92 protein-coding genes and 3 pseudogenes (1 of these 95 running past the window's edge) are annotated in these 115,343 nt (G+C 49.3%); 38 read left to right on the top strand and 57 right to left on the bottom strand.

Annotated elements, in window-relative coordinates; translation table 11 throughout:
* Positions 1-387: the 5' portion of a sodium-dependent transporter gene (locus G451_RS0122435; protein WP_027186002.1), read on the bottom strand. Its footprint begins 1,122 nt before the window's first position; 387 of the gene's 1,509 nt are visible here — the first part of the coding sequence; its start codon is at positions 385-387; the stop codon falls past the left edge of the window.
* A gap of 217 nt (positions 388-604) precedes the next feature.
* Between G451_RS0122435 and G451_RS35450 the strand changes: the two genes are divergently transcribed.
* Positions 605-841, top strand: coding sequence for a 2Fe-2S iron-sulfur cluster-binding protein (locus G451_RS35450; RefSeq protein WP_425387526.1), 237 nt, complete (start codon positions 605-607; stop codon positions 839-841).
* 51 nt (positions 842-892) lie between these two features.
* Here G451_RS35450 and G451_RS0122430 read toward each other — a convergent pair whose 3' ends face one another.
* Positions 893-1,861, bottom strand: a complete 969-nt coding sequence (locus G451_RS0122430; RefSeq protein ID WP_027186001.1) for a hypothetical protein — start codon at positions 1,859-1,861, stop codon at positions 893-895.
* A 233-nt stretch (positions 1,862-2,094) separates the two neighbouring features.
* Positions 2,095-2,718: a TetR/AcrR family transcriptional regulator gene (locus G451_RS0122425; RefSeq protein WP_034643407.1), complete on the bottom strand. Its 624-nt coding sequence runs from the start codon at positions 2,716-2,718 to the stop codon at positions 2,095-2,097.
* A 660-nt stretch (positions 2,719-3,378) separates the two neighbouring features.
* Here G451_RS0122425 and G451_RS0122420 point away from each other — a divergent pair.
* The 3 genes from G451_RS0122420 to G451_RS0122410 all read left to right on the top strand — a co-directional run bounded on the left by G451_RS0122420 (position 3,379) and on the right by G451_RS0122410 (position 7,717).
* Positions 3,379-6,042, top strand: a complete 2,664-nt coding sequence (locus G451_RS0122420; RefSeq protein ID WP_027185999.1) for a molybdopterin-dependent oxidoreductase — start codon at positions 3,379-3,381, stop codon at positions 6,040-6,042.
* Positions 6,043-6,218: 176 nt separating this feature from the next.
* Entirely contained in the window at positions 6,219-6,566 is a 348-nt protein-coding gene (locus tag G451_RS0122415) for a TusE/DsrC/DsvC family sulfur relay protein (RefSeq protein WP_051261792.1), read from the top strand.
* On the top strand, positions 6,563-7,717 hold the full coding sequence (locus G451_RS0122410) for an aminotransferase class V-fold PLP-dependent enzyme (protein ID WP_027185997.1): 1,155 nt from the start codon (positions 6,563-6,565) through the stop codon (positions 7,715-7,717). The genes G451_RS0122415 and G451_RS0122410 overlap by 4 nt, the downstream gene beginning before the upstream one ends.
* Positions 7,718-7,757: 40 nt before the next feature.
* On the opposite strand, the gene G451_RS31150 is transcribed toward G451_RS0122410, so the two are convergent.
* On the bottom strand, positions 7,758-8,711 hold the full coding sequence (locus tag G451_RS31150; protein WP_051261790.1) for a LysR family transcriptional regulator: 954 nt from the start codon (positions 8,709-8,711) through the stop codon (positions 7,758-7,760).
* Between the two features lie 93 nt (positions 8,712-8,804).
* Here G451_RS31150 and G451_RS0122400 point away from each other — a divergent pair, with 93 nt between their 5' ends.
* Positions 8,805-9,236 carry a hypothetical protein gene (locus G451_RS0122400; protein ID WP_027185996.1) on the top strand — a complete coding sequence of 144 codons (432 nt, stop codon included), beginning with the start codon at positions 8,805-8,807 and terminating at the stop codon, positions 9,234-9,236.
* Here G451_RS0122400 and G451_RS33285 read toward each other — a convergent pair.
* The 3 genes from G451_RS33285 to G451_RS0122385 all read right to left on the bottom strand — a co-directional run bounded on the left by G451_RS33285 (position 9,199) and on the right by G451_RS0122385 (position 14,372).
* The gene (locus G451_RS33285; protein ID WP_051261789.1) at positions 9,199-11,448 is read right to left on the bottom strand and encodes an ATP-binding protein; all 2,250 of its coding nucleotides are present in this window, start codon (positions 11,446-11,448) and stop codon (positions 9,199-9,201) included. The genes G451_RS0122400 and G451_RS33285 overlap by 38 nt on opposite strands.
* 3 nt (positions 11,449-11,451) lie before the next feature.
* Entirely contained in the window at positions 11,452-12,741 is a 1,290-nt protein-coding gene (locus G451_RS31140; RefSeq protein ID WP_051261788.1) for an ABC transporter substrate-binding protein, read from the bottom strand.
* Positions 12,742-13,175: 434 nt separating this feature from the next.
* Entirely contained in the window at positions 13,176-14,372 is a 1,197-nt protein-coding gene (locus G451_RS0122385) for a TOBE domain-containing protein (protein ID WP_027185995.1), read from the bottom strand.
* A gap of 391 nt (positions 14,373-14,763) precedes the next feature.
* On the opposite strand from G451_RS0122385, the gene tsaA reads away from it, so the two are divergent.
* The 5 genes from tsaA to G451_RS0122360 all read left to right on the top strand — a co-directional run bounded on the left by tsaA (position 14,764) and on the right by G451_RS0122360 (position 18,296).
* The gene (gene tsaA / locus G451_RS0122380) at positions 14,764-15,270 is read left to right on the top strand and encodes a tRNA (N6-threonylcarbamoyladenosine(37)-N6)-methyltransferase TrmO (RefSeq protein WP_027185994.1); all 507 of its coding nucleotides are present in this window, start codon (positions 14,764-14,766) and stop codon (positions 15,268-15,270) included.
* 2 nt (positions 15,271-15,272) lie between these two features.
* Positions 15,273-15,989, top strand: coding sequence for an alpha/beta fold hydrolase (locus G451_RS0122375; protein ID WP_027185993.1), 717 nt, complete (start codon positions 15,273-15,275; stop codon positions 15,987-15,989).
* Entirely contained in the window at positions 15,986-16,735 is a 750-nt protein-coding gene (locus tag G451_RS31135; protein ID WP_051261787.1) for an ATP-binding cassette domain-containing protein, read from the top strand. The genes G451_RS0122375 and G451_RS31135 overlap by 4 nt, the downstream gene beginning before the upstream one ends.
* A gap of 12 nt (positions 16,736-16,747) precedes the next feature.
* Positions 16,748-17,524, top strand: coding sequence for a molybdate ABC transporter substrate-binding protein (modA, locus tag G451_RS0122365; RefSeq protein WP_051261786.1), 777 nt, complete (start codon positions 16,748-16,750; stop codon positions 17,522-17,524).
* 88 nt (positions 17,525-17,612) lie between these two features.
* Positions 17,613-18,296: a molybdate ABC transporter permease subunit gene (locus tag G451_RS0122360; RefSeq protein WP_027185991.1), complete on the top strand. Its 684-nt coding sequence runs from the start codon at positions 17,613-17,615 to the stop codon at positions 18,294-18,296.
* Between the two features lie 65 nt (positions 18,297-18,361).
* Here G451_RS0122360 and G451_RS0122355 read toward each other — a convergent pair whose 3' ends face one another.
* Positions 18,362-19,159, bottom strand: a complete 798-nt coding sequence (locus G451_RS0122355; protein ID WP_027185990.1) for an alpha/beta fold hydrolase — start codon at positions 19,157-19,159, stop codon at positions 18,362-18,364.
* Between the two features lie 299 nt (positions 19,160-19,458).
* Between G451_RS0122355 and G451_RS31130 the strand changes: the two genes are divergently transcribed.
* The gene (locus G451_RS31130; protein WP_051261785.1) at positions 19,459-20,100 is read left to right on the top strand and encodes a DUF2238 domain-containing protein; all 642 of its coding nucleotides are present in this window, start codon (positions 19,459-19,461) and stop codon (positions 20,098-20,100) included.
* A 41-nt stretch (positions 20,101-20,141) separates the two neighbouring features.
* On the opposite strand, the gene G451_RS31125 is transcribed toward G451_RS31130, so the two are convergent.
* On the bottom strand, positions 20,142-20,939 hold the full coding sequence (locus G451_RS31125; protein ID WP_051261784.1) for a hypothetical protein: 798 nt from the start codon (positions 20,937-20,939) through the stop codon (positions 20,142-20,144).
* A 218-nt stretch (positions 20,940-21,157) separates the two neighbouring features.
* Here G451_RS31125 and G451_RS0122340 point away from each other — a divergent pair, with 218 nt between their 5' ends.
* Positions 21,158-22,102 (top strand): AEC family transporter, encoded by a 945-nt coding sequence (locus G451_RS0122340; RefSeq protein ID WP_027185989.1) that lies wholly within the window; start codon positions 21,158-21,160, stop codon positions 22,100-22,102.
* 94 nt (positions 22,103-22,196) lie between these two features.
* Here G451_RS0122340 and G451_RS31120 read toward each other — a convergent pair whose 3' ends face one another.
* From G451_RS31120 to G451_RS31110, 4 genes and pseudogenes are all read right to left on the bottom strand, one after another.
* Positions 22,197-24,251: a chemotaxis protein CheA gene (locus G451_RS31120; protein ID WP_034643405.1), complete on the bottom strand. Its 2,055-nt coding sequence runs from the start codon at positions 24,249-24,251 to the stop codon at positions 22,197-22,199.
* A gap of 62 nt (positions 24,252-24,313) precedes the next feature.
* A pseudogene (locus G451_RS35115) lies at positions 24,314-25,303 on the bottom strand (methyl-accepting chemotaxis protein); the annotation flags it as partial.
* A 222-nt stretch (positions 25,304-25,525) separates the two neighbouring features.
* A pseudogene (locus G451_RS35110) lies at positions 25,526-26,890 on the bottom strand (cache domain-containing protein); the annotation flags it as partial.
* Positions 26,891-28,432: 1,542 nt separating this feature from the next.
* The gene (locus G451_RS31110) at positions 28,433-29,206 is read right to left on the bottom strand and encodes a FadR/GntR family transcriptional regulator (RefSeq protein WP_084448722.1); all 774 of its coding nucleotides are present in this window, start codon (positions 29,204-29,206) and stop codon (positions 28,433-28,435) included.
* Positions 29,207-29,564: 358 nt separating this feature from the next.
* Between G451_RS31110 and G451_RS31105 the strand changes: the two are divergent.
* A pseudogene (locus G451_RS31105) lies at positions 29,565-30,044 on the top strand (iron-containing alcohol dehydrogenase); the annotation flags it as partial.
* A 105-nt stretch (positions 30,045-30,149) separates the two neighbouring features.
* Here the strand turns inward: G451_RS31105 and G451_RS0122315 are convergent.
* The 13 genes from G451_RS0122315 to G451_RS0122255 form a co-directional block, all read right to left on the bottom strand.
* The gene (locus G451_RS0122315; RefSeq protein ID WP_027185988.1) at positions 30,150-34,055 is read right to left on the bottom strand and encodes an efflux RND transporter permease subunit; all 3,906 of its coding nucleotides are present in this window, start codon (positions 34,053-34,055) and stop codon (positions 30,150-30,152) included.
* Positions 34,052-36,685, bottom strand: coding sequence for an efflux RND transporter periplasmic adaptor subunit (locus G451_RS33275; protein WP_051261781.1), 2,634 nt, complete (start codon positions 36,683-36,685; stop codon positions 34,052-34,054). Before G451_RS33275 ends, G451_RS0122315 begins: the two co-directional genes overlap by 4 nt.
* A gap of 123 nt (positions 36,686-36,808) precedes the next feature.
* Positions 36,809-37,072 carry a YHS domain-containing protein gene (locus tag G451_RS0122305; protein ID WP_027185987.1) on the bottom strand — a complete coding sequence of 88 codons (264 nt, stop codon included), beginning with the start codon at positions 37,070-37,072 and terminating at the stop codon, positions 36,809-36,811.
* Between the two features lie 55 nt (positions 37,073-37,127).
* On the bottom strand, positions 37,128-38,663 hold the full coding sequence (locus G451_RS31095; protein ID WP_169727926.1) for a TolC family protein: 1,536 nt from the start codon (positions 38,661-38,663) through the stop codon (positions 37,128-37,130).
* Between the two features lie 333 nt (positions 38,664-38,996).
* Positions 38,997-39,992 carry an Lcl C-terminal domain-containing protein gene (locus G451_RS0122295; protein ID WP_027185986.1) on the bottom strand — a complete coding sequence of 332 codons (996 nt, stop codon included), beginning with the start codon at positions 39,990-39,992 and terminating at the stop codon, positions 38,997-38,999.
* A gap of 45 nt (positions 39,993-40,037) precedes the next feature.
* Positions 40,038-40,592, bottom strand: coding sequence for a rhodanese-like domain-containing protein (locus tag G451_RS0122290; RefSeq protein WP_051261779.1), 555 nt, complete (start codon positions 40,590-40,592; stop codon positions 40,038-40,040).
* Between the two features lie 31 nt (positions 40,593-40,623).
* Positions 40,624-41,166, bottom strand: coding sequence for a C-GCAxxG-C-C family protein (locus G451_RS31090; RefSeq protein ID WP_051261778.1), 543 nt, complete (start codon positions 41,164-41,166; stop codon positions 40,624-40,626).
* 128 nt (positions 41,167-41,294) lie between these two features.
* Complete coding sequence (locus tag G451_RS31085; protein ID WP_051261777.1) at positions 41,295-42,299, bottom strand: amidoligase family protein; 1,005 nt, start codon at positions 42,297-42,299, stop codon at positions 41,295-41,297.
* Between the two features lie 80 nt (positions 42,300-42,379).
* Positions 42,380-42,772, bottom strand: coding sequence for a secondary thiamine-phosphate synthase enzyme YjbQ (locus G451_RS0122275; protein ID WP_027185984.1), 393 nt, complete (start codon positions 42,770-42,772; stop codon positions 42,380-42,382).
* Positions 42,773-42,859: 87 nt separating this feature from the next.
* Positions 42,860-43,609, bottom strand: coding sequence for a precorrin-4 C(11)-methyltransferase (gene cobM / locus G451_RS0122270; RefSeq protein WP_027185983.1), 750 nt, complete (start codon positions 43,607-43,609; stop codon positions 42,860-42,862).
* A 6-nt stretch (positions 43,610-43,615) separates the two neighbouring features.
* Positions 43,616-44,827, bottom strand: coding sequence for a precorrin-6y C5,15-methyltransferase (decarboxylating) subunit CbiE (gene cbiE / locus G451_RS0122265; protein WP_027185982.1), 1,212 nt, complete (start codon positions 44,825-44,827; stop codon positions 43,616-43,618).
* A gap of 27 nt (positions 44,828-44,854) precedes the next feature.
* Complete coding sequence (locus G451_RS0122260; protein WP_027185981.1) at positions 44,855-45,736, bottom strand: MBL fold metallo-hydrolase; 882 nt, start codon at positions 45,734-45,736, stop codon at positions 44,855-44,857.
* 17 nt (positions 45,737-45,753) lie between these two features.
* Positions 45,754-46,593 carry an HDOD domain-containing protein gene (locus G451_RS0122255; protein ID WP_034643402.1) on the bottom strand — a complete coding sequence of 280 codons (840 nt, stop codon included), beginning with the start codon at positions 46,591-46,593 and terminating at the stop codon, positions 45,754-45,756.
* A 227-nt stretch (positions 46,594-46,820) separates the two neighbouring features.
* On the opposite strand from G451_RS0122255, the gene G451_RS33270 reads away from it, so the two are divergent.
* The 4 genes from G451_RS33270 (at position 46,821) to cbiD (ending at position 51,888) form a co-directional block, all read left to right on the top strand.
* Positions 46,821-48,014: a two-component system sensor histidine kinase NtrB gene (locus G451_RS33270; RefSeq protein WP_051261776.1), complete on the top strand. Its 1,194-nt coding sequence runs from the start codon at positions 46,821-46,823 to the stop codon at positions 48,012-48,014.
* Positions 48,015-48,038: 24 nt separating this feature from the next.
* Complete coding sequence (locus G451_RS33265; RefSeq protein ID WP_027185979.1) at positions 48,039-48,734, top strand: YjgN family protein; 696 nt, start codon at positions 48,039-48,041, stop codon at positions 48,732-48,734.
* A gap of 97 nt (positions 48,735-48,831) precedes the next feature.
* A complete protein-coding gene (locus G451_RS33260) occupies positions 48,832-50,691 on the top strand; it encodes an ATP-binding protein (protein WP_084448719.1) in 1,860 nt (619 codons plus the stop codon).
* A gap of 66 nt (positions 50,692-50,757) precedes the next feature.
* Positions 50,758-51,888, top strand: coding sequence for a cobalt-precorrin-5B (C(1))-methyltransferase CbiD (cbiD, locus tag G451_RS31065; RefSeq protein WP_051261774.1), 1,131 nt, complete (start codon positions 50,758-50,760; stop codon positions 51,886-51,888).
* Positions 51,889-51,902: 14 nt separating this feature from the next.
* Here the strand turns inward: cbiD and G451_RS0122230 are convergent, their stop codons facing one another.
* The 4 genes from G451_RS0122230 to G451_RS0122215 form a co-directional block, all read right to left on the bottom strand.
* The gene (locus tag G451_RS0122230; protein WP_027185978.1) at positions 51,903-53,165 is read right to left on the bottom strand and encodes an ABC transporter permease; all 1,263 of its coding nucleotides are present in this window, start codon (positions 53,163-53,165) and stop codon (positions 51,903-51,905) included.
* The gene (locus tag G451_RS0122225; protein WP_027185977.1) at positions 53,162-53,869 is read right to left on the bottom strand and encodes an ABC transporter ATP-binding protein; all 708 of its coding nucleotides are present in this window, start codon (positions 53,867-53,869) and stop codon (positions 53,162-53,164) included. Before G451_RS0122225 ends, G451_RS0122230 begins: the two co-directional genes overlap by 4 nt.
* Entirely contained in the window at positions 53,869-55,098 is a 1,230-nt protein-coding gene (locus G451_RS0122220; protein ID WP_027185976.1) for an efflux RND transporter periplasmic adaptor subunit, read from the bottom strand. Before G451_RS0122220 ends, G451_RS0122225 begins: the two co-directional genes overlap by 1 nt.
* 105 nt (positions 55,099-55,203) lie before the next feature.
* Positions 55,204-56,577, bottom strand: coding sequence for a phosphomannomutase/phosphoglucomutase (locus G451_RS0122215; RefSeq protein ID WP_027185975.1), 1,374 nt, complete (start codon positions 56,575-56,577; stop codon positions 55,204-55,206).
* 93 nt (positions 56,578-56,670) lie between these two features.
* Between G451_RS0122215 and hflK the strand changes: the two genes are divergently transcribed.
* The 3 genes from hflK to G451_RS0122200 are packed head-to-tail and all read left to right on the top strand — an operon-like array spanning position 56,671 to position 59,352.
* Positions 56,671-57,759: an FtsH protease activity modulator HflK gene (gene hflK, locus G451_RS0122210; RefSeq protein ID WP_027185974.1), complete on the top strand. Its 1,089-nt coding sequence runs from the start codon at positions 56,671-56,673 to the stop codon at positions 57,757-57,759.
* Between the two features lies 1 nt (position 57,760).
* Positions 57,761-58,615: a protease modulator HflC gene (gene hflC / locus G451_RS0122205; RefSeq protein WP_027185973.1), complete on the top strand. Its 855-nt coding sequence runs from the start codon at positions 57,761-57,763 to the stop codon at positions 58,613-58,615.
* A 5-nt stretch (positions 58,616-58,620) separates the two neighbouring features.
* Positions 58,621-59,352 (top strand): SPOR domain-containing protein, encoded by a 732-nt coding sequence (locus tag G451_RS0122200; protein WP_027185972.1) that lies wholly within the window; start codon positions 58,621-58,623, stop codon positions 59,350-59,352.
* Between the two features lie 322 nt (positions 59,353-59,674).
* On the opposite strand, the gene G451_RS31060 is transcribed toward G451_RS0122200, so the two are convergent.
* From G451_RS31060 to G451_RS31050, 3 genes are all read right to left on the bottom strand, one after another.
* Positions 59,675-60,205, bottom strand: a complete 531-nt coding sequence (locus G451_RS31060; RefSeq protein WP_156921762.1) for a VPLPA-CTERM sorting domain-containing protein — start codon at positions 60,203-60,205, stop codon at positions 59,675-59,677.
* A 535-nt stretch (positions 60,206-60,740) separates the two neighbouring features.
* Positions 60,741-60,983 carry a hypothetical protein gene (locus tag G451_RS31055; RefSeq protein ID WP_051261772.1) on the bottom strand — a complete coding sequence of 81 codons (243 nt, stop codon included), beginning with the start codon at positions 60,981-60,983 and terminating at the stop codon, positions 60,741-60,743.
* Between the two features lie 211 nt (positions 60,984-61,194).
* Positions 61,195-61,596 (bottom strand): hypothetical protein, encoded by a 402-nt coding sequence (locus tag G451_RS31050; RefSeq protein ID WP_027185970.1) that lies wholly within the window; start codon positions 61,594-61,596, stop codon positions 61,195-61,197.
* 133 nt (positions 61,597-61,729) lie between these two features.
* On the opposite strand from G451_RS31050, the gene G451_RS31045 reads away from it, so the two are divergent.
* Positions 61,730-62,770, top strand: coding sequence for a DUF1848 domain-containing protein (locus G451_RS31045; RefSeq protein WP_169727925.1), 1,041 nt, complete (start codon positions 61,730-61,732; stop codon positions 62,768-62,770).
* Between the two features lie 137 nt (positions 62,771-62,907).
* Here the strand turns inward: G451_RS31045 and G451_RS0122170 are convergent, their stop codons facing one another.
* The 4 genes from G451_RS0122170 to G451_RS0122155 all read right to left on the bottom strand — a co-directional run bounded on the left by G451_RS0122170 (position 62,908) and on the right by G451_RS0122155 (position 66,156).
* Positions 62,908-63,795, bottom strand: a complete 888-nt coding sequence (locus tag G451_RS0122170; protein ID WP_027185969.1) for an NAD-dependent epimerase/dehydratase family protein — start codon at positions 63,793-63,795, stop codon at positions 62,908-62,910.
* On the bottom strand, positions 63,792-64,511 hold the full coding sequence (locus G451_RS33255) for a glycosyltransferase family 2 protein (protein WP_051261770.1): 720 nt from the start codon (positions 64,509-64,511) through the stop codon (positions 63,792-63,794). Before G451_RS33255 ends, G451_RS0122170 begins: the two co-directional genes overlap by 4 nt.
* Positions 64,512-64,627: 116 nt before the next feature.
* Positions 64,628-65,308 carry a class I SAM-dependent methyltransferase gene (locus tag G451_RS0122160; protein WP_027185968.1) on the bottom strand — a complete coding sequence of 227 codons (681 nt, stop codon included), beginning with the start codon at positions 65,306-65,308 and terminating at the stop codon, positions 64,628-64,630.
* A gap of 20 nt (positions 65,309-65,328) precedes the next feature.
* Positions 65,329-66,156 carry a methyltransferase domain-containing protein gene (locus tag G451_RS0122155; protein ID WP_027185967.1) on the bottom strand — a complete coding sequence of 276 codons (828 nt, stop codon included), beginning with the start codon at positions 66,154-66,156 and terminating at the stop codon, positions 65,329-65,331.
* Between the two features lie 313 nt (positions 66,157-66,469).
* On the opposite strand from G451_RS0122155, the gene G451_RS0122150 reads away from it, so the two are divergent.
* The gene (locus G451_RS0122150; RefSeq protein WP_027185966.1) at positions 66,470-67,327 is read left to right on the top strand and encodes an EAL domain-containing protein; all 858 of its coding nucleotides are present in this window, start codon (positions 66,470-66,472) and stop codon (positions 67,325-67,327) included.
* A 117-nt stretch (positions 67,328-67,444) separates the two neighbouring features.
* Here G451_RS0122150 and G451_RS0122145 read toward each other — a convergent pair whose 3' ends face one another.
* Positions 67,445-68,137, bottom strand: coding sequence for a PHP domain-containing protein (locus G451_RS0122145; RefSeq protein WP_027185965.1), 693 nt, complete (start codon positions 68,135-68,137; stop codon positions 67,445-67,447).
* Positions 68,138-68,296: 159 nt separating this feature from the next.
* Between G451_RS0122145 and G451_RS0122140 the strand changes: the two genes are divergently transcribed.
* The 4 genes from G451_RS0122140 (at position 68,297) to G451_RS31035 (ending at position 70,709) form a co-directional block, all read left to right on the top strand.
* On the top strand, positions 68,297-68,704 hold the full coding sequence (locus G451_RS0122140; RefSeq protein WP_027185964.1) for a Ros/MucR family transcriptional regulator: 408 nt from the start codon (positions 68,297-68,299) through the stop codon (positions 68,702-68,704).
* A 198-nt stretch (positions 68,705-68,902) separates the two neighbouring features.
* The gene (locus tag G451_RS0122130) at positions 68,903-69,574 is read left to right on the top strand and encodes an ABC transporter ATP-binding protein (protein WP_027185963.1); all 672 of its coding nucleotides are present in this window, start codon (positions 68,903-68,905) and stop codon (positions 69,572-69,574) included.
* A complete protein-coding gene (locus tag G451_RS0122125; RefSeq protein ID WP_027185962.1) occupies positions 69,571-70,356 on the top strand; it encodes an ABC transporter permease in 786 nt (261 codons plus the stop codon). The genes G451_RS0122130 and G451_RS0122125 overlap by 4 nt, the downstream gene beginning before the upstream one ends.
* Before the next feature lie 107 nt (positions 70,357-70,463).
* The gene (locus G451_RS31035; RefSeq protein WP_051261769.1) at positions 70,464-70,709 is read left to right on the top strand and encodes a hypothetical protein; all 246 of its coding nucleotides are present in this window, start codon (positions 70,464-70,466) and stop codon (positions 70,707-70,709) included.
* A gap of 105 nt (positions 70,710-70,814) precedes the next feature.
* Here the strand turns inward: G451_RS31035 and purE are convergent, their stop codons facing one another.
* Positions 70,815-71,303: a 5-(carboxyamino)imidazole ribonucleotide mutase gene (purE, locus tag G451_RS0122115; RefSeq protein WP_027185961.1), complete on the bottom strand. Its 489-nt coding sequence runs from the start codon at positions 71,301-71,303 to the stop codon at positions 70,815-70,817.
* Between the two features lie 6 nt (positions 71,304-71,309).
* Positions 71,310-72,581, bottom strand: a complete 1,272-nt coding sequence (gene purD, locus G451_RS0122110; protein WP_027185960.1) for a phosphoribosylamine--glycine ligase — start codon at positions 72,579-72,581, stop codon at positions 71,310-71,312.
* 137 nt (positions 72,582-72,718) lie between these two features.
* Between purD and thpR the strand changes: the two genes are divergently transcribed.
* Complete coding sequence (gene thpR / locus G451_RS0122105) at positions 72,719-73,282, top strand: RNA 2',3'-cyclic phosphodiesterase (protein ID WP_027185959.1); 564 nt, start codon at positions 72,719-72,721, stop codon at positions 73,280-73,282.
* 103 nt (positions 73,283-73,385) lie between these two features.
* Here thpR and G451_RS0122100 read toward each other — a convergent pair whose 3' ends face one another.
* A complete protein-coding gene (locus tag G451_RS0122100; protein WP_027185958.1) occupies positions 73,386-73,868 on the bottom strand; it encodes a hypothetical protein in 483 nt (160 codons plus the stop codon).
* A 284-nt stretch (positions 73,869-74,152) separates the two neighbouring features.
* Between G451_RS0122100 and G451_RS0122095 the strand changes: the two genes are divergently transcribed.
* From G451_RS0122095 to cmk, 3 genes are all read left to right on the top strand, one after another.
* Entirely contained in the window at positions 74,153-74,605 is a 453-nt protein-coding gene (locus G451_RS0122095) for a universal stress protein (protein WP_027185957.1), read from the top strand.
* Positions 74,606-74,773: 168 nt separating this feature from the next.
* Positions 74,774-75,892 carry a histidinol-phosphate transaminase gene (gene hisC / locus G451_RS0122090; protein ID WP_027185956.1) on the top strand — a complete coding sequence of 373 codons (1,119 nt, stop codon included), beginning with the start codon at positions 74,774-74,776 and terminating at the stop codon, positions 75,890-75,892.
* 3 nt (positions 75,893-75,895) lie between these two features.
* On the top strand, positions 75,896-76,555 hold the full coding sequence (cmk, locus tag G451_RS0122085; protein WP_034643398.1) for a (d)CMP kinase: 660 nt from the start codon (positions 75,896-75,898) through the stop codon (positions 76,553-76,555).
* A gap of 46 nt (positions 76,556-76,601) precedes the next feature.
* Here the strand turns inward: cmk and G451_RS0122080 are convergent, their stop codons facing one another.
* The 4 genes from G451_RS0122080 to G451_RS31030 all read right to left on the bottom strand — a co-directional run bounded on the left by G451_RS0122080 (position 76,602) and on the right by G451_RS31030 (position 83,705).
* Positions 76,602-77,267: a DedA family protein gene (locus tag G451_RS0122080; RefSeq protein ID WP_034643396.1), complete on the bottom strand. Its 666-nt coding sequence runs from the start codon at positions 77,265-77,267 to the stop codon at positions 76,602-76,604.
* Positions 77,268-77,311: 44 nt separating this feature from the next.
* The gene (locus G451_RS0122075) at positions 77,312-81,268 is read right to left on the bottom strand and encodes a class I adenylate cyclase (RefSeq protein WP_027185953.1); all 3,957 of its coding nucleotides are present in this window, start codon (positions 81,266-81,268) and stop codon (positions 77,312-77,314) included.
* A 74-nt stretch (positions 81,269-81,342) separates the two neighbouring features.
* Entirely contained in the window at positions 81,343-82,620 is a 1,278-nt protein-coding gene (locus G451_RS0122070; protein ID WP_027185952.1) for a cyclic di-GMP phosphodiesterase, read from the bottom strand.
* 461 nt (positions 82,621-83,081) lie between these two features.
* Complete coding sequence (locus G451_RS31030) at positions 83,082-83,705, bottom strand: HAD family hydrolase (RefSeq protein ID WP_051261768.1); 624 nt, start codon at positions 83,703-83,705, stop codon at positions 83,082-83,084.
* A gap of 136 nt (positions 83,706-83,841) precedes the next feature.
* Here G451_RS31030 and G451_RS0122060 point away from each other — a divergent pair, with 136 nt between their 5' ends.
* Genes G451_RS0122060 through G451_RS0122040 form a run of 5 tightly spaced genes read left to right on the top strand, consistent with a single transcriptional unit; the run spans position 83,842 to position 90,389 of the window.
* Positions 83,842-85,029 carry an ATP-binding protein gene (locus G451_RS0122060; protein WP_027185951.1) on the top strand — a complete coding sequence of 396 codons (1,188 nt, stop codon included), beginning with the start codon at positions 83,842-83,844 and terminating at the stop codon, positions 85,027-85,029.
* Positions 85,026-85,991 carry a YbgA family protein gene (locus tag G451_RS0122055; RefSeq protein ID WP_027185950.1) on the top strand — a complete coding sequence of 322 codons (966 nt, stop codon included), beginning with the start codon at positions 85,026-85,028 and terminating at the stop codon, positions 85,989-85,991. Before G451_RS0122060 ends, G451_RS0122055 begins: the two co-directional genes overlap by 4 nt.
* Positions 85,992-86,014: 23 nt before the next feature.
* A complete protein-coding gene (locus tag G451_RS31025; RefSeq protein ID WP_051261767.1) occupies positions 86,015-88,243 on the top strand; it encodes a bifunctional alpha,alpha-trehalose-phosphate synthase (UDP-forming)/trehalose-phosphatase in 2,229 nt (742 codons plus the stop codon).
* An 11-nt stretch (positions 88,244-88,254) separates the two neighbouring features.
* Positions 88,255-89,286: a serine hydrolase gene (locus G451_RS0122045; protein WP_027185949.1), complete on the top strand. Its 1,032-nt coding sequence runs from the start codon at positions 88,255-88,257 to the stop codon at positions 89,284-89,286.
* A complete protein-coding gene (locus G451_RS0122040) occupies positions 89,283-90,389 on the top strand; it encodes a serine hydrolase domain-containing protein (protein ID WP_027185948.1) in 1,107 nt (368 codons plus the stop codon). The genes G451_RS0122045 and G451_RS0122040 overlap by 4 nt, the downstream gene beginning before the upstream one ends.
* 508 nt (positions 90,390-90,897) lie before the next feature.
* Here G451_RS0122040 and G451_RS0122035 read toward each other — a convergent pair.
* From G451_RS0122035 to G451_RS0122020, 4 genes are all read right to left on the bottom strand, one after another.
* Entirely contained in the window at positions 90,898-94,485 is a 3,588-nt protein-coding gene (locus G451_RS0122035) for a PEP/pyruvate-binding domain-containing protein (RefSeq protein WP_027185947.1), read from the bottom strand.
* Between the two features lie 164 nt (positions 94,486-94,649).
* Complete coding sequence (locus G451_RS0122030; protein WP_027185946.1) at positions 94,650-98,333, bottom strand: pyruvate carboxylase; 3,684 nt, start codon at positions 98,331-98,333, stop codon at positions 94,650-94,652.
* A 105-nt stretch (positions 98,334-98,438) separates the two neighbouring features.
* The gene (locus G451_RS31020) at positions 98,439-99,371 is read right to left on the bottom strand and encodes a biotin--[acetyl-CoA-carboxylase] ligase (protein WP_051261766.1); all 933 of its coding nucleotides are present in this window, start codon (positions 99,369-99,371) and stop codon (positions 98,439-98,441) included.
* 214 nt (positions 99,372-99,585) lie between these two features.
* Entirely contained in the window at positions 99,586-99,966 is a 381-nt protein-coding gene (locus tag G451_RS0122020) for a response regulator (protein WP_027185945.1), read from the bottom strand.
* A gap of 229 nt (positions 99,967-100,195) precedes the next feature.
* Between G451_RS0122020 and G451_RS31015 the strand changes: the two genes are divergently transcribed.
* Positions 100,196-100,921, top strand: a complete 726-nt coding sequence (locus tag G451_RS31015) for an MBL fold metallo-hydrolase (RefSeq protein ID WP_051261765.1) — start codon at positions 100,196-100,198, stop codon at positions 100,919-100,921.
* Here the strand turns inward: G451_RS31015 and G451_RS31010 are convergent.
* Positions 100,905-102,464, bottom strand: a complete 1,560-nt coding sequence (locus G451_RS31010; protein ID WP_051261764.1) for an SH3 domain-containing protein — start codon at positions 102,462-102,464, stop codon at positions 100,905-100,907. The two genes, G451_RS31015 and G451_RS31010, sit on opposite strands and share 17 nt — an antisense overlap.
* A 92-nt stretch (positions 102,465-102,556) precedes the next feature.
* Between G451_RS31010 and G451_RS0122005 the strand changes: the two genes are divergently transcribed.
* Both G451_RS0122005 and G451_RS0122000 read left to right on the top strand, forming a co-directional pair.
* Positions 102,557-102,802 carry a hypothetical protein gene (locus tag G451_RS0122005; protein WP_027185944.1) on the top strand — a complete coding sequence of 82 codons (246 nt, stop codon included), beginning with the start codon at positions 102,557-102,559 and terminating at the stop codon, positions 102,800-102,802.
* A 95-nt stretch (positions 102,803-102,897) separates the two neighbouring features.
* Entirely contained in the window at positions 102,898-103,854 is a 957-nt protein-coding gene (locus tag G451_RS0122000) for a membrane protein (RefSeq protein ID WP_027185943.1), read from the top strand.
* A 6-nt stretch (positions 103,855-103,860) separates the two neighbouring features.
* Here G451_RS0122000 and G451_RS0121995 read toward each other — a convergent pair whose 3' ends face one another.
* The 7 genes from G451_RS0121995 to eno form a co-directional block, all read right to left on the bottom strand.
* Entirely contained in the window at positions 103,861-104,325 is a 465-nt protein-coding gene (locus tag G451_RS0121995) for a YbhB/YbcL family Raf kinase inhibitor-like protein (protein WP_034643392.1), read from the bottom strand.
* Positions 104,326-104,908: 583 nt separating this feature from the next.
* Entirely contained in the window at positions 104,909-107,029 is a 2,121-nt protein-coding gene (locus tag G451_RS31005) for a sigma-54-dependent Fis family transcriptional regulator (protein WP_051261763.1), read from the bottom strand.
* 184 nt (positions 107,030-107,213) lie between these two features.
* Positions 107,214-107,921, bottom strand: a complete 708-nt coding sequence (locus G451_RS0121985) for a hypothetical protein (protein ID WP_027185941.1) — start codon at positions 107,919-107,921, stop codon at positions 107,214-107,216.
* Between the two features lie 162 nt (positions 107,922-108,083).
* Positions 108,084-109,247 carry an iron-containing alcohol dehydrogenase gene (locus tag G451_RS0121980; protein WP_027185940.1) on the bottom strand — a complete coding sequence of 388 codons (1,164 nt, stop codon included), beginning with the start codon at positions 109,245-109,247 and terminating at the stop codon, positions 108,084-108,086.
* Between the two features lie 107 nt (positions 109,248-109,354).
* Positions 109,355-112,099, bottom strand: coding sequence for a molybdopterin-dependent aldehyde oxidoreductase (locus tag G451_RS0121975; RefSeq protein WP_027185939.1), 2,745 nt, complete (start codon positions 112,097-112,099; stop codon positions 109,355-109,357).
* A gap of 992 nt (positions 112,100-113,091) precedes the next feature.
* A complete protein-coding gene (gene folD, locus G451_RS0121960; protein ID WP_027185937.1) occupies positions 113,092-113,952 on the bottom strand; it encodes a bifunctional methylenetetrahydrofolate dehydrogenase/methenyltetrahydrofolate cyclohydrolase FolD in 861 nt (286 codons plus the stop codon).
* A gap of 86 nt (positions 113,953-114,038) precedes the next feature.
* Positions 114,039-115,331 carry a phosphopyruvate hydratase gene (gene eno / locus G451_RS0121955; RefSeq protein WP_027185936.1) on the bottom strand — a complete coding sequence of 431 codons (1,293 nt, stop codon included), beginning with the start codon at positions 115,329-115,331 and terminating at the stop codon, positions 114,039-114,041.
* Positions 115,332-115,343 lie beyond the last annotated feature (12 nt).

The following is a 115,343-nucleotide window of genomic DNA, read 5'->3' as shown; positions in this document are numbered from 1 at the left end:
GTAAAAAAACGCCTTCGGATCCGCGCCCCAACCTTGAGACACGGCAAGAAAACAGTAATTGATGGCCCAGGCGACAACAACGACATAGTATGTTGTGATGATAAAGGACACCACGACCTGCCACCAGCCGAGCCATTCCCATTTTTTCGAAATCGAGGAAAATACCTTCGGGGCAGATCCCTTAAATTTTTGCCCAAGAGCAAATTCAAGAATCATAAGCGGGATGCCCGCGGCAAGCATTGCCACGAAATACGGAATAAGAAAGGCGCCGCCTCCGTTTTCATAGACCATATAGGGAAAGCGCCAAATGTTACCAAGACCGATAGCGGAGCCCACAGCAGCCATGATAAAGCCAGTCCGGGACCCCCATGTTTCTCTTCCATGCATGTTATTTCATCTCCGTTCAAAAAAAGTTGGCCAACCTCTCGCAACTTTTTTGTGAAGTCAACCCACGACACAAATGCAGTGAACCGTTAGCACTTCACCATTGAAAGGAGTCGAATTTGTTCGTCGACGTCTGATCTCGGCTTCAATCGATGCATTGATACTTCTTCTTGATCCACTTCAGAAATCGTCCAAACACGCTAGCGCCGATATTATTACCGTGAAAGGGTTAGGGACGTCTCCAAATTCACATTTGATTCAACAGGAGTTTGTACTCTCCGGAGCGATTCAGTGTGTTTTCTGTACTCCGGGTATGATTATAGCGACGAAAGCATTGCTGGCTGTAAACTCCGACGAAGAGACTCGGAAGTGGTCTGATACATTCGACCACTTCCGAGTCCTTATAATTGCATCGAAAACGAGGCGTTCTTCTCTTCCACTTCCCAACGTTTCCTGATGAGATGAGTACCTGAAATATCTTACCGAAGACGCGCCTCGTCTTCGGCAATCAAAATTCGTAACGCAAAGCAGCGTTGAGGGACGGTACATCTTCTCGGGAGTATTCTTTGTGACCTTCTCCACTTTCTCGGTATAGCGACATACCTCCCTGAAAATTCCAGGCACCTCCAAAGCTGAATTTCAAGGATTCTGTCGGAGAAATGTCGACCCATAATCCTGTGGAGTATCCGAAGAACTCGACATATCCCTTGCGACGCACACTGCTCTTGTCAGCTAATCGGTACAAACCGTATTCTACCTCTCCTGTCAGACGCAGTCCAATCACGTTGTTGAGTTGGAAGGCGATATGTGAATACGGAAAACCGAGTTCGAATTCCATCCCATCAAGAGCACGGGGGCGATACATTATGTCCAACACTGGAAATGGATACGATTTGATTTGATGCCATACGACTCCAGCCCCAAGGCGTACGGCCCATTCGGGCGACGGCGTCCAAACGCCCCCACCGCCTGCTGTAATCCCGAGAGAACCGCTAATTTCTTTTTCATACGACGCAGACGCGTCAACCCAAGCAAAATAATCAAATCGTTTGCTCAACGCTCCAGAATGATGCAGGCCGATACCGACTCGATTCAGCCCTTCCCATGGAGATGAATGCCCGTTGCCAAAAGGCAGACGGTTCGTCTTGTACCACGAATAGAAATCGCGACGAACCGAAACATTGACAGTTATATAGTCCGTTTTCAATGAAACATCCGCTCCAGCCCGTATCCGTCCAACTTTTCCCGAGCCGCCATTGATCGAAGCCGGCAAATCTATGACACCATTCCCTGCAATCGGCATTTTTATTTCATCATCAGCCCACGAGAAACATGGGACAAGCAAGGCCAAAAGAAAAAATCCCATACCAAAATACAACAAAGGGAACTTCCCCCGCATCCATAATCGTTCACCCAAACTCCAACAAAGACCCTGTAGTCGATGATGTTGCGTTGTCACTCCATGCAGTACATTCATGTTTCTCTCCATGTTTTCAACACTTTTGTCACCGATCGGTGACATTTTGTTTAAAAAAACACCTCATACAACGTTCCCCGACGTGACGCATTCCACATCATTTCGATTAGACAAAGGTATTGCCAGATGTTCAGGTCTCAATCATATGTCACCAACAAGTGACATGGAATACATAAAAAAAACCGCACGGCACACCTTTCCTCTTCCACCAGTGAAGCGAGTGTATGCAGCGTCTACCGGCGACACTCCGTTTTCTGATCTAAAACCAGAGCAACAATTGTTCGAATCATGGATTCCAGACGAAGCCATCCGGCTTCATCGTCCAAATCAATGCCGGAAAATTCGGATAACGTTGCGGACCGTGTACCGAGGTGGTTGACTGCAGCCCCTATAATGGCTTGGAGCGCCAGAATATCGTGCCCTGCCTCAGTAGGGGGTGCCTGCAAGAGCTGCATAACCTCTGTCCAGCTTGATAAACGAACCGCGTCAAGAGCGTCAGTCAATTCGTTTTGTACCAAAAACCTCCAGGCCAAGACTTCACGGGCAAGCGGACGAGAACGCAATGCTCGAAGATAATTGACCGCGCCATCAGACAACTGTTGAGAAAACGTCTTTTGGGCAAATTCCTCTCTGTTCCCTCCCATAAGTTCGAGCGGTGTTGGCCAGAAACCATCCTGCTGACAAAATGAAGTCACCAACCCTTGAATATTATCAAAATAACGATAAATTAAGACTTTATCGACACCGGCTTCTCGAGCAACAGCGTTTATGCCAACACCTTCAAAGCCTTTTTGGGTTAACACTCTTCCGACTGCATCAATCAAGCGTGCTCTCGTTTCTTTACTTCCCCGTGCCATTATACAATCCTTGTGCACAAGATGTCACCCCATGGTGACACTGTCAACCATCATGTTAACAACAAGCAATCCATGAGGCCCAAAACGCGATGCTCACCTCGCCTTTCCGCTATGATGCGCACAACGTCAAGGTACACAACCGCGATCGAACATTATCATCGGCGCTCGTGTGATGCAAAAATACATCGCGCGATGCAATTTTGCTTCACTCAATCTTGCTTCTTAAAACACCCGAACGCGCCAATCCCCCCTTTCAACTCACCCTCTGCCCGATGCAATATTGCATCGTTTTATTGATTGATGACTGCAATCACGTTCGATTCACAACATACTCCTTCCAACACTATCCAGCTGAATTTAAAAGAAATATCAAAGAAAAATCAACCTTCCACGCTTTTCACATATTCCGGCACACTTATTGAGTACTATGTCACGCTTGACACAATCAACCGTGACAAACAATGCATCAATAATTTGGGGCCTTCATCGCAAACCACGAGCTATCAACAAATACGCCAGAGAATACAAATAATTGCGACAAACGCAATAAAGGAATGCAGACCACTCTGTAGCGTTTTTTTATCAACACGAGAAATCAATGGGCCTCAATATCTCTCCCTGTTCCTGTATATGAACCCAAATTGCTGAAGGAGTCGCCTGATGAAACGAGTGAACATGACAATCAACGGCCTGTCCCGTCAGGTTGTGACCAACGACACCAACGTGTTGCTGGATTTGCTACGAAAAGACTTACAACTTACCGGTACCAAACAATCCTGCGACCGCAAAGGACAATGCGGAGCGTGTATGGTGATCGTCAATGGTAAAACCGCGCTGTCATGTTTAACCAAAGTCAAAGACCTGGATGGCGCCGATATTATTACCGTGGAAGGGTTAGGGACGCCCCAAAATCCACATTTGATTCAACAGGCGTTTGTACTCTCCGGAGCTATTCAGTGTGGTTTCTGTACTCCGGGTATGATTATGGCGACGAAAGCATTGCTGGATGTAAATTCCGATCCCACCCCCGAAGAAATCAAAAAAGCACTACGTCGTAATCTGTGTCGTTGTACCGGTTATACAAAGATCATTGAAGCCGTACAGCTTGCTGCGCGATTCTTACGCAAAGAACTTACGCCAGAAAGCATCATGCCAGCCTCCGATGCTCCGGCAATGGGGACTTCGCATCCGCGGCGTTCATCCATAGAAAAAGCCTGTGGGACCGCACATTTTACGGCCGACATCCTCATTCCGGATGCCTTGGAACTCGCTGTATTACGAAGCACCGTCCCACATGCCACCATCGCCAAACTCGACACCACCAAAGCAGTGTCGATGCCTGGTGTGGCTGGTATTGTCACCGCCGCAGACATCCAGGGAACCAACATTCTCAAATATCTCCAAGACGATCGTCCGGTATTGTGCCATGACAAAGTGCATTATATCGGTGATCCCATCTGTATCGTCGCGGCCGCGACCAAGGCGCAGGCTGAAGCGGCATTGAAAGCCATTGAGCTTGAATTGGAAGAACTGCCCATATTGGGTCATCCTTTTCAATCCATGGAAGAAGGAAGCCTTCGCGTTCACCCCGACCGCGACAACGTGTGCTATGACCAACCGCAAATCAAAGGGGATGCCGACGCAGCGTTGTCCGATTCGGCTGCGGTCATCGAAGCTCGGTTTACCACCCAGATCAACCACCAGGCACCATTGGAACCCGAAGCAACCGTTGCCTACTTCGAAGAAGACGAAGATGCCGACCAGCCTAAGCTTGTAGTTATCGGACGCAGCATCAACATTCACTATCATATGGCCATGCTGCAGGCGGCAGTGGGCTGGGAGAACATGGCCTACATCGAGGCCTACTCCGGTGGACAATTCGGTATTAAAATCGATGTCATTTCCGAAGGCATTGCCGCAGCCGCAGCTGTCCATTTTCAACGAGCCGTACGCTATATTCCCAGCCTGCACGACAGCATGCTTATGACCTCCAAACGCCACGGTTTTACCATGGATGTCAAGCTGGCCGCAGATAACACCGGCAAACTGACCGCCTATCACAATGACTTCATAACCGATAACGGCGCATACTATTCTATCGGCCATGTCGTTGTGTATCGCGCGTTACTGATGCTTTCCGGATCCTACAACATTCCGAACGTCAAAGCGCGGGGACGCCTTGTATACACGAACAATCCATGGGGCAGCGCTGCCCGTGGCGCCGGAGCACCACAAGCCAACTTTGCTCTGGAATGTGCCATGGAAATGCTTGCCAACAAATTGGACATGGATCCATTCGAATTTCGCCTCCTCAACTCCTTGAAGGTCGGCGAAACCAAATCCACGGGACAAGGCGTCACAGAATGGCCTTTCCCAGAGGTCATGGAAAAAATTCGTCCACACTATGAACGTGCAGTTGCCGAAGCACGCGCCACCAGTACGGACACAAAATTGCGTGGAGTCGGGATTGGCACCGGTGCATTCGGCATCGGTGGCCCCAATGACAACGCCGTTGTAGCCGTTGAACTTGATGACGATGGAGGGCTCTCCATCTACGCAGCCGCAGCAGATCCGGGCGAAGGTAACGAATCCATGCTGCTGCAATTAGCCAGCGCCTTTATGAAAATGCCGCTGGATCGCATTCGCGTGAACACCCGTTCAACGGAATATACCGCCGCCAGTGGTGCAGCTGCAGGAAGTCGCATCACGTACATGATCGGCAATGCTCTGATTAATGGTCTCGAACAACTCAAGGCCGCCATGGATGAAACAGGGGCCAAGACTGGAGAAGATCTCAAAGCCGCTGGCCATCAAGCACGCTATCTGGGACGGAAAAAAACCGAAGTTGGTCCGCTCGATCCGCAAACCGGACAAGGCCCATCTTTTGAATCACAAGTCCATGCTGTCCAGCTTGCCGAAGTCGAAGTCGATACCGCTACAGGCAAAACCCGTGTGATCAAAATGACGACTGCTGTTGACGCTGGTCCCGTCATTCATCCTCAAAACTTAGTTGGCCAACTGGATGGTGGTATCGATATGGGGGTCGGCTGGGCACTGCGTGAACAATACATTGCCGGTCAAACCAAAGACTGGGTTTCCTTCAAATTCCCGACCATGGCCACCAGCTTTGATATGGAAACCATCATTCAGGAAACTCCGCGTCCCAAAGGCCCGCTCCAAGTTACGGGTATCGGCGAAATGTGCATGGTTCCCACAGCGCCGGCCGTCATCAACGCTATTTTCAATGCCACTGGAGCATGGATATGTGACTTGCCGGCAACACCGGATAAACTTCTTGCCGCAATGAACAGCGTCAACGCATAGAGCTTGTGTTACGCTAATGCCATAAATCTGGTACACGACGATTGAAAAACATATGCGTTCACAAACGTAAAGAAGAGGGAGCTTACAGCGAGGTCCACGACACAGGTGCACCAATCTGTGGCTTCCTCTTCATCTTCAAAAGGACTGCAGCCTCAAGCAGTGGACGGAAAAAGAGCATGACGGACACAGCACCCCAAAATCCTCACCAAACTCTCTTACGACTCGCCGGACAGGAGATCGTGTTTGACGAAGAAGGCTACTTCATGGACGATACCCAGTGGACGGAAGCAATATGCCGTGAACTTGCTGCACAAAACGGCTTGACTGAGATGCACGAAGAACATTGGCGTGTCCTCTATGCGTATCGCGACTACTATGCATACAACGGCCGTGCCCCACTGAATCGAGATCTCAAAAAAGCTACGGGGATGAGTGTCCTCACTATGGAACGTCTTTTTCCGGGAGGTCTTAAACTTGGAGCCCGCCGACTCTGTGGACTCCCCAACCCCAAGACATGCCAATGATCTATCTGGACAACGCCGCTACTTCGTATCCCAAAAACGAACCCGCTTTGCGTCGAGCGATGGAGCGTTACCTTGCTCTTGGCGCATCTCCCGGACGTGGGGGATATGATCGTGCCGTAGAAGCCGAAGAATTAGTCTCCTCAATCCGCCAAAACATTGCCACCTTTTGTCATGCCCCAACCGGCAGTCACACCTGTTTCGCAGCGAATGCCACTGACGCTCTGAACACCCTCATTCAGGGAATGGCAGATGGCACTTCACATATCGTCTCGACTCGGCTTGAGCACAATTCCGTACTTCGTCCTCTGCGTCACATGCAGTATAACGATTTACTTGAGGTCGATATTCTTGATTTTGATGATCGAGGTTTCGTCTCTGTCGAATCCATAGAAGCAGCCCTGCGTCCCCATACCAAAGCCGTCATTATAACACATGCTTCCAATGTCTTGGGAACAGTGCAGCCTCTGATTAAAATAGGTGCCATGCTCCACAGACACGGTGTTGCCTTGTGCGTGGATGCCTCGCAGAGCGTCGGTCATCTTCCCATCGACATGCAGGCAGCGCATATTGATGCACTCGTATTCACTGGACACAAAGGCCCGGCCGGTCCCACCGGCATAGGAGCACTCGTGCTCGACCCCTGTCTTGACGTGAAACCGTCACGTTTTGGCGGCACGGGAGTTGATTCCCACAATCCGTTTCAGCCGACTGAATACCCTGCTCGTCTGGAATCAGGAACACAGAATATGTTAGGAATCATTGCTCTGGAGGAATGTCTTCGCGATCTGTCGATTCACACACAAAGCATTCGTTTGAAAGAAGAAATGCGCCTGTTGAAGCGGCTCTTTGGAGCCCTTGTCAAACTCCCCGGCGTGAGGGTGTACGGAGGGCACGACATGGAAAAGCAGGTTCCACTTCTCAGTTGCACGGTAAATGATATGAAAGCAGCCGATGTCGGAGCAGTACTTGATGGTGACTTCGATATAGCCGTACGCACAGGTTTACACTGTGCTCCTTTGGTTCATGAACGCCTCGGTACGGCTCCATACGGAACGGTACGCTTCAGTCTGGGATCGCATACAACGGATGCCGACATTGATGCGGCCATAGAGGCGATGCAGGAAATCGCACAGTCATGTGGTTCATCTTAATAAATACATACATACGACGATCGGAGAAAAAACGAAATCGTCATACCGTCAGATCCTGAAGAGTGTCTTTTTCTGTCGCGGTTATTTCCTGAGCAATCTGTTTGATTTGTTCACGCAACCACATATTCCCTGGGTCACGTTCTTGTGCGGCATTCCAGTATAAATTCAGCATAAAACGCGTATCGGGGAGCGGAACTGGCAGAATATTCAACGGCAACCCATGAATACATTCTCTCGCCACTCTCTCCCCTATGTGTGCAATACAGTCAGACCCAGCCACCAGCTTCGGAATCAGTGTCTCTTGTTCTATAGTTAGTACAATATTACGACCAGCACGGCCAAAATTAACATACATATCAAGAGGATCCCCCGAAGAATCCTTCAGACACAACGAAATGAACTCAGCCTGTTGATATTGTTCCTTTGTAATGCCCTCTTTGAATTCAGGGTGGCCGCGACGCACGATGAGTACATCTCTATCCTCAAGGAGTCGGCAATACCTGATATGCCGCCCATAGGGCTGTTCAATACCGATCAATGCATCAATGCCTCCTTCACTGAGCAATTCTTCACGATTTTCGATAGTTGTCTGTCGAATCCGTAAACAAATCCCTGGAGCGAGACGCCGAATGCGCTCCAACAAAGATGGCAACAGCACAACAACGCCATAGTCCCCCATCCCTAATGTAAACTCACGTTGACTCCTTGCCGGATTGAAACGATCACGATCGAATACGACCGACTCAAGCATACTCAATGCTCGAGACACATCAGGGTACAATCCAGAAGCCAACGATGTCGGCTCCATGTGCTTTCCCTGACGAATAAATAACGCATCATCAAACATATCTCGTAATCGAGAAAGAGCGTGGCTAACGGCGGATTGCGTGAGATTAACGCGCCGTCCTGCCCGCGTCAGGCTGCGTTCGATATATATTGCCTCGAAAATGACCAAGAGATTTAGGTCGGATTCAATAAGATGACGTGCGTTCATACTGAGGATGAAAAGGTTTCAGTGGATAATTCTGATTCCACCATCGTATAAATGGCGAATATTCAACAATTACTTCATGCCAAGGAGGCGTTTATGACCATGGTCATGTTTGGATCCATACTGCTCGTGATAGCATCATCGTCTTGTTATCATTTGACACAAAAAACACTCTCGTCAACAGCTTCGCCGTTCAATTTACTGGCAATAACGTACGGATTGGCCGTTGTTATTTGCTTAACCGCCGCACGGATACTCCCCTCGGAAACAGGACTCATCGAAACCGTACGAACCCACGGCATTGCCATTACACTGCTCAGTCTGGCCGTCGTCGGCATTGAAACAGGTTTTCTGATGACATACCGCACGGGCTGGAGTGTTGGTGTCCTCCCTATCTTTATTAATGCTGGAGTGACATTGGCACTTATTCCGGTTGGCTTCATTTTTTATCGAGAACACCTCGGTGCAGCCAATATATTCGGTATTATCCTCATTGTGGCAGGTCTGTTTCTTCTTGGCCGCAGATAGATTCTCGACGAACCGTTCTATCACGCATAGCCGGAAGTTCCACGTAGATCGAAGTTCCTTTGTCCGGCTCGGATTCGGCCCAAATCAACCCACCGTAATGGTCGATGATATTTTTACAGATTGCCAAGCCAAGACCGGTACCTTTCGGCTTTTCGATCAACGTATTGCCTTGTTGCACAGCTTGCTGAAACTTATCAAAGATCATTGAAAGATTGCTTTTTGTCATTCCGACACCGGTATCGGTCACAACAAATTGTACCCAATCATCAGAGCAAGATCCGTGGATACAAATCGAACCTCTCGGCGTAAACTTTACAGCGTTATGTAATAAATTCACAAAAATCTGCATCGCCTTGTCACGGTCAATGTACAATGGCGGTATATCATTTGGCATAGTCACACGCACAGCAAGGTGACGTTGCTCTGCTAATGACATAATACTGGCTGTAGAGCGTTCAAAGACCTCAGACATATCGACGACGGTATCATGCCACTGCATTCGACCAGATTCGATTTTGGCCAAATCCAGGAAGTCATTGACTAAACGCGTCAAACGCTCCCCTTCCACAATAATGATGTCCAGATTGGAGGCAATGCGGCTGGCGCGCTTGCTGGGTGGCTTGCTTCCTGGTGAATTCAAATATTCTCGACGAAAGTCCTTCAGAATAATCTTGGCAAACCCGAGTATCGACGTCAGTGGAGTTCGTAATTCATGAGAGACTGACGAAACAAACGATGACTTCATTTCATCCAGCGCTCTTAAGCGTTGATTGGCATCTTCCAATTTCCTTGCTTTTCGTTCCAATGCCTGGGTGCGCACCCGGACAAGTTTGCCCAAATTCGTATTGAGTTCTTCAAGTTCACGCCGCTTGATTTCATCCTTTTGTCGCAACGCACGAAGCCGAAACACCATTTTATTGAATTGCCGACATAAATAGCCCATTTCCCCGGGAGCATCCTCATCGACCTTCGTATCAAGATTTCCCCGGCTCACCGACTGACACAAGTTCGTCAGGTCGGCAATTGGTCGCAAAAGGGATCGCAACAACAGGGCAAGAGCTAATCCAACCAAAACAATGGAGCCCAATGCAGGCATAGAAATGCTCGCAATCAATTGAGGCAACCCGGCGTTCACTTCTTCAGTATAAGCTGAGACACAGACGTACCAGCCGGTAATAGGTTCCCGAACACACCATGCTATTTTGGAATGCGTGAAGGTATTGCGTTCATCTGGCTTCTCCCAGTCATAGGATAAAATATTTTTGCCAAAGGGACGTTCCGCTGTGTCTTTCAGTGATTGACACATGTCTTTGTACAAGCTGGTCGTTGACAGTGTCACATAATCACCACCAATAATGTTCGGATGCGCAACCCAATGACATTGTTCATTAAAAACAAAGACATATCCTGTCTTGGCAATAACAATCTCTTGAATTCTGGCACGAAGCTCGTTCAGCGCTGTCTGGAAATGATCGTTCAGTCCTTTCTCAATACCATCCAATGGCGTTATGGTGAAAATCCAAAGATCCCATGGAGAGTAGCGTGTATTCGCCACAAGAACCGGAACGGTTTTTCCATTCTTTTGTTCCAGTTGAAATACATGATAATGTCTGGAACCGGGAAAATGGAGGGAAGTTGCACTATTTTGTACAACGAAGAGTGACTCACCGTATTTATCACGAAATTCGGCCGCATCCTTCCCGATGAGTTCGGATTGCGGGTGAAGAAGTACGGAGCCTCCCGCAGAAACAAGAACAATTTGTGGATCAAGCCAGGTCGTCATCTCTTGAATCTGCTGAAAAGCCGCGTGTCGAGCTTCTTCAGGTTGCATTGTGCCCGATTGGACGTGCTCATCAAATGTTTCTAACAGATGAACAATAAAAAACGTTGAATCTTCGGCGGTACGTTTTTTTTCATCAATAGCAAAAGAACGCATCTCATCCATAGAAATACGAGTCCGCCCGATAAGATCCACTGTATTGCGTAAAATCGTCACCATATTCTCGTCACGCAATGTGTGTATCATGGACCGACTGATCCACCATGAAGCAAAAATAGCTACGGCAGATGTGAGGAGACCGATAACAAGCGCGGCCAGGAGGAAGCGTAAATAAATGGACTGAGGTAATAGGTGAACAAGCTTGCCGAAGAAGCCTCTGTTGAGTTCAGTTGGTGGACTCTGCTTTTGAGAAGAAAACGAAGCCTGCGGCATGCGTTAAAATCCCTCGGCAAAAGGTTCGAGATGAGGTGCTAAGCCGTGCTGCTCTCTCATTGCTTTCCATTCATCTTCACTGATGACAGATTCTTCACCGGAAAGACTACCAATAATTTCAAAATAGTCTAACCGGAGAGGATCAGCCAGTACAGTATGGACCGGGTTGCCACGAACCATATACACCGTTTGGACATTCTGATGATCAAGCGCCCGCCAAATTTGCTTATCTTTCAGGAGTGTATATTCCCACCCTTCTAAAGCTCGGACAACATCTTGTGTTTGAAAAGAATGAGTCCGCACAACTGCGTTCTTGTATTCATAGATGATGGAGTAGGCACTCGCGGCCGAACTACTCGGATATCGTCTATACCGCTGGACAAACTCCTCAACAAACGCAATGCCGCGCTTTGATTTTAACATATATGGAATTTTCCATGTCCAGGGGAGTGTCCCCACCACGCCTTCCATCGATTCCGCTCCAGTGCGCTCTGCCATGCCTAACGTGAGGTTGGGAACAATAATTTGTGTTGTTTTCCCTAATTCCATCGCCTTGGCTTGATGCAGTGCATTAACCATATCTTTACCAAAAAGCACCAACACGAGAACATCGGGATGATATGAAGCGGCAAGTTCAAGCGCTTCGCTGAAGTCCGTCGTTCCAAGAGGTGTCAAGGCACTACGATGCGTGGCTGTATCTGTTATACCGACAACAGAGCGGAAACTTTTTTCAGTCGTCCAGCCCCATGTATAGTCAGCCGTAATGAAAAAAAATCGTTTATTGGAATAATTTGTGCGTAACCAATCGGCCATAACATTTGCCGACATGAATGCATCGTTGCTCTCACGAAAAGAGGTTCTGTGACCGTGTTCCAAAGTCGTTGCCGTAGAGTACGTCAATGTACCGAAAAACAGGACGTTGCGTTTTTGGCAAATGGTCGAAGCAACAATAGCCACGTCACTTGAAGATCCACCTAAAATCATGACGCATCCTTCATCGATCAGCTCATGAATATTCAGTTCACTGACAACGACATCGGATGCCGAATCTCTGGACAAAAGTTCCACGCGATGACCAAGCAGCCCTCCATCACGATTGATTTCGTCCACGGCCATGCGGGCTGCCCGCATTTGGTCCAGTCCTTCTACAGAGTATGGACCGGTTAATGGGGTGTTGATTCCAAAGCGCACGACTTTGTTCTGTGCAGAGACTTCCGTCCCCCCAAAAACAAGGAGAGAGTTCCACAAAACAAAGATGCACAGCGCCAGAAGGAAACGTCTGGAGCAATGCATATATCCCTCCCAGTTAACGATTCGAGGGAGCATTTATGACGGTTCAGTGGAAGCAGCCAATAAAGACACCAACCGAATCTGTTTTCTCCTTGTCGGCCTAAGGAGAAAAACGGTTAGTTGGAATGAACACAATTCGTCGTTATGTCTACGATAACAGAATAGAATGATAAAGACTAGAGGAGCCCCCTCAAATATAAAGAGCATGGCACCAAAAAATAAATAATGATCTATTCAAATCCATAACGCATTCGGTAAAGCCGAACACCGCCTGAGATTACAATGAATCGAAAGCATACTGACCTTATGTGTGATACATTCGCTTTCGCGTATTCAAGACGGTGTTCATATTCGTCAGCGTCGTATTGTACTTCATATATCTACAAAGAAGGAATAAATAATCTTTGTCAGAATGGGTTCTCCCCAAACAAGGCACGTTAACTGATGATTACCGACATGGCTTTAAACATGAAAATGAAAGAATCTCCTTTCCCAATTCCAAGCTTGTCAAAACTTCCAGCAGTAATCAGCGCACAAATAGGCGTTCCATCTCCGAGCTTTCCGCTAACTTCTACAACGACATCATCACTGATTATATTGGTCACGACGCCAGGAAATGCGTTCCGTGCACTGGTTTGTGGAGGGATCAGAGCTTTCTCCAGGATAACCCAGGTCGCCTTCACCATGGCTGACGCCTTTTTTCCTTCGGCAAGCCCGAGTTTTTCTCGGCTCTCATTTGTGATAATAGCGACGATCTCATATCCTGCCGAAGTGCGGAGCGTTACTTCACTCATCACCGGGTTGGAAACAACCTTGGTAACCTCCCCGTGAAAGGTGTTGCGCGCACTGGTCTCCATACCAAACTCCTGATGGCAATGTTGATGAATAATATGGCGCAAATCATTTTGCGCCAACGTCACATATGATGCCGTGAAATCGGCTTTGGTATGTCCAAGAATGGCCTGAACGGCGCGCATAGGCATGCCGCCTTGCAACAGCTCAATAGCTCTTGAATTGCGAAGCACCCTTGGATTAAGCAAATCTTTGGGTAATCCACTGCGTGATGATTGCTCATAAAACTTTCGGCGTAAAAATCCTTGGTCCAAATCGAACAATCGCTCAGTCGATTTCGATGTTTCTGTGGTATCTACCTCATATTGAATGCAATATTCCCGAAGACACTCAATGACTTCCTCGGGAAGAGGCACTTCACGTTTTTTTCCTTCTGCGGTGCTGTCATCAATCATGACAACTTTCCGCAAATAGTCGAAATTCTTACGTTCATCGAGGGACAAAACCTCTCCAAGTCGTGCACCACTATACCGGAGAAGAAGAAAAACAAGGTACACTCGTTCTCTTGAACGTTTTGTTCTGGCATCACGAGAGACTTGAACCCATGCCGTAAAAGAAGATGCAAGCAACTCGAGTTGGTGTTTATTTAACCAACGTACACCTTCTGAAACGGTAAAAAGACGACAGGCACGTGGCAGTGTATCTTGTCGATATTCATTGCATGATGAATGTGGAGAATCGCAATCTCTTGCAGTAAGCTCGTTATCAATCCGACTGCGTAATGCAAGCAATTCTTCCGGACACATGAGTTCAACTTTTTCAAATTTTTTGTACATCGTCATGATATATCTCCAGAGCGTTTTATTCCTGAAAGGAATTAAAAAATCAAATTTTTCGCGTCAATATCACTGTACTATATACGTTCGTGACAGACACACCCCTAATTCATACCATATTGGTCAATTTCTCACCCATCATAGTACATCTTGCGACAGACACAAAACAGGTCACGAAATAGTTTTTTTTCGTGATTCATGGTCTCTCTTCCTTTCATTTACACACAATTATGCTAGCAACCAATCTTCAAATATGTCTCATTCTTTGAGATACACAGGCACAACAAACAACAACATACTGTTTTTATTAATAATTTAATAATGGCATGATTCCTGATCCCTCAAAAAGGAATCAGATGGGATTCAACTTGCAAATCCCATACATCAGGAGGGCACTATGACCATTTTATACAATCCAATCGGATACTTTGCGACACCTCACAAAGATGTACGAGGAATGCCCATTCAACCACTTGGTGCCAAAGGCGTTCGAGGGACCATTTCCATTCTACCCGAATATCAAGAAGGCCTCACCGATCTTGACGATTTCTCTCACGTCATCGTGCTCTACCACCTCCACCAGATACAAGGGCATGACCTTACGGTGACTCCTTTTCTTGATACTCAAGAGCACGGCATTTTTGCGACACGCTCCCCCAAACGTCCGAATCCATTAGGTCTTTCTGTCATGCGCCTTTCGGGCGTTTCTCATGGCACAGTCTTTGTTGAAAACGTCGATGTGCTTGACGGCACCCCAGTGATCGACATCAAACCATACGTCCCCGATTTCGATGTGTGGCCCGCCGATCGAATCGGCTGGTTTTCAGGAAAATCGAACAATGCTTCTACACACCGAAGTGACAATCGATTTGCCCGCCCCGAACTCGCGGTACAGGAGCTTTAATCATGGCTAAATTTCTTTTTGTTCATGGCGCATTTCAAGGGGCCTGGGTCTGGCGGGAAGTATCCGATATACTCCAATCTATGGGGCATGAAACCCACATCCCGACGTTATCCGGTTGTGGGTATCTCCACCATGGTGGACGTGAAGGTATTGATCTCAACACCTTCATTCAAGATATATCGAATTATATCTATTTCGAAGAACTCGACGATGTCGTTCTTGTCGGCCACAGCTACTCGGGGCTGATCTGTGGTGCCATCATGATGGGGACGCCGCACCTGCTTCACCAAGCCATCCTTGTGGATACCATTATCCCTCAAAGCAATCGAAGTTTTGTTGATACGGCCGGAGAGGCTTTTCGGCATATGCTTGAAAGTCATCGCGTTGGAAACTGGAAGATCAAACCGTGGCCCCTCAACGTGTTTGGTGTTCCGGAATCTCGAGGCCCTTGGTTCTCTGCCCGACTCTGCGATTTTCCGGAAAGTGCTTTTCTCACGCCATTTCCTTCTGAGTTCGATCCTACATGTGTTCCTGTTTCATTTATCACCTGCACAGCCACAGCAAGCCCATTCATTCGAGCCATGGCCGGGAAAGCGCGATCTTTTGGCTGGTCTGTCACAGAACTGAACTCCGGACATTGTCCCATGGTAACGCATCCACAGGAACTCGCCGCGATGCTTGATACCGCAGTGATAGCCCAGGCAGGTTCAGCAGCATGAATTCCCTCCCCGCAAACGGCTTGAGAGCTCGACTGTTCAAGCAACTCTCCAATTTTAACCTTGATGTTGAAATTACCTGTGGCCAAGAAGAAATCCTGGCACTGGTCGGGCCGTCGGGTTCGGGAAAAACCACAGTTTTACGCTGTCTTGCGGGGTTGGAAACACCGGATCAAGGGGAAGTTTGTTTCGGTGGAGATATATGGAGCAGAGGAAATAAACTCCATAGAACTCCACAACATCGACGTGTCGGATTACTCTCTCAAGATGCTTTACTCTTCCCCCATATGACCTTGAGGGAGAATGTGGAATTCGCCATGCCTATGCAGGAAGATCCCGGGCCTTTGTTTGAGCAAATGGGGATTCGGCATCTTGTGGACCGAAAACCATATCAAGTGTCCGGTGGAGAACGACAACGGGCCGCGCTCTGTCAGGTTCTCGCGAGTAGCCCCTGCATGCTTCTCTTAGACGAGCCTTTTTCCGCGCTGGATGTGGAAAATCGCTTTATGCTTCGTGAACTTATTCTGAATTTACGCCGCACCCATCACCTCCCCATTCTTCATGTCACACACGATCTTGCCGATGGTCTCAACATGGCAGATCGCGTCGTCTCTTTACGCGACGGCCGACATGATCCCGACTGGTTGAAGCGTCAAACCACCCTGCTCAGACAACAAGCCGCGGGACTATCGCTTGCAACGGCCGGTTGTCAGGAAACACCACAAGCCTATGTCCGCCACTCGGCTTAAACAGGAGAATGTATGAATTTCATCCGCTTACTGAACCGCTACTTACTGATCGCTTTCCTTCTTCTTGCCAGTGTCTCCACTGCCTTTGCTGAAGATACACTGACCATTGCCGCCGGAGCCGGTTACAAACAACTCGTTACGGCGTTGTGTAAAGCGTATGTCGAAGATGGACACCCGTTGCCACAGCAAGTATTTGGCAATATGGGACAAGTTATCGCCCAGTCCAAACAGAGCGGCGTCATCGACCTCGTTATCGGGGACAAACGTTTTCTGGATAATTCCGATCTTTCGTGGAGCAATGAAGAAGCCGTCGGCCGTGGGAAACTCATCCTCGCTGTCGCCAAAGGCGTTTCTATTGACGGTATCAAAGAAGTCAAAGTGATCGATGCGGCAAGCGGCAAGTCTGTTCTGACCAATCCCGCTGTCAAACGCATTGCTATGCCTGATACAAAGAAAGCGATCTATGGTCGCGCAGCATCACAATTTCTGGAAAAAACAGGTCTTGGGAAAGACGTAGAGTCCAACCTCCTTGTTGTTGGCACGGTTCCCCAAGTCTCTGCCTATGTCATTAGCGGAGAAGTCGATCTTGGTTTTATTAATTTAACCGACGCCCTTGCCATTGCGGACAAAGCCGAGGCAATCATCCCCGTTGACGAAAGCCTCTATGCTCCCATCCAAATCATAGCCAAAACTCTTGCGTCAAGCCCAAACCCCGATGCTGCGGCTACTTTCGACCAATTCCTCAAGTCGGATACCGCCCGCGCAATTGTTGCGAAACAGGGGCTGTAGCCACCACGCATTATTCGGCCGGAAAGCTCCCTTTTCCGGCCGAATAGACATTCATCATTCATGATCGACTAAAAAGGCGTACTTCTTCATGTCGTCATTTTTTATGGTATTAAGTCAGCCAGGCACCGTAGGCCCTATTGTGCTCAGTCTCAAAACGGCGTGTGTCGTTACCCCCTTGCTGGCCATTTTTGGAATTGGGTTGGGTTACAGTCTTGGACGTTGGCGCAGTCCACTGGCGTCCATTGTGGACTTTTTGATCACGCTTCCCCTCATCTTTCCCCCCATAGCAACAGGATTTCTTTTACTGCTCCTCCTCGGAAGGCGAGGACCGTTCGGAGAAATTTTATCCCATGCGTTCGGGCTTGATATCGTATTCAGCTTCTGGGGTGTGTCTTTAGCCTCGTTTGTGGCGGGGTTGCCACTTATCGTCAAACCGGTTCAGGCATCTCTCCGTCGAGAAATCGGCCGTTATATCGAGGCGGCGCAAATTTTGGGCAAATCGCGAATCACAATCTTTTTTCGCATTGTACTGCCACTCTTGCGAAAGAATATCGGCGTAGGACTCTTTCTCGCTCTGGCCCGATCCATGGGTGATGTCGGCATCACCCTCATGCTCGGTGGCAACATCGTCGGAAAAACCAATACCGTGTCACTGGAAATCTACAACGCCGTCTTCACCGGTGACTACGAGCGCGCGTTCATTCTCGTCATCATCCTCGGCGTCGTATCACTCGCCCTTGTTGCCGCTACACGACGGTTGTCAGCGGAGTGATTTAAGATGCAACGCAGTTCCTCCCCTCTGCGTTGTATCATGATGTTGTAATTTTTTTTCTGCTCTCACGCTTCACCCAACAAAAACGCCATCACCCGTTTTCTCCACGTTGTAGAATACTCCCACAGGTGGCTGTGTCCCGCGTTGTCCAAGGAAAATAACGTTGCGTCAGGAATCATGTTTGCGACGGCCTCGCCGAGTGAGGGACTCATAAGAATATCGGCGGTACCGTGTGTGATAAGAGTCGGAGATTGAATTTTTCCGAGATGCTCTCGGCTATCGTGACTCAGGCATGTTTCCGTCTGATAGACAAAGACGCCATGAGGAATCGGGTTGTCCTTCCGCATGGAGAAAAGCGTATCAATGGTATCAAGGTGCGTCTCATAGAATTGTGCACCAAAAATAAGCCAATATATCATACGCATAGCGGCATCTTCATCACAGTTTTGCATAAGCTCACCGCATGACGCAATCACACGCGCTGATCGGTTGTCGAGTCGCGCGAATGTCCCACACAAGACGAGTCGTTCGACAATATCCGGATGGCGTATAGCAATATACTGCGCAACCGCCCCTCCCATAGAATGTCCGAGAATGTGTGCGCGTTCAATCTTCAAGGCACGAAGAGCCTGCACAATACGATCGGCCATATCCTGCGTTGAAAATGTGCTTTCGGGCAATGGCTGTCCGGCGATACCCGGATGATCCACAGCAATGCATCGAAAGTGACGCCCAAAAAATGCCATATCATCAACCCAATTGCTGGCATCCCCACCCCAACCGGAGACAAAGACGAGCGGCGTGCCTGTACCGGTTTCCACATAATATGCACGATCTGTATCTGAGAGTGAGATCCACGACATACACGACTCCAGGAGATTTATGGTGAGAAAGATCAGAATTGTCTCAGATAGCATATTCCACATAGAGAGCAAAGATACAAAGAACATGAGCAATGAGCGATTCTCTATGACCGCGATATCATGCGTTACCTTCAGCGCATCACGTGTGATACAATCACGAAAAATCCAATCCGTGCAGCCACTCGACCAACGATGCCGAGAGTGTCATCGTCTATTTGACATCAAGAGAAAATCATTCAAAAAAGACTGGAAACTGTACACCTTCAGCACGCTCATTGAGCACATCCAAAGGACACGTCATGGATTGTTCAGCTCCCTCCCCTTCACGTCTCCCCTTCGTTTTGGCGATTGCTTATGTTGTCTGGTGGGTTGTTCTGGCCATTGATCCGGTATCACGAACGGTGTGGTGGGCAGAGAACATACCGGTCATGGTGGTATTTGCTCTGTTATTGATGACATATCGGCATTTTCAATTTTCGCGAACGGCCTATGTTCTCATGGCAATATGGCTCTTCTGGCATACCTTGGGCGGGCACTATACATTTGCCGCAGTTCCATTCGATTTCGTTACCGAAACGTTCGGATTTGCCCGAAATCATTTTGATCGCATCGGTCATTTTGCCGTCGGACTGTATGCGTTTGCCATAACGGAATGGCTATTACGTTGTAGATTGGCTCACAAAACCGTCGCCTATCTCTTTGGATTATTTGCTATCATGGCTGTCGCTGCAGGCTATGAAATCATTGAATGGTGGTATGCTGCCTTGGAAGGGGGAGATGCTGGCATCGCGTTCCTTGGAAGCCAAGGCGATATATGGGACGCGCAAAAAGACATGTTCGCCGACACACTCGGGGCACTCTTCAGTTTGGCCCTGTATGCTGTTCTCAGTAGCAAGAAAGCCAAGACAACGCATGCCTCAACATCATGGACTGAGGAATGAGACGTTAGCCTCAATTCGCCTTGCTCTTTTCCCCTCAACAATCATTGGGTTGAGAAATCATCTTCAAGCAATATAGTGACGAAGGGTGCAGTGTTGACCGTAAAATATTGCATCGTTGGTTTGACAGCATCAATAACAACCGTCGCGGCATGTCCCTCGGGTTTAATATACTCACTCAGACCGATATGATTCGGGACTGCATCCGCTCCCCAATCATACGTGTATCCAAGACCAGTCCACGGATAGCAGTTCCCGGAATCACAATCATATATCGTGGCACGCCGTTGCGTAAACCACTCTTGATAGTCTTGGCTGACCTCCACATAATATCCTACAGGAAAATTAGTTTCACATATCGTATCGGAGACGGCGGGATCCGGGCAGGGGCGCACAAGATCATCAGGATCCACCCACATGGTGACGAGTTTTGTATACCCTGAATCTGGTGGTAAACCGTATGCCTGTTCAAGTCGTCGCACACTTACCGATCGGCCGGTCGAACTGAAAAACGTTTTGAGTTGTGGTACAGGAGCAAGCCAGACTTCTACAAAATCGGGAATTATATATTCTTGCCCCTCTTTCCCATCATAATACTCTCCCCCTGTCCATGTGACCATGAGAACGCGCCCTTCGTCATCAAAGCGGAGTGCATGATCAACAAACGCGGGGTTCAAGGCCCAAAGGTTGGGATCAAGGCGGTTTTCAGTCAGTGGCATCGAGGCGATCTCAACAGCCTGCCGATAGTCTGGATCATTAAAATTCGCGGCATGAACACAAGAAACAAAGAGAAAAGCGATACAACAGAGTGTGATAGCGAGGCGGCTTCTTTGTAAATGCATTGCGTCCCCCAACGTTTTTCAAATTATTTTCTTCATCAACATGATCTTTCACTCGGTATACTGTCTTTCATAAAACAATATCCCAATAATTCTTTTATCCAAAAAATTCCTGTCTTGTCTTGACCTTTGTCCACTTCGGGTTCATGAACAAAATTTCTGTAACAGACGGCGCACTCAACAAGAATTTACACACTATCCTCTTCACAGGGCAATTGTTCATGACCCACTTTATCTCTATGTTCCTGCTTGTCTGTCCAATATTCTTGACGATGGCAGTAGGATATACCATTTTTCGAGTTGGTCTTGTAGATGATGCATTTGTTTCACAGCTCAATAGACTTTTTTATCTCGTTTTCTTACCGTTGCTGCTTTTTGATAAAATTGGTCATGCCGATTTCTCCGTAGATTTCAATATCGATCTTATCACCGGTATGACAATATTATTTTTTCTGTCACTCGCGCTGACCATGACGATCGGCACATTCATGGGCGCGTCCCCATCGAAACATGGAGCTTTTGTTCAGGCCTCTATCCGGGGAAATATGGCATATATTGGGTTAGCCGTTGTTGCCAGCGTGTATGGGAACGAGGGACTGGCTGCAGCCGGGGTCCTTCTGGGATTCCTTGTTCCACTGCTGAATGGCTTGTGTATTTTCGCGTTGCTGTGGCCACGACGCAAGGTAGGCAACCTCTCAGCGATGCAATGCTTGCGACAAATTTTTTCTAATCCACTCATCGTTGCTGCCGCAGCCGGTATGGTCGTCAGTCTCTCTGGCTTCGGTATACCACGTATTATTGGGGAAACATTGCATATTCTCTCAGGGATGACGCTCCCTCTCGCGCTTGTTGCCATTGGCGCAGCCTTTAAGCCAGCGGAATTTCGTGGAGCCATCTCGTTTGCTATGACGGCCACAACGTTCAAACTCTTAGTCTTACCGGGACTAGCCTACCTCATTTTGAATGCGATGCATATCACAGGGGTCAATATCGGGGTAGGTGTTATTCTTGCTGCTTGTCCAACATCGTCGGCGTCCTATGTTTTGGCCGATCAACTTGGCGGCGATATCCCTCTTGCCAAAGCTGTCGTCATGCTGGCGACAATGCTCTCCGTCTTTTCCTATACGCTGCTTCTGTCCTGTTTGCCTGTTTTTCCAACACCATAAAACAACGATGTAGCCCGCCCAATTACTTGAAAGAGCATGTTAGCGAGTCATACCATAATCACGAACCAAGTACATTTCGAATATTGGCAGTATACTACTTCTGTGTAGCGACCTGCTTTATCAACGCCGGAACATCTAGAATCAGTGAGATTCCTCCATCTCCATTAATTGTTGTCCCGGAAATAAGATTAATATTCTTATACAAATCGCTTAAGCTTTTGATAACAGCTTGTTGCCGGCCAATGATAACATCGACAGCCAAGCCAACGCGTATGCCGTCAACAGAAACAATGATAATACGCTCGTATTCGGACTGCTCCGACGGAACACCGAGTATCTTGCGTAAGCTCAAACACGGTGTCATCGCGCCTATAAAATCAAAAGATTCAATGGTCTTCACTGCGGATCGCGCTTCAGGTGTCGGGAAAAATCGTTCCTGACAGCTTTCAACATGTGCCAATGGGACAATATAATGCTCGTTGCCGATGACGACACACAGTCCGTCTATGATCGCCAACGTCAACGGCAATCGAATCGTAAACGTGGTTCCTTGTCCGGGTTGCGACACAATTTCAACTCGCCCACGTAAACCTTCAATGCTTCGTTTGACCACATCCATGCCCACGCCACGACCGGAAATATCGGTAACCTCATCTTTTGTCGAAAATCCTGGTTCGAAAATGAGATTCAAAATATCTTTATCATCAAGTTCGGCATCGGCGGCGACAAGATTTCGGGCTTTGGCTTTACGCAAGACAAGATTCGGATTAATCCCCCGACCATCGTCGCGAATCCGAATGATAACCTCGCCTCCTCCATGACATGCTTCAAGGCGAACCGTCCCGGTTTCGGGTTTCCCCATATTCAAGCGATTCGATGCGGACTCGATACCATGATCAAGACTGTTCCGTAGAATATGCATAAGCGGATCTTTGAGACGATCGATAACAACTTTATCGAGTTCCGTTTCCGCTCCCTCCAAGACGAGTTCCACACTTTTATCGAACTGAGCACAAAGGTCGCGTACAAGACGACGAAATCCCCCAAACGTGGTCCCAATAGGAACCATACGCAAACGTAGGGCACTATTCCGCATTTTGTCGGAGAGTCGCTCCAGATCTTCTGAAACACTTGCCAGTTCTATATCGCCATCTTCACACTCTTCTTCACGTCTTCGACAAAGTTGCGCGATTCGAGACTGCAGAATAACAAGTTCGCCAACCATGTTCACTAAACTGTCGAGTCTATCCGAATCCACGCGCAAACTCTTCCCTGCATCCAACGTGGAGACAGAACCGGAATGTGGCTTCGCCACATCGGGACGGGACTGCACCGAGGGCTCGGTAAGATACTCTTGTAAACGGCCCATCGCCATGTCAGGGGCAATTTTTCCCATTTCATCCAAGAGTACCATAATATCATCTGCATCAACACGGAGGTTCTGTCCAAGAGCACGGATAACAGCTTCTTCTTCGGTCCCTGTAAATGAAAAGATTTTCTGAACCTGCTCTTCTGTTTCCAGCGTGAGCAGAAGAAAATCCCAGTGTCCATATGTTTTTTCAGGGTCAAACAAGTCAAGACTGGGATATCGTTCTCCATGAAACTCCTCGCGCAAGCTCCCCATACGTCCAAGTTGTTCAGCCAAAACGGCGGGATCCGGCCCCATTAAATAGGATTCCGTCGACGGCATGTATCGGACCCAATACAAGGTCTCTCCGGATACGGCGTCAAGTCGACGTTGTCCGGGTGAAGCCTTCTCATCAATAACATCAGACATCAGACTCTTTATTTGGGCCAGAAGATGATCCGATTCCAAAACTATTTCCTGGCTCGGATGCTTGGTCGTGAGGAGTTGAAGTATATGATCTTTGACGGTCAAAAACAGCGTCAGTAGATGTGAATCGACATCGAGACGCCCCTTGCGAACAAGATCAAAAGCGGTCTCAGCATCATGAGCAAAGCGCGAAAGCTCGGTATACCCAAACATGGCACCAGAGCCTTTCAACGTATGCATCGCACGAAAAGCCCGAGCGACCAGGTCTTTATTAAGAGGATCGTTTTCCAGTTCAAGCAGTGCGTCTTCAAGGTCCGCCAAGTGTTCGTGCGCTTCAGCAATAAAGACTTCATCGACGAGTTCAAAATCTTTCATAACGCATCCTGCAAGACACGAATCCCTTGATGACAAAGAGAGTGCTGTCTGGGTCGTGCTTTCTAGAATTTTTCAAAATGATGTTGATCAATGAACTGGTCATCCATGTCCATTTCAAAACCATGCGAGTCCTGTGCATCCACGGCCTGACGATATGCCATTCCGCTATCCATGGATGGTCGAGTCATCCCGGTTCGACGACTTTTTCGGGGCTGCGGCCTCTCATTGAATCGAATTTTGAAAAAGCGCATGATTCTCTGCAAATGATCCGATTGCGAAGAAAACTCTTCTGCCGTTGAAGCCAATTCTTCCGCCGATGCGGCATTGGATTGCGTCACTTGATCAAGTTGAAATAAGGCTTTGTTGACTTGATCCGCTCCATGTTTTTGTTCCAAAGAATACACCGCAATTTCTTGAACCAACTCAGCCGTTTTTTGAATATCCGGCACCAGCTTTTCAAGATACTCCCCGGCCCGTTCGGCCACAAGCAAACTGGATGCTGACAGGGTATTGATTTGTGCAGCCGCTTTCTGGCTCCGTTCCGCCAGCTTTCGTACTTCCGATGCAACAACGGCAAAGCCTTGACCGGATTCTCCAGCACGTGCGGCCTCGATAGCCGCATTCAAAGCGAGGAGGTCCGTCTGCCGCGCGATTTCCTCAATAATTGAGATTTTTGCCGCAATCTCTTTCATCGCACGCACGGTTTCAGCCACAGCTTCTCCAGAAAATCGAGCATCCAACGCGGCTTTATCCGCAATTTCTTCTGTTTGACGAGCATTTTCCGCATTTTGTGCAATCGTCGACGCAATTTCTTCCATGGATGAAGTACTTTCTTCCACAGAAGCGGCCTGTTCCGTCGCGCCCTGGGACAAAATTTCAGCGTTGGCTGCCAATTCTTCGCTTCCTGATGCCAGTGATGATGCACTTTCACTGACCTCTGTGACGACGTGGGTTAATTTGGATAGCATCTGTGACAGGGCGTCCATCAATACATCCTGATCCGAACGCTTGACCAAGTCTATTTCAAGATCCCCCGCAGCCATTTTTTCTGCAAGGTCGGTAATATCGCGTTGGGTGGCGCATAAAGCCTCTATGCGCTCGTGAATTCGACGAAATCGATCGGCTTCTTCCACAATGTCTTCATCTTTGGACGCGATACGCTGATGGACTTCGAGAACCCCTTTGCTCAAGTTCTCAAGATCGCTCAACACCTGCTCAACCTCGTGTTCCTGGTAATCCGCCTTCTTTTGCGCTAACCGTATAGCGTTTTTAATGGCTGTCTGATCAATGACAAAATCGAACACACCGGCAATGGTCCCATCGTGTGTAACGATAGGAACTCCTAAATACTTAACGTCGTGTATTTTTCCTCCAAGAGTCACTTGTGTTTCGTTCTGTGCCATGCGCCCGGTCTGCATGGACTGCATGCAGACACAATTCGGTGTGCGGCAATGTTCATTGGTGAGAAGCTCATGACAATGACGTCCCAAAATGGAATCCAGCGAAGCACCGACAAACGCTGTCGCCGCTGCATTGGCATAAATCACATGCATCTGTTTATCCATGACAAGCACCGGCAAAGGGATATCATTGATTTTCGACGAAAGCGCACCGACCAGCCTGTTTGCCCCTAGGATCAGCTCACCGTACGCCCCGGTATACGAATCATTTTGTATTTGGATATCGATGCGTCCATACTCCACAGCTTCGACCATACCATCAAAATCGGAGAGAACGCGCTTCAATGTAATTGGAATCTGGTTGATCGCGGACAAAATCTGGCCGACTTCGTCGGCTTGGTTGACCTCAATGGATTCATTCAACACCCCCCGTGCAACAGTCTGGGCGAATCTCACTCCCCGCATCAGGGGTAACGCAATGGATCGTGCCGTAATATACGCGACGAGAATGACAAGCACCGCCATTACCAACCCCATGGATACAATATCCAAAGTTATCGCACGGATCGGCTGTTTGACTTCAGCTTCGCTGATCTCCGAAAGAATAGCCCAGTGAAAACCACCGATTGTAATCGGTGAATATACGGAAAGTACCGACGTTCCATTATAGTTATGAAGAATATCGCGGCCCGTTTTTCCTACCAATGCCTGGCGTGCCGCTTCAGTATCAACACCATTGCGCTCTTGTGTTCCGGAAAACGACGCCGCTACACTATGCCCTGTTGGATCAAGAAACGAGTCGGAACGCATACGACCATCTGAACCAACAAGATAGGTTTCCCCCGTCTCGCCCATGCCAGTACGTTCCTGCATAATCGCATTAATTGGTGCATTGGAAAGTTTCAGAGCCACAACAAGCACCACTTTACCATCTTCAATATACGGCTTTGCTAAAAAGCTCATTGGTGCGTTATTACTTGGACTATAGCTTGCAAAGTCGACTATACCGAATTGCTGTGTGTCCATCACCTGGCGAAACAAACGGCCAAGATTACTCTCACTCAGGGGACCGGTAATGAGGTTAGTTCCGTAATCGGCATCGTGGTTGACCGAATAAAAGACACGCCCCTGAGGGTGGATTAACATGACATCGGCGTAGCCATATTTTTTTGCATAGTCTTGATAGAAATCTAAATTGGAATCGGAAATTTGAGGGGCAATAATCTCTTCAAAATCCATTTTTGTTACAAGGGCCCAGTGTAAGCCCAAAAGCGGTACAGGATCGGCCACAACCTTAACGAGTTTGCCAGCCGAATCGGTAAACACCTCTTCCACATGCTGCCCTGCAAGACTCTTCTTTAAATATTCCGGGGCGATTCCTGTAACCTTAAAACCTGGAACATAGGCTCCTTCTCCCATCGTCGCGATGGTACTGCGCAAAGAGATCGTATTTTCGACTTCTCCTGCAAGATACGTTTCACCGCTTTTACCAAGACTATCTCGCCCCTCAACGATATTTTTGATGGGCTTGAGCGACAATCGCAAGGCAATATAACCGACTGTCATGTTTTGCGAAAGAATGGGCGCAATCATGAACGCAGCCATATCTTCTCCGGCTGGTCCATACGGAGCAAAATCAACAGTCACCACATCACGTGACTGAGACGCCGAAGCTTTGGCGAAAGCTTGGCCCAAAGTCGTTTTCGCCAATTCGCCTTGAGTAAGCAATTTTCCTTGCTCCATGCCCCCTACTGCTGAACGAACAACAGTTCCATCAGGACGAAGGATAAGCACATCCGCTATTTCGTCTTTCGCAAGAATATCAGTAAGCCATGAAACGGACTGGCTCTCTATTCTATTCGAAATAGCCATCGATACGGCATCTTGTGCAGAAGATTGTAGCATAGCGAGGACAGTGGGATCTTCTGCCAGGATTTGAATACGTCCGCTGAGCTGACTCAAAAAATCCTTGAGGTGTTGCAGTTTGAGTTTTTGAATCACTTCAAGCGTATGCGATGCATTATCCGCATAGGTGCCAATAGTATCAACTAACACATCCACTTCATTCTGACGGTGTTCAAAATAAGACGATATCTGCCCAACCTTGATGACGCGCACAGCATCAAGCTGTGCAAAAGACCGATGCAGCATTTCTATGGATGCTTGTCGGTCTGCCCACCACCCTGAAATGGCCATAGGAACAATTCCGACCAGGAGGAATAACACAATAAGTTTAGGCTTCATGCCCAGATTTCGTAACGGACTCGTGAGTCTCATGAACAACCTCGTTAGAATATGAGGATCAATATACTACAGCATTATACCAGCTTAAGTATAGTCTCGTCGAGCGTCTATCTACAGCTTCAATCTCTTCTGGAGTTTCCATCTTCAAAGACTCTCTTCATATCGCCAAACAGAATAAGCCACCATATTACGATTGACACAATAGACCATACTCATATTATACCAACGGCTTCATAAAAATACGAACAAAGACGATACCATTTATTTTAAAAAAATACATTATTATCCATTTTTTCCAATGCATCCACAACTCGATGACACTATCATTATGGTTCAACGAAAACCGCGAAAAATGCAAAGACGGAAGAATAACATGCTTGATGTCAGATCATATTGAAAGAAAGAAGAAGAAAAGATGGTAAGACAGCCTGTGCTCTCTGGAGCGCTATGTACTCCCTTCGCAGAGCAAGTGCTTTTTGAACAGCATCTTATTCAAAGACAATTCAGGTGGACACAACGAACATCCACGCGATATCATCACTCAAGATGAATTTTGTCATTTTCAGAACCACTTTCCAGTACTGTACGCCCTTTCTCGTAATGTTGCGATACTTCGAGCTGGTAAAGCTCCTCTTCAACGGCAACAATGTGACGCAACATTATTGTGGATGCCGCATCGGGGTCTTTCTGAATGATAGCATCGATAATCTTCTGATGATCTTCCAGGACATGCTCGGCAAACTGGTTGTCTGGACCAAATTGTTTCTTGGTCTTGGCAAGCAGCGAATTCACAAAATCAAGAATGAGGATCAATACAGGGTTGCCCGTTTTCCGCGCCAGAAGGACATGAAACTCGATTTCAACTTGTGCTCCGATTAAACTTTGATCCCGCCTATGAATCTCCTGGCATTTTTCGTGAAGCCGCAAGAGATCCTGCTTGTCAGCCTCCGTGAAGGTTTCAGCCGCATGACGAGCCAAATATGGCTCAATAATTTTACGTACTTCAGACAAATCATGAAGAGAAACATTTTGAAAATGCAGAAAGCTGGCCATGAAATCTTTTGTCGTTTCCATTTCGACTTCAGTGACCACAGGCCCACCGCCCGCCCCTCTTCGAATGGAAATCAATCCCATTCCCTCAAGTGTTCGTAAGGCTTCGCGCAACGTATGCTTGCTAACACCAAACTGTGCGACAAGTTCTTTTTCCGGAGGTAGGGATTGGCCCGGTGTTATTTCTCCTTGTAAAATGGCCTCACGAATCTGATTGATAATCTGCGTTGAAATTCTGTCCTTTTTTGCTGCTTTAAACATATGTACATCCATGTGTCAGACGATTGAGTTTCATCGTGTCACAGAGTCCTTGTCTGTCTCTTGTCATATCATGCATTCTGTTCACACTCCAAGACGCAAGCCGACAACGCATTCCATTAATCACATTGAAGACTCCTATTGGTTCTGACTGAAGTATGACGGAAAGAATCCGAACAAGGCAAGTGCTTTATTTATGTGCCAGACGCTTAACCTTAAAAAAACAAAACAATATCAATGCGATACACTAAATAGCCAAATATTTGAAAATTTTGTTTATTATTTTCCCCAAACAAGCGTTACTGTCACTTCACGCACAAACTCATAGGTCAAACGCATCTTCGCAACCAAAGGAGATCGGATGCCTTCGCAAACATTCATCATGCCATCGACGTTGCACATCGGCGAACAGGCCGCCGACCAAATCGGACGAGAAGCAACACGTCTCCAGACTGCCAAAGCACTTATTGTATCGGACGATCCGGTTGTGGCTGCTGGTTGTGTCGATCCGATCATACAATCCCTTGAAATCTCGGGAATAGACTATGAAGTCTATACCGGCGTGGACAAAGAACCGAACCTGCATCACGTTGAAGAAGGATTGGATGTCATTCACGACAAAGGATGCGATCTCGTCGTCACCGTTGGCGGTGGAAGTGCACACGACTGCGGCAAAGCGATCGGCATTGCCGCCACGCATGAAGGCGATCTCTATGAGAATTACGCCGGCATCGAACGTCTAACGAATGAGTTGCCGCCCATTACTAGCGTCAACACTACGGCCGGGACAGGTAGCGAAGTCACACGCCATTGCGTTCTCACGAACATGGACCGAAAACTAAACAGCCATCGGCTGAAGCCGGTGGTTGTTTAGTCTTCACAATATTTTTAAAACATAACGCGAGAGGAAAAGCCTTTTGACCAATGTATTCCCTCTCGCGTTTTTCTACCTCGATGTATATCGCCGGATTCGTAAGCGTGCCTCTTTCACCATGCAGTACAACACCGGGACGATGAGTACGGTTAAAATTTCAATAGTCATCCCACCAAACGACGGAATCGCCATGGGGACCATGATATCGGCACCGCGACCACGCGATGTGAGCACGGGCAACAGCGCTAAAATTGTCGTTGCCGAAGTCATAAGTGCCGGTCGAATGCGTCGTCGTGCACCCTCGACCACGGCTTCACGAATAGCCGGAACGGTGTCGGGTTCGTTTCGTCCGAAACTTTCCTCAAGATAGGTGGCCATCACAACACCATCATCCGAAGCGATGCCAAACAGGGCGAGAAATCCCACCCAAATGGCGACACTCAAGTTAATGGTCTGCACTTGGAAGATATCACGCATGGACATGCCGAACACACTGAAATCAAGAAACCACGCCTGTCCATACAGCCAAATCATGAGAAACCCACCCGACCACGCGACGAGAATCCCCGAGAAAATCAGCACGGTTGTAGACAAACGACGAAATTGCATATGTAAAATGATGAGAATGACAAATAACGCCAAGGGCAAAATCACAGCCAATTTCTTTTGGGCTCGCACCTGGTTCTCATAACTTCCAGCAAATGCATAGGAGACGCCCGGTGGCAATGTGAGTTTTCCAGACTGGTGTAATCGTTCGAGATACGCTTTGGCATTGTCCACTACATCGACTTCGGCATATCCCGGTTTTTTGTCGAAAAGAACATACCCCACCAGAAACGTATCTTCGCTTTTAATGACCTGTGGACCGCGCACATAGCGAATGAGTGCAAGTTGATCCAACGGAATATGTTCTTTCCCCGGCACGGGAACGAGCAATTGTTTAATGCCTTCGATATTGTCACGGAGCTCGCGGGCATATCGAACACGTACCGGATAGCGTTCCCGACCTTCGACGGTATTGGTGATGGTCTTGCCACCAATGGCCGATTCAATGACGTCTTGAACGTTTTTCACCATGAGCCCATACCGCGCAATGGCATCGCGATCGATGACGATTTCAAGGTAAGGTTTGCCAACGATGCGGTCGGCAATAACGGCTTCAGGCATGACACCGGGCACTTCTTTCATGTGCTTTTCCAGTTCCAGCCCGACTTGCTCAATGGTTTCGAGATCCGGCCCCTTGATTTTAATCCCCATCGGAGCGCGCATGCCCGATTGTAGCATCACGATACGGGCCGCAATGGGTTGAAGTTTCGGTGCCGAGGTCACACCGGGAATTTCGGCAGCCAGCACCAACTCTTCCCAAATATCGTTAGGCGTCAGAATCCCCTTCCACGCCGTGCGACCAGGATTGATGTCCGGATCGAGCGCCGGACGCCAATTGCGAAACGGACGTCCCGAAGAATCTTCAATAAGTTGCCCGGATGCATCACGTTCATAACGACCTTGCACGAGATACGGGAGGCCATCGTTCGCCAGCAATTTTTCGCCGGCTGCATTGCGGGCATAATCCTTGCGGCTTTCGTCATACCGAAAACGGTTCCGGTTCCCGTGTGCATCAATGAGATATTCAGGTTTGTAGTTAATAACGGTCTCAATCATGGATACCGGTGCAGGATCAAGTGGAGTTTCCGCGCGACCGAGCTTGCCGACAGCCGTCTCGACTTCGGGAATAGCTGCAAATGCCATGTCCTGCATGGCAAGCACGTCCTGCACTTCGCCGATAGATGCGTGCGGCATCGTTGTTGGCATATAGAGGAACGATCCCTCATCAAGATCGGGCATAAATTCTTTACTCAATCCAGGAAACTTATGGGCCAATGCAACAACCACAGATGTTTTTTCCAATGAGGCCGGCAAAAAGAAAAATACCTGAGAAAATCCGAGCCAGATAATGCCACCGAACAGAATCAGCGTAACAGGAAGCGATAAAAAAATCAGTTTATAGCGCAGACATACCCGCAAAATCGCCGTATAATATCGTTGAAAGAGTTGCAAGGCCCCCATGATGCCGAAGATAATCCCCCCAACGAACAACATATTGCGCACAAGTCCCTTCTCCGGCCCAAGTGGCAACCAAAGGAAAGCCAGGACAAGCGTCACCACAAGAGCCAGTCCCAAACTTTCCGCCCCTGAAAGGCGTGCTTCTCCACGCACGCTCAAGCGTGAAACAAACAATCGACGAATACCAAGATAGAGTAAGACAAGACCAAGATACCATTTGACCGTAATTGCGATGACAATTCCGGCGACAACAAAAAGCCCGCTCACCACGAGCCGGCCAACATTCACCTTCTTTTTGGTCACAGAGGTGAAAAGCATGTGAGCGGCAGGCGGAATAATGGTCAAGGCAATAATAATGGACGCTGCTAGCGCAAACGTTTTGGTGAACGCCAATGGCTTGAACAACTTGCCTTCAGCCCCGGACATCGCAAACACGGGAAGAAAGCTGACAATCGTCGTTGCCACAGCCGTCAGCACGGCCGAACCGACCTCCGACGCGGCCTTATAGACCACGGTGAGCCGGTCGGCATCCTCCGGCGCATCATCAAGATGGGTGAGAATATTCTCACATATGACAATCCCCATATCGACCATGGTCCCAATGGCAATGGCGATACCAGACAAGGCCACGATATTGGCATCCACCCCGAAATAGCGCATGGCGATAAAGCAGAACAACACGGAGAGTGGGAGCAACGAGGATATCAATAGCGAACTTTTTAAATGCATGACCGCAACCAGTACCACAATGACGGTCACGAGAATTTCTAATTCCAGAGCGTCGTTAAGTGTACCCAACGTCTCGGCAATCAGGCCGGACCGGTCATAGAACGGCACAATGGTCAGCTTGCTCACGGTCCCATCGGCCAATGTTTTCGACGGCAAACCGGGGGAAATTTCAGCAATCTTCTTTTTAACGTGTTCAATCGTTGCCATGGGATTGCCGCCATAACGGACCACGACCACTCCGCCCACGGCTTCCGCACCGCCTTTGTCCAAGGCACCGCGCCGCAATGCCGGTCCCAAGGAAACATGGGCCACGTCTTCAATGCGAATCGGCTGATTGTCGCGAACAGTAATAACGGCTTTCTTCAAGTCGTCCACGTTTTCCAGAAATCCCACCCCACGCAGCAAATATTCCACCTTATTGATTTCTATGGTGGACGCACCGACATCGAGGTTGGACATGGACACCGCACGAAACACATCATCGATACCGACCCCAGCCGCCCGTAAAGCATTCGGGTCGACATCGATCTGATATTCACGAACAAATCCGCCAACCGAGGCAACTTCACTTACTCCTTCGGCCGACAACAATCCATAACGTACATAAAAATCTTGCACCGAGCGCAATTCGTCGAGATCCCAGCCGCCTGTGGGATTTCCGTTCGAGTCGCGACCTTCAAGAGTATACCAGAAAATTTGACCCAACGCGGTTGCATCCGGCCCCAACGACGGCCGCACTCCTTCCGGCAACGTTCCTGGCGGAAGGCTCGATAACTTTTCGAGCAACCGAGAGCGCGACCAATAAAAATCCACGGATTCATTGAAAATAACGTAAATGGTGGAGAATCCGAACATGGAATAGCTGCGTACCGTCTTTACGCCCGGTACACCAAGCAATGCCACGGTCAATGGATAGGTGACCTGGTCCTGCATGTCCTGCGGCGACCGTCCCATCCATTGTGTAAACACGATTTGCTGATTTTCCCCAATATCCGGAATGGCATCCACGGGAACGGGGGCACGGGCAATACCCATGATGTCCCAGTCGAAGGGAGCGACCATGATCCCCGCTCCCACCATAAGAATGGTCAATAAAAAGACGATGAGCTTCTGTTTAAGACAAAACCAAATGAGCTTCTCGCTCAAACTCTTGGGCTCGGGGTGATTCGTACGTGGCTCGCTCATTGCGTAACTCCCGATGCTATCGCACGCTTCACTTCGCCACATTTCAGCATGGCTTCCCCGAAATAGGGATTCAGGACGTTTTCCTCATTCCACAGCCACGTGGCCCCGGCGTTATCAAATGCCATCGGACAAAATAATTCGAAGACGGGTTTATCCGTTATCACCCCAAATTCATCGAGTGCCGAAGTCAGGGCTTGGGTAAACGGTTTCAAGGCTGTGCGGGCCGTCTCTATATCGTTGGCATTAACCATGGTGTTGAGCGTTGAACGCATCTCTCCCATTGCCGTCATCCAATCGGCATGTCCGGCGCGGGGGACAAGTTCCATATCAACGCCATGAAGCGCCTTCAGTGTCGCGTTCCCTGCTTGATGGACACCATCCAGACTGCCTGCTGCCATGGCCGCAGGCAACCCGAGGGAGGCATTATATAACTGCCCCACCTGTCGTTTGAATACCTCAGGCACGTTGCCAAGCGTCCGCCCGACTGCATCGCGAACTTTCCCCTTCACTTCGCCACATTTGAGCATGGCCTCGCCGAAATACGGATTCAACACATCCGCTTCGGACCATAACCAGATAGCGCCTTTATTATCGAATGCCATGGGACAAAACAGCTTGAAGACCGGCTGAGGCGAGAGCGCACCAAGTTCACCAATAGCCCTGACCAGAGCTTCCGATGCCGGTTCCAGGGCTGTTCGGGCTGCCGCCAAATCTGGAGCGCTTGCAATGCCTTGAAGGGCTTCTTCAAGATCGGCCTGCCAGACCGCCCAATGTTGAGCGTCCATCCCGCTCAGCGGAGTCCCATCCACATTACCGAGAGCCGCGAGCGTTTTGGACGCCGCTTGTTTTGCCGGTTCCAATTGATCGTGTGAAAGGGCCTTGGGAATACCGAGATAGTCCAAATAGACATTCCCTAATGCCTGTTTGAAATTTTGCGGTGCACGGCCTGACGTCGACGCGGTATCGGGAGGCAGAGGGAATTGGTTGGTCAACCGTGTATAGTGGATTTTGAGATCGGCGAACAGTTGATTGACTTCATCACGGGCTTCAGCCTCGCCCCCGAGGACGGCGTCATTACCGAGTGTGACCGAAAGTTCTTTCCAATCCACCGCGGCCTGATCTTGAAGATTCGTGGGGTCGACAGCGCACAACGCATTGTAAAATTCTTGAAAAGCCTGCTGCTGTTCTTCGAGATCATCACCCACGACCGTCTTGCCAAGCGTATCGAACGAGGATTCTAATGCTCGTAATGATTCCGTCATAGCTGGTGAAGGCTCGTAGACGCTCATCATCACATTGGGCGCATCCGAAGCAGGACTCATCATGCTCGGCTTGGCCTGGATCTGCAGGGCAGAGTCGATTTTAAATGCTCCATTGACGACAATCTGCTCGCCTTCGGAGACACCATTTTTCACGACATAAACATCACCAGCTCGAGGACCAAGCACAACTTCACGGCCAACGTATGCCCCTTCCGCTTCCGGATCAGCCACATAGACAATAGCCCGTTTACCAGTCAGCAGTGGTGCCGTTGCCGGAATGACGAGAACATCTTTCTCATTCTCCTGACTTTTCCGCTTTTGTGCTGTCACGAGCATGCCCGGTTTGAGATGTCGTCCAGGGTTCTTCACTTCCAGGCGCACGCGTACAGTACGTGTTTTTTCATTCACAGCCGTATCAATATACGAGACCGTCCCTGTAAATTCTTCACCGGGTAGCGCACGAGTTGTAAACCGCACGGTCTGGCCAAGCTGAATGTTTGGCAGATCCGATTCATACGCTTCCAGAACAACCCAGACGCGACTCAAATCAGCGAGTGTATAAATAGGTGATCCAGCCTTGACGTAGGCTCCTTCGAGAACATCTTTTTTGATAACGACGCCAGTGTCCCGAGCAACGATAGTCACATGCTCGTTGGGTTTCCCAGCCCGCTCAACGTGTCGAATTTGACCGGCAGTCATCCCCAAAAGACGTAACTTTTCTCGTGCTGCATTGATGGTCGCGCTAGCGGTCTCACGTACAAGTCGTGACCCGCTACCAGCTAAATCTTTGGAGGCGGATATGGCATACACCAGTTCGGCTTGCGCTGCGTAGAGTTCCGGGCTGTAGAGTTTGGCCATGGCTTGGCCCTTCTTGATGTCGGCACCAAGATAATCGACGTAAAGCGCATCGATCCGCCCAGCAATCCACGACGTTACGGAAGATAAACGTCGCTCGTCATACTCGACTTTACCGAACAGGCGAAGCGTCGTCTCAACAGCTCGACGCTCCACGGGCGCGACCTCAACCCGAGCCAGTTTCCGCGCTTCGGGAGAAAGAGTCAGTCGACGCGGATTCACAACACCGGAAGCTCTTGAGGAATCTTTTTTGAGAGGAATGAGGTCCATGAAACAAATCGGACATTTACCGGGTTCGGGCAACTGGATTTGCGGATGCATGGAACACGTCCAGATGGTCTTTTCCGCGGACTCGGAGGTCTCCTCATGAGTGTGATCATAATCGGCAGTCCCGGAAGCAACTGTCGAAAGCGATTCGGAATCTTGCGAACGCCCACCAAGGAAATACCCCCCGACAAACGTCGCGCCAAGAACACCGATGAGTATCGCGATAAACAATAGTCTGTGTTTCATGGCATGCCTCTCTATAGTCAACAATCGATGCTTCCGAGGCAGGCAGTGCCTGGCTCGGAAGCATTGATTGGGAACGTCAGGGAATATCTCGACTCCCGATCTCCTACGCTTCTGCCTGCTGAACTAATTGGTTGGAGCATCTTCAAGCGTAATGTGCTCGGATTCAATTTTCTTCATGTATTTTTCCGGATCTTTCTTGAATGTTTCCGGACAGGTGGCACAGCAAAAATAAATACGCTTGCCCTTGTAATCGGTGTATAATTTCGCAGAAGGCTTATATCCCATTACCGGGCATTTCTCTTGTTTTACATCCTGCGCCATTGCTGCCGGTGCCCCAGCAACTGTGAGACAAAATACACACAACAGGGTCATGGCCAACTTTTTCATTGTACAACTCCACTCTTTTGTTTTTTGATACACAAGGCCAGCGGTCTGGTTTATCTTACTTACCTTTTATGGAAGGGACGGAGGATGATGTCGAATACGCCATCAGCGATCCGTCCACACCTGAAGCCACATCCTGACCGACAAGCAACTCAACTTGGGAAAGCTGTTCGGCCTGATCGGCCACAGCACGAGTCAGCGACAGCTGAAATTCAAGCAATGTCCGTTGAGCATCGACCAAGGCAGCAAAACCGGTCAATCCGGTTTGATAACCGCTCAACGCGGCCCGGAAGGACTGCATGGCCTTAGGAATAAGAGTTTCTCGATAGAGTTCTATTTTCCGCATGGCATCCCGGTAATTATACATCGCCATTTTCAGGTCTGCTCCGAGTGTATCAGCAAGTCCATCACGGTTACGCAATGCGGCCAGTCGTTTGTATTCCGCTTCTCGTGCGGTCGCTTCAATGCGGCCAAACCACAGAGGGATATTGATGGATGCGGACACAATCCAGGCATTCTTTCCTGAATCCGGCGGTGGCGCACTTGGGGCGGAGATCGTTCCATCCGAACTGACGCGATTGAACAAGCGGGCATCTCCGGTCACGATGGTTTCGACGCCCAAAGTCAAATCAGGATAATAATCCTGTCGAGCTAAACGCTTTCCAGCTGCTTCTTTGGCTGCAATGTGATCGTATACAATAAGGCGAGGATTGGACTTCCGTTGTTGTGCCAGCAGCTTGTCTTCATCCAAACGAAGATGCATGACCGGTATATCAGGAGCTGCAGAAAGTGATGTCCCAACAGGTCGACTCAACGCGGCATTGATTGCGGCTAACGCCGGTTTTTTGAAATCTCGCAGTGCGGTCAGTCGTTCTTCGAGTTTACCAATTTCAACCTGCAAACTCAGAACATCGGCATGTGGCACAGTACCGGCGGCGTATCCGGAACGAGCCACAGACTCGAGAAAGCGCAACAGGTCAAGATTCTCTTGGAGAATGCGGGTCGCTTGATCCAAATAGGCATATTCATACCATGCCTTCTTCAGCGCATAAAAAACGGACAATCGCACGGCCTCAAAACGTGCCTGAGCAGCTCGGGCATCGTTTGTCGCGACATCAATTCTGCCCAGTATTTTACCAATCCAGGGAAACGTTTGCGACAAACCAAATCGCATGAGCTGCGGGCCAACGCGTGTTTCCACGGATTCGATAAAATAGCCGAACGAAAATTTTGGATCGGGTAAACTCCACTTGGCTTGAGGAATTTTTTCCAGCGCCGATTTCACGCGAAAAAATTCGGCTTTGAGCTGATTATTATCCTTGGCTGCTTGTGCCAGGAAAGACGCTAAATCTTCTGTGGCCTCTTCGCCTTGCGCTGTTTCCAATCCGTGGTGTGCTGTCGTGGTTGCCTTGACTGCTTTTTTTGCCTTTGCATGCGCAGTCTGAATGCCCACAAAAAACAGAGAGCATGCCACGACAACGCACATCATGACCAAGACAAGCCGAACAGCATAACCGGCTCCGTCCCGGCAAGGAACGAGGATGGATGGTTCTTGGGAGGTATTCCTTGCCATGGACGGAGAGAGTGTGTGCATAGGGACGATTCGCTTAATGCCGGTTATGGGTGTTATCGCCGTTCTGTCCAATGTACGGTCCTGGGGACGAGGCAAGATCGAACTTGCAGACAGGCAGCGATTCTGATGGAACATTATTCCAAAAGACATACCAAACCAATTTAGTCTAGAATTAGAAATAACTTGAAAGAAGACAGACATGCTTCGACTCCTGGTTTGTATACCAATTCGGTCGAAAACTGTAAAAAAAATAGACAGAGAAACTGATGAGATGTGACTAAATCATACAGGTGAGCGTGAGGGAAGGACTTTATTCAAAAGGATTGAAGAAAAAGAGTGCTGGAGAAGTGGCTTTTAGGATTGGCACACAGGCCATACGGAAAACTCCGCGTTCACCTTGAACCCCACTCCCACAGCCCCTTTGTGCAGATACAAGCAATAGCTCCAGTCCGGCTCAAAAGTACTTGTCGTGGAAGACCAATAGGCTTCACGAGGATTGAGAAATGGATGCGGGGACGGTAACGCCGGAGAATGACCGGAAGCGTCGACCAAGGATTCAAGTTCATTAATGGAGGGAAGTCGCCAGTCGCGTCCAGTTTTTTGCCGATAGTCAGCGATCCATCTGTAGGCTGTATCCAAATTGACCAGTTTCCCGGCAAGGTCGGCGTGACGTGCCCAGATAAGCCCGGTGAGATCGTCTCGAACAATTTCACCGTCATCTTCAAATCGTTTGTCAGGCCAGGCGACACCCGTGCGTATTGCACCATCCTGTCCTGTGTTGCTGCAGTCGATGGTATTCCCGTCGGTATCGTAGCAAAGACGTTGTCCTGTTTTTGGTATCACATCGCTGCTCCCAGCAACCGGCCAAGCAAGTTCATACCCATCTTTTTTGCCGTAGAACATCCGGCCACCCATAAAATGAACGTGCCAAGCATACGCCGGAGACATGGCCGACGATGTTGACGTCCAATACCAATGCTGGACGAGGTCGGTAAACGGATGATCGGCCGGCAAAACCGGCCGCGTCTGACCATGATCAACCAACGAACGCAGTTCTCGTCGATTTGGAAGACGCCAGTCGGAACGACCATAAGCACGCTCGACGTTCATCTGTTCAATGGCATCGAGGCTTTCTTGCCAGGTGAGGGGGAATTCAGCGATGGCCGCTCGACGCGTCCAGATAAGCTTGGTCAAACGATCGGTGACAAGGTCGTTTTCAACCACAAAACGTGGTTCAGGGAAGGAAACTCCAGACTGTATTTCACCGTCTTGTCCCGCATTCGCACACTGTATAGCTTTACCGTGACTATCAAAACAATACCTTTGGCCGGTTCGAAAAAAATATTTCATATTTCATGCTACCATCCCCATAGCATGAAGGCCACCTTTCAAGCCTTACCAGACAGTCTCGTAGCCATCCGGAGCAAGATCCCAAGTCGGTCCATAGACATGGACACGCAGGACGGGTCTTCCCGAAGGGTCGACAATCGGTCCTCCGGCATGCACCCATCCTAAAATACCGCCAATCATATTTTTCATCACAAGTCCGTATTTTGGGCCATATTCTTCTGCCAACTTGCCGCTCCGGTAACTGATGGTACAATAGACGATGAGTGTTTTGCCACTGTACTGTTCTGGATGTTCTCGGAGATCATCGGCCGAAATGGCTCCGGGAATTGTCGAAACTGCGCGTTCTTTCGGCTCTCGGTCATCGACAAAAATGACATTGCCCTCACCAAGGAGTTGTATGGCTTCTTCCGGACGAATATCGATGACGTCAGGAAATTTCTGTTTATACTCGTAGTACATTTCGCTGACAGCCAGCCGTTTCTGGGCACTATCAAGGAGTCGTGGTTTGAGCCAACCCGCCGCGATGGCCGCGCCGGCACAGACAACAAGAGCCACCCCCCACCAAATAACGAGTTTTCGTCCTCGTAACTGCTTTTTCATAATGAAGCGCGTTCCTCGTCTCAGAATCTGTTCACCGCAACAAATTGGTCAAACGGGTCAAGGTTCGTGACAATATCGAGTGTTTCACCGGAGGTACATATTGAGCAGTTGTAATGAGCTCGGGTCGTTGTTCAATAATAATATCTGTTGCCCACGCTGCACAACACTCGGAAAAGCGAGCACATTGATCAAAATGATCCCGGCCCTCTTTCTCGGCTTTTTTCGTCAAAACCCGACAACACACCGCTCCATGTTCTTCTTTGAATCGATCATGAAGAGCCGCACCGGCTTGTTGCACTTGACGCCGACTCAGGCGCCCTTCTCCGGGACCGGCAAGCAACATACCGAGTGCAAGTTGTCCCCCTGAAAGGGCCCCACAGACACACCCGCTATTCATTCCAACAGGCAAAGAACTGGTGAGGCGCAATACCAGCTCTTCACTCAAACCTGCATCCAACACCTCGTTGATACTCAACATAACGGCATCGGCGCATAAATACCGACGCGAACGAAAAAGCGATTCGGCACGATCAGACACAACCATCCGAATATCTTCGCTTTTTTCAATTATCATAACGTATCCTTATTTCTGTCCTGAAAAAATCAAAACTCGTGGTGGACCCCAGAGGCACCACTTCAACTTCGTGTTCGTCCGCCAAAAAGATAAACAGAATTTGAGCTTTGAAAAGCACTCGACATGCTCTATTCAAACAACCGGGCTGCCCACTCCAGCCATTCCTCAGGAAAACCACGATGATTATGGACATATTCATGGCACGCCTTTTCTAAACGGGGAGTATCATCGGCAAGGCGTTCCACCTCGACCCAGCGATTCCAGTCGGCTGCAATTCGCCACTGGGGATCGTCAATACGGCAATCCGGAAGTCGGTAATGGAATGCCGGTCGAGGCTTAATCAAAGGAGCAATTTCCGGGTCAACATGCTCCATGACAAGACGCGCTTCAATACTGGCAAACAACGGCAACATATCTAACGAGCGATTTCGTGTGGGATTGCTCAGGAGGTAATCAGCAATGAGTTGTCTCCGACTTGGGGCGTAATCCGGAGATAATACCGTACGAACGTATTCTTCGGGAAAATCATCAATATAGGGCGATATACGTCTGGTCAGATCAATCCCCGAGCTCTCGGCAATAGCATGACGCAGCAGCAAATAAGACCGGAGCATATCTCGCAACCAATCCGCTTCCAAACTTGCGGCTTCCACATTGATATGCAAACCAAATCCATAGAGAAACGATGCCTGTGTCCCCTGCGCCTTGTGTTTGTGGAAGTCGGCCCGCAATGCCTCGACTTCATCACATCGGTCCGTCGGAATTGGCGGTGTTACGACTTCAAACGGCACAGCCAATGACGCCAGCTCCAACAAGGCGTCCTCTAAAGTCTCGCGAGAATTAACATCAAGCTCAATGCCGATGGATTTCAGCATTTGCTCGTATTCTTTATTCTTAAGAAGCGAGGCATCGACTTCTACATGGAAATCACCGAAGTCGGTTTGTGCAACGGTATAAGCAAACCGGCTCTCTCGTTGTATCGTTCCATGAAAGCGGTTGACTACAAGTTGGGCAGATTGTTCAATGTCGAGGCCGGCATATTCCAGTTCAAATCCAGCTCGACGGATATCGCCATCAGAATTGGTTGAACGTGGCAGAGGAAGAAATTCTTGATTGTTGTTCGAAAGAGACACGGCATTCTCCTTTGTCCGTTATGAAAGAGTGGTATTCATAGCATATTCCTTGCCGTGATCCAACCAGATGCAATTTTTTATTATCCAACCCATTTCGCCCAAAGCTTTCGTGAACGCGGTCCATCGAATTCACAGAAAAAAATTCCTTGCCACGTGCCCAAGCACGGCTTCCCATTTTCAACAATAAGACTCAGCGAAGGGCCGAAGGTGGTTGTTTTGATGTGGGCATCACTATTCCCTTCAGCATGGCGATAATCACCTTGATGTGGCACAAGACGCCGCATCGCCGTCAACATATCTCGTATCACGGAAGGATCGGCATCTTCATTGATTGTTAAACCAGCCGTGGTATGCGGACAATGTAACACAAGAATACCGTCATCCCATCCTCTTTCCCGTATGAGAGCGGCTATTTCATCCGTAATACTCACCATCTCTTCCCGAGAGTGCGTATTGATATGCAAAATTTCCATACCTTCTCCTTTGCTGATCAATCATTCGATACCAATTTCAGGCATATCCTTGCTTATGTACCCAGGAAAAGCATGGATACGCAATTCTTATGGTCGACAGGCATGTGCAAAATCTTCGGCGTACAGCCGAGACGGTGTTCCGGTTTCCGGATCGGGCAAGACAAGAAAGAGGGTCTGGGATGTAATTCCTTCGGCACGAACCGTCTTCGCCAGGTCGAATAAAGGGGCACGACAGAGACGCTCACCGGGCCAAGACACTTTGTGTGCAATGGCAATTGGCGTTTCCGGAGGATAGCCGGCAGCGAGCAATTCGCTTTGAACCCCTTCGGGATTGCTTCCCGACAAATACACAGCCAAAGCGGTTTTATGCGCTGCTAGATCGCGAAGTCGCTCGGACTCCGGAACGGCTGTTCTCCCGGCAAGTCGGGTCAGCATGAGTGTTTGAGTTTGCTCGGGCAATGTAAACGATGCACCAAAAGCCGCTGCTGCAGCTGAAGCCGACGTGACGCCAGGAATAATTTCCCAGTCGATGCCATCTCGACGTAACAAAGCAATCTGCTCTTGTACGGCTCCATAGAGCGCAGGGTCACCTGTATGAACACGTGCCACAGAGCATCCTTGATGAATGGCATCCACCATACACGCATGCGTCTGTTCCAAGGTCATCGGCGCTGAATCGACAATCTTTGCCCCACCTCCGGCCAATTCGGCAACAGCCCGTTGAACCAAAGAACCAGCATAAAGGACGAGATCGGCCTGACCAATCAACCGGGCCGCTTTGACCGTCAGCAAATCGGGGTCTCCTGGCCCAGCACCAATAAAGCTCACTTTCGGCATGAATAGTTACTCTTTTTCTGCAGTCACAAGAAAGACCGGATTACGACTCACAAGGCGGCGATCTTGCCCAAGCGGTTCAGAAACAGCCGCCTGAATTTCAGTTACTGTGGTTTGGATACCTTTCCGTCTAAACCCGTCCAACACCGTACTCAAACTTCCCAATAAAACACATGCAACCGTCATGCGTCCCCCACAAGGTAGCCGCGCCAATGCGGTTTCAATCACATCGAACTGCGTGCCTGCTCCTCCTCCCACAAAGATACGGTCCGGATCAGGTAATGCATCAATTGCTGTCACGACATCGGACACAACCGTTTCAATATGTAACGCCCCGCTCTTTCGGATCAAATCGCGCATGACCTCAACGCGCTCGGAGAGACGTTCCACAGCGCAAACGCATCCATTGTGTGCCAATACCGACGCCTCCAACGAGACCGTCCCAATACTGGCGCCAAGATCCCACACCGTATGTTTGGGTGCTATCGACAATGAAGCCAGCACCGCTGCTCGTACAGGCCATTTCGTAAACGGATGTCCATAAGGGACAAAAAGCTCGTCCGGCATTCCCAGATGGAGCGCCATGTCCGGCGGAGCGTCACGCTCAAGAACGACAACGTTGAGAGGAGAAAAAGACCGCATGGCGGCTTCGGGCAAACGAAGGTGTTCCACGGTTTCCGTCGGCGCTCCCATATCCTGGCATACCCACATGGAATAGTGGTCCCCTCCTCGCTGGAACACACCTTCGGCAATACGATTCGGGGTGTTGACGGGATCGGTGTACACCGCAACCGCCATGGAGCGGGCCAACGTCGCAAAAAGTTTCGGCAGAGCTGCGCGACCATGCAACGAAACAACTGGAAGATCGTGAGCAGGCCGTTTGATACGTGCGCAGGCCGCATGGATCGCGGTAACTGCCGGATGAAAAACCAATTCACTGGTATCGAAATGAGAAAGCAGCCAATTCCCAATACCATAGAATAAAGGATCACCGGAGGTAAGGAGCGCAACTGTCTTTCCCTCATCCAATGCTTGGCGAACAGCCTGTTGAACGTCGGACAACGGGGAGCCAATGGGGATGACCGGCACATGAATTTTACCAAGACACGAGCACAATCGTGGAGCACAGGCAACAACATCGGCCGAGGCGACCACCTCGGCAAGCGAAGCAGACAATGACGTTTCGGCCATTCCCAGACCGATGACATGAAGAGACGGCATATAATGAGCAGAGCGGCTTACGCCGGATCAAAGTTCGATAACCTTTCCCTCAAAGGCAAGAGAAAGCTTATTGGCCATATCGGCGTTACGGTGAAGAAGATCAGCAAAAATCGACTCCAGAGCATCGTCAGTCCGTGTTGGCTCGTGATGCGTTAAACAAAGATGGCCGACATTGGCTTGACGTCCCAAAGCAACACAGTCGTCCAACGTGGCATGCCCCCACCCTACACGAGACGGATATTCGGCCTGCGTATACTGCGCATCAGCCACTACATAATCGACACCATCTATAAATTCGAGCAAATTGGCACTCTTCGCGGCAACAAGCTTCTCGAATTCTTCGTATTCCTGATCCTCCGGGGAGAATATATTGGCGTAATGTTCATGATCGCCTGTAAAAAAAAACGATTTGCCACTATCTTCAATTTTATACCCAAATGTCAGCACGGGATGATTCATCAGGATGGATGACACGGTTGCTGTTCCGACCTGTATGGTTTGCCGTTCACGGATGGAATCATAACGGATATTTGCTTTCAATTCCGTACTTCGAACAGGAAAATAACAATATTCCATCTGAACGGCCAATATCTCGTCAATGCCTTTCATGGAAACCGGGTCGAATGTTCCCCGTATTCGTATATCGTTGTTCGGAACGAAAAGTGGCACAAAAAACGGCAATCCTTGAATATGATCCCAATGTGTATGGGTAATGAAGATATCACAAGAAAGAGGCATGTTTTTGGCCAACTCAAGACCGAGCGCCCGTATCCCGGAACCAGCATCAAGAATAATGCGCTTGTCATCCGATGTCACGACTTCAAGACACGTTGTGTTGCCGCCATAACGAACAGTCTCAGGTCCGGGGGCGGGAATGGAACCACGTACCCCCCACATGGTGATGCGCATGGTTTCTCCTGGAAGAATTATATGAACAGCTTTGCCTTTTCCACAAGTTCATCAACTCCCTGGAGCACTTGAAGCGCCCCTTCCTGATCAAGGCCCAGCCGATCTTGGACAGCATCTGGAAATTCATCAATCACCACGTTTCCGGCAAAACCGTAGTGCAATTTTTTAGCGGCCTGATTTGCCGCAAAGACGCAGGCCACAACGGAGCTCGGACGCTCTCCGAGAGAATGGTGGTGAGCAATGCTGTCACGCAATGGGACGGGCAAAACCCACTTTTCAGCCAACAGTGCGCCCATATTCGCATGCGTATCGTTCAAAAATTGTTGCTCTGCTTCATGCAGTGGAGTGATGCCAGAGGCGGCTTGCGCCAAAGCCGACTTATAAAGCTCCGGCTCATACAGAGCAAAGATGACTTTCCCGATATCATGCAAAAGCCCTGCAACAAACAAATCCCCAGCCTGAGCGCGGGATATACCTATATGTTCGCCAAGCTGTCTCGCAGAAACACCGACAGCGAGACAATGCAACCAAAAAGCATTGATATCGAAACCGGCTTTATTTTTTCGTGGTAACGCTCCGATAACGGCCAGACTCAAGGTAATATTCTTCAATGTATTCAGACCAATATACACAAGCGCGTGAGAAATAGAGGTGATTTGCTGCGCCAAGCCAAAGACAGGAGAATTAACGAGGCGCAGAATTTTCATAGTTAAAATTGGATCATGCTCGACAACAGACAACAGCTCCTTCGGTGAACAGTTCATATCTGAAGTCAATTGCAGGATACGGTTCACACTTTGTGAAAAAGCGGGTATCTTATCAACCAGGGTGAGTAATTTGGCTCGAGAATCGGTCATGATGCATTGCTGCTGGTTTCTCAAACGACACTGCCCTATGCTTTACGACAGGCAAAAGGCCTTCCTCCTCAACCATTATTTTCCTTAAGTTGTTTTCGATTGTCTTGCAATGCTTGTCTTTTTACGCAAAATTACCGTTTCCAATTGCCATGCTTAAAACGCTATGACACACTGAACAAAAAGAATTAGGTTATGATGATACATAACCACAAAAACACAGAATGACCATGCATGATGAAATGGCTTTCCCCAGTCCCCAGCAAGACCCAGAACTTCTCGTCATTGACCAAGAGCGTGACATCGAGCATTTGCGACGTCAATGCCTGGCTATGGAGGCCAAACTCCGCGATAGCGAAGAAAAATTCAGATTTGTTTCAGAAACAGCCGTCGATGCTATTATCGTGACGGATGTCAAAGGTGACATCACGTTCTGGAACAATGCCGCAAAAAAAATTTTTGGCTACACCGAAGATGAAATCCTCGGGAAACCGTCTTCCATCCTCATGCCCCAGCGATATCAACAGCGCCATGATGACGGCATTGAACGCTACTTGAAAACGGGCGAACCACACCATATTGGCAATACGGTAGAGGTGGAAGGATTGCGTAAAAACGGAAATGAATTCCCTCTTGAACTGTCTTTATCGACGTGGACAACAAATAAAGGAATTTTTTTCGCTGGCATTATTCGCGACATTTCCGAACGTAAGCGCTTGGAACGACTCAATGAAGATGTGCAACGCGTTGTTCGCCATGATCTCAAGTCTCCGCTTATCGGGATCGGTGGTTTTGCCAAACTTCTCCTGAAAAGTGACAACCTCAGTGACCGTGAGAATGAGTGGGCCACCATGATCTACGACATGTCGAAGGACCTGCTCAACCGCCTCAGCTTATCGCGCGATATTTTTAAAATGGAAGAAAATACGTACGAACTCGCACCGAAACCCGTCAACCTTATCCAGGTTATCAAAAGTGTTGATCTTGAGCTGCATGAACCGGCGGAAAAGAAAAACATTGTTCGACGTCATCTGCTGAACACTCACCCGATGGACTTCAATGAAGAATTTCTCATTGATGCCGAAGAGCACCTCATACGTTCAATGATCGATAACCTTGTGAAAAACGCACTCGAAGCATCTCCGGCAAACGAAATTGTAACGATCTCCGTGTCGTGCCGTAACCCAAATGTCCATATTGATATTCATAACCAAGGGACAGTCCCAGAAGACATTCGCGAACGTTTTTTTGAACGCTATGTCACCAGTGGCAAATCTGGAGGCACCGGCCTCGGAACCTATAGCGCCAAGCTTATCGCACATGCCCATCATGGTGATATCCTGTTCACGACGTCAGAAAACGAAGGAACACATGTTGTTGTGACACTCCCTCTGAAACAGCCACCAAATCGACCGAATCCGTGACACCAACTTCCGGAGGAGTTCATTATGAAGACTTCACGCATTGTTAACCTGCGTTTTGAAGGCACGGCAATTGATGCACTGTTAAAGGGACTGTGGCTTATTCTCACTACTATTCCTATAGTCACAACGGCCTGGGGGATGGTTCCATTTTATCGCTGGTTCAATAATAACACTGTCACAAGTGACGGACGACGTTTTTCCCTTGAAGGACGTCCTGCAAATGTATGGTTACTCATGGCGGGATTCACCCTCGCGAACTTCGTTAGAGGCCTCGCCCAAGGCGCCGCTCAACAGGAAACCTCAGATCAGTTTGACCCGGCAACGATTCTACTCGGTTTTGGACTGTTCATCATTGTCCAACTTTTCACCTGGGGTATTTTAAAGTGGTACATAAGTCATACGCGTCTTGACGATACCATTGCGTTGCGTTTTCGTGGTGGAGCTATACCATTTATTGGATGGATGATTCTCAGCATCATTTCAATTTTTACCATCATTGGGTGGGCTTGGGTCAATGCCGCCATCATTCGATGGGTCCTCAGAAATATAGACGCTCCCAATATGACATTCGTCTTTACCGGTCGAGGGCATGAAGTTCTTTGGCGTTCTCTTGTCGCGCTTCTCGGCTCAATTTTTATCGTGACAATACCCTGGGTATGGCTATGGTTGACCAAGTGGTTCGTTGCTTCGACGCATATTGAATGCGACCAAATTTCATAAAGATATCGCACTTCTTTCACTTGCGTTGCTCTAAAAGGAAGGCTACCTCTTGACCAAGCAACTCGTATTGGTCGTGTGGGTACTTTGGAGATTCACAGTGACGACGAGAGCTGACCAGGTCACGTATCGTCTCAAAATTGTTAGACAATGCAGACTATTCCATCTTTCAACATTCCAAATGGTCGCAATGTCTTTCAAACTCCATGCCTTTGTTTCTTTTTGCCTGATTTGGCTATGCGTGTTGCCATGTCGAGCTACGGCGCAAGATCATCTTGTCATGTCCGGCCCAGACAATATTTACCCTTTGCAATTCATCAACGAACAGGGGCTTCCCGACGGCTCCAATCTCGGATTCTGGCGTAGAGCTCTCAAAACTCAACAATTTGAACTCATTTACTTATTCGATTCGCTTCAAAACGCACAGCACGATGTTCTTGAAGACCGCGCCGATTTTGTTTCCCCCGTTATCGGTTCTCCCCTTCTTCCAGGGCTGACATTAACAAAAAGTTATCATCATATTGATATATATCTCTTTTACCAAGCAGGCCTAGGCCTGATTACCGGACTCCACGATGTCGCTGGACTCCACGTCGGTGTTATAGACTCCATGCCAATTGCCAGAGAGATCAAAGCGCAGGGCAACGTCAATTTTACCGTTGTTCATTTCAACAGCGCAAAAGAATTGTACGCAGCTGCCGAACAAGGTGAAATCCAGGCTTTCTGCTCTCCTTTGGCATTAGCCAAGCTGCACTTTTCCCCCGAACAATTGGAAACCTCCTTCCACCACACGAGTGCCCCGGTTCTCATCCTTCCCATCGCAGCGGCAGTAAAACAAGGGAGGACCGTTCTTCTCGATCGCCTCAATACCGCTATTGATAGCCAACGTCTCAAAAGAGGAGGTCAACTTGGAAGTCGCAACCATACCGGTGGAGCGGATATCTTTTTCCCTTGGGATAAAGCCGTGCTTATCGGCTTGGGGTTTATTCTCGCCTTTTTCTTCGTGGCATTATGGAACTGGCAACTCAGACGAAAAGTTCGGCAAGCTACAGAGCGATTGACCTCCTCCAATAGAAAACTGGAGCATGAAATCAGTCGACGAAAGAATGCCCAATCCGAACTCGCCCATATCAACCGTAAACTTGAAGGCATTGTTCTCGAACGAACAAAGGATCTCCGTCACAAGGCCGAAGAACTCGAAGCCGCGAATGAACGTCTGCGAGCCATGGATGCATTGAAGTCCATGATGGTCTCATCGGTTTCTCATGAACTCCGCACCCCTCTGACGTCCATACGGGGATTTGCCAAGCTCGTGGATAGAGATCTTGATCGGTATTTCCTTTCCAGTGTTGCAAGCGACAGACGACTCCATAGCAAAGCCACTCGCATCAAAGCGAATTTGTCTATTATTGAAAGCGAAGGAGCACGCTTGTCACGACTCATCGATGACATGTTGGATTTATCGAAAATCGAAGCCGGGCGTATGCAGTGGAGGGACCGACCTGTGACCCCGGAGGTGTCGATCCTGAGTGCGGCCTCGGCTGTACGCACTCAATTTGACAATAAACCCGATGTCGATCTCGACATCCGCATTGCGAAGAATTTACCGACAATCCTTATTGATCCCGATCGATTTGAACAGATGCTTATCAATTTGCTCGACAACGCCTGTAAATTTACGAAAGAAGGCTCCGTCACGATTGAGGCCAAAGCGCAGAATGGCACCCTTCATGTTGAAATTGCCGATACTGGTGTTGGCATTCCTCCAGAATATCTCGACTCTATCTTTGAAACGTTTCGTCAGGTTGAGCGCGACACACTCGAAGACAAACCTTCCGGAACCGGTCTGGGATTGGCCATTTGCCGAGGTATTGTCGAACACTACAACGGGACGATCAAGGTGCAATCAACACCCGGCGAAGGAACTATTTTCACCGTGACACTTCCTTCCATGCAATAATCCCCGCGTAGAAATCCACCGTCATCGCTCAAAGTGCTGAGGATAAGCTTCTGCAAAATTGCCACCATGAAATATAATTCGTCCACTTTGCGCCAAGGCTTCACGACAGGATCGGCGGCTGCAGCTGCGGCCAAAGCCGCCATCATACACCTTGTCTTTGGTCACTCCTGCACATCCGTCAATATACCGGTTCCACCGGGAGCACCTCTGGACGATACAACGAGACTCGACATCCCCCTTGCACGTGTCTGGGCCATCAGCCAGGAAGAAAGTGCCGCATTGGTCATCAAAGATGGAGGCGATGACCCGGATGCAACACACCGGGCACGGATATCCTGTCGAGCCAGTCGCATAAACCATACTCAACCCTGCGATATCATTGTCGAAGGTGGTCGTGGAGTCGGTCGTGTCACGTTACCCGGCCTCCCTGTTCCTGTCGGGCACGCCGCGATTAACCCTGCGCCGTTGGCACAAATCAAACGTGCTGTTGCCGAAGTGAGCCCCACACTGCCAGGCTTGCGTCTTGTCATTGAAGTTGAAGATGGTGAAACGATTGCTCAAAAGACCTTAAATCCTCGGCTAGGCATCGTGGGAGGGATTTCTATTCTCGGAACATCAGGTATTGTCGTGCCGTACAGTAGCGAAGCCTGGAAAGCCGCCATTGACGAAAGTCTATCCGTTGCTCGAGCTCAAGGCATCACCACTATCTTTCTCACCACAGGCCGAAAATCCGAACGATTCCTCAGAAATCGCAACCCTCACGCTCCCGCCATTGCGTACGTCCATATGGCCGACTATGTTGGACATACCGTCTCTGCTGTGACTCGCGCAGGTTTTCATGACATGGTCTTCGGTCTGTTTTTTGGCAAGCTCGTCAAAATCAGTCAACAATACGCTCATACACATGCACACGTCTCTCATATTGACTTCTCTGCCATAGCGAAGACCGCTCTACAGTGTGGAATTCCTGAAGAAATAACCCGACGCATTGAAACTGCTGTTACGGCACGCCATGTGCTGGAACTCGTTGCAGGTTGCGCTGAAGCATCTCATTTCATCGATACCATAGGTCAGTCCGCGCTGGCATTTCTTACGACGCTCTCTCCCCTTCCGAAACGGCTTCACGTCTTTGATTTCGACGGTACTATTCTGTGGGAAAGCGACGCCGTACCAAAGGAGCATACAATAAACGTTTGAGGAAGAATGCCTCCCTAGTCTCCCCCACCGCGTAACGCCTCTATAGGGTTCATGGCAGCGGCTTGCCGGGCAGGTTTGAGACCGAATGCGATAGCAATAAGTACGGAAGAAAGCGTAGAGAGCACAAAAATTTTTGTTGAAAGAACGATCTCTATTTGGCCCGTACGCGTCAATAGCTCAGCAATGGCAATCCCGAGTCCAATTCCACAGAAGGAACCCAAAAGAGTCAAATACACCGCTTCGCTCAAAAACTGTATGGTAATGGCAAACCTCGTCGCGCCGACCGCTTTGCGCAAACCTATTTCCTGCTTGCGTTCACTCACACTGAGATACATGAGGTTGGCCAACACAAATCCCCCCACAAAAATGGCGACGGTCGCCGTGATGCCAAGAAACACCACGAGCCCGCCGGTAAACATCGTCAAAAACTTCAATATCTCCTGTGCAGTCAGAATCGTAAAGTCGTCATCCTCCCCATCCTGCAAATGGTGGTTATGCCGCAGCAGAGCGCGCAAGTTTTCTACATGATCCGCCATACGGGACGGATCATAAAATTTGACGCGTAGTGCCCGGAAATACTGTCGATCCATATTAAACCGTTGTGTCAGAGTCGTGAGAGGAATAACCATGCGATCATCGACGGATTGCCCTCCGCCACCACCGGAAACACCACGATAGGCCAGTCTTCCGACTATGCGGACAGCCAGGTCGCCAACTCGAACGATTTGACCGATAGGCGACGTCTGGCCAAATATATTGCGTGCCGTCTCGTCACCGATTAATGCAACTTTGGCCCCGCGTTCAACATCCTCGCGGGTCAAATCTCGTCCTTCAACCAATGGCCAGTTCCAGGCCGATCCATAATTTTCCGTTGCTCCAACCAGAGTAGGGAGATCCGCGGAAGTATTGCCCGCCTTGACACGTAATCCAAATTTAGCCCGCATGGGTAGGACTTTATACGCCCCCGGTAACGACTGGGCGATACGTTCGGCATCAGCCCAACTTAACGTGAGCACGCGCTGCCCAACGGGACGATTTCGAATATCTCCACCCAAAACAAAAGCCGCATCCGGGCCAAACCAATCCACGATTTCCAGTGCTTTTTTTCGTCCACCATCTACAGCAGCCACAATGACCGTCAATGCAGCAATGCCAAGAGCTACAGCCGAAACAACGAATATCCCACGCAGAATAAATGCTTTGACCGCAGCCAGCGCCGACATTTGGATGCGGCCGACAAGGCGCAGACTCAATAATGCGTGGGAAAACAGACTCATTCAGGCCCAACCTCACTGACTTGACCGTCGCGGACAAAAATACGACGCGAGGCATAGGCCGCTGTTGCTTCATCGTGTGTAACGACAACGATGGTTTTACCAATTTGATTAATTTCCTGAAGAATCGACATGATTTCTCGACTGGTGACGGAGTCGAGTTGCCCTGTCGGTTCATCCGCAAGAATCAATTCGGGATCGTTGACTAAAGCGCGAGCTAAGGCGACACGCTGCTGCTGTCCTCCTGACAATTGTGAAGGTTTGCTGGAAAAATGATCGGCAAGCCCGACATCGGCGAGTAACTGGCGAGCCCGTTCGTTTAAGATATCTTGGTCTGTTTCAGCATAGAGTCCAGGGAGCAACACATTATCCAAAGCCGTTGCATACGGAATAAGATAGAAACTTTGAAAGACAAACCCGAGCATCCGGCCACGTAAACGGGAAGCATCATCATCATGCAATGCCGAGACATCATGGCCAGCAAGAAAATATTGTCCTGCTGTCGGTCGGTCGAGCAGCCCCATAATATGGAGCACTGTGGACTTCCCCGAACCGGATGGGCCCTGCAACGCAACGAATTCGCCCCGTTGCAATTCCAAATTGACGCCTTTCAAGACAGGTAACTGAAGATCACCACGAAAATACACCTTTTCGATGTCCTTCATGGAAACAAGCGCATTGTCCTGCCCGGAATATGACAGCGCCATTATTTTTTTCCTTGTTTTGCCGGCAAGACGACCTGAACAGCCACAGTTTGTCCTTCTTCAAGACCAGAAACAACTTCGGTTTCCCGCAATCCAGCTAAACCAAGCTCGGGATGAAGTTGAACAACGCTGCCATCGTTATTGACACCATAGACTACCTGCGTGCCCTGAACCCACTTCAATGCTGTATTCGGGATAACAAGCACGTCGTCGAGCTGCTGAACGACGATACGACACTGTGTCGTCATTTCCGGACGCAGCCTTTCAGCCTGCTCTATGCTCACGGGAACCAATGCTTTGTAATAGACGATATTATCACGAATTTCTGGCTGAGGATAAATCAGCTCGACAGCCCCTTGAAAAACGGTGTCCGGATATGCATCCACCTGAAACTCTACAGCTTGTCCCGGTTTCACCTGTCCGACATCGGTTTCATCGACATAAATCCACATTTCCAGCTTTGTTGGATCAATAACGGTAATAAGGTTCGCGACCTGCAGTCCGGCAACAACGGTTTCGCCTTCTTGAATCGTTACCTGACTGACCACTCCTTCAATCGGACTGACAATGCGGGTATACGAAAGTTGCGTGTTACGTGTGGACAAAGTGGCACGGGCTTCGTCGACATTTCGTTTCGCTTTGATACGTTCTTTTTCAAATTCAGTTTTCAACAATTCAGCGCTGGCTCGTCGAGCGCTCACTTGACTCGCTTTCACCAACGCATCGCGTGAGGCCGCATCATAAACATCTTTTGCAACAAGTTTCTTCGCATACAGTTGAGCTTGCCGTTTCAGGGTGAGCCGAGCATATTCTTCCTCCGCTTCGGCCAGACGCAACTGTGCTTCAGCTTCTGCAATGCGCTTGGGATAAACTGTCTCGACGCGACCTTGTTCTGCTTTGGCGCTTTCAAGACGAGCCTTAGACACATCAAGTTGGGCAAGCTGTTCCCGATCATCGATCAAGGCGATGACTTCGCCTTTTTGAACCGGATCTCCCACTTTGACACGCATTTCATCGATAGAGCCTGTTGCTCTTGCCCCGATTTTGACAATCGCACCAACTTGGGCCTGCACAATGCCTGTCGCTTCCAATACTTTTCGAATATTGCCGCGCCGCACTTCAGCTGTCTCAAGAACGCGAATCGGTTGCACACCAGATCGCAATGACCAATACGCAATGCCAGCAATACCAATAATGATAATGGACATGAGCATCCATTTTCTTTTCCGCATGCTGTTCTTTCTCTCCTCAATTCGAATCGACCAAAGGCCTCCAAAAAGTCCAAGCTAGCATTACAACAGCGCGCTATACGAATGGAGGCGTCGTGTATCGATGCATTACAGACTTTGAAGCCACTCCGACAAAGGCTCCTCAACACGCTTTCGTATGGTGTGTAACCGTTCTTGCGTTCCGGCTTCAAACCGCATTGTTATTTCAGGTTGTGTATTCGAAGCACGTATGAGTGCAAATCCATCGAAAAACTCAAGTCGCAGGCCATCAATGTCGACGATATCATAATGGCCTTGAAAGAACCGTCGGGCCTTTTCGATAATCTCATGCTGTTTTGTCTCCGGACACGGTATTCGTATTTCAGGTGTCGTCCATGTTTCAGGCCAATCATCGAGCCAACCGGACAATGATTTTTCCGGATGCGCACAGAGAATTTCAACAAGGCGAAGTGCAGCGTATATGCCGTCATCAAACCCGAAATAGCGATCGGCAAAATAAAAATGTCCGGCAAGTTCGCCGCCAAGAATCGCCCCGGTTCGACGCATATGTTCTTTTACGAAAGAATGCCCTGACGGAGTCATCAGGGGTTCTCCTCCGTGCCGTGTGATATCGTCGAAAACAAGACGACTACACTTCACATCGGCAGCAATTCGGCTTCCCGGATGTGTTGCAAGCAATTCCCGTGCGTATATGGCAAGAATACGATCACATGAAACATACGCTCCATTTTCATCCACGACGCCCAATCGATCGGCATCACCGTCAAGGCCAAGACCACATATTGCGTTCTCGGAAACAACACGTTTTTTGAGGTCTCCGATATTTGCTTCTACAACAGGGTCAGGGTGATGGTTCGGGAATCGACCGTCCGGCTGACAGTATAGCTCAGTGACATCAATTCCTGCCTGTCGTAAGGCTGCTGCAGCCACAAGTCCTCCGGCTCCATTCCCTCCATCAAGCACAACGCGAGGTCTTCCATTACGGTCGAAGCGACCAAAATTTTTTTGTAAAACATCAAGGTAAGCAGGACGAATATCATGTGTGCTCACGATACCGGTACCGTGGGTGAATCGGTCTTTACGCATGATGTCGCCGATGGAAGACAACTCATCGGAATGCAACGTGCCATGACCGAACCATATTTTAAATCCGTTGTATTGAGGCGGATTATGACTGGCTGTCACCATGACGCCCGCCTTCAGGCCGAAATATTGTACAGCAAAATACAATAATGGTGTTGGAACGAGTCCAAGAGAAATGACATGCACACCACATTGCCGAAGCCCATCGACCAGGCAAGCCGCATAATCCGGAGAGCTCAAACGACAATCGCGACCGACAACAGCTCGGTCTACACCATGATTACAAAAATATGTTCCTATGGCTTTTCCAAGGCGAGTAACCACATCAAGATCAAAATCGATGTCAACTTTTCCGCGAATATCATAGGCTCGAAATACGGAATAGAGGTCGGTTTTCATACGTTTCTCCCGGAATGCATCACAACGAATGCGAACTAAACAATGAACGGACCCCTTGACCAAGTGGAAGACTCGGTCTACTTCCCACGTATTATGAATTGGGACTGGGACAAACTGAACGAAAAGCGGCAAAGGAACGCGCCACCAACTCCGCCGGACTTGAACAAAATCGGCGATGAGTTCAAAAAATTCAAGGATATTCCTGGAAGATTTCCTGGTGGCGCGAAGCTCATTGTACCGGTACTCATCCTGCTTTGGCTCCTTAGCGGGATTTACATCGTACAACCGGACGAAATGGGCGTGGTAAAACGATTCGGTGCATTCAACCGGTTGACAGGGCCGGGTCCACATTACCATATCCCCTTCCCTGTGGAAAGCGTGCTGACACCGACGGTCTCTCAGGTGCAGCGCTTTGAGGTTGGGTTTCGCACCATTGGCGGACGCGAAGGATCAAGTGTGTCGCAATTTCGACCTGTGCCCGAAGAATCGCTCATGTTGACAGGCGATGAAAATATCGTCGACGTCCAATTTATTGTCCAATACCAGATCAAAAATCCGCAGGATTATTTGTTCCGCATCGCTCAACAGGACGAAACCGTGAAAAACGCGGCAGAAGCTGCCATGCGCGAAGTGATTGGCAATAACAAAATCGATTCTGTACTCACGACGGGAAAACTCGAAATTCAAAACCAGACCAAAAAACTCTTGCAATCGATTCTCGACAAGTACGAATCCGGTATTAGTGTTGTCGCGGTTCAGCTTCAAGATGTGCATCCGCCGCGAGAAGTCGTCGACGCGTTCAAAGATGTGGCAAGTGCCCGCGAGGACAAAATTCGTTATATTAACGAGGCCGATGCGTACTTGAACGACCTCATCCCGAAAACACGCGGACAAGCCGAAGCCATGCTCAACCAGGCTCGTGCATATAAAGAACAAAAAGTCCGCCAATCACAAGGTGAATCTGCACGCTTCTTGGCTCTTCTGACGGAGTACGAAAAAGCTCCGGAAGTCACGAGGAAACGTCTTTACCTTGAGGCTATGGAAGAAATCTTGAGCAACAAAGGTGTGGAAAAGACGATTATCAGCCAGGATGCAGCGAGCAAAACGACTCCTCTGCTTCCGCTGAGTACGTTCTCGCAGACCCCAACGGCCGGAGTTCAGCCTCAAAAAGGAGGACAGTAGCATGTCGATATTCAAATCCTCCTCTGTCCTGTTACTTATTGTACTTGCGGCAATTGTTCTCATTACGCAAAGTGTCTTTACCGTTGACCAGACTCAGCGCGCCATTGTCTTGCAGCTCGGCAAACCTGTTGGTGGAGCCCGTGGCCCGGGTTTACACTTCAAATTGCCTTTCGTTCAAAACGTCATCTACATGGACTCACGCATCCTTGACTATGACGCCAAGGCAGCAGAAATATTGACGAAAGATAAGAAAACCATGGTTGTCGACAATTATGCCAGATGGCAAATCACGAAGCCGCTCGACTTCTATACGACATTGCGCACAGTAAGCCGCGCTCAAGCCCGCCTTGAAGATATCATTTATGCGGAGCTCCGCGTTGCTCTGGGACAATTTACTTTAGCGCAGATTGTTTCGAGCAAACGCGCTGAAATAATGGAGCTTGTCACAGAAAAATCGAATGCCGCTCTGACTCCGTTCGGCATTGAAATTGTGGATGTTCGGATTAAACGCACCGATCTGCCCCCAGAAAACCAGAACGCGATTTTCGGACGTATGCGTGCCGAACGAGAGCGTCAAGCCAAACTTTATCGTTCGGAAGGACGAGAAGAAATGGCAAAAATCAAGTCCTCGGCAGACAAGGAACGGGCAGTACTCCTCGCCGAAGCCGGTCGGAAATCTGAAATCCTGCGTGGTGAGGGAGATGCCCAAGCCGCAGCCATATATGCCGAAGCATATAATAAGGACAAAGAATTCTATGCATTCACGAAAAGTCTGGATGCATACAAAAAGAGCTTCAGGGACAATGCCAAGATGGTTCTAACACCTTCAAGCGAATTCTTTGAATACATGCATTAACACGTATGAAGACGATTTCTGTTTTCCATCGTATTCCTCTTCTCTTCTTGCTCGCAACCGTAATCTTCATCGCAGGTTGCGCCGACTGGAATAACGGTTTTGAAGAGGAGATATTGGGACGAGCTCCAACTCCAGTGGACTCTCCCGCCCCTGTGCGTCGGGCCTCGGCCGATACAGCCAAACCGGCTCTAGAAGCCAGCCCGGCCCAGGGCACTCCTCCCGAATTGCCATCCAATTCGCTCATGGAATCTGGTTTAACAGAAAAAACCATCAATGAAGCGACAATCGAACCAATGCCCGTGCAAACCGCACCGACACCGGCTCAAGGTCAAGCCATTCCACTCCCCGTACCACCCCGCCCGTCTGCTCCTGTTGCTCCCGCACCGATGCAGGAGAACGCTCCAATCCAAGTTTCTGAACCTGCTCCGGTGGATAGTCCGAGAGAAGAACCAGCCGTAGCATCTCCTGTCGTTGAACCCGCTCCTGACACCGACGTACAACGATTTCGTTCCATATACCAAGTGAGTGCATTTGTTCATGAAGACAATGCAAAGAGCTTGAGAGATATGCTTTCCGACCGAGGGCACAACGCTACAATTGAGCCGTCTGATGTCAATGGAAAAACGTATTATCGCGTTCTCGTCACCCTTGAAGGAACAACACCGGAGATGCTGAGCGAACTGTCTGAAATTGGCGTAACAACGCCAAAACTTGTTACCCAGACGCCTCTTCCGTAACCCCAAACACTGCGAGCGTGTTTTTTATATGAAACAAAATTTTGTTATTGCTCATAGGGAGCATAACAAAACACATAGTATTTTTTACAAGGCCAAAAGAAAAGAGGTGCGGCTTTCAGTTCAATGAAGTCTTGCACATACCACTTAGAACTTCTATTTGAGAATTTTCCGTAACACGAAAATCAGCAATACATTCCCATACAAAGCGAATCAATTAAACAACGGCATGTTTGGCGAGACAAACATTCCACCCCTCAGAATTCGAAAAAAAAGCCGAGGACAACTTCCTCGGCTTTTGACGTGTTCTACGAATATGTTAACTCTAGCAATCTTTCCCTACTCGTCTCCGTAAAAAGCCGATTCCGAAGAGACCTGAACCCATCAGCCAAACCGCTCCAGGAAGAGGAGCAGAGGCAGGGGTAAAGCCTGAGAATTCAGCGTAGGCGCTTCCAGCTTCATATCCAGGAGCTAAAGCCGTTGTATAGAGTGTAAAGGTGTGCGTCCCTTCATCCAGGAGGACATTGGAGAGTTCCCCATGAAAGTACTTACCTTCTGTATAGGTCGTGTCCCATGAGACTGCCGAGTCATCGATATACAAAGCAAATTCATCTCCAGGTATATACCCATCCCATGCACTCGCAAAGTCAATATAGGACGCTGTATCCAATTCAATTCCCCAATATATTTCCCCTCCAGGAATACTGCCGATCTGGTCGATTTGGCCGAGGTCTCTCCAATAAAAAGATCCGGACCATCCCGTATCATAATCAATTTCGATATATGCATAGCTTGATGTCGCAAGAGAAAAAAATACAATAACGACACTCAAGCACATGAATAATTTCTTCATCATATTGTCCTTCTCAATAGCGTTTAATATGGAGAATCCACAACCAATTTCATCTATTGTCTTCATTGCGCAATTGACTGGAACCAATGCAGTCAACAAAAAAGGCAACTCAAACTAATGCATAACAGCAAAAGACATTCCACTCTAAAAAATAACAATAGTAAAGTATTACACAACTCAAAAGTCAATCAATCCAAATTTTCCATACAAAAAGTAATACGATCACAAGAGTTATTCAGATTTATTTGGACAATTGAGTGAACGAGCTTGAGAATATATTCTCTGGAGAATACCATGCGTAATACAATAAAATATATGTGGAACAGTAGCTCATCAAGAGACATGAACACTGTACCAAACCCTTCTCCAGGCGAACTACAACCTGAATGAGGGGTCTCCCAAAGATCGAGATGACCCAACACGAAATGTAACGAGAGAAAAGAGACAAAAACAAAGATGATTTTCGGAGAAAATACGGAGGTAAGAAAAACGAGCGGTGGAAGGAACATTGTGCTCCCTCCACCGTCAGCAGATAAAATCAGATATGTGTATTGACGACACCACCGAGTGGAACTTCAACATAACCGCCAAGTTCGACCATTATGTGTCCTCCCGGTTCGACATTAAACCCTTGGGTTGCAGGAGACGTGTTCACCTGTCCAGCAGGTCCTGGCTCCACATGCCCAGCGTGTCCGGCCACGGTATGCCCGGCCTCACCGGCAAACGTACGCCCCGCCCCCCCTGTGGGTATAGCATCGGGATAGTGAACGAGTCCGTCCATGTGGTTCCTCCTTGGTACAGGTGGGAGGATTATTTGCCAAACAACCAAGGCGAAAGCACGCCATAATCCTTTCTTTTAATATGGGGTCTCTCCGCCAGCTTGGCAAGGTTTTGACAACGCAATGCGCTTTTCAGATGTTTTTTTCTTACACGGCTTTATTATAAGAAGCAACTCTCCAAATTCTTCGGTGAGCCAACACGGTACTCTCTTCTCAGCGGTAGCGATCTGTTACATAGTGTTGGATAGCGCGTTGTTCATCCTCTGGCATCTGGTAAAATGTATCGTCAACAACCCGTGTTAAAAAAATTTCCGCCAACTTGGCCTGTCGCTCCTCCAATGGTAACTGATGAAAGTCCCCCTCGTTATTGAGCTCTGCTATGACCGCCTCAACCTTCTCTGCATAGTATTCCTTACTCGCTCGCCATACGTGTGCAATTGGAATACGAGCAGTTGTAGATGGGGAAGAGGTCATCGCTTGAACAGAACGCGTATGTATTATGCCGGATACGAGAGGTTGCGTATGTTTCACTCGATCATAGCTCCATTGGCTCAACAATATGACGCCAGAAATCTGAAACGTCATAATGGATACCAACACAACAGCAGATCTCATGCATATCTCCTCGTTCTTGACGAAACAATAATCCCAACACAAAAAACACCGCGACCCTGAGTCCTGACAGGGGCGGAGTTCCAGTCCTTCTTGGATACACGAATTCATCACAATCTGTCGATGTTTGATGCGTATGATGACAAACATCGATTTTGCTCCAGCCCTTTTGCTGAGCATATCAAACAAGTATTGCAATTTTCATGAAATCCGTAACACTCTTTCGATGATAATCAGTGCCAGCCGCCGCACGGACATCCCGGCATTTTACTCGTCCTGGATAAACAACCGGCTTCATGCCGGGTATTGTGACGTCCCCAATCCCTTTAATATCAAGGTGGTAAGCCGTGTCAGCCTCACTCCAACAGATGTAGACGCCATCGTGTTTTGGACACGCTATCCAGCCCCGATTATCCCTTATCTTCCAGCGTTTCTTCAAATGGGGCATAACATTATCTTCCTCATCACCGTGACCGGCTATCCACGATTTTTAGAACCGTGCCGCCCGTCTGTGCAAAAAAGTCTGGACTCCATTGCACGTTTGGCTGAAATCATTGGCCCTGGCCGGATAGTATGGCGCTATGATCCCATTATTGTGACAGAGCGCTTCACATGGGAAAATCACCGATCTCATTTTCGTCGTCTTGCAAAGGCACTTTCAGGATGTACGCAGCACGTTACTGTCAGCTTCTTCCAAGATTACACCAAAAACCGTGCTCGTATGGAGCAAGCCCGTCGATATGGCTTTGGTCCTCTCCCCCTCTCCTTTACAGAAGAAAACACCCTGCTTGCCGAACTCGCATCCATAAGCCAAACGTGTAACATGACAATGTCCATGTGTGCCTCGGGTGATCGTTTACTCCCGGACGGTGTTCAGCCGGGAGCCTGTATCGATGGTGGTCTCATTGAGCAAGAGTTCGGAGTGAAGTTGCCGAAAGTCAAAGATCCGGGACAACGAAAATCATGCGGTTGCGCCCCCAGTCGAGACATCGGTATGTATGATTCATGCACGTTCGGTTGTACCTATTGTTACGCTGTCAAAAACTTTGACCTCGCCGCAGCAAACAGACGACGTCACAAGGCCACCGGAACAAGCTTGTTGCCACTCCCCGCACGTCAAGTGAATTCAGGGCAACTGCCTCTTCCCCTTGCCCAACCGTGCACAAGAAAATCCTAAAAAGTAGATTGGTTCAGACAATGAAAGAGTGGCATCCCTTTCCCTCATCTTGATCAGAATCAATTTTCCAACAAAGCGCTTCACATTACGTGTAGCGCTTTGCTCTCAGCTCTCGACAAGAGAAAGTACGGAAGGTTTTATAAAAGCCCCTGGGACAAGGCTGTTTCGATATCTATGGGATAATAGTTGAGATCACGCCCGGCTGGTTCGATATCGGCGCTTTTTTGGCAGGTTAAACGAGGAATCTGATCGGCTGTTAGCGGGGGGTGCTTCATGCCGATGAGTGCAAAAAGGCGAGCTGCCCAGGCAAGAAGAATCAAAGGAATGGGGAAAATCGGTCGTTTACGATTTTTCGCCTCCATGATGCGTTTGACGAACTCACGGCACGTCAGAACATCTGGACCAGCAAGATCATAGGTTTGTTGAGATGCCGCTGGGCTTTCGAGACTGGCCAAGAGAGCATCATGGACGTTTTCAGCATACACAGGAGCAAGCGTATAATGCCCAGCCCCCGGCAGCATGACACAGAAACCGGATGCGGCAGCATGAGCGAGCTTACTCACCGCTTCAGGTTTTGCCGTTCCGTATACTTCAGCAGGTCTCAAGATGGTAAAGTCGAACCCACTCTCGCGAACATGCTTTTCGGCCGCAGCTTTCGAGGCACCGTATCCGCCACATTCTGGATGCGCGGCCCGTGTACTCACGTAAACAAAACGTCCACTAAAATTGGTATTTTGAGCTTGTCGAATCAAATCAGCCGTGGCCTGATCATTGACCGCCGTATAGTCTTGTAATTTCGAACTGTGCGTCAATGCCGCCAAATGCAGAATGACATCAATATCGTACAAAGCATGCGCGTAGGTTTCCGGCTTACAAATATCTCCAGCCACCACGACCACGCGTTCACGGGAGTGAAAGACTTCGGGATTGCGCACGAGAACCACAATATGGTGTCCGGCCGCGACGAGTCGAGGAAGAAGGCATTGTCCCAGACCGCCGGAGGCTCCAGTGAGAAAAATCCTCATCGTTTGACGGTAAATTCGCGAAGACGTGCACGAACCAAGTTACTGACAAATTCCATGACGGCACCAAGTCGAACAAATGAACGCCGGTTTTTTGCCTCATGGAACACTGTCGGAATTTCTCCAAATGCAGCGCCATACCGACGGACTTGGATCATAATTTCTGCATCAAGAAACCAATCATCTGAAACCAGGTTGAGTTTTTCAAAAAAAGCGCGGGTAAATATCTTTGGCTTGGAGTTGATATCGCTGGACTTCAGTCCTGGAAACAGGATTCGAAAAACCAGATTGTATGCTTGGCTATTCAGGCGACGAACAAGGCCATCACGCCGGTCGGCTCTATAGGTGCTGACAACATCAAGCCCCTCGGCTTTCAATTTATCATACACACGCTGAATATCTTCAGGAGGCATTTGTTCATCTCCATCGATCAAACAAATGATATCTCCCGTGGCAGCATCAAGCCCCGTTCTTGCATCCCACCCCATCATACCTTCTTTGACCAACGTCAGAGCCTTGATACGTGGATCAGACGATGCCAGTTCACGGACGACGTGCGGGGTTGTATCCGTTTCGTCGCCGGCATTGTAATTCCCGACGAGAACGATTTCCCAATCAGAAGTAATGGATTCGACCTGTTCAACGACTTTCGCCGTAAACGGTCGAGCCTGCTCTTTGGCCTTATAGCACAATACAACTACGGAAAGATGTGGAGGCAACGTCGGATCTCGGTCTGTTTGGGGGTTGGCATAACTCCTAATAGCACACGGAGCCTAACAGAAGACTATGGTCGTCTCAATATTTTTTCTTGTCCCGCTCGGTATCAGGCGGCCGGTTACGGCTTCGTAGCCTGCACCATGTATTGTCCCCCCATGGGTATCCACCCGAGAAACCGCTCAAGCACATCCAACCGCTTGAGTCGAGGAGGAAAAAACAAGGTGAAGCGGGTCGCTTGAATACGCAATCCGACCCCGGAACACAATCGCGTCGTTTCTCGAGGCATAAGTAAAACCGCGTCTTCATCCAATGGGCACGTGTCCACAATTCGCTTGGTGACAGGATTGAAAGGATTATGCTCGAAAATAAAGATCTCCCCTCCCGGGCGGACGTGAGTGCATACCTGCTCCATAAACTGTGTACGGTCCTGTGGAAGAACGTGGTGCAGCACATTGGCAATGAAAACAAGATCAAATGTTTTCTCCATGCACTCATCGCCGACACTAAAAAAATTGACGGCAGGATGATCAGCCTTGGCCGTTGCCAATGACTTTTCCGAAACATCGCATCCACAGACTTCCGCTGCCGGGAACACGTGACACAGCGCCGCCAAATTTCCACCGGTACCACAACCATAATCGAGAACACGGCCAGGCTGGACAGCGCACCATCGGCATGTCAATCGCGCCTTTTGCATGCTGTAATAGTCAACATCGCCAAACTGCCCCAAACCGGTTTGCATGACATCCCGGTAGTTCTCGGCAAAAGCGTCGAAACGCGTCTCCTTGTTCTCGCTCAAGGCTTTCTCTCCGCGTACACTTACGACTTTGACTTTGTGAAAACGGCCATTTGCAACGTCTGCATGCCCACCAGTTCGGCAGCACTCTGAATGGAGACAATGGCTGTACGGACAACCGCTCCCATGGGAGACGGATCAATATCAATGGCTCGGGTTGGAATATTACGTAACCGGACAAAGGCCGTTTCAAGTTGACTCGTTTTCGCCAGAGCCGCCAATGATTCCACTGAAAAATGGTTAACATGGTGCGGTTCGTACAAACGTTTTGCCGCAAACGGGATACCAATACCGTACAGCATACGCGCTAAGCGATAGATCAAGCTTTTCTCATTGACGGTATAGATGACAACCACTCCTCCCGGTCTGACGAGACGCGCCATTTTATCCATATACCCTTTGGCATCGGGAATATGTTCAATATTGGCCAACGAGGTCACGGCATCAAATGTTTCATCCGTTTCGAAATCCTCAATGGCAGACTTGATTGTTCGAATTTTCGGAACGTTGACATCAATAATATCAAGGCCAGTCAGGTCGGTGAGTCCAGCATCACGCAAAAATGCTAAAAAGGTCCCCTGTCCGCAGCCGACATCAAGTATACGGGCCTGATCTCCGCAATGATCACGAATTTGATCTCGTATTTCGGCAAACAGGACACGATCCGGGTTGGCAAACCAATTTTTATGCTTTTCCGTAAAATAATCATCTGTGTAAATCGCCTCAGGTGTTATATCGACATGTCCTGTAAAGACATGCCCGCATCCTGTGCACTCACAGATAACAGTGTCATCAAGCCGCATCAGTTCTTTTTTTCCATGCCCGCAGACAGGACAAACCCGTATTTCCATACCTTCTCTTCACTCCAAGCCCGTCTTTGCACAGAAAAAACATCGTGTTTGGCAAAGACTCGCGGCAGCATGATTTGGTTAACCCGTTTTTTTGTTTCTGGACCGCAGTCCTATAGGCCTTGCGCCGGCAAAGCAAGCCCCCTTAACAGTCTCATTTTCAGGACAAAACAAGACACCTCAATCTAATCCTCTTTTCAGGACACATACAACCATCAGCAATCACCTAACATTACAGCCTTTTTCAATAATACAAAGTGGCACGCTTTTTGATGATTAAAGAAAAAAACGTACAAATAAAACGAAGGTGATACCCGTGAAACCGTATACAAAAGTCTCTGAACAGCGCCAGCCTACACTTTCCAAGGCTGGTTCGCTTTCCGCAGATCCCGAGAGAAGGCATGAAAATGCGTATCCGGGAAAAACCGAAAATACGGAAGCCTCACGCCTTACCTTACGAGTCTTGTTTCAGCCTTTTTATTGCTTATCCGGTTTATCGGTCTGCGGATTTGAAGCCAAGATGCGATGGCAAAACGCACTTCTTGAGCCCATTGTCCCCACCAGCCACCTTGCCATGGCCGAAGAATCCGGTCGAATCAAGCCCGTGTGCTGGACAATTGCGCAAAAAGCTTTGGAAGCTCTGCAAACTCTTAAAAACGAAGCACCCTCCCCTCAAACATCGGACGTCTTTATGGCCGTCCCACTCTCGGGGAGACAGTTTTTTGATCCTCAGTTTCCCAATAGGATTGAAGCATTACTCAATGAGCATGAGGCAGAAATCAACTCGCTCGCGCTCTTTTTCGAACACGATATCGTTATGGCAGACCCCGGGTTTAGTCTCGGTCGACTTCTGCGGCTTAAACAAGCTGGGGTTCGTCTTGGCTTGACGGGCATTGGCCCCGATGCCTGGCCCTCCAGTATCCTGGAAAGCCTGCCGATGGATATTCTGACGATCGAGCAGGATGTGTTCAACACAAGCGAATCCGGCTTCGAATGGCTCGAAAATGCCATACAGCTTGCCGATAATTTGCTGATGAATGTGGCAATACGTGGAGTGACTTCACAACGCCAACAAGAAATCCTCGGCTCTATGGGATGCACCTACGGCCAAGGGACATATTTCTCGGAACCGCTCGTCTTGTCGCGAGCCCAAGCCCTCTTAACTCAAGATTAACGGAAAGCCCTCTCCAACGTCTTGAGCCGAGCTTACCAAGCAGGCGGCGAACTCGTAGCCCTCACGCGTTCGCCGCCTGCTTTGTTCGTTGCACGCCTTTCCGGACAATCTTCCCTCTTATAAATAGCCTTTTCTCTGAAGATAAGTACGAACACGTTGCGGGTTTTGCCACGGTTTTGGCTTGACAGTTCGCAAAAGATCAACGAGCCATGCTTGGTCGCCCATTGGGGCATCGGGATAGATATTGGCAAACGTTCCCAAAGCCTCTGTCATATGCCCGTCTGAATTGCATAACGGCGTGAGATCATACAGCCTTGACGCCTCGGCATACAGTTTACCGCGCGTTGAAATGAAGAGATTTCCGGATTGGATAAATCCGGCGCGCATGATATTCCCGGACGCTGACTCTATGGCATCGCAAACACGCAAGACATGATCAAGGCCAGCATCGATGAAGTCAGTAAAGCGAAAGGGGTGTGCTGCAATGAGGACCGTCTGTTCTCGAATCGGGGTGAGGTGCTCTATGACCTCCCCCAGGGGCGAAAACGGCGCGAGATCAGGCAAAGGAGCCTTAGAAATAGCAAGAATATCATACCCTTCGGCCAACGACCATTCCACTCCACCATATAATCGAATGCCGGGATATTTCTCTTCAAGACGATTGAGCTCTTCTCGTGGCCAAGTAGCATGATGTTCTGTAAATACGACACCGGACAAACGGCATTCCAATGCTGTCTGACATACCTCTTCCGGTTCCATGATTGCACACGCCGAGTGTACTGATGTATGAACATGAAAATCGATTTGCATTGACCACCTCTATTTCCCTTCACCGCTTATCGGTATAATGCGGTTCATTCGATAATGCAGTGCAGAGCAAATTCATGTTGAAAAGGTTTTGCTTCTGCATTATGTATACAGAAGCGCAAGTTTTGAATGTTGCAGCGTAAGGAATTGAAGGAGTCTCAAATGGAAGATTATTTGAAGGAAGCCTTGGAGATTGTCAAAGCTCAGGCTAGCGTCCGAAACATGACAGAAGAAGAAATTGCTTCTATGGTGAAAAAACTCGCCGATGGCATCCGTTCCATTGGCGATGGCAGTGATGCCGAGGCTGAAAAACCCGCGGCGCCTCCTGTCGACCCCAAAAAGGCTATTCGTGAAAAAAGCATCATTTGCCTTGAATCTGGAAAGCCTTTTAAGATTCTGACAAAAAAGCATTTGAGCAAGTTTGGCCTTACTCCTGAAGAGTATCGTGAAAAATGGGGTTATGCCAAGAACCTCCCGCTCGTTTGCAAAGAACTGCAACGTGAGCGCCGCAAGAAAATGAAAGATATGCGGCTTTGGGAAAAACGGATCAAAGCAAACAACAACAACTAACATTTTACACAACCCATTGCTTTGAAATAGCTTTGTCGCGCAGGGCAAAGCAGATAAAAAGCATCGCTGCAGCACCCCAGAAAGCCCGAAGTACGCTTCGGGCTTTCGTTTTGCTTGATAGCACGCCCCGATTTTGGCATGCCTCAATAGAATTGAACATTTTTTTGCTCATCACTAACGTTCTTCAAGCGAGCTTCCATGCCCCCTCTCTTCGAAATACGCCATGTTGAATATGCGCCAAGGCCGGAAAAACCAATTTTCCGAGACCTCACCCTCACGCTCGATGAAGCCACGTTTACGATGGTCAAAGGCCCATCCGGCAGTGGAAAATCGAGCCTTCTCCGGCTTCTCTGCCGTCTTGATGACCCATCAGCAGGACACATTTTTTTCAAAGGACAAGACATTCGTGAACTTGCTCCTCCGGATTTGCGCCGACGGGTAGCTTTACTCCAACAAACTCCAGTTGTGCTCGCCGGGAGTGTTTGTAAAAATCTTCTCTATCCATTCAGCCTCAAAGCCAATGCGCACATCCCCATACCTGATGAAATGACCCTTGAAGCCCATCTCCGCGAGGTTCTCTTGGAAACGGTTGACTTAACAGATCCTGCTCCAACGCTTTCCGTTGGCCAAAAACAACGTCTGTGCTTTGTTCGTGCCTTGTTACTCGCCCCAGAGGTATTGCTTCTGGATGAGCCGACAAGCGCCCTCGATGCAAAAAGCAAAGAAATCGTGGAAACGATGGCACAACGCCTCGTTCTTGAACGCGGCCTGGCGGTTCTATTTGTAACCCATGATACATCGTTTACACCACAGCGTGTTGCCCCCAAAACACTCCTCATTGACAATGGGGTAGCCAAGGAGATCACATGACCTTTCACACTCATGACATTGGTCCTTGGCAACTGGGCCTTGGACTGATTTTCGTCCTCATGGCCGCAGGGACATCTTTTGCTAAATCCCTTGGTTTGGAACGCGACATTGCCATAGGTACCGTTCGGACTTTTGCCCAACTTTTTCTCATGGGATTTGTCCTTTCATTTCTCTTTGCGCACCAATCGATCGGCTTTGTCCTCGGACTTTTCATCATTATGGTGATCTTCGCTGCCCGTATCGTCAAGGGGCGTGTCAAAGAAAAAGATGTCTCCTTCACCATGCCCGTCTTTTGGTCCATGTTTTTGGGCTACGCCCTCGTTGCCGTCATGGTCACGGGACTTGTTGTTCAAGCGAAGCCGTGGTGGCGGGCTGAATACTTTATCCCACTCGGTGGTATGGTCGTAGGAAACTCCATGACAGCACTGGCCATCTGTCTCGAACGTTTTTTCTCCGATATACGGACCAAGCGTGATATCATTGAAATGAAGCTTGCTCTGGGCGCAAGTATGGCCGAAGCGAGCGATGATATCGTCCGGGATGCCTTACGCTCCGGGATGATCCCCTCAATCAATTCCATGATGGGAGTCGGTGTTGTGTTTATCCCCGGCATGATGTCGGGCCAAATTCTGGCGGGTGCCGATCCCATGATTGCCATTCGCTATCAAATCGTTGTGATGCTCATGCTTGTGGGATCATGCGCTTTAACCTGTATCCTCGTCATCCATCTCATCCGACGTCGTACATTCGGCAAGGGGCAGTATCTCTGTCTTCGCCCATAATCGAACCAGTTGAACCGAAATTCATCTTGCCAAGGACGTATGGCTATGAGATTTTCAATGTACGCAGAAGAAGGAAAGGTCGAACCCGAGACATAAGGAGTACCCTCATGATCAAGGCATTCGACCCAGAACTATTGTTCATGGAATGCGGCCGATGCGGCCGTCCGATAATCCTCGAACCTGGCGACTCGACCGAGATGGTTCTTGATCTCGGGGTTGCCCCGGATTCACTTGATGCGACCTGTCTGCTTGTATGTGATGGGTGCCCCGAGTGTTCACCCGAGGAACCGAATTACGACACTCACGTCGTACGAGACTACGATCCACCCCAAATTTTCTGTCGTCCGCATTGAAATGCAAACACAACAACGTCGGCCAGCCTCGTTCACCGAGACTGGCCGACGTGAAAGTACTCTTTATTACGAACGGGGCGTCACCATCCCCGCGAGATACCAGAATTACGCCGTAAGCTCTTCAGCCGACTTTATCACAGCATCTTTGAGCTTTTGACGCTCATCAGCCAGCTTTTTCGTGAGTTCAGGATCATTGAGCGCCAAGATTTGCACAGCCATCCATGCGGCATTTTTTGCACCAGCTTTGTCGAGAGCCACAGTGCCAACAGGAAACCCGGGAGGCATCTGGACTGTAGCTAACAGCGCATCCATACCGCCTAATGCCGAAGCCGCGATGGGAACGCCGATAACGGGCTTGGTTGTCCTGGCTGCAACGGCTCCAGCCAAATGAGCAGCCATGCCAGCCGCACAAATGAACACCTGACACCCGTCTGCTTCAAGATCAGACACAAGTTTTTCGGTACGTTCAGGCGTACGATGGGCGGATGTCACCGTAAATACGTGCTCAATGTCGAGTTCTTTCAAGACATCTGAACATGGACGCATAATCGGCTCGTCCGAAATGCTCCCCATAAAAATCGCAACTTTGGCCATGTGTTATTACCTCGCAAGCCCTTTGTCGCCGATATCACGACGATAAAAACCGTTTTCAAACGACACCAGGTCAACTGCCTGGTAGGCCTGTTTTTTCGCATCAGCAAGATTGTCACCTAAAGCCGTTACTCCCAGAACACGGCCCCCCGATGTTACCGTTCCGGCCTCCGCGACCGTTGTCCCGGCCTGAAAAACCTTCACTCCATCGAGCTTTTCTGCCGTGTCAATACCGGAGATAGCCATCCCCTTGGAGTATGATCCCGGATATCCCTTTGCCGCCATGACGACGCACAATGCCGTTTGCGGCGTCCACTTCACTTCCACCTCATGCAGACGTCCCTGACAGCAGGCAAGCATAATTTCGGCCAAATCCGACTCCAAACGCATCAAAAGCGGCTGGCATTCCGGATCGCCGAAGCGCGCGTTATATTCAAGCACCTTCGGACCATCGGCCGTCATCATGAGACCGGCGTACAGGATACCTTGAAAAGGCGCTCCACGCTTTTTCAGCGCTTCCAAAATCGGTTTGATGACGAGATCAGTCGTCTTGGCGTATTCTGATTCCGGCAAAATGGGGGCTGGGCAATATGCTCCCATACCTCCCGTGTTCGGGCCGGTATCACCTTCACCAACGGCCTTATGGTCTTGGCAGGCGGTCATGGGAACGCAATGTTCGCCATCACAAAAGGCAAGAAATGATGCCTCTTCACCGACCAATGCTTCTTCAATGACTACACGCTTGCCTGCCATGCCGAAAGCTTTATCGATCATCATCGATTGCAATGCATCCAAAGCTTCCTCTTTGGTATGTGCAACGACAACGCCCTTGCCTGCAGCCAAACCGTCAGCTTTGACAACAATCGGAAAAGTCTGCCTTTCAAGGTAATTTTTTGCATCCTCGAATTCATCAAAAACAGCAAAATCCGCCGTGGGGACACCCGCTTCACGCATGATCGTCTTGGAAAAGGCCTTTGACCCTTCAAGTTGAGCCGCGTAAGCACTCGGCCCGAAACAGGCTATATTATGCGCCTCTAAGGCGTTTTGCAGTCCCAGCACCAACGGTAACTCCGGACCAGGGACGACAAGATCAACCTGCTTTTCCTGGGCCAATGCGACAATGCCGGGCAGGTCATCATCTTTTATAGCCACGTTCGTCCCTTCCAGCACCGTCCCCCCGTTTCCGGGAGCGATGAACAGCTCATCCACCAACGGACTTTGGGAAAGTTTCCAAGCCAGGGCATGTTCCCGGCCTCCGGCTCCGACGATCAATATTTTCATGGCGACTCCTTTGCTTCAATAGGCTTCGGGCGTTGCCCTAGCCTGTATTTCATGAGAATGCAATTAAGGACATTGGCAATACGTAATCCCCATTTCGACACGCACCATACACAAACTGCATATCAAAAGGTTGCACCATGCCCCGACTCTTCATTGGTATTCCGGCATCAGATCAGGCAAAGTCGGCGTTAACGGCATGTATCCAAAATGCAAAGCCTCTTTTACACTCCTCACTCACGTGGTCAAAACCGGTTTCCTGGCATCTTACACTTAAATTTCTCGGTGATATCGCCCCAGATAAGACAGAAGACATCGCGAGCATATTAGCATCCATCAACTTTGCTCCTTTTTCCATTCATCTATCTGGCGGGGGCTATTTTCCAGACATACGCCGCCCTCGTGTTGCATGGGTCGGGGTCTCCACAGGCAAGGAACAGCTTATCACGTTGGCGAAAGATATCGAAAATGAACTTGTCCGTCTTGGGTATGAACCTGAAACACGTCCCTTTCGTCCACATTGGACCATTTGTCGAATAAAACGTCCGTCACGACAGGACAATTGGAATGAGTTCGAACAAACCATTACAAAAATGCCATGGCCAGAAATGATAATTGATGCATTTACGCTCTTTGAAAGTCGTCTCACGCCTCACGGCGCCATCCATACGGCTTTGGCTCAATACGACGCCGATGACGCATAAAAAACGCTCCCGAAGCAAAAATGCTCGGGAGCGTTGGGACATTCGAAGCAGGACAAGTTGGGCAGGTCCTCACTACGAACCTTCCCCAGGGGGGGGCGGCCCGTTAGATATAGTCGCCCCGGTTGAACTTGATCTGTTCCGTGACGGCCAAAACTTCCATCTCGTTGACCAGCGAGTTCAGCGGGCTTCCCTGCCCTAATTTCGGGGTCTCGTCCTTGAGTTTTTCTACCCCATTTCGAATATTTTCCAGTACGTCGTAGGCCTTGCGCAAGTTGCCTTCCTGGCCAGAACCAAGCTGGTCGGCATAATTTTCCCATTCGCTCAGCAAATTTTCGACGTTTGCCATGACGGTACTCTCCACAGTGGTCGAGTCTGAAGACTGTTGCGCAGCCTGCTGCATGAGGGACGTTAACTCCACCATGCCTTGACCGGGAGGCGGTACAAGCGCACTCTTCGATGTATCCCCTGAAACCTGTTCAAGCTGTCGAGCAAGAATGTCTTCAAAGGTTTCTCCCGAAGAATCCTTGGCTTTCTTCGCCTCGGTCCCTTGGTAGAGAGCTTGTAATTGATCGAATTGTACTTTCATTTGCCTACTCCTCGCCCTGGGGTTCGCATTGTTACATGCAAGAGGCTTGCCAAACACATGGATTTCGCTATCACCATGAATTTCATAACTTTATCATTATACACCGGGGAAAGAATTGCCCATTGTTATGTAATGCAAACAACCAAACTATATATGTTGTGTATTCAGAAAATAACGCACATGAAAAGGCTTGTCTATCGTGTGTGGTTTTGGCAAAAAAGAAGATGCGAAACAGCCGCGCACCGATATCTTCCGGCTGCTAACGATCTAAAGCGGAGGCCGATATGGTCACTCTCAAGAAAATTCTGTGTGCCGTTGATTTTTCTGATCATAGTCCGCATGTGGCTGAATATGCGAAAACACTTGCCAAATGCGACGACGCTGAAATTCTTTGTCTGTATGTTGCTCCATCGCTTAGTGAATACCTCGGTTTCCATGTTCCCCCCAGTTCCATTGAAGACTTTGTCGGTGAAATTGTTTCCGGCGCCGACAAAACCATGAATGAATTCCTTGAAGAACATTTTGCCGGAAACAATGTGAAAGGCAAAGTTATCACCGGATACGCTGCGGAAGAGATCTTGAATGCAGCGGAAGAAGAAAATTGTGACATGATTGTTATGGGAACACATGGCAGAAAGGGTATCGATCTCATCTTGTTCGGTTCGGTTGCGGAAAAAGTTGTCAAAGGCGCATCCTGCCCCGTTCTGACTGTACACCCGGCAAGCAAGAAAGGATAACTCCTTCACCTTATGCGGTGTTTGCGATCTCCCTTCTGTAAACACCAGCAATCTTACGCTCGGGACAGGTCGGTATCTTACCGCCCAGCCCCGAGCGCCCTTCTTGCCTCATGTTCCTGTTTAAGTATATGACGCTGGGACACTTTTTGCCCATGAGGTTGTGAGACAATGGATATGAATCGTCTTTTGCGGCCCGAAGTTGCCGCATTCACCCCCTATGTTCCAGGCCTCTCCATTGATGAGATCAAGGAAAAATACGGTCTGGATACAGTCATTAAAATGGCCAGCAACGAAAACCCGTTGGGAACGTCGCCCCTGGCCCAAAAAGCAATTAAGGAAAAAGCTGCATTCGGTTTTCGCTATCCGCAATCCGGCAACCCCCATCTCAATAAAGCTATCGAAAGCACGTTCGCACTTTCAGCCGGGTCGGTTGTAACCGGAAACGGTTCTGACGAAATCATTGATTTGCTCTATCGCGTCGTGTGTCGTCCGGGACAAGACAATGCGGTTGCGTTTTCACCCTGCTTTTCAATGTACGAGCTGCAAGCCAAGCTTTGTGGAGTCGAACTGCGACAAACCAGCCTTGCTGCTGATTTTTCTTTTGACTTCGCAACGCTGCTTTCTCTGGTAGACGACAATACTCGGCTTGTGTTCGTCACGAACCCGGACAACCCTTCGGGATATGCGGTGAAAGCCGATACTTTGATTGAGCTTGCCAAAAGTCTTCCCGAAAACTGTCTCCTTGTCGTCGATGAGGCCTATGCCGATTTTACCGACCCTGAAGAAGACTATTCCCTTCTTCCCCAACTTGATTCTCTGCAGAACGTTGTCGTACTGCGCACGTTCTCCAAGCTCTATGGCCTTGCTGGCTTACGTATCGGCTTTGGAGCAATGCCAAGCTGGCTCCATAGCGCCATGATGCGGGTTAAACTCCCCTTCAGCGTGAATATTCTCGCAGAAGCGGCAGCTATTGCAGCGCTTGAAGACGTTCACTTTCGTCGTGCTACACGGGAATGTGTCCTTACCGGCAGGGTGGATTTGCAAAACCGACTTGCCGACCTCGGCTGTACACCGCTGTCTTCCCAAGCGAATTTTGTTATGTTCAAAGCGCCGGACGATGCTCCCGACACAAAAACCATTCACGAGGCTCTCTTACATCGCGGCATCATCATCCGCCCCCTCGCCAGCTATGGTCTTCCCGAGCACATGCGAGTCAGTGTCGGAACAGCCGAAGAAAATAACGCTTTCATCCAGGCGTTGGCATTGACTCTCAAAGTGAACGGATAAATTATGATAGTGACCATCGATGGACCGGCCGGGGTTGGTAAAACAACCCTTGCCTCCAAAACAGCCAGCTATTTTCACCTGACCTATCTCGACACAGGGGCAATGTTCCGCTCGGCAGCGCTTGCTCTCGGTCCTGGAGTCCATGAACTTCCCGAGACCGTGATTGCTGCCGCGTTGTCTAAATTGGACTATACTCTCCAGGGCACAGGCCCCGATGCAGTACTCCTCCTGAATGGAGTCCCTCTGTCTGAAGACATCCGCACGGAAGAGGCCGGCAATGCCGCATCCGCTTTGGCAAAAAGTACCTCGGTACGTTCAGCTATGGTCAAAGCCCAACGCCGCATGGCCCAACATGGCAACCTCGTGGCCGAAGGTCGTGATATGGGAACCGTGGTGTTCCCGGAAGCAGAGTGTAAAATTTTTCTTGATGCCGATCCGGCTATACGTGCACAAAGACGGTTTCTTCAGCTCCAGGCCATGAACAAACCCGCTGACCTTCAACGTATCGAACAGCAGGTGCGCGCACGTGACGAACGTGATCGCAACCGAGCTATTGCCCCGCTCAAGCCTGCGGACGATGCAGTCATCATTGACACATCCACATTGGATATCGACGGCGTTTTTCGCGCCATTGTTCATTGCGTGGAAAGCGTCCAATCATAAATCCACAAGTATCTGGCATTCATTCCGGCTGATGGAACGAGGGAAATCATTGTCTCATTCCATCAGCCGTTTTGCGTCCTCGTTTTTTCCAATATGACCAACTCACCCGAATCAAAACAATACAAAACGGTGCCCCCATTGCGGCAAACACAACAAGTCCGAAATGTTGTTGCGCCAGCTCGCTCCGGCCAAGGAAATAGCCGCCAGCAAGATAGAGGGCAGCCCAGGGGATTTTACCAACGGCATTATAGAAAAGAAATCGAGACAACGGCATAAGCGCAATGGCCGCAGTAAGAGGAGCCAGTGCTCTCAGCACCGGCACAAAGCGAGCTCCGACAATAGCCAGTCCGCCATGTTTCTCATAGAACCCTTCGGCTGTCCGCAATTGATCAGACGAAACAAATGGCACTTTTCCCGTACGAAACCACCGTTCCCCGACAAAATATCCAATCCCATAATTAGCCGTGTCACCCAAAAATGCAGCCACGACAAAAAGCGGGAACAGAATTCCGAGGGACAGTATCCCTTGAGCAGACAGAGCGGCACATGCAAAGAGAACGGTATCACTCGGTAAAGCCGTTGCGACAACAAGTCCGGTTTCAGAAAAAACAACAACAAATAAAAGCAAATACAACATATGGACATTGCCTTGGGCAAGCGTAGCCACATATGTATCAAGATGAAAAACAATGTCCATCAAATGCGATATCATGATGTTCCATACCGGTTGAAGGATAGATCAACCCCACTGTCACATTACGCAAAAAGAGCGATATTAACGCGCGGACACATGGATTTTGCTGGACAAACCGCATCGAGCATGGCGTCAGGACCAAGCGGCCTATCCAAATTCTTGTCTAAAAAAGCAAGTGGGGCTTTTTCCAAATCATCGATATTTTGTGGATCGACACGACAAAAAATTTCCCCCCAATTCGTCGAAAAAACAATAACCGCGTCGCATATAGTCTTGTCCTCACGCGGTGCAAAAAAATTATAAATCACAAGGACTCTCGTAACGCGTTCCGACCTGGAACTTTCTCCCAACGCGGGATGTAACACCTCATCAATGGGGAAAAAACGCCGAAGGGTTTCCAAAAGTTCCTGAATATCGGGAAGTGACACCGGAGCCAAAATATTTTTCCCATGAACATAAAGGCGAGGTGAATAGATATCATTGACGACAAGCCATAGCGCCAGCCGAACAAGATTGCCATCGCGACGAAATTCTTCACTTGCCTCTTTTTTCCCTGACCCAGCACACTCGCCATCAACAGACCATGATGCAGTATTGCCAACATGAACACCGTTAAATTTCAATCCTTCCAAAAAAGCACGAGGCGGATTGACGAACGGAACGCGCATGACTTTATTCGGTTTTTTTTCAAAGGCGCTGATAATCGTTCGACCAACCCGTGTCAGATCTTGATCATTGATATGCAGCTCACGAGCTTTGGAATCACGGTATTGTAAGAGCCGTTCATAGGTTGAAAACAGGTAGCTTGCAATTTGATTCCCCGTGGCAAGCAAGGTCGTAAAACGAATCCCCTTTTGTGCGTCAGCCACACGCCCCGTTTCCGCCATCAATTCTGAGGCAATCGGAACTTCGCTTGCCGGGAAAAAATATTCTATGAATGCCGAACCGTTCGCTCCTGGCTTTCCCTGCTGTCCATCGCGGCGTCCAGTCCATCCATTTTTTTGAATAAACGCGAGTTGCATCAAGCGCTTGGCTTCTGCCTGGGCGGTTTTGCTATAAAATCGGTCAACTTCACGAAAGAGCATGGCATATGCATCGATATCCCAAACATCGCGTGATCCGGAAAAAATATTTTCTTTAATTTTGTCACATAAGAAGACTGTCGTGTCTTCTCCCATGTAATATTTTTCTAAAAGCCCAAACTTTAGCGCCGATTTGAAGGGGCTTTTGAGTGACTTGACGATTTGCCATAATGCTGCGCCGAAAAATTCGGCTTTCGGAATGGGGCGAAGCCCCCCCAGGTCGACCAGAGTTTGACTGCGTAATGTCGGAGAAGCCTGAATTCGATCCCACGTTCTTTGCTGAAGACGCTCATCTGCTCCTGGGGGCACTAACCACCATGCGGGATATCGACCAGCAACATGGACACCGGTACGATAAAACTCCTCTTTCAGTAAAAGCGACTGTGTCGAGCCACAACTTTCTTCGTCGCTGAAGCCAAAATCATTCTCTCGAACTTTCTGTAAATCCATCAAAAAAAAGTGAACTTCCAGGGAAAACGTTTCTGCAGCAATTGCTTCGAGGGTAAGAACTTTGCGTCTAAACGAACCGAGCGCATCAGCCTCAACCTGATCAGACTCAAAACAAATCCAGATATCAAGGTCGGATGCTTCCGTCTGTGCAATGGTACCGATGGAACCAATCGTATATATTGCGGCGAGTTCCATGGTGCTTTCCCGCGTTGCTGCTTCACCTGTTTTGACAGCCTGAGCACCATAAAATTCGATAAGCTGCTTTCGCGTTTCTAATGAAGGTCGCCACCCGGTTATCCGACAGGCAGGTCCGGAGAGAATATCGCGCCCCTCCTGTACCCCACCAAATGAAAGCAGCCCGGGGAGCATGGACAGAAACGCTGCCTTCCGGTCCCCCATTTTTTGAGCTGCCCATTCCAGACGTCGTGCATTCATTTCAAGATATCGCGTTTTGCGTCGTCTCATGTCGCGTTCGAAAAACCATTGAGACAACAGTTTGAGAACAAAACGCATTCCTGACTTTTGTCTTAAAACGTCATGAGGTTTTGGGGAAGATGTATTGGCAGCTGCTGCAAACAGACGCGTTACCGTTGAGACAACCTGTCGTTCAAACACCGCCGAATTCGTATCCAGATTGAAGAAACGCACTCCGAGAAATATACACGCCAAGACACGACAATTCTGAACGCGCATGGTTTCGAGTAACGTTTTCTCAAACAGACAATCGGTAAATGTCAGCGCGTCAAAGACTCCATGACTCCAAGCACTCAATCCAAAAGCGGAAACCGAACATTGGCATCCTAAAAAAATGGGTTCATGACACCACGCTCCATAAAAATCGCACTCTTCGAGTATGCAATGACGCATGGCCAAACCTGTTGATTCGGCCTCGCCGAATGTCACGCCTTTCAACGTGCACTCGTCAAAAACGACTTTCTCCATTCGCACCTGACGAAAACGACAATAGATCAGCGTGCAATTGACGAATCGAACATTGGTCAACGACGCTTTCGTGAAATCAATATTGTCCAAGAGGCAATTGCGAAATGTTACAGACTGAACGCGGCTTGCCCCAAGATCAGTATGCTTGATTGTCGTCGTTTCGAGCTTCAAGCCCTGAATTGTTTGTCCCGAACAGACCGTATGGGTCTCCCGGACTTTCGTGATTGTCGTCCCCGGTTCGCCTAAAAGACACGATCGCTTTTGCTTTTTGGGCTCTTTAGCGGTCAACTTCGCTGCAGCTTCTTTTAAAAGAAGTACAAAGGAACCGATATCTTTTCCCAGCTCTCCCACCGCCATATCAACCCGTTCATCATGAATTTGGCGGTTGCGTTCCCGAAACAGACGTCTTTGAGAGGAAAGTGATTGATAATACGCCGAATACCCTTCCTGCACACGCGAAATCGCCTCCTTTTCCTCTTCAGATTTCGCGTTTTCTTGGTAGGTGTTGCAATGTGTTTCGAAAAACTCCCCATCAACAAGGCTTGCCAAATACAGACAAAAAAACAAAAAACTTGGCAAAAGTGTTTTGGGAAGCAGCGGGACAACCTGGCCGAAAAGATTCGCCGAAAAATGCGCTGTCATAGCGCAAAGTTGACGCCGAATTTGCGGCATCTCGGTATACGCTTGGACAAAATATGTCGCAGCCTCTTCGCTTTTGTTCCGGATAAGGACTTCCAGTCCCACCAACATGGTTTCCGGCTCGGCACGGTTCACGAATTGGCGAGCACCGGTGATAACACGAGGACAGAGCGTTTCATCGTCCTCAGTGATAAGACGCATGATTTGCGCCTGGGTGGCTGTGCTTTGGCAACGCTGTGCACGCACGCTCAACAACCCGGCGAGCGTTGCGGAGCGCAACCGGCTGGCTGTCTTTGCCATGAATAGCGTTTGCTCTTCATCGAGATCGAGCGCGAGAAGTTGTTGAAGCCAAACTCCCATACGCCCACTCGCGAGTTCATTTTGAATAACCGATGATACAGCGGGTTCTCGCCGTTCCGTTAACCGCTCCATGAAAACAAGCAATTCTTCCGGATCCTCATGAATCATGCTTTCCAAAGTAGATTCGGCCCACGAGAGCAGGAGCGGATCGACATCACGCACCAAAGAAAACACACCATTGACCATCAGGAGTTTCTTTTCCGGCTCCAGTTCCTCCAAAAGCGTCATCGCATGTTTGATGGAAATTGCGTTTTTCATGAGGAAAAACAGGCACAAGCGCTCACCCAGCACACCGAGGTCAGTCAGGAGAAAAAAAGATCGTTTGAGCAAGTTGAAATCCGCAGTCAAGGTCATGACTTCGGAGAGAATAAAGGCAAGTTCTGCGCGGTAGCCGACAGCAATGTCATCATCGTGGGGAAGTTGTTCAAGAAACGCGCTAGCCTGCTCCAGCAATGGAGGTGACACGGCTAACCCCGTACCACGAGACTGCATCAGAATACTTCGTAACGAAGCAAACAACATGGGAAAAGGAGACGATGTGTGCATGATTCATTCGTAGCGTGCCCATAACAGCTTGATTGACCACCGTGGCCCGCTCAAATCCGTGTTATGTGCTCACTCTATACTCCTGAAGGTTGAAGCGCTTCGGCATACAGGTTCACCGGACCGCCCGGACTGAGATAGGTGTATACCTCTCGTGAGAGTTCAGCCGGCCGAATGAAACGCTTGATCGTCAATTCCTCTTCAATCGTCAAATCAACCACAAGGGCTTCACGCTTCGGCACTTCGGGATGATACACCAGGATACTCGGTCGCATAGGAAGCCGCGGATTCGTCGATATGACCATTCCGATCATCCCGTTGGAGACTTCTACCACACTGCCAGGCGGATAGACTCCAATATGGCGAATAAAAGTCGGCAGAAGCAATTCGTCCAATTTCTCTCGTTGCTTATACATGAGCTTCAAGGCTTCATGTGGCGTCAGAATGGTTTCCCCTCGCTGCTTATTACACAATCGATCAAACGTGTTACCAATGGCAATAATTCGAGCCAGAAGCGAGATTCTGTCTCCCGGCGTTTTGCTCGGAAAACCTGTCCCATCCATATTCTCATGATGTTGGAAAACGGCCAGTGCTGCACGAGTTGATACACCGGGCATGTCCTTGACCATCCGAGCTCCAATTTTGGGATGCTCCCGATAGTATGCTTTCACCGCCTTATTCATGGATGTAATGCCCTTTGTCCCAATACGATTGATCGGAACGCGACCAGCACCGATATCATGAAAAAGAGCGGCAGTCCCCAGGTCGCGCAAGGCATCCTGGTCGAGTTCAAGTTCTCTGGCCAACATCATCGACAACACGGTGACATTCAGAGCATGATAATTCTTGGTCTCTTCAGTTGGTTTCGACGTAATAAGGTTCAGTACAACGTCAAATTCAGATAAAAACGTCTCGACCAACCCATCTACAACAATATGAGCGGCTTCCATGCTCTCATCTGATTTTCCTCCAGTATGTCGCAAAAGTCGTACAACATGACTCATCGCTTGAGTATATCGTTTTTCACAGGCTGCAAACTGCTCACGGCGCTTTGCATTGCGCTCTATGGTTTCTCTCTTTAATCCAAAAAATTCTTTAGAGACAGGTGTTTTAGCAGTACTGCGTCGCGAACGTTGAGATTTAAGCTCTTCTAAGGAGATAGGTAATTGATCGGAACGATCCGAAACATAGATTACATGTGTTAAACCCAAACCTCGAATCGTTTCAATTTCATCCTTGTTCTTAATCTTGAATGCTTTCTTTCGGAAAGGATTTTCCTTATCCGTCACATCAAGACGAATATACAGTCCTTCTCGCAATTGTTCTACAAGAATAGGATACTCTGAAACAAACATACCTGTGCCTTTATATCTCCACACAGACAACGTTCATGCGTCGCGTTTACACAATGCATCTAGCTCTCTGCTGAACTATCGCCCGCGAGATCCCCTGTCAATGCGCATGATGGAAAGTGAATAACAACCTCTTGTGATCCGTACAAAAAACAAGATGCCGCAGCCTCATATCGGAAGTCCGCTCTATAGTACACGCTGTATGCGTGTACTATCGCTGAGCAAATTCTTCGGTTACAGAGGTAAGAGCATCATAGCATGACGACGACATCCCTAGATATCCAGTCTCATCAGTATCTGCAATCATCAACCTGTCTCATACCTTCTCAATGATCCCGACCAGGTGAATTCCTCTTCCCATGCTTTTGGCAGCACGTCATTGTAAGACGAAAGGATCGCGAGACACTGTAAAAACTCTTGGAAGAGATGATAAAGTTTGAGGCATAGGTCATCACCAAGTCAGATCAATGATCAAACGATATTCCATAAAACGTGGTTCGGACTTGCTCGAAGAAACGCGGTTCGTCAACAAAATGCCACGCCGTCATGCCGACCTGACCAGCACGTTCGACATTGCCTGCCACATCGTCTATAAATAACGATGATTCGGCTTTTGCCCCGGTTTTTTCGAGACTATGCTCAAAGTAGCCAAGCTCTTTTTTCGACATACCCACATGGTAACTGTTATAGACAACATCGAAATGAGCAAACACCCCAAATCGGGAATCGAGTTCATCAAGCCAATCGGTCTGGTCGCTTAAAATAGCTGTCTTCACACCGTGTTGTGAAAGCTCATCGACAAAGTCCATCATCTTCGGCCGGAGGATAAAATGATCAAGAATGATCGAGCGCAAGGTTTCATTGCCTGCCGTGATCCCGGTATGCTCGCGGACGGCGCTCCAAAAATCATTTTCCGTTCCTGTGCCGAAAACATATCCCGTCGACCAGATATATTTATACCCGGTCTCACGAACCAGGGTCACATCCTTATTGAAACGATGAGCAATAGCGGCAAGGCCGTTGGTGAACCCTTCTTCGGCCAACACACCGCCAAAATCAAAAAATACGCTGGAAAAAGGGACATTCATCGCATAATCTCCTCTGTTCTGCCGTCACACCGGTGTGCCGACAAGTGATTCTTCTTGATAACAAAATGTCGAACCTGCTATTCATTCAGAAAATTCTTCAGCATGACGACCATACTGACATGTGATCGAGCCACTTATGCCCCACATTCCTGTACCATACGAACGTATTGAGCAATTCAAAGAACAACTTGGCATCAATTCCGATATTCTCTCGGATATCGACACATATATCGATGCCCTGCTGGAACGAAAAGAGGACTTCTCTCATTTTCTCTATCTCCATATCAAGGAGATCAGTCCCCATCGCAACATGCTCGAACATGAAAGCTCCCCAGGGAGTTTGAAACGGAAATGGGAACATTGGTTTGATTCTTTACTCCTTCGAGCTGATTCCCCAACTTTTTCAGCCTATTTATGGAAAAGCGGGCTGACCCATGTGGAACTCAACATCGACCATCGTTCCATTCATTTGGCCTACACGGCGGTACGGCGTTTTTGCCACGATATCATTCGGGATATTGTCCCCGTAGACAAAATGCTCCGTGTAACGATCTGCCTGGATAAACTCCTTGATTTTTGCAGCCTCGTCGAAACCGATGCCTTTATTTCAGCAACAACCCAATGTGACCGTGAAGTCATCATGGGTATTTCTCACCAGGTACGAAATCCGGTATCCATCATTGGTGGCAATATTTCTCGTCTGTTGCGTAAAGAGGAAGACCCGAAGGTACGCGCCGTTATGGACACCATTTACTCCGAAGCTCTCCGTTTAGAACGCATGGTCAAGGATATTGGTGTCTTTATCGGTGGATTCCAGGGCCCAACAGACATACAGCCGGAACCTCCGGAACCCCTTCTGCAAGCGGCTCTTGAACATGCCATGAAAACCACGGGACTGTCACCGGATCACTTTGACATTCAAATCGAAGACAAAGACATCGCTATTTTGGGCGATAAACGCGAGATGACGGAACTTTTTGCTCGATTGTTTGAGAATGCTCTCGAATATAGCGATCCTCACCATAGAGCCATATCTGTGGTTGTTCGTCCAAGCCGCATCAAAAAACTCTATGCGGTTATTGAGATCCTCAATAATGGTGAGTCAATACCTTCCAGTATCCAAACTGAAGCATTCACACCTTTTACCTCGTCTAAGGCCACAGGAACAGGGTTTGGACTCCCAATAGCGCGCTTGCTCACCGTCAAGAATCTCGGAACCATTTCACTTGTCCCCGTTCCCGATTATGGGACGAAATGTACGGTCAGCTTGCCCGCCATAGTCCCCTCTCTTCACGACAAGCATGAACAGGAGAGTACCGCATGAATGAAAACATCCTTGTCGGTGTCAGCTCATGTCTTTTAGGTGAACCCGTTCGATATGATGGAGGGCACAAACTCGATCGGTATGTGCGAGATACATTGGGGCATTATTTCCGATTCGTTCCGGTCTGTCCGGAAACGGAATGTGGTTTAGGCGTTCCACGTGAAGCGATGCGACTGGTTGGAGATCCAACCCACCCTCGTCTTGTGACAAATAAAACTGGTATGGATCATACCGAACGCATGCTTGAATACAGCGCAAGACGGGTGGAGGAATTGGCCGAACTCGGCCTATGCGGTTTTATTTTCAAAAGCAAATCGCCCTCAAGCGGCATGGAGCGCGTCAAAATCTATAATGACAGCGGTATTCCGGCAGCGACCGGTGTCGGACTGTTTGCACGTGCCTTCATGGACCGTTTTCCCCTTATCCCCGTAGAGGAAGAGGGACGATTGCATGATGATCGTTTGCGTGAAAATTTTATTGAACGCATTTTTACCTTGCGCCGATGGCAGCAAGTACGTGAACAAGCCGATACGGACAACGGATGGAAGCATGGCCCGCTCGTAGAATTCCACGAACGGCATAAATTCCTTTTGTCATCGCACAGTCCCAAAATCACATCCGAACTGGGGAAGATCGTCGCGGAAGCCGGAAAACGCAATGCAGAAACATTGTATCAGGAATACCAAACCGGTCTCATGCAAGCCATGAGACTTCTGGCTACTACGGCAAAACACGTCAATGTTTTGCAACATATCATGGGATTTTTTAAAAAATTCCTGACCCCGGATGAAAAAACAGAGCTCATTGAGACAATTGAACAGTACCGACAACAGATTATCCCACTTATCGTTGTGACAACATTGCTCAACCATTATGTGCGAAAATATGATGTAAGCTACCTTAAAACGCAATTTTATCTCCACCCCCACCCACTCGAACTCAAATTGCGTAATCATGTCTAAGATGCGGATCAAAGGAGAAGTCCATGAAACTGATTATTGTATCGAACCGATTGCCCATTAGCCTTTCCGAGGCCGAAGACGGAACCATCACGGCAAAAGAAAGTGTTGGAGGGCTGGTGACAGGAATAGGAGCCTACCTGGCCTCTCTTGACGAATCCGGCATGTTCGACGGTGACTTCACCTGGGCCGGTTGGCCCGGTATGTCGCTCGAAGGCAAAAATTTTAGCTTCCCTGAAAAAGTAGCCAACACGTTCAAACTCTGCCCCGTAGATATCCCCGATAACCTGATGGATAGCTTCTATTACGGGTTTTGCAACAAAACGATCTGGCCACTGTTTCACTATTTTACCTCATACGTCGAATATAATGAAGAATTCTGGGAAAGTTACGTCAAGGTCAATCAGATCTTTTTTGAAGCACTCAAAAAAATCATCGAACCAGGTGATTATATCTGGGTGCATGATTACCACCTCATGCTACTTCCACGGCTTATCCGCGAAGAGTATCCGGATGCTGCCATTGGCTTCTTCCTTCACATCCCCTTCCCGTCCTATGAAATTTTCCGACTGCTCTCCAATACGTGGAGAAGCCGCATTCTAAAAGGACTCTTGGGCAGTGATGTCATTGGGTTTCATACGTATGACTACACGCAGCATTTTCTTAACAGTCTGTCGAGCATTCTCGGCGCCGAGCATCACCTTGGACTCGTCCATGTCAATGAGCGTATTGCCAAAGTCGATACGTTTCCCATGGGCATCGACTATAATAAATATCATGATGCTGCTGCTCTTCCCAAAACCCAGAATGAAGTCGTGGAGCTGAAGGAATCGGTCAGCAACCGTAAAATTATCTTGTCCATTGATCGTCTCGACTACAGCAAAGGCATTCTCAACCGACTCCAGGCATTTGAAGAATTTCTCGAAGATTACCCTGATTGGTGTGAGCACGTTGTCCTTATGCTTGTTGTGGTCCCATCACGGACCGGCGTCGATCAGTATCAGCAGATGAAAAAAGGAATCGACGAACTTGTCGGCAATATCAACGGCAAATTCGGCACCTTGACCTGGACCCCAATTCTCTACCAATACAAATTCTTTTCCTTGGACAAGTTATCCGTTCTCTATGCGGCAAGCGATATCTGCCTGGTCACTCCGCTTCGCGATGGAATGAACCTCATCGCCAAAGAATACATTGCCTCGCGTATTGATAAAAAAGGCATGCTCATTATTTCAGAAACCGCCGGAGCTACCAACGAACTTGGCGAAGTGCTTGTCATCAACCCCAATAATACCAAAGAAATCAGCGAAGCAATCCACACGGCCTTAAAGATGGACGAGGCCGACCAGATTCGCATCAATGAATCTCTGCAAAAACGCATCAAAGAATTCAATGTCCAGCACTGGGCCACGGACTTTGTCGAAAGTCTTTCCTCTATTAAAAAGGAACAAAACAAACTACGCCTCAAAGTCATCAACCCCGACACGGGCGAACAGATCATCAATGCGTTTTCCAACGCAAGCGAGCGTTTACTTATTCTTGATTACGATGGAACCATCGTCCCCTTCAGCAACAACCCGGAAAGTAGTGAACCGCCCGCCGATGTTACAGACATTATTCGAACCTTGTCTTCCATCGACAGAAGCAAGGTGGTCATCATCAGCGGGAGTGACCGCTTTACCATGGAAAAATGGTTTCCGGGACTCCCTTTGACGCTCGTGGCCGAACATGGGGTCTGGATCAAAGAAGACGAAGACGATTGGATCATGCCAAACCCATTGCTCAACGACTGGAAGCCCACCATACGGCCTATTCTTGAACGGTATACGTCAAGGCTTCCCGGAACGTTCATCCAGGAAAAAGAATACTCTATGGCGTGGCACTACCGAGGAGCAGCAAACAAACTTGCTCGTCAGCGCGCTCGGGAGCTCGTGGACACACTCAAACATCTCACGGCCAATGTCGATATTCAGGTATTACAAGGGCACAGAGTCGTCGAGGTGCGGAGCGCCGGTGTCAACAAAGGGTTGGCCGTCTTACATCTTCTGTCCGGCAAGAGTTACGACTTTATTTTGGCTATTGGTGACGATGACACCGATGAGGATATCTTCAAGGTGCTCCCCGAATCAGCCAACACCATCCGTGTCGGACTCGTGAATACCCTGGCCAAAAACAATGTACTCAACCAGCGAGGCACGTTGGTACTTCTCAAAAACATCTGCATGCCGTTTGAGGCTGATAAGCCGTCTTCATAACGAGACGTTGTATGATCAGCCCTCAAACACTGGAAATACGGCGAAGCACAGCGCTACGCATCGGTTGTTTTCTCCTCACGATGCTCCTCCTGTGCTTCGCCCACCCGACCTATGCTGCAGATGCTGTTATGCCGTCGCGCGCGAATATCCAAACATTGGTGCGCCCTGTCACACCCAAAGGAACAGCAGCCGTCGTCGGGCTTTTTGGCGCAACCCAATCACGTTTTTACGGTTTCGGGCCGATCAACGGTTCCATTCAAAACAGAATATTCAGTGCAAGCACGCTCAAAGCCCCGTTTACCGGAAGCCTGCTCGCTGAAGCGATTTTGCGCGGCCGCCTCCTTATCACGGCTCCGCTCAAGACCATGATCCCTGAAACAACCATTCCCAAGTTTGGCGACTCGCCGTTAACGCTCTTCGATGCGGCGAGTCTTCAAGTTTCTTTTGCTCCCTTGCAACTGCATCTGGAACATACCACATTTGCCTGGCCAGGGGGGATTATTCACCAAGCCGACCTGACCCCAACGGCGGCCCCGGCAATCTTTCATGCAGACTACCCTGCCATTCAAACCGGTCTTGTGGCTTATGCCCTGACCCACCGTATGAAAACAGACTTTCCTCGCCTTGCCGAACAAAACCTGTTCAGGCCAATGCATATGGATACCGCTCATATAACGGAAGATGGCCAAGTCCATCTCTCCGTTCACGACATGGCCACGTTCGTGACGGCCAACCTCGGACGAACCACCTCGGAAATCTTTACGATTCTGCGCTTGACGCATCTTGCTCGGGTTCAAATGCCACAGACTCCAGGACAATTTACCGGACTCTTGTGGCGTATCTTCAATACAGAAGGACAAGAGTATGTGTATCATGTCGGTCATGATTCCAATGGTTCTGTCAGTGTGTTTCTCGACCCGGTAAACAATATTGCCTTTTTTATTCTTACGGACGCCGATGTCGACGTTTCCACTTTGTTTCAAACAGGGCTCCATGGCATCCAGTCCCTTCGGCAATTGCATGGAGAGATGGCACAACGATGAAATATTTACGCTTTCTCCTCGTATTGAGCCTGTCGCTTGTGCTTGTTCCGATGCAAGGACATGCCCAGGCACAACGTCCGCCTCTTCCTCGTTCGAGTGTGGCGCGGCTTGTTCTCCCCGAAATCGAAGCCGGTCATGCTAAGGGAATGGTCATTGGACTCATTAATAAACAAGGCCGGGCCGTGTATGGATTTGGCAAACTCGGGGGAAATCGACGTAAGGCCCCGTCGGGAAACTCCATTTTCGATATCGGTTCCATCACCAAAACCTTTGTAGGTGTTTTACTCGCCCAGGCTGTGCTTGAAGGCAAAATCGTGTTGACGGACCCGGTCTCACGGTATTTGCCACCCAATGTCTCTATTGCGCCATATGGAGGAGATGTAACGGTTCTGAGCTTGGCAACGCATAGTTCGGGACTGCCAAGCCGGCCGGATAATCTACCGATAAAAGATCCGCTCAATCCATGGCTCGGCTATTCCGTTGACAAGATGTATGAATATCTCAACACGGTAAAACTCACGCGTCCCGTCGGGACGCAGTTCGAATACAGCAATATCGGCGCAGCAGTGGCGGGACATATTCTTGAGCGCGTCTATGGAAAACCACTGGAAGTTCTCGTCAAAGAAAAGTTGTGTGCCCCACTTGGCATGACCGACACGACCATCACGTTAACGTCAGCCCAACGCGCCCGATATGCCGTCGGATACGCTCCTGACCTCTCTCCCGTCCCCCATTGGGAGTTGCCAAGTTTAGAAGGGGCCGGAGCTTTTCATTCAACCGTCAATGATATGCTCAATTACGCTGCCGCCAGTATGGGGCTTATGCCGACGCCACTGTATTCCGCCATAAAACTGACCCATATTCCTCGGTTCCATGTCATCGAACAACCAGGGATGTTTTTGGGACTATTCTGGAATGTTCTGCAAATCGACGACCGGCAATATATTTCCCATGCCGGTGGTGCCGGAGGATTTTTTGCACTCATGATGATGTCGGCAACAGATCAATCTGGTGTTGTACTGCTTTGTAATACGGCCTCAGACATGAGTGATATCGTTCGCAGACTCATGTCCACGCTAGTTGTGCAAGATAACCGACGATAAGAACACCTCATCGTTCTCTTCAAAAAGAATACCTTCAATAGAATGGGGATTCCTCTCGGTTTCCCCTTCTCACACCACCGAGCATACCTGCTCGGTACCACGGTAGTTACTCTTTACTTGTAATTCCAGATAGCTTCCGAACTCATACCACTCTTTCTTCATTGCATGGTACGTCAAAGAATTATTACTTTCTATATTTTCATGACATTTCTACCGACGATTTCAAGGAGTTTTTGGTCGATCTGTTCGGAGAGAATGCACATGGATTGCCGTCAAGCAGTATCGGTCGTTTAAAGCAACAATGGAGGGACGAACTTCCAGAATGGAACAAGCGTTCCTTAAAAGGATACGACTACCCCAGTATCTCAGCTGAAGGGCTGTACTTCAATATTAGTCAGGGGGCAGGTGATTACCATGGTTGGTACAACTGAAAAACGGGAACGATTCCGAAAAATCGTTCCCGTTGTGTTCAATAAGACAATACAGGCGTCAGTCTGATCGACTAAAACTACCAGCTTTTTTTGCGTTGCGCTTCAAGAGCCTGCACTTGTTCCTCAAAGGAAGCAAAACCGGCATGAATCAGCGCATCTTTAACGGTCACGCTCCAATCCCAGCTCGCGTAGATCACGGGTTTGTGGAACGTCATACGGAAACGCTCAAGTTCTTGACGGTAGAAGTTGTCCTTGGGGGTGTCCAAGTTTTCACGGAGTTGCCCGGAGAGTCTGGACAACTCACCTTCATACCAATCGCTCAGATCGGACGGCGTATCGTATTTTTTCAGGATATGTTCATATTCATTATCCTTGAGCAACTCTTTGAGTCGTTCAAGGTGCTCTTTCTGCAACCAATCACCAAGGCGTTCTGCCGGGATATTCTCGGATTCGACGTGTGCCATATCGAATTTAGTCTGATGATAGGTATCCGGCACGACCGAGGCCGAGACGATACCGGCAATGCAGACCAATCCGCGGATAATACGCGAATTCGAAACACCCTGACCGCAGAAACCAACTTTCTTGCCATATTTCTGGCCAGTGAAGATGGTGACGAGCAGTGCCCACACAACAGCCGGGTCTTCCTCATCGTAAATTCGGCTCAACGACGAATTGTCACGGTCAGTAGCCAGAACCATCTGCGTCATGTCGTTGGAGCCGATGGAAAAGCCATCGAATTCTTCAATAAACTGCTTCGCCAAGATGGCGTTACTTGGAATTTCCGACATAAGGAAAATCTTCAAGCCGTCATCGCCAGAATGCATATGGTGGACTTTGCCCAGATAACGCTTCATGCTGCGCGCTTCTTCAAGGGTACGCACAAAGGGAAGCATGATCTGGAGGTTCTTCCCGCCAAAAATGCCCCGCGCCAATTTGAAGGATTCGATTTCCCAGTCGTGGATATTACGAGACACACCGCGGTATCCCAACATGGGGTTATCTTCATGAGCTTCAAACAACATCCCGCCCAACAGGTTGCGGTATTCGTTCGATTTAAAGTCGGTCGTACGATAAATGATGTCCTTGCCATAAAAGGCCATGGCAAAAATCGCCAGGCTCTGTGCCAATGTCTGGACATACAATTCTTTACCCGACCGGAAACCACGAGAAACAAGCTGATGCTTAATTTTCTCAGGCAAGCTGATCAGATCGTCCATCTTCCGTTGAATGCCGACCTGCCGACCAACTTCCTTGCGCATGGCGGCAATGCGTTCAAGCGTTTCAACGATAAGCGGATCGTCTTTGATCACTTCAACACGTTCGGCAATCTTGCTCTTGACTTCCTGACGCCGCTTAAGCGCATCAGGATCGCTGGGATTCGTCACATCGGACAGTTCTTCCCAGTATCCCATGATAACAGCAACATGCGCTTCGAGGTCAGTCGATGTCTTGAGAATTTCAATGCGGCGCGTTGCGTATTCAAGGTGATCATCAAGTTTGCGGTCGAGATCACGCAACTTACGGTGAATGGCGAGAACTTCGTCGGTACCACGCACGCCTTCTTGTTCCGTCAGGTCGTCGAGTTCAGCGGCCAAACCGGTGACGAGGCCAACGTATTTGCGCAATTTGAGATCAACCGTGACATACCCGGCTGCAATCTGTTCACGAACAATCTTCGTAAGTTGGCTATCGAGTTCACGAACTTTTTCATTGACGATATTCATCAACGTTCCATTATCGTAGGCTTCAAGAGCCCGCGGGTGAACGCCGATATTACCGAGCATGAATTCAGCACGTAACAGGCCGACTTCGAAATCCGGTACATTGCGCAAGCGAGACAGGAACAGCGACTGTCCGACGTCGGCCAGAATAAGACCAACTTTGGTTTTGGTGGCGGGCAACGTACTGACGTCGATTTCTCCACCAACTTCTTCCAGGGTCAGCAGGCCACGATAAACCGCTCCACGTGAGCCATCGACCGTGATTTCCTGTCCATCCAGAGAGCGCAGGACTTCCAGTCGTTGAATACCGATAACGGCCGGAATGCCGAGTTCGCGCGAGGTGATGGCGGCGTGGCTGGTATCACCGCCCACGTCGGCCAAAATGGCCGAGGCGACACGCATACCGGGCACCATATCCGGGTCAGTGCGTTCGGCGGCCAGAATATCGCCTTTGTTAATTTTATTGAGTTCAAGCGCCGACCGCAGGTATTTCACCATCCCCTGTCCGGCCCCACGAGAGGCGCCGTTACCTTCAAGAATCACTTCAGCACGGGCAGCTTCCTTGGGATTCACCTCCATGCGCCGCATGAAGATCGTGTCGGGGTGCTTTTCAAATTCTTCGTTCCACCGTGTTTCCGGCCGTGCCTGGACAAACCAGAGACGATCAGAACGATCGATGCAGAACTCGGTGTCCATGATCATTCCGCCATAAGCGACACTGATACCGCGAACACCCTTGGCGACTTCTTCGGCCTGAGCCAAAGACAACGACCAACGGTAGGCTTCGTTATCTGCCACTTTAACGAGCTTGGTACCACCACGGTCGTCGTAGACAATTTTTTTGTCTTTGTAGCCCATAAAGCGGACAACGACTTCGTCTGCGTCTTCACGTTGGAAAACGTAGAACTTGTCAGGCGTCACCATGCCACCGACGACGGCTTCGCCAAGTCCGTAACTCGCATCAATAGACACAAGTTCGTTCTTGTCGGTTCCGCGGCATCCAGTAGCTGTATCGGCACTAAATGCTGTCCCCGAAATAACCGGGTTGATCATGCGCATAACGCAGACCGACAGCGACGTATTTTCAATGGCCCATTCTTCTTTGGCCTTATCGGCAATACTATCATCGCCAGTACGCTCAGCCAAGGAAACGGCATCGAGAATGGCTTCGCGGCGATAGGTCATGCTGCGTAAATTGTACGCCGAGGAGCAGTCCCACAAGTAGGCTTCAACAACTTGGTCTTCGCCTACAATATTGAGGTACGTGTCCTGCAAACCAGCAAACGCCTTTTTGCGGCTGTCTTCACCGGCGGCCGACGATCTGACGGCAACGGGAACATCTTCGAGTCCCGCTTCGCGGCAGATATCGCGATAGCCGTTGCGGATAGCGTCGGCAACATCCGCAGGGAGTTCAACGGATAAGATCGCGACCTGGACGAGAACAGAGCGTTTACGCAACTGGTCAATGCCTTCAGGAGAAGTCGCAAATCCTTCGACAACATTATTGATAAAGGTGCGGAGCTTGATGAGCGTGGCGCCGTCTTTGGCCGTGGATTGAATTTCCTTGGCCAGGTTACGCACAAACTTCTTGAGATACTCGGAGTCTTTGTTGATCTCCTCATCGTTCCAATCAATGCGCGTATATTCACGGTCAACCGCTGAACGTACCAGAGCGGCGTTGACCTTTGTCTCGTCGAGGAGCTTATGAAAGGCAACGGAAGAAATGGCTCGAAACTGAGGAGCCCTGATATTCTCAACCTGGCTGATAATGGCAGTATTATAGTTCTTCCCACCAACCAGGATTTCGGCCTCTTCGCCAATGGCGGTGATATCAGCTCCCGTCAGAATGAGCTTTTCATTCAATTCGTCAAGATTACCCTTCTGCTTTGCGTTTTCTTGGTTTTCGGCCTTGCCTGCTTCTTGGTTCGAAGCGTCTGCCATGCTCTTCCTCCTTACGATGTGCTGAGAGGCTTCACGTCGTTCGTGAAGCCTCCCCGGCATTTACCTTGGCAGGCAAACACCTCGAATCGTTTCATCCATGATGTTGTTTTCAATATCTGCATGGAAAACGAAGGTCCTGTCTCCCAATCTCACAATAGGCCGGGCTATACTTTTTGCCCGCAATGGGGACAAAACTGGTAATCCTCGTCAGATACGGGTTCCTTGCAGGTCGGACAATACTTACCCGCTTTGGCCAACTCGACCAACAGCTCACCTTCAAGCACAGGAATCATGCGTTTATCATCGCGATAATCAGCGCTTTTCAGAACACGCTTGATCACCCCGTCCACGGGGGCACGCACAGCTTTTTCCTGCTTCATGACCGAGATATTGAAGAGTTCTTCCCCGGCCTTCACGAAATCATTGGGTCGGACATGCATCACCCACAGATCGCCTTTGCAGGGTGAAGCCACATGGTACTGATTCTTCGGATCTGCCATTTCCACGCCAACTGAGCTTTCGGTCAGCGGCTCGGTTACTTGCACTTGATGACTCAAGCTTTCCGAGTCAAGTACGTATCGCACAATTGCTCGACCTTGGGGATCTTTGCGTGAAATATCGAGCAAAGTCATCTGGTGAGGCTTCCCTTGAGAATCCTCAAATTGCATGTCCTGTCCAGGCTCCAATCCTTCAAACCAGACATCGAGAGGCAACCGGTTGGGATCGCCATAGGTCGTCTTGAACTCAATGGTCTTCAGTGCATCGCCCGGATGGTTGAGGTACATAATAAACTCTTCCTCGCTGGGCGTGCGGTTCAATGCCAGGTGCAACGCTTTGTACTCAGCATTGAGGTCGACTTCGCCAAGCGCACCAAGGGGAGACTTCGTCGTGCGTTGGGCCAAAGCCGCTTTGTAATCGGGACCAAAAGCACTTTGGTAAACCCAGTCAGGCGGAAATCCCAGGGGGAGCTTTCCGTACTTGCCAAGCAGCAAGTTCCGGAATGCGTCGTTGGAATCAGCATAAATGGAAAGCCGATCTTCTTTTTCCGCCGGTGTGAGTTCTTCCTCCGGCTTCACAGAAACCGTTTCGAGAATTTCAAGCAAGTCAAGGACGGCGCGCTCACCACCGCGTTTAAACGTGCTCGTGACAGCCAGAAACGCCGTATTCCAGGTAATTTGAGACCCAGGGGTCACATCGTGATACCGAACGATTTTCCGTGTACCAGCGAGGAATTTGAGCATGTAGGGCAACAGGTGAATGTAGCCCTGTTTCAACGCGCCTTCCTGAGAAGACGAGGTCGCTCCGCCAGGCATACCATGCTCGACGACATCATAATCAATACCCTGAAAATACGGTGCCGTATATCGATCATAATAAGGCATAATCTGTTTGAGAACAAAGCCACACTGCCGGATCTTTTCCTTGTCGAGATTGGTCTTCATGCCAAGCTCTTCAAGATAGGCAGCCGTGGACAAGACTTCACCCTGACCATACCACCGGACAGAAGCCCCAATGGCTGTATCCACGATATGCGCCCCGGCTTTGGCAGCCGCCGCCACGGCCGGAACAAACAGGCCGTCGGTGTAATGGCGGTGATAATCCACAACGAGATCGGGATACGCTTTACGAATGGCTGTGACGAGTTCGCTGATAAAGATCGGCGGACAAACTCCAGCCATATCTTTCAGAGCTAAAATGATGCGTCGGCTGGCTTTTTCTTTCGACGTGCCGCCAACTCTTGCCGTCATTTCCAAGATTTCCTCAAGAACCGACATATAGCGATCAACACTGAAGCCCTTGGCATACGAGAGAGAAATCGACGGCTCGAAGATGTTTTGCTTCGAGTTGAGTGCGACCTCGGCAAAGGGTTCCATGTTCTCAATGTGATTGAGGAAATCGAAACAACGGATGATATCGTAATGCTCACAAATCATCTCACCTGTGCGCTGCATAACATTACGCGGCTGTGGTTTGTAGCCAAGAATGTTGGTTGAGCGGATGAGAATTTGTTTCAGCGTATTCGGCGCAAAATGATTCCACTTCCGTGCTTCGGCGAATGGGTACGTCATGTTGGCCATCATGGCGACGTGAAAGTGTGCGCCGCCGCCGTTCTCCAGCGAAAGGAAACCGCAGTTGTCGAGGTAGGGTCCGATCAATTCATCTTCGGCGAGACGAAAGCGGTTGCCGCTATTGGACTGGGTAATATCACGCGTCGTCGTATCAACGAAGTGGACGTAGCCGGAGTCACGAATGAAATCGAGAACGGCCTGTCCATCACCGCGAGGATAGAACGGTTTGCAGCAATTGAAATCAACAGCTGGCATAACCGGATGGAACCGGCCAACACGTTTGTCTTGGCGTCCGCGATATTCACCGAGTTGGACATAGTCATTGAAGCCTTTGGCCGCAATCTCGCAGACAAGTCGAGTAAGACGAAGAGCTTCGGGCTCGTCATCGAGGTAGTTGTAGAGCTCCGGTGCATTGGCGACGAAATTCGTATCGTACTCGCTCGCGCGGAACTTAGGATGGCGAACAATTTGGCGATGGAACGGAATGGTCGTCCGCAACCCACCGATTGTGTATTCGCGAAGCGCCCGATCCATGGTGCCAAGCACTTTTTCCCAATCTTTGGCATACGCAATGAGCAGCGCGCCAGCCGAATCGTATTGCGAAGGGAAATCATATCCATTGGACAAGCAAGAATCCAAGCGTACCCCTTGTCCACCGGGAGAAATATACCGAGCAATGGGACCGGCGTTGGGCGAAAAATCGTCACGGGGGTTTTCGCAGTTGATACGAACCTGCATGGCCCAATGGAGCGGCTGCATATTTTCTTCGGTAAAACGCAGTTTCGCACCAAAGGCAATGGCAATCTGCTCTTCAACAAGATCGATACCGTAACGGCATTCCGTGATACCATGTTCGACCTGGAGTCGCGTATTGACTTCAATCAAATACGGTGTGCCGTCGGACTCAACAAGAAATTCCACTGTGCACAGCGAATGATATCCCGTCTCTTTCACAAGGCGAACGGCATAGTCTTTGAGTTGTGCGCGCAGTTCCGGTGTCATTCCCGGCCACGGTGAGGGGGTCAGCTCCACCAATTTTTGATGGTTGCGTTGTACCGTGCAATCGCGTTCGTCCAAGGCAACAACATTGCCGTATTTATCGGCCACAATCTGAATTTCGAGGTGCCGAATGGATGTCAACAATTTTTCGACATATAAGCGCGGATTGCCAAACGAGGCTTGTGCCAATGCCGAGGCTTTAGAGAAAGCATCTTCAAGCTGGGAAGGATCGCGAACGATATAAATTCCGCGACCACCGCCCCCGCCTTCGGCTTTAAGCATGATGGGATAATCAAGATCTTTCGCCACTTCTCTCGCTTCGGGAACCGTTACAGCCCCGTCAGAACCAGGCACGACAGGAATGCCTAAGCGACGAGCAAGTTTGCGTACCTGAACTTTGTTCCCGAGAAGGCGCATGGCTTCTGCTGTAGGGCCGATAAAAACAATGCCTGCTTCAGCGCACTTTTGCGGAAATCGGTCATCTTCCGATGCAAAGCCCCATCCCGGATGGATGCCAATGATATTCTTATTTTTGGCTTCGAAAATAATTTTATCGAGATCAAGGTAAGCTCGGGGATTCGGACCAAGCCGGATAATTTCATTTGCCCCATTAACAGCGGGCGAGGTCATGTCAACATCAGTAACGGTCAAGACAGGATTGGCACGAAACCGTTCACGCACAGATCGCAGTATGCGTCGGGCGCTTATGCTTCTGTTGGCCACCAGGACCGACTTGCCCTCCAGCTCCGTTAGGACGTCTTCAAAAGTTTTTTCAGCCATACAACTCCCCAAAAAATGGTTTCCAACGGATAAACCCGTTTTGTGTGTCCCACCTACGATCACAAACCATCGCCGCCCCAATACGACGTGTTCTTGTGATGATCGTTACATAAGTGGGATGATGCTTCCGCCGTGAAGAACGCGGCGGAGAACGTTGCCGTCGGCATATGTCTCAATAAGGAGACCACCGTCATCAGCCAAGCCAATGATTTCAGCCTTGTATGTCCGGGGTCCGTCGTTCGTGATCAAAACGCTGTGTCCAAGCCATGCTAGGTTGCGCTCAATGTCGGACACAAATCGACATGAGGAAGCGACCGCAAGATAGTTTACATACCATTTTTGTAAGAACTCCACAAGATGCAACCACACAGTGAGCGGGCCTGGTTGAACGCCAGGAAAGCGAAGACAGTCAGCTTCAATAGCCGCATCTCGTCGCAACGCTGAGGCTGGAGGACAAGAGGCAAGATTGATTCCGATTCCCGCAATCATCTGCCCATGACGTTCTTCAATCAATATTCCGCCAACCTTTTTGTCACCTACCAAAATGTCATTCGGCCATTTCAGCCGGGCATCGATACCCTGCGATTGGAAGCAAAGAACAACACCTGCCCCAAGGGCAACCGACACAGCATCAGCAAGTGGACCGAATCGCTCAGGCAAAACAAGCGCAGCGTACACATTGCCAGCAGGAGACGACCATTGCCTTCGCAATTGCCCTCGCCCTTGCGTTTGCGTGTACGTCATGACGGAGTCAAAATCATTTAAAACATCAATATCCGCCAACCCCCAGGCCGTATCCAGACATGAAGGACATGTACCGGTGACAATCACACGTGGTCCCTCTCCAATCTGCCGACGTTTGGCGGTAACGTAAGAGCCTCCGAGGTCTATAGTTTCATGAAGAAACGGCTCCAGAGACTGAATATCATGCATCCAGCCTATATCCCCCGAACGCTTAGCCGATACGACAAAAGGAGAGGCTAAATTTGTCAATTCTTGCTCTACAATGACCACTTCCCCGTGATAACCAACGGCCATTTCCACACACCTCTTTTCCTCTAGTCATGCCGGACACAACATTTACTCTAGCAAGACCATACGATTCTGTACATCATCTCGTTTTTCCAATGAATGTATGCGTTACACAATCTTTCACAACATTTTTTTATTCATAAATGACGTGTTATAAGATTTGTCAAGATGGTTTTTCTTTTCATCGCAACATTTTAACTCCCGTTCAATACGAACGACACTACACGCCAAGTGCATCGTCAACAATTCTAAAGAGTTCCTCTTTTTCTATTGGCTTTGGAATGAATCCATTCATTCCAGCCGCTGTGTACTGAGCAAGATCGTCAGGTGAAGAATGAGCAGACAACGCCAGGATCGGAATATCCTTCCCTCGAACCTGAACACCCAGCTCACGAATTCGGCGAGTGGCATCTATGCCGTCCATAATCGGCATAGAAATATCCATTAAAATAATATCGTATACATGATGAGCAATCATTTCAATGGCTTCACTCCCAGAAGACGCAACAGACACTTGAAAGCCACGGTTTTCAAGCAAACGACGAGCTAAGAACTGGTTAACCGGATTATCTTCCGCGAGTAAAATGCGTATTGATTCCATTTGTTCCTCCACACGAAAACGAAGGCGGAAATCACACAGGCAATCCTTAGTGTCGAAAACGATTTCTATCGAAAGAATATACTATGCACATTTTCGCTGACAATGACAATTCTCAATGGCATAAAAGGAAAAATTCTATTTGATCAAACGCTGCAGAATACGTACTTATCACGGTCCCATCTCCAATATATGACAACACACAAGCCATTACAAGGAACACTCTCTCCAAATGAACATCATCGCTATTCACCATAATTGTTTTATCGTGAATATTAATAATACTTCCTTACTCTTTGACTACCCTCAATCTGATTTTCTTCCATCAGGATGTCACGAGATACTGAGCCAACAACTCTCCGGTCGACGCTGCATTGCATTCGCCAGCCACAGTCACCGCGATCATTTCTGTCCGAATCTCAGTACTGTTCTTTCTTCTACGAATCACGCGACATGGATCGTCTCCGACGATATCGCCGATATGTACCCTGAAGCTCTTCCCGAGCATGTCATTGTGATGGAACCGCAACAAACATATCACGGTCGAGACTTCGATGTAACAACATTAGAAAGCAATGATCTCGGTGTCGCATTTTGTATCACCATCAACGGTATACGCATATATCATGGGGGTGACCTCGCAAAATGGCGTTGGCCCAAGGCCCCGCCAAATGTTGACCGGGCCGTTCGACTTGGCTGGAACAAAGCTCTTGCCAATATTGCAGATTTCGCTCCTCATATTGCATTTTCCAATGCCGATACACGCGTTGCCGACTTTTCCGGTGCGTTGGACGTGATACGGATTATTCAACCTGATATTTTCGTCCCTATGCATGTTTTTGGTAATACTTCATGGATCAATGATCTCGTGTCGACTCTCGGCGAGACGTCAACACAAATTTTTTCCTACACCGGATGTGGTGACGCAATGACATACACGCCTACTGAACACCCGTAAAAGAACGTCCTTTGGGGATGCAGGCAACCGATGGCGGAGCCACATAGCTGATACCTCTCACCCGGTTCAGCAAAATGCGGTCTGAACCAACAAGAGGGTTTTCCTCTCCAACATGAAGTGATGTCACAACCGTTCGGCCAATTACCTCTCGACCTTCCTCTCCTTCCGGAGTCAATGTCCGTAAGCCCCAAACGTTATGAAACACCACGACTCTACCATCTTTTTGGCCCATATAGAGCATAATATGACCGGGCAACCAGACAAGCGTCATAAACGGTACCCCTTTTGAAAGAATCTCTTGCTCTTTCAACTCGGGACTCAATCCCTGGAGAGAAATAAAAATTCCATCCATAGCCTGAGCTTTGGAATTGCGAGGCAACCAGATTCCGAACGGCGTAAAGAGGTCGCGCACAGTGGCCGAGCAGTCTCGTTTTTCATCGAGCCCCCCCCAACCGTATGCTTGGTTCATCATCCGATTTGCCAGAACAGCCACATTCTTCTGTGTCATGAACAGCGGCACAAGCACACCATCCGAGACCGCCACCGCTCCTCGAGCAAGAGCGGCGTCAGCGCTTCTTCCCCCCGAAGCCCGTGCTGCTGCCAGTACCCGGTAGCCTCGCTCAGACTGCGCTGTCACCGGGAACAGCGCCCCCATATGTGTCGTGATATCTCCTCTGTCAGTCCTGACCAACAGCTTGTCGCGAACAATCGAGACATAACGACCGGTCATGAATCGACCGATAAAAATATCGTCGACAAACCCGATATCTTTGATGGGACTCCATCCGGCGGCAAATGCACTTTCAACATAATACCACTGCCCATCTCGGCTCAGATGAGAAATAAAGACAGGAGTGTTGGCCCATAAAGCCGAGTTCTGTAGATAATCAAACGGATACCCTTCTCCCGGCTCGCTGGGATTATCAAAGCGTGGGCGATTCGTGGGTAAAAGCCGAAGGTTGGTATTATGCAACGAGATACCATACCTCGACATGCTTGGAAAATGGCTTGCGTCTGCCATCTGAACGGCATGCGCAAGCCATGACGGATCATTCGGTGTGCCGTGGGCATCATAGCCTGGAGATTTGCCATACCGAGCAATTCCCCACATAGCGTCGCGTCGTTTGAATCCGGTTCGCTTTTTCCGCCATGGACTGAAATATTGTTTGAAAAATTCGTCAGCCTGACGTTTTGCCTCAAAGGAATCCACTAAAGGTGTTCCTTTTTTGTCCGAGTCGACATAAGCAAGCCCGTTCTGCGGATACACAGACAGGTCCCGAATCCCTTTTATAGATGGAGGCGCAAGAGGCGCTCGAACTTCTGGCGATTTTGAGGCACAGCCAGCCGCCAAAATGGTCAACAAACACAGGACAAGACCACGTAACACAACGCGCTTCATCGGAATTCCCACGGTTTCATTGTTTCGCCAAAGACCTTCATGCATCGATATCCTGCCCTCAATATTTTCGCAATGCGTCACGACGAAACGCACGGCTTCCTGCCCTTGCTGCACAATTTGTTGCTGCACAAAATAGCGTTCCATTGACTCACAGTTTTCAGCGTTTGCCCTATGGTCAAGCGGGCCCTATGAACCTATAGTGCCGGCTCGCTAATATTCTCAGCAAGGAGCACACGATGGATCCCCAAATTTTCAATCTGGGCCTCAGCGACGACGCACTGTCGCTTTACATGATTCTCGACCACCTTCACGCTTTCGACATGAAAGCGACCCCTGAACAATTTGATGACCGTTGGCACAAATCGAAGGATGAATTTGATACCGCCACCGCTGAACTTGTCATGCAGCGCGTCGTTGAAAACGATGGACATCATCTGCATCTTCTGCCATCAAGCGACTGGCTGGCTGTCAAACCGGACTGACTCTCGCCAACCACGCACGAGTATTCTGCCTTGTTTTGCATGACAGAATTGTCAATGTACCTTTACTGTACGTCCTCAAAAAGCACACAATACATATGGATCTGATTGAACTCGCCGAACATCTTGTCTGGCCGTTAACGCGGCTCATGATTGCCATTTCCATTGGCCTCTTTATCGCCAACCTCGTTGAAGCCCTGAATTGGACTCGCGCCATGGCCAAATTGGCCTCTCCGCTTATCCGGATCGGGCACCTCAAAGATGTGGTGGGAGCCAGTTTCTCCATGGCCTTTTTTTCCGGCATAGCGGCCAACACCATTCTTGCCGAAAACTATGACAAAGGGCACCTGACCGATAAAGAACTGATTCTGGCCAATTTGTTCAATAGCTTACCGACCTATTTTCTCCATCTGCCCACGATGTTCTTTATCACGGTTCCATTCATCGGACCGGCCGCATTTACTTACGTATCTCTAACGTTATGCGCTGCTTTTTTGCGAACGGCCTTTATTCTGCTTCTCGGAAATCGTCTGTTACCGCCAATTGATGCGGGATGCGTCGTATGTCGCCTCGACGAACAGAAGGCAACGTCCTGGCAGGATGCACTCAAGAAGACCTGGACCCGCTTCAAAAAGCGCATCAAGAAAGTCGCCTCGTTTACTATCCCCATTTATATTATAATCTATTTTCTCAATACACACGGTGTATTCAAGGTCATCGAAGAGGCAGCGTCCCGGCATCTTGACTTTTTGCCGTGGCTCTCTCCGCAAACCATCAGCATTATCGTCTTTCAAATGGCAAGTGAATTTACGGCCGGTCTCGCAGCAGCTGGTGCATTGCTTGATGCCGGAACATTAACGAATCGTGATATCATCATTGCGCTCATTCTCGGCAATGTGTTGTCATCACCCATGCGTGCGTTTCGGCACCAATTCCCCTACTATGCCGGGATATTCAAACCAGGCCCGGCGCTCAAACTCATCACCTGTAGCCAATTGATGCGCACAGCCAGTCTCATTGTCGTCGGAATAATTTACTTTGTCGTAACGAAATGACGACGATTATGAACGAGAATACCGTCCCATCAATTCTCCCCGCGCTAGGACATGCCCTTGCATCGCTTGCTCCAGCTCATGGGCCATCGCCGTCGCAGGCAACGACAACAGGCAATCGAGGGCATACACTTTGAAATAATAACGATGAGAACCCGACGGCGGACATGGGCCGACATACTCGCGACGACCGTACGAATTGACACCGAACATCCCGCCTAACGATTCCACCGCCTCCGGCTCCAGACCTTCATCCAGTTCCGTCGTCTCCGGTGGCAGATTCCATATAATACCGTGAACAAAGAGCCCATGCGGTGCATCAGGGTCGTCACAAACAAGAGATATCGACTGAGTTTCCAAAGGGATACCGGACCACGATAACCCCGGAAAGATATTGGCATCATCGCAAGTATAATGGCGCGGAATATCTGCTTCCGATGTAAAGGCCGGGCTGGTGACACGCAACGTGTTCATGACCTGTCCTCCTTTCAGGCGGTGTGCATAATTCGAGCTATGTTTGCATATTCCCCTCTCTGGGGCAACCGTCATGACTCTTTTTTCATCCAGAGAACAATCGAGTAGGGAATTCCTCCCGGTCTCCCCCTCTGACCAATCTGCGCTTCAACAACAATACGGCAGGAGCCATCTACGGCTACAATCAGACCGTCAACAATTCCTTTATGACCAGAATCCCCAATACAACCAAGATCCCAGGATTGTATATTGCAAGCGCCTCGGGCAATCCCGGTGGCGAATTTGCCGGAGCATGCTTAGGAGGCAAAGGTGCCTTCTCGGTCGCGGCTCAAACCATAGTGACACGAGCCTAACATATAAAGACGAACAGCACGGTAGGATGGTTAGAGTGAGCCGCATCCCTTATATCCCAATCTTACACAACGTGAACGCGGTCACGAAACCCATCACCACTGGGGATAATATTTTCTCCCCATAGTCAAAACAGATTGGAACAAAATCGTTTTGCTTTGATGAGTTTCACTGTGTTCTCTGCCTGAAATGCGTATGTTTTTGAAACTCTTCCCCGCTTGGATACCGCAGCTTAATAAGGGGAAGTACGAAAGGCTTCCAGCGACAGGCCGTAGCGCCGGATATGTGCATAGAGCGTCACACGTGACACGCCAACATCCTTGGCCGCTGCGCTGACATTTCCGCCGGAAGCATGCAACGCTCCGATAATATTCTTTCTTTCGCTGTCACAGACCGCATCGACTTTCACTTCCGCCGTCGTTGTGTGCGATGAGGGGCAGTATTCGTCTTGATTCGGGATGGTCGGGACGCTTGACCTGGATTGAGTGGACAGGGACGCCGCCAAACGAATTTCCGATGGCAAATCAGCTTTCCTGATGAAAGGACCATCGGCCATGACGGCCGTGCGCTCTACCATATTCTCCAGTTCACGGACGTTTCCCGGCCAGCTATAGGCTTCAAGCGATTGCAAGGCTTCGGGAGAAAACCCGTCGAATTGCTTATTCAGGTCGCCAGCTATTTTAGCCAAGAAAAAGTTTGCGAGCCTCGGAATGTCGCTTTTGCGTTCGCTGAGTGCAGGGATAGTGAGGGCGAGCACGTTGAGCCTATAAAACAAATCCTTGCGAAACGTGCCGTTTTCCACCGCTTTGGCCAGGTCACAGTGTGTGGCGGCCACCACGCGAACATCCACCCGCCATGAGCGTTTGCCGCCAACGCGGGTCACCTCGCCTTCTTGGAGCACCCGCAAGAGATTAACCTGTGCCGTCAGAGGCATATCCCCAATTTCATCCAGAAACAGCGTTCCCCCGTCAGCCAGTTCAAATTTGCCGGGAGCGCCCTGACGTGCTGCGCCAGTGAATGCGCCCGGCTCATATCCGAACAATTCGGACTGGACCAAATCACGGGGAATCGTCCCACAGTTTATGACGATAAACGGCTGATCTCGCCGGTCACTGGCATTATGTATCGCCTGTGCAAACAGCTCTTTTCCCACTCCACTCTGTCCAAGAATCAACGTGGTCATGGAATTTTCGCTGGCCTTGCGCGCCAGTTTCAATGCCTGGCGCATGCACTGGGAATCACCCAAAATATCTGCGAAGCTGTAGACTGCTTTAGCTCTCGTGATGCGATTGGTCAGCTTATGCACGCGCTGACTCTCCCGCAACGTTACACAGATCCCTCCTTCAGGAAGCGGAGACGAGGAATATAAACACTGCAAGGATGAGCCATCCGCCAAGCGCATGGAGCATTCATTATCTTTCACCTTTTTGGCTGGTGCTAAGAAGTGCGCATCACTGGTTACCTCGGCGACTTCCACGAACTCCTTCCCCACCGCATCGCCTTTGACGTGGAACAGCCGCTTGGCGTAACGGTTCATCATCCGAACAAACCCGCTGTCGTCCAGCACCACAACGGCTTCGCCCAAAAGTTCCATGATTGTCTGCGTCTCATGCAGCAAATGCCGCAGCCGCATTTGCTCAGTTATGGCTTTAGCGGCAGCGATAACGAGACCGTATGTGTGGTGGTTAAAACTATCCCGCTCCATTGTCATGGAGAGGGTTCCGGCCAGATTGTTTGCATAATCGAAGATAGGCGCGGCCGTACAGGAGCAACCGTCAAAGCAGGGGTTGTAATGCTCGCATCCGAGAACGCATGTGGGTTGCCGTTCAGCCAGGCAGATACCCATGGAAGTGGTTCCTTCAATCATTTCACTACTTACCAGACCGCGCAACGGACTGCTTGCCCCGCGCCCGAAGCCAAAGTCGTCGCCCAGGGTATGCAGGTACACCCCCGCAGTGTCTGTAAGAATGACGCAATTTCTGGTCGGGTGGATATTATCAAGCAATTCTTTGAGAATGGGCTTGGCCGTTGAGAGAAGGAATTCGTTTTGCTCAAGAATACGCTGTAAATCCGTGCTGGCAAGACACACTGAAGTCAACCCAGTATAGGAAACATTGGCGGCAAAGGAGCGCTTCCATGATCGAAGGATGTGGGGTCTTACGTTTGTGAAGTGATCCTGCTCTCCGTTATGAAACCGTTCTCTCGCTTCATACATTTTTTTCCAAAAAAGATCGTTGGAGACGCTTGGTGTGGAAAAAAAACTATAAAAATCGTTGGGGTCTAAACCTTCGCGTCGGGTTGAACTCGTCTCATCATTTTGCCTGCGACGACTTGCAAAAGTAGGTGCGGGCATAGCGTACTCCTTGGAAAATGACTTGCATTGTCGCCAGCGGCGAGGGAAGCATCTCCAATACTTCATTTTTGTTTACCTTACGCCAGGAGATGCTTGCACACAAGCTGCGGCCTCGATTTTCTCTTCAAAAACCAGTGCCAGAGAAAGCGAGGCCACTGTATGGACACGTTTTGCCTTTCATTGTTCAGGCGCGTCCCTCACATACATTTTCCGCGCTTTTCAAACTGGCAAAGGCCAAAATAACGCCAAGAGCCACACCCAGAATGGCGGCGAAGACAATTCGCACTTCCGGGGGAAGCAAAAAAGTGATCGTGTGCGCCGGTATCCAGAAGAAAGGAATGGTCTTTTTAAAGACAAACCCCCACAGCATATTCCAGTCGATATTTCCCAAGAATCGACTGACGGGTATGGGAGACAGAAACCCTTTCAACGTGCCACCGGTACTTTCGATATGCATGTCTACGACGCTGTGCGCTGCCATAAAAAGTGGAGCAAAAAGCGTGTTCAGCAAGACGCTAATGCTAAAGGCAAGGAGAAGCTGCGAACCGAAACCGCCCATACTCCCGAAAAGACTCGACACCCCCAACGCCTCCAACAACATCGGCGTTCCGGTCACATAGATTATGAAGCTGACATGAACGAGTATGCCAATTAAGCCCCACATCAAACATCTCGGCAAGAGTCCAAATCCTGGGCGGGTATATTTTTTGGAAGTAATCCGAAGGGCAATAAGTTCACCAAGAGTACACAGGACGGCGAATTTGAGAAAACTCATGAAGAAACCGTGTTCTTGAACAAAAGCGCCTACGGTAGGAGATGTTTCTGGAATCACCGTAAACCCGATGCAAGCAAGGACAATGGCCAGAGCGATGAAAACATCTGAGGATTTCATTATTGAGGGCTCCTTCCGCTTTGTATATTGGAGGCGATGAAACACAATGCGTTTATAAATCGAACCTATCGCGTCATTTTCGCCTCTCCTACTTTTCCGAGGAGAAGAGCTTATGCGGAAGCGGAACATGTGCGCTCCGCTCCCGCCAAGCTCAAATCTCGGCTACCAGCATTTCTTGTACAGTTCGATGACTTCGTTCAATTGCGGCGTTCTTGGTGTGGTCATGGTTGACAATTCATTCAACGCATCTTTGGACATGGCTTCGATATCCTTGACGTCAACACTCACTCCGATAAGCGCTCCCACTTCCGTGATGGTCCTTGGAATGCCTACGTCGTCGTTGAGGCGCTGAACAACCTCACATCCAGTATCCTCAGGGTACGCTCCGAGGTCGGTCAATCCGGCGGCCTCGGCTATGGCACGCATTTTTCCCCGACAAACGATCTTATTGTAGTCTAAAACAGCAGGCAGGCAGACCGCATTAGCGTAGCCATGGGGGATATTATAGAACGCACTCAGAGGATGCGCCATGGAATGGACGAGCCCTAACCCCGCATTGGTGAAGGCCATTCCGGCCATAGTCTGGGCATAGGCCATTTTTTCGCGTGCCACGAGGTCATTGCCGTTGCCGACGGCCCTACGCAAGTATTTGAAGATGAGTTTGATCGCTCCAAGAGCCAAGACATCGGTATATTCCGTCGAGTAAAAGGAAATCAGCGCCTCAATGGCGTGCGTCATGGCATCCATGCCCGTAGACGCCGTAATCGCAGGCGGAAGCCCTGTCATAAGGAGAGGATCGATGACGGCGACGTTGGGCAACAGGCGGCCATCCAAAATGACCATTTTGCGATGGTGGTCTTCTCTGGTGTTGGTGATAATTGAGGCGCTGGTTGATTCGGACCCCGTGCCCGCCGTGGTGGGAATGGCGATGTAAAATGGAATGGGAGCCTTCAGAAGTCCCATTCCCCGATATTGGTCAATGGTTCCGCCGCTGGTGGCCAAAATGCCGCAAGCCTTGGCTGTATCCATTGAACTTCCGCCACCAAGACCAATCAAACAATCGCACCCGTCTTTTTGATAGAGGGCTAAGGCGTCCTCGACGTTTTTTTCATTGGGATTGGCGACGGTCTCGTCATAAATCGCGTAATCGATGTTTTCATCAGACAAGACTTCGGTGAGTTTTTGGGCCAAGCCCGCCTTCACAATGCCCTTATCTGTAACAACGAGAGGCTTTTTTAATCCCTGCGCCTTGATCGTTTCAGCAACTTTTTCCAATGCACCAGGACCAGTATAAATAATGTTTGCCAATTGGAATGCAGTAATCATAGCTTTCCTCGCTGCATTAAAGGATTATGGATCAAAGCATAAAATGTATTTGAAACTTCAACTCCTACTCAAGCGTCTGACACTCTTCAGAGAAGTCAAACACTCTGTCAATTCCCTGCGCGCAACGCTTCCAAAACTCTATCAGGGGTAGCCGGCAGTCTGTATATCCGAGCACCGCATGCATCACGAATGGCGTTTATGACGGCCATATGCGGGTTGACCATAGGGCCTTCCCCAGCTCCAGAAGCGCCGAAGGGACCATGTTCACGCAAATTGTTTTCAAAATACGTAATCTCCATATCGTCCGGAATACTCTCTATGTAGGGGAAGCCACCGCCGATCATGGTGGAGTGCTTTTCGATGTCCTCGAAGTCTTCACTCAAGGCCAGTCCGATGCCTTGTGCAATGCAGCCATAAATTTGGCCGTCAACGGTCAGATAGTTGTTGATGGAACCGAGGTCTGCAACACATGCGATTTTGTCGACCTTCACTTTCCCGGTTGCGACTTCCACGGAAACTTCCGCCAGATAGATGGTGTACATGCAATTGACAAAAGGGTTCCCAAGTCCGGTTTCCGGATCGCAAACTCTGCCTTGCGTGGTGTGTACGCCATCAAAACGTGTGGGCTTTCCAGCGGCCACAGCTTCTTGGTAGGTCATGAAGGTTCCGTCGGCCTTCTGTAACGTGTTCATCATCGCCTGACAGGCGGCCCGAAGCGCACTTCCAACGACGACCTGTGAACGCGAGGCGCCAGCCGTGCCCGCGTCGGGTTGCTTGCCTGAATCCGGCCAACTGAAGCGAATTTTCTCAATCGGAATATTCATGGGCCTCAATGATTCATGCGTTGTGCCCACGGCACCAATATCAGCGCCCTGCCCGTGGTCTTCCCATGCGCAACCGAGGGAGACACCGTCATCCGGGTCGTACTGAACAAAAACTTCCGCCTGGTCTATCCCATCCACTCCTGCGCCATAGACACCAATGGCGATTCCTGCACCTTTCTTAATTTCTTTCGTCGAGGCCTTGGCGGTCCGAGCCTTGGCTTCTTGGTATTTAGGGCGGAGCGCTTCAAGCAATTGCGGCAGCGCAATAACGTCCGGCGTTGCACCGGTTGGAGTGGTGGAGCCTTCTCGGTAGCAATTGGCGTAGCGAAATTCCAGCGGATCCTGACCAAGTGCATAGGCCAGTTCATCTACCAGGGTTTCCCCCACAAAGTGTGATTGGACTCCGCCGAACCCGCGAAACGCAGATCCCCAGGAATGGTTGGTGCACACGGCCCGCCCCATACCGCGTATATTCGGGATATCGTAGCCTGCGCCGGTGAACTGAATCCCGCGCCCTGTCAACGGTCCCGCCATCTCGCAGTACGGTCCATGGTCAACGGAGAAGTCATGCTCCAAAGCCAGGATGCGACCTGTTTTCTTAGACGCGGCCATACGGGCTTTAAAATGAAACGGCGAGCGCTTCCCTGTATAGGTCATTTGCTGATAATACGTGTACCTGAGGAAACAGGGATGTCCGGTGGCCAGGACAGCAACGCCCAAAAGTGCTTCAGAAGTGGGACTCAACTTGTAGCCGAACGTCCCCCCCATGGGGTTCGAGGCCATGACAATCTCATTGGGAGGCAGTCCCAAGCCTGCGGAAATCATAAGAGGATGGAGATGCACGCCGATGGACTTGCTATGGATATGCAGCAAATTGTCTTCGCCCATATATGCAAACGCCACATCTGGCTCTATAGGCATATGAGGCTGTCGACTTGTGGTGAAATTGCCCTGAGCGACTACCACGTCATCTTTTTCGAAGAAAGGTGCCGGGTCATCCCCTTTTGTCAAAGGTTGGGTGAAATAGACATTGGGCGTCCCCGGATGTATTTCAATAGCGTCTTCGGCCATGGCTTCGGAAGCGCTCATATACGCAGGCAGTTTTTCAAGATCGAGGGTCACTTCCTTGGCCGCTGCGCAGGCCTGTTCGTATGAGTCGGCGCAAACAACAGCCACCACATCGCCATATTGAAAAATCTTGGTATCGTTGATGATGGGCCGTTCCCAGCCGTCTCCCTTATAGTTCGGCCCCTGAACCAGACCGAAAATCCGATTACTTCCTTTCACGTCACTGGCCGTCAGGACGGCATGCACGCCGGGCATCATCTTCGCCTTTGACGTATCAACTCCAAGAATGTTGGCATGGGATACTTCGGCCTGCACCAAGGCAAGATGCAGGGTGTTTTCAGGAAGCTTCAAACCGAGATCAGCCCCATAATCCAACGTGCCGGTAACTTTGCCCACGGCTGTGGGACGAGGGTATTTCGATCCCCAAATTCGGCCATCCTCGGCCATTTTATATTCCAAGCTTTGTTCGGGAGCGTCGCCCCGCATCACTTTTGCAGCGTCCATCACCGCATCGACAAGTGGCTTATATCCCGTACAACGGCATGCGTTACGATGTTTCTGGAACCAGCTCCTGACCTCCTCGCGGGTCGGGTCGTCGTTTTCGTCCAGAAGTCCTTTCGCAGAAACGATGAAGCCAGGCGAGCAGAATCCACATTGCGCCCCACCGTGCAAAATCCAGGACTTCTGAAGAGGATGAAGATTGCCTGGCTTACCGATTCCTTCAATGGTGATGATTTCCGCATTATCGGGAACCCGACTCATTTTGGTGATGCAAGAACGGACAACCTTTCCGTCTATCAGAACGGAGCAGGCTCCGCATTGACCTTGACCACACCCGACTTTCGTCCCGGTAAGATGCAGTTGCTCCCGTAGAACGTCAGCCAGCTTGGCGCTGGGGGAAGTGAAAAGCCTTGTTTCCACTCCATTAATGTATAATATTTTCTCCAATAGCGAACTCATGGCTTACTCCTTTTTGCTTTTCAAAAAGCAAAGGACATGCCATGACGCTAATCACTCTTTAACACATTCAAAATGCATCATTTTTTAGATGAAAAGCATCACTCCTGTTCAGCTATTACATGTTCAAATACCTTTACACTCTCCTTTACATGTAAAGGACGTTTTAACATGGCTCCACCCAGAGATGTTTCTGCAATCCCTCCAGTTATAATAGACAGTTCCATGCCCACTACAGTTTATAATTAAATATTTCAACCACTTCCATAAACACCGTTTTTCCCAATCCGAACATCATCTCCGTAAGAGGCCCCCTCTCCTGCTTCATGCTTTTGAAGTCCAGAGTTGGCTTGATGAAAGCGCAAAACGATTTTGTACAGTACTGGAACGCTTACGCCACACCCCAGACTTTCCCAAAGAGAGGCCTCGCCTTGAACTGCATTTCAACGGAATCGACTTCGTACTTGAATACGGAACACTCGGCCACACGGCGGGCTTGTTTCTCAAGCCCATTGAGTAACCAGAGATTCTAAAACACGGGACACTGTACAACCAACCTGACTGTAACCAGTTAAAGTTTCATACTCATCCGGCCCGCGGTGTAATCCAAGCCCCAAACGACACTTTTCCCAGCAAAGTATCAGCACTCTCCCATCAAAAACGCCTCAGACAAGGGACAATTCTTTCTTGCCGTCGAGAAAATCCCCCACCCCTCTTTTTCTCAAGTGACACGAACCATGCCTTTCTCCAGCCCCTTCCTGCATTCCATGTGTCCCGAAGGTGGGATCAGGGGAGGATAATCCTCCCAGCCGCCGGCGCTCTCCCTCTCTCTCCTCCCCACCCCGCCTCACGGCGACGCAGTTGCCTTCAGCAGTTCCTACCATCAGGGCCTGGAGAGGACTTTCACCTCCGAGAGTCGCGCCATGCCTGGCACACAAAAAAAACGGCCGAAAAGCAAATGCTCCGGCCGTCTTTCCATCCAAAGCGGATGCTTATTAGGCGTTCATGTGATTCTTATAGGCTTCAACCGTGTTTACGAGCAGTTGAGCAATCGTCATGGGACCGATGCCCCCCGGAACCGGGGTCATGGCCGAAGCTGTTTCCTTAAGCTCCTCGTAATCCACATCGCCGCACAACCCTTCGTCGGTACGGTTCATGCCAACATCAATGACAACCGCGCCGGGTTTGACCCAATCTTTTTTGACCATTTTGGGCCGCCCCACCGCTGCGATAACAATATCGGCCTGACGACAAATTCCGGGTAAATCTTTTGTGCGCGAGTGGCAGATTGTCACCGTAGCATTGGCTAATGGTCCGGTTTGCGCAAGCATCATCGCCATGGGTTTACCCACGATGTTACTGCGACCGATGACCACCGCATGCTTGCCCGCAGGACTGATGTCGTACCGCTCAAGAACGGCCATAACACCAGCCGGAGTACACGGCCGTAAGCCTGGCATCCCCATCGTCAGACGCCCCATGTTTTCCGGGTGAAACCCGTCAACATCTTTGCCTGGAGATGTCAATAACTGGCAGGCCAGTGGATCAAGACCGGAAGGCAATGGCAACTGCAGTAAAATACCATCAATGTCATCACTGGCGTTCAGATCGGAAATGAGTTTCTCAAGCTTTTCCTGGGTGGTGTCGGCATCAAGCCGAAAAGCGCGAGAATGAATACCGACCTCTTCACAGGCGCGTTCTTTATTACGCACGTAAATCTGTGAAGCCGGATCTTCCCCCACGAGGATAACGGCCAGACACGGCGAGCGACCATGTTTTTTCACGAGTCCTTCGACGTCGTTCTTTAACTTCGCTCGAATTTCGGCGGCAGTTTGTTTTCCATCAAGTACGATCATTAAAGATTCTCTTTATGCCTTGTGCACCGGCCGTCTGTAAACGGCCGGTGCGTGATGGGGAGAAATCCCGAAACGGGGTTTCGAGATTATTCTTCGTCAAACCATTGGGCAGCCATAACCGGCCCAAAGTAAATGGCCTGTTCATCAAGTTCTTCTTCGATACGGAGAAGTTGGTTGTACTTGGCCAAACGATCACTGCGGCACAATGAACCTGTCTTAATTTGACCAGCGTTGACCCCAACGGCCAAGTCGGAAATAAAGCAATCTTCCGTTTCACCGGAACGATGAGAAACAACCGTGGTGTACGCAGCCTGCTTGGCCATCTCGATTGTGTCGAGCGTTTCAGTCAGCGTACCAATCTGATTGAGTTTGATGAGAATCGAGTTGGCAACACCGGCATCAATACCTTCGGCAAGGATATCAGGATTCGTCACAAAGACATCATCGCCGACGAGCTGAATGCGGTCACCGAGTTCCAGCGTCAAGCGTTTCCAGCCGTCCCAGTCGCCTTCGGCCAAGCCATCTTCAATGGAAATAAGCGGGTATTTGCCGACAAAATTTTCGAGGTAGTCCACCATTTCCGCAGCGGACAACGACAAATTTTCACCTGTGAGCACGTACTTGCCGTCTTTGAAAAATTCTGTTGCCGCGGCATCAATGCCCAAAGCAATCTCAACGCCAGGCTGATAGCCAGCTTCTTCAATGGCTTTGACAATGTAGCTGAAAGCTTCATCATGACTTTTAAGGTTGGGGGCAAATCCACCTTCATCACCAACCGCCGTTGAATGGCCATCTTTGTTCAGGATAGCTTTTAGGGTGTGAAACGTTTCCGCGCCCATACGCAACGCGTCGAAAAAGGTGTGCGCGCCAAGCGGCAGAATCATAAATTCCTGGATATCCAGATTGTTAGGAGCATGCATCCCACCATTGATGATATTCATCATGGGAGTGGGCAGCACTTTGGCATTGACGCCGCCAAGATACTGGTACAACGGCAAGCCAAGATAGTTGGACGCGGCACGAGCCGTTGCCAAGGATACGCCCAATAACGCATTGGCGCCAAGCCGGGCTTTGTTTTCCGTGCCATCGAGTTCGATCATGGCATTATCCACGGCGACCTGATTCAACGCATTCATGCCGACAATATTTTCGGTGATCTCACCAATGACGTTCTCAACAGCTTTCTGCACGCCCTTGCCGCCATAGCGGGTTTTGTCCCCATCTCGCAGCTCCAGGGCTTCACGCGACCCCGTTGATGCCCCCGAGGGCACAGCCGCTCTCCCCGATGCGCCCGAATCCAGGCCAACTTCCACTTCAACCGTGGGGTTGCCGCGGGAATCAAGAATTTCTCTAGCAAAAATCGCGGTAATGGTGCTCATGAACATCTCCTT

This window comes from Desulfovibrio inopinatus DSM 10711, assembly GCF_000429305.1.
Taxonomy (GTDB): domain Bacteria; phylum Desulfobacterota; class Desulfovibrionia; order Desulfovibrionales; family Desulfovibrionaceae; genus Alteridesulfovibrio; species Alteridesulfovibrio inopinatus.
Note: the sequence above shows the minus strand (reverse complement) of the source record. Positions and strands in the feature narration are given on the sequence as shown.

Excerpts from the sequence above, each read along its gene's own strand:
- G451_RS0122430 (WP_027186001.1), bottom strand. The coding sequence starts at position 1,861 with ATGAATGTACTGCATGGAGTGACAACGCAACATCATCGACTACAGGGT.
- G451_RS0122425 (WP_034643407.1), bottom strand. The coding sequence starts at position 2,718 with ATGGCACGGGGAAGTAAAGAAACGAGAGCACGCTTGATTGATGCAGTC.
- G451_RS0122420 (WP_027185999.1), top strand. The coding sequence starts at position 3,379 with ATGAAACGAGTGAACATGACAATCAACGGCCTGTCCCGTCAGGTTGTG.
- G451_RS0122415 (WP_051261792.1), top strand. The coding sequence starts at position 6,219 with ATGACGGACACAGCACCCCAAAATCCTCACCAAACTCTCTTACGACTC.
- G451_RS0122410 (WP_027185997.1), top strand. The coding sequence starts at position 6,563 with ATGATCTATCTGGACAACGCCGCTACTTCGTATCCCAAAAACGAACCC.
- G451_RS31150 (WP_051261790.1), bottom strand. The coding sequence starts at position 8,711 with ATGAACGCACGTCATCTTATTGAATCCGACCTAAATCTCTTGGTCATT.
- G451_RS0122400 (WP_027185996.1), top strand. The coding sequence starts at position 8,805 with ATGACCATGGTCATGTTTGGATCCATACTGCTCGTGATAGCATCATCG.
- G451_RS33285 (WP_051261789.1), bottom strand. The coding sequence starts at position 11,448 with ATGCCGCAGGCTTCGTTTTCTTCTCAAAAGCAGAGTCCACCAACTGAA.
- G451_RS31140 (WP_051261788.1), bottom strand. The coding sequence starts at position 12,741 with ATGCATTGCTCCAGACGTTTCCTTCTGGCGCTGTGCATCTTTGTTTTG.
- G451_RS0122385 (WP_027185995.1), bottom strand. The coding sequence starts at position 14,372 with ATGACGATGTACAAAAAATTTGAAAAAGTTGAACTCATGTGTCCGGAA.
- tsaA (WP_027185994.1), top strand. The coding sequence starts at position 14,764 with ATGACCATTTTATACAATCCAATCGGATACTTTGCGACACCTCACAAA.
- G451_RS0122375 (WP_027185993.1), top strand. The coding sequence starts at position 15,273 with ATGGCTAAATTTCTTTTTGTTCATGGCGCATTTCAAGGGGCCTGGGTC.
- G451_RS31135 (WP_051261787.1), top strand. The coding sequence starts at position 15,986 with ATGAATTCCCTCCCCGCAAACGGCTTGAGAGCTCGACTGTTCAAGCAA.
- modA (WP_051261786.1), top strand. The coding sequence starts at position 16,748 with ATGAATTTCATCCGCTTACTGAACCGCTACTTACTGATCGCTTTCCTT.
- G451_RS0122360 (WP_027185991.1), top strand. The coding sequence starts at position 17,613 with ATGTCGTCATTTTTTATGGTATTAAGTCAGCCAGGCACCGTAGGCCCT.
- G451_RS0122355 (WP_027185990.1), bottom strand. The coding sequence starts at position 19,159 with ATGTCGTGGATCTCACTCTCAGATACAGATCGTGCATATTATGTGGAA.
- G451_RS31130 (WP_051261785.1), top strand. The coding sequence starts at position 19,459 with ATGGATTGTTCAGCTCCCTCCCCTTCACGTCTCCCCTTCGTTTTGGCG.
- G451_RS31125 (WP_051261784.1), bottom strand. The coding sequence starts at position 20,939 with ATGCATTTACAAAGAAGCCGCCTCGCTATCACACTCTGTTGTATCGCT.
- G451_RS0122340 (WP_027185989.1), top strand. The coding sequence starts at position 21,158 with ATGACCCACTTTATCTCTATGTTCCTGCTTGTCTGTCCAATATTCTTG.
- G451_RS31120 (WP_034643405.1), bottom strand. The coding sequence starts at position 24,251 with ATGAAAGATTTTGAACTCGTCGATGAAGTCTTTATTGCTGAAGCGCAC.
- G451_RS31110 (WP_084448722.1), bottom strand. The coding sequence starts at position 29,206 with ATGTTTAAAGCAGCAAAAAAGGACAGAATTTCAACGCAGATTATCAAT.
- G451_RS0122315 (WP_027185988.1), bottom strand. The coding sequence starts at position 34,055 with ATGAGCGAGCCACGTACGAATCACCCCGAGCCCAAGAGTTTGAGCGAG.
- G451_RS33275 (WP_051261781.1), bottom strand. The coding sequence starts at position 36,685 with ATGAAACACAGACTATTGTTTATCGCGATACTCATCGGTGTTCTTGGC.
- G451_RS0122305 (WP_027185987.1), bottom strand. The coding sequence starts at position 37,072 with ATGAAAAAGTTGGCCATGACCCTGTTGTGTGTATTTTGTCTCACAGTT.
- G451_RS31095 (WP_169727926.1), bottom strand. The coding sequence starts at position 38,663 with ATGCACACACTCTCTCCGTCCATGGCAAGGAATACCTCCCAAGAACCA.
- G451_RS0122295 (WP_027185986.1), bottom strand. The coding sequence starts at position 39,992 with ATGAAATATTTTTTTCGAACCGGCCAAAGGTATTGTTTTGATAGTCAC.
- G451_RS0122290 (WP_051261779.1), bottom strand. The coding sequence starts at position 40,592 with ATGAAAAAGCAGTTACGAGGACGAAAACTCGTTATTTGGTGGGGGGTG.
- G451_RS31090 (WP_051261778.1), bottom strand. The coding sequence starts at position 41,166 with ATGATAATTGAAAAAAGCGAAGATATTCGGATGGTTGTGTCTGATCGT.
- G451_RS0122275 (WP_027185984.1), bottom strand. The coding sequence starts at position 42,772 with ATGGAAATTTTGCATATCAATACGCACTCTCGGGAAGAGATGGTGAGT.
- cobM (WP_027185983.1), bottom strand. The coding sequence starts at position 43,609 with ATGCCGAAAGTGAGCTTTATTGGTGCTGGGCCAGGAGACCCCGATTTG.
- cbiE (WP_027185982.1), bottom strand. The coding sequence starts at position 44,827 with ATGCCGTCTCTTCATGTCATCGGTCTGGGAATGGCCGAAACGTCATTG.
- G451_RS0122260 (WP_027185981.1), bottom strand. The coding sequence starts at position 45,736 with ATGCGCATCACCATGTGGGGGGTACGTGGTTCCATTCCCGCCCCCGGA.
- G451_RS0122255 (WP_034643402.1), bottom strand. The coding sequence starts at position 46,593 with ATGACCGATTCTCGAGCCAAATTACTCACCCTGGTTGATAAGATACCC.
- G451_RS33270 (WP_051261776.1), top strand. The coding sequence starts at position 46,821 with ATGCATGATGAAATGGCTTTCCCCAGTCCCCAGCAAGACCCAGAACTT.
- G451_RS33265 (WP_027185979.1), top strand. The coding sequence starts at position 48,039 with ATGAAGACTTCACGCATTGTTAACCTGCGTTTTGAAGGCACGGCAATT.
- cbiD (WP_051261774.1), top strand. The coding sequence starts at position 50,758 with ATGAAATATAATTCGTCCACTTTGCGCCAAGGCTTCACGACAGGATCG.
- G451_RS0122230 (WP_027185978.1), bottom strand. The coding sequence starts at position 53,165 with ATGAGTCTGTTTTCCCACGCATTATTGAGTCTGCGCCTTGTCGGCCGC.
- G451_RS0122225 (WP_027185977.1), bottom strand. The coding sequence starts at position 53,869 with ATGGCGCTGTCATATTCCGGGCAGGACAATGCGCTTGTTTCCATGAAG.
- G451_RS0122220 (WP_027185976.1), bottom strand. The coding sequence starts at position 55,098 with ATGCGGAAAAGAAAATGGATGCTCATGTCCATTATCATTATTGGTATT.
- G451_RS0122215 (WP_027185975.1), bottom strand. The coding sequence starts at position 56,577 with ATGAAAACCGACCTCTATTCCGTATTTCGAGCCTATGATATTCGCGGA.
- hflK (WP_027185974.1), top strand. The coding sequence starts at position 56,671 with ATGAATTGGGACTGGGACAAACTGAACGAAAAGCGGCAAAGGAACGCG.
- hflC (WP_027185973.1), top strand. The coding sequence starts at position 57,761 with ATGTCGATATTCAAATCCTCCTCTGTCCTGTTACTTATTGTACTTGCG.
- G451_RS0122200 (WP_027185972.1), top strand. The coding sequence starts at position 58,621 with ATGAAGACGATTTCTGTTTTCCATCGTATTCCTCTTCTCTTCTTGCTC.
- G451_RS31060 (WP_156921762.1), bottom strand. The coding sequence starts at position 60,205 with ATGATGAAGAAATTATTCATGTGCTTGAGTGTCGTTATTGTATTTTTT.
- G451_RS31055 (WP_051261772.1), bottom strand. The coding sequence starts at position 60,983 with ATGGACGGACTCGTTCACTATCCCGATGCTATACCCACAGGGGGGGCG.
- G451_RS31050 (WP_027185970.1), bottom strand. The coding sequence starts at position 61,596 with ATGAGATCTGCTGTTGTGTTGGTATCCATTATGACGTTTCAGATTTCT.
- G451_RS31045 (WP_169727925.1), top strand. The coding sequence starts at position 61,730 with ATGATGACAAACATCGATTTTGCTCCAGCCCTTTTGCTGAGCATATCA.
- G451_RS0122170 (WP_027185969.1), bottom strand. The coding sequence starts at position 63,795 with ATGAGGATTTTTCTCACTGGAGCCTCCGGCGGTCTGGGACAATGCCTT.
- G451_RS0122155 (WP_027185967.1), bottom strand. The coding sequence starts at position 66,156 with ATGGAAATACGGGTTTGTCCTGTCTGCGGGCATGGAAAAAAAGAACTG.
- G451_RS0122145 (WP_027185965.1), bottom strand. The coding sequence starts at position 68,137 with ATGCAAATCGATTTTCATGTTCATACATCAGTACACTCGGCGTGTGCA.
- G451_RS0122140 (WP_027185964.1), top strand. The coding sequence starts at position 68,297 with ATGGAAGATTATTTGAAGGAAGCCTTGGAGATTGTCAAAGCTCAGGCT.
- G451_RS0122130 (WP_027185963.1), top strand. The coding sequence starts at position 68,903 with ATGCCCCCTCTCTTCGAAATACGCCATGTTGAATATGCGCCAAGGCCG.
- G451_RS0122125 (WP_027185962.1), top strand. The coding sequence starts at position 69,571 with ATGACCTTTCACACTCATGACATTGGTCCTTGGCAACTGGGCCTTGGA.
- G451_RS31035 (WP_051261769.1), top strand. The coding sequence starts at position 70,464 with ATGATCAAGGCATTCGACCCAGAACTATTGTTCATGGAATGCGGCCGA.
- purE (WP_027185961.1), bottom strand. The coding sequence starts at position 71,303 with ATGGCCAAAGTTGCGATTTTTATGGGGAGCATTTCGGACGAGCCGATT.
- purD (WP_027185960.1), bottom strand. The coding sequence starts at position 72,581 with ATGAAAATATTGATCGTCGGAGCCGGAGGCCGGGAACATGCCCTGGCT.
- thpR (WP_027185959.1), top strand. The coding sequence starts at position 72,719 with ATGCCCCGACTCTTCATTGGTATTCCGGCATCAGATCAGGCAAAGTCG.
- G451_RS0122100 (WP_027185958.1), bottom strand. The coding sequence starts at position 73,868 with ATGAAAGTACAATTCGATCAATTACAAGCTCTCTACCAAGGGACCGAG.
- G451_RS0122095 (WP_027185957.1), top strand. The coding sequence starts at position 74,153 with ATGGTCACTCTCAAGAAAATTCTGTGTGCCGTTGATTTTTCTGATCAT.
- hisC (WP_027185956.1), top strand. The coding sequence starts at position 74,774 with ATGGATATGAATCGTCTTTTGCGGCCCGAAGTTGCCGCATTCACCCCC.
- cmk (WP_034643398.1), top strand. The coding sequence starts at position 75,896 with ATGATAGTGACCATCGATGGACCGGCCGGGGTTGGTAAAACAACCCTT.
- G451_RS0122080 (WP_034643396.1), bottom strand. The coding sequence starts at position 77,267 with ATGATATCGCATTTGATGGACATTGTTTTTCATCTTGATACATATGTG.
- G451_RS0122075 (WP_027185953.1), bottom strand. The coding sequence starts at position 81,268 with ATGCACACATCGTCTCCTTTTCCCATGTTGTTTGCTTCGTTACGAAGT.
- G451_RS0122070 (WP_027185952.1), bottom strand. The coding sequence starts at position 82,620 with ATGTTTGTTTCAGAGTATCCTATTCTTGTAGAACAATTGCGAGAAGGA.
- G451_RS31030 (WP_051261768.1), bottom strand. The coding sequence starts at position 83,705 with ATGAATGTCCCTTTTTCCAGCGTATTTTTTGATTTTGGCGGTGTGTTG.
- G451_RS0122060 (WP_027185951.1), top strand. The coding sequence starts at position 83,842 with ATGCCCCACATTCCTGTACCATACGAACGTATTGAGCAATTCAAAGAA.
- G451_RS0122055 (WP_027185950.1), top strand. The coding sequence starts at position 85,026 with ATGAATGAAAACATCCTTGTCGGTGTCAGCTCATGTCTTTTAGGTGAA.
- G451_RS31025 (WP_051261767.1), top strand. The coding sequence starts at position 86,015 with ATGAAACTGATTATTGTATCGAACCGATTGCCCATTAGCCTTTCCGAG.
- G451_RS0122045 (WP_027185949.1), top strand. The coding sequence starts at position 88,255 with ATGATCAGCCCTCAAACACTGGAAATACGGCGAAGCACAGCGCTACGC.
- G451_RS0122040 (WP_027185948.1), top strand. The coding sequence starts at position 89,283 with ATGAAATATTTACGCTTTCTCCTCGTATTGAGCCTGTCGCTTGTGCTT.
- G451_RS0122035 (WP_027185947.1), bottom strand. The coding sequence starts at position 94,485 with ATGGCAGACGCTTCGAACCAAGAAGCAGGCAAGGCCGAAAACCAAGAA.
- G451_RS0122030 (WP_027185946.1), bottom strand. The coding sequence starts at position 98,333 with ATGGCTGAAAAAACTTTTGAAGACGTCCTAACGGAGCTGGAGGGCAAG.
- G451_RS31020 (WP_051261766.1), bottom strand. The coding sequence starts at position 99,371 with ATGGCCGTTGGTTATCACGGGGAAGTGGTCATTGTAGAGCAAGAATTG.
- G451_RS0122020 (WP_027185945.1), bottom strand. The coding sequence starts at position 99,966 with ATGGAATCAATACGCATTTTACTCGCGGAAGATAATCCGGTTAACCAG.
- G451_RS31015 (WP_051261765.1), top strand. The coding sequence starts at position 100,196 with ATGAACATCATCGCTATTCACCATAATTGTTTTATCGTGAATATTAAT.
- G451_RS31010 (WP_051261764.1), bottom strand. The coding sequence starts at position 102,464 with ATGGAACGCTATTTTGTGCAGCAACAAATTGTGCAGCAAGGGCAGGAA.
- G451_RS0122005 (WP_027185944.1), top strand. The coding sequence starts at position 102,557 with ATGGATCCCCAAATTTTCAATCTGGGCCTCAGCGACGACGCACTGTCG.
- G451_RS0122000 (WP_027185943.1), top strand. The coding sequence starts at position 102,898 with ATGGATCTGATTGAACTCGCCGAACATCTTGTCTGGCCGTTAACGCGG.
- G451_RS0121995 (WP_034643392.1), bottom strand. The coding sequence starts at position 104,325 with ATGAACACGTTGCGTGTCACCAGCCCGGCCTTTACATCGGAAGCAGAT.
- G451_RS31005 (WP_051261763.1), bottom strand. The coding sequence starts at position 107,029 with ATGCCCGCACCTACTTTTGCAAGTCGTCGCAGGCAAAATGATGAGACG.
- G451_RS0121985 (WP_027185941.1), bottom strand. The coding sequence starts at position 107,921 with ATGAAATCCTCAGATGTTTTCATCGCTCTGGCCATTGTCCTTGCTTGC.
- G451_RS0121980 (WP_027185940.1), bottom strand. The coding sequence starts at position 109,247 with ATGATTACTGCATTCCAATTGGCAAACATTATTTATACTGGTCCTGGT.
- G451_RS0121975 (WP_027185939.1), bottom strand. The coding sequence starts at position 112,099 with ATGAGTTCGCTATTGGAGAAAATATTATACATTAATGGAGTGGAAACA.
- folD (WP_027185937.1), bottom strand. The coding sequence starts at position 113,952 with ATGATCGTACTTGATGGAAAACAAACTGCCGCCGAAATTCGAGCGAAG.
- eno (WP_027185936.1), bottom strand. The coding sequence starts at position 115,331 with ATGAGCACCATTACCGCGATTTTTGCTAGAGAAATTCTTGATTCCCGC.